Consider the following 115,343-nt stretch of genomic DNA (forward strand, 5'->3'; position numbering starts at 1 on the left):
AATGCTCTTCTGCCTGGCTTCCGGCGACTTTGACCTGTCGGTAGCGTCGGTGATTGCCTGCGCGGGGGTCACCACGGCGGTGGTGATTAACCTCACTGAAAGCCTATGGATTGGCGTATTTGCTGGTCTGCTGCTCGGGGCATTAAGCGGGTTGGTCAATGGTTTTGTGATTGCGAAACTGAAAATCAACGCCTTGATTACTACGCTTGCGACGATGCAGATTGTGCGAGGCCTGGCCTACATTATCTCCGACGGAAAGGCGGTGGGGATTGAAGACGAGCGCTTCTTTACCCTTGGCTATGCCAACTGGTTAGGGCTGCCGGCGCCAATCTGGCTGACCGTTGGCTGCCTGATTATTTTCGGTTTACTGCTGAACAAAACCACCTTTGGGCGCAATACCCTGGCGATTGGTGGTAACGAAGAAGCGGCGCGCCTGGCGGGGGTTCCCGTGGTGCGTACCAAGATAATCATTTTTGTCCTTTCCGGGCTGGTGTCCGCGGCGGCGGGCATTATTCTGGCCTCGCGTATGACCAGCGGCCAGCCGATGACGTCTATTGGCTATGAGCTAATCGTTATCTCGGCGTGCGTGCTGGGCGGGGTGTCGCTGAAAGGTGGGATCGGTAAGATCTCTTATGTGGTGGCCGGGATCCTGATTCTGGGAACGGTAGAAAACGCCATGAACCTGCTGAACATCTCTCCGTTCTCTCAGTATGTGGTGCGCGGGTTGATTCTGCTGGCAGCAGTAATTTTCGACCGCTACAAACAGAAGGCGAAGCGTACCGTTTGATGGGGTGATGTTTGTCCCGGCGTCGCTGCGCTCGGCCGGGCTACAAAAAATAGCTATCTGTAGCCCGGCCGAGCGCAGCGACGCCGGGTTTCACCATTTGTTACAGTGTCACTAATAGCACGTCTACGCCACAGCTCCCGGCAATTGCCTTGGCCGAACAGGTGGCACGTGAGAAGAAGCTTTGGTTATGGTTACCACAGATAACCAGGTCAACCTGGTGATTCCGGCAGAAGGCTTTGACGTGGTCACACAGTTCACCCGAGGCAATTTGGCTTTTCCAGATAGGGTAATGGGTGGAGTCAGCGAGGTTTTGCAGAAATTGATGCGTTTCTTCCTGCATCAGTTCACGCAGATTTTCCAGCATCGGTGCCGCCAATTGGTTGTACATCTCCGGGTCAGTTGACAGCGTTATCAAACTAATACGCGCACCCGCGGGCTCGGCGATTTCCACGGCTTTCCTTAGCAGCTCATGACTCTCTGGGGTAGGCGCGACGGCCACCAAAAGATGTGAGTAAGACATCAGACCTCCTTGCTTGAATTACACGCACTCAATCTTTCATCTCTTACTCTTTTTACCGCATCGCTGCAAGCGTTGGGGGGAGTATCGCTGCCTATAACTTAACCTAATACATTAGCAAGGTTTATGCGAATTACGGTATGAAAGGTGCGCAAATTGCATAAGCCCCACTGAATATATGATGTAATCAGTACGGCAGATAAACATTTAATTTTTGCTGAAATATTGTTAATAAAAAGTAAATAACATGCAAATTAATTAGTGGTAAATGATTAGATGTTTCAATTTGTTGAATTTAAAATGAATTTTATTTATTAGATGAAAGCATGATCTGTGATAATTTTTTCGCATCTGGCTCGCGTAAAGTCCCTCGTCCTGAATCTTTGTTAAATACTTTCGGTGAATGAATATCCGTTAGGCTGGAATAAAATAGCGATTTTTTTGCTTAAATAATACCCAAAGTACAATTGAGACTGATGGATAGAGGGGCTAAATTTGATTTGATTTTGTGACGGCGATCACATAAATTTCAAATTAACAGCGAGGTAACATTGTATGTGTCACATCTGGCGAGTAAAGTTGCGTCGAATTAGGAAAAATCTTAGTAAATTGTAAGAAATGTTTAGGTTAGTCGGGCGAGAGGTTAACGCGCCGACCGACAACCCTGCAGAAAGATTCACCTAATCGGCTATGCATTTCGACCGATTTTTTTTATCGGGCCTTGCCCGACGACATCACGGGGTATGCGGTTTGACCGCATAAAAGTACTAATTGGTTATTCGGGATGGGGAAAATGCATACATCCGAGTTGCTAAAGCACATTTATGACATCAATTTGTCTTACTTGCTTCTTGCACAGCGTTTGATTGGTCAGGATAAGGCTTCTGCTATGTTCCGTCTCGGCATCAACGAGGCCATGGCGAAAGTTCTGGGTGAACTGACTCTTCCGCAGATGGTGAAAATTGCGGAGACCAACCAGTTAGTTTGTCAGTTCCGTTTTGATGATGCTCAAACCATCACCCGTCTTACGCAAGAGTCACGAGTTGACGACTTACAGCAGATTCATACCGGTATTCTGCTTTCCACCAGACTGCTGAATGAAGCCAGCCAATCAGGCGAACCTGCACGTAAGAAAAGGGCCTGAAAATGAGCGAAAAAAGCATTGTTCAGGAAGCCCGCGATATTCAGCTTGCTATGGAGCTGATAACGCTAGGCGCGCGTTTGCAGATGCTGGAAAGTGAAACCCAGCTTAGCCGTGGTCGTCTGATTAAACTGTACAAAGAACTGCGTGGCAGCCCGCCTCCGAAAGGAATGCTGCCGTTTTCCACGGACTGGTTTATGACATGGGAACAGAATATTCACTCTTCCATGTTCTGTAATGCCTGGCAGTTTTTACTCAAAAGCGGACAGTGCTCTGGCGTGGACGCCGTGATTAAAGCCTACCGTTTGTACCTCGAACAATGTCCACAGCAGGATAACGGGCCGCTTCTGGCGCTGACTCGCGCATGGACGTTAGTCCGCTTTGTGGAAAGCGGAATGCTCGAACTCTCCAGCTGCCATTCCTGCGGCGGCAATTTCATTACTCATGCGCACCAGCCAGCGGGCAGCTTTGTTTGCAGCCTTTGCCAGCCTCCATCTCGCGCAGTAAAAAGACGTAAACTTTCCGACAATCTTGCCGATAGTAATCCACAACTGCTGGATGAACAGATAGAGCAAGCTGTTTAACCCACACGGTGTGGATAAAACACTCCAGCAGCGGTCTTGATGACCGCTGCTTTTTTTTACCCGTCGGTTAGCGATATTGCTCATCTGTCTCCACTCATGGTCAACGGTGGAAGGATGATAACGTGCTTATCTTAATAGGTTACCTGGTTGTTTTGGGGACAGTTTTCGGCGGCTACATGATGACCGGCGGACACCTTGGGGCACTGTATCAACCCGCTGAACTGATTATCATCGGTGGGGCGGGTGTCGGGGCATTTATCGTCGGGAACAACGGCAAGGCAATCAAGGGCACGCTTAAGGCGCTGCCGCTGTTGTTTCGTCGCTCGAAATACACCAAAACGATGTACATGGACCTGCTGGCCCTGCTTTATCGCTTGATGGCGAAGTCGCGTCAACAGGGGATGTTCTCGCTCGAACGCGATATTGAAAACCCAAAAGAGAGCGAAATTTTTGCCAGCTATCCGCGCATTCTTGCCGATAAAGTGATGCTGGAATTTATCGTCGACTATCTGCGTCTGATTATCAGCGGCAACATGAATACCTTCGAAATTGAAGCGCTGATGGACGAAGAAATTGAAACCCATGAAAGCGAATGTGAAGTGCCGGCGAACAGCCTGGCGCTGGTCGGCGACTCGCTGCCGGCCTTCGGTATCGTCGCGGCGGTAATGGGGGTGGTTCACGCGCTGGGTTCTGCCGACAGACCTGCGGCAGAGCTAGGGGCGTTGATTGCCCACGCGATGGTAGGCACATTCCTTGGCATCTTACTGGCCTACGGCTTTGTTTCGCCTTTAGCCAGCGTGCTGCGCCAGAAAAGCGCAGAAACGACTAAAATGATGCAGTGCGTCAAAATTACGCTGCTGTCGAATCTCAATGGCTATGCGCCGCCAATTGCCGTCGAGTTTGGCCGTAAAACCCTTTACACCAGCGAACGTCCTTCGTTTATCGAGCTGGAAGAACATGTGCGCGCGGTGCGCAACCCGGCTGGCCAGCAGCAGACCACGACCGAGGACGCATGAAAAACCAATCGCATCCTATTGTCGTCGTAAAGCGGCGCAAACATAAATCACACGGTAGCGCCCACGGGTCGTGGAAAATTGCCTATGCGGATTTCATGACCGCCATGATGGCCTTCTTTCTGGTGATGTGGCTTATCTCCATCTCCAGCCCGAAAGAGCTTATCCAGATTGCGGAGTATTTCCGTACCCCGTTGGCGACGGCTATCAGCGGTGGGCCCCGGATGGCGAACAGCGATAGCCCGATCCCCGGCGGCGGTGATGACGTTACCCAGCAGCAGGGGGAAGTGCAGAAACAGCCGAATATTGACGATCTGAAAAAACGGATGGAGACCAACCGTCTCAAACGAATTCGCGGTGAACTGGATCAGCTGATTGAAGCCGATCCGAAACTGCGCGCGCTGCGCCCGCATCTGAAGATTGACCTGGTTCAGGAGGGGCTGCGCATTCAGATTATCGACAGCCAGAACCGCCCGATGTTTAAAACCGGCAGTGCCGAAGTGGAACCTTATATGCGCGATATTTTGCGCGCGATCGCCCCGGTACTGAATGAAATACCGAACAAAGTCAGCCTGTCAGGGCACACGGATGATTACCCATACGCCACTGGCGAACGGGGCTACAGCAACTGGGAGCTGTCGGCCGATCGCGCCAACGCCTCGCGCCGTGAGCTGGTCGCCGGTGGGCTGGATGATGGCAAAGTATTGCGCGTAATCGGGATGTCTAACTCGATGCGTTTATCAGAGCACGGTGGGAACGATGCGATTAACCGTCGTATCAGCCTGCTGGTGCTGAATAACCAGGCTGAGCAGGCCATTCTCCATGAGAATGCCGAGAGCCAGAATGAACCTTTAAGCGTAATCCAGTCGCCGAATACCTCTTCAGCAGCGGCAGGGACTACGCCGCCACAACCCGACTCGAGGTGATAGCGTGAGCATGGATATCAGCGATTTTTATCAGACATTTTTTGATGAGGCCGATGAACTACTGGCCGATATGGAACAGCATCTGCTGAACCTGGTGGTGGACGACCCTGATGCTGAACAGCTGAATGCTATTTTCCGCGCTGCGCACTCGATTAAAGGCGGCGCGGGAACCTTCGGCTTTACCGTGTTGCAGGAAACCACGCACCTGATGGAAAACCTGCTGGACGAGGCTCGTCGCGGGGAAATGCAGCTCAGCACCGATATTATCAACCTGTTTTTGGAAACCAAAGATATTATGCAGGAACAGCTCGACGCCTATAAAAGCTCCACCGAACCGGACGCTGCCAGCTTCGAATATATCTGCAATGCACTGCGCCAATTGGCGCTGGAAGCGAAAGGTGAAAGTGTCCCTCCCGTGGCGGGTGGTGCGCGCTTAAGCGTGGTAGACAACGCAACGCAGCTGACTGAAGCATCGGCTAACGCTGATGCGTCGGCAGCCGCCGGGAAAAAGCAGATTACGCTCTCGCGCCTGAAGGCAGGCGAGCCGGATATGCTGGAAGAAGAGCTGAACAACCTGGCGACCTTAAGCCAGGTCAGCAAAACGGCCGATAGCTTAACCGCTGTGATCGAAGGTGGCGTGGACGAAGATGATATCGTCGCCGTGCTGTGCTTTGTCATTGAAGCCGATCAGATTGAATTCACGACCGCGCCTGCCGCCGAGGTAAAAGCGCAAGCCGAGCCTGAGGTGGTGGAAGAGGTGGTCGCTGAACCGGCTGCGGTCGCCGTCGCGGCGGCTGCCACACCAGCTCCGGCCGCACCGCGCGCAGAGCGCGAAAAACCGGCCGCCCGTAGCAGCGAATCAACCAGCATTCGCGTCGCGGTAGAGAAAGTTGACCAGTTGATTAACCTGGTTGGCGAACTGGTTATCACCCAATCCATGCTGGCGCAGCGCTCAAACGCGCTGGATCCGGTATCGCACGGCGACCTGATTACCAGCATGGGGCAGTTGCAGCGTAACGCGCGCGACCTCCAGGAATCGGTGATGTCGATTCGTATGATGCCGATGGAGTATGTCTTTAGCCGCTTCCCGCGCCTGGTTCGCGATCTCGCGGGCAAGCTTGGCAAACAGGTTGAACTGACGCTGATGGGCAGCTCAACCGAACTCGATAAAAGCCTGATTGAACGCATTATCGACCCGTTAACGCACCTGGTGCGTAACAGTCTCGACCACGGTATTGAACTGCCGGAAACGCGCCTGGCCGCCGGGAAATCGGCCGTCGGCAACCTGATTTTGTCCGCGGAACATCAGGGCGGCAATATCTGTATCGAAGTCACCGACGACGGCGCCGGGCTGAACCGCGAGCGTATTCTGGCGAAGGCGATGTCGCAGGGGATGGCGGTCAATGAAAGCATGACCGATGAAGAAGTCGGGATGCTGATTTTTGCGCCGGGCTTCTCAACGGCAGAGCAGGTGACTGACGTCTCCGGGCGCGGCGTGGGTATGGACGTGGTGAAACGTAACATCCAGGAGATGGGCGGCCATGTTGAGATCCAGTCGAAGCAAGGGTCTGGTACCACCATCCGCATCTTGCTGCCGCTGACGCTGGCGATACTTGATGGTATGTCGGTCAAAGTCAGCGAAGAGGTCTTTATCCTGCCGCTTAACGCGGTCATGGAGTCGCTGCAACCGCGCGAAGAAGATCTGCATCCGCTGGCGGGCGGCGAGCGCGTGCTGGAAGTCCGCGGTGAATATCTGCCGCTGGTAGAACTGTGGAAAGCGTTTGAGGTTCAAGGGGCGAAAACCGAAGCGACGCAGGGCATTGTGGTTATCCTGCAAAGCGCCGGGCGTCGCTATGCGCTGCTGGTGGATCAGCTGATTGGTCAGCATCAGGTGGTGGTGAAAAATCTCGAAAGCAACTATCGCAAAGTGCCGGGTATCTCCGCAGCCACCATTCTTGGCGACGGCAGCGTCGCGCTGATTGTCGATGTCTCTGCCTTGCAGGGGCTCAACCGTGAAAAACGTCTGGCGAGCACCGCCGCCTGATACGCAGAAATAAGGGAACAACATGACCGGTATGACGAATGTAACAAAGCTGGCGGGTGAACCGACTGGGCAAGAATTCCTGGTATTTACGCTGGGCAATGAAGAGTACGGCATCGATATTCTGAAGGTGCAGGAGATCCGTGGCTACGATCAGGTGACGCGCATTGCGAACACCCCGGCCTTTATTAAAGGTGTGACCAATCTTCGCGGCGTGATTGTGCCGATTGTCGACCTGCGCGTGAAGTTCAGCCAGGAAGACGTCGAGTACAACGACAATACGGTGGTTATCGTGCTGAATCTTGGCCAACGTGTTGTGGGTATCGTCGTAGACGGCGTGTCCGATGTCCTTTCTCTGGCCGCCGAGCAGATTCGCCCGGCGCCGGAGTTTGCCGTAACTCTGTCTACTGAATATCTGACCGGGCTTGGCGCACTGGGCGACCGTATGCTGATTCTGGTGAATATTGAGAAGCTGCTCAATAGCGAAGAGATGGCATTGCTGGATAGCGCGGCAAGCCACGCCGCATAATGGCGACAGGGTTCATCGTCATGAAACGGTGAACCCTATTTTATCGCTGAAGTTTGAATATTTAAATTTTGTGATTTTAATCCCTACCTGGTTCTCAATTCCTGATAACACCCGCTTTATTTTATTTATAATTTATGCATCCCAGTAAAATATAAATATTCTCAGAGTGAATGACGTGATCAAACCAATAAAGTTATTGTATTAATAACGTTAATTATTATCTCCTCGATATATCACGAATTTATTCAGCTTAAATAAAAACAACCTGAATTGACGATAGATTAGCGCGCTATGAAAAAATTATGTTAATGCAATGGTTGGTATTGGTGGCTGATGTTATTTTTTAATGTTTTGTAATTATGAATAAAAGGTTTCTCATTTATAGTTTGCAATATTTATATCGATGTTTGAATTATTTTATTAATAAATTGAATTTTAAATTCACCAAAGTGTAAAAATATAATCATTGTGTGATTACAGGAAAGAAAATAATTCTTAGTGATCGCCATCTTATTTTTTATTGTTTCGCGTAGAAAATAGATTCTCTCTGCAATTAATATTTCCCTCGTGGAGAGAACGCTTTCTTTCCCATTTATAAATTCAACGTTATCAAAAAACATAATCTTAAATATTGATTAAGGGATTTCTATGCGCGTAAAAACAGTAATGATTAAACCCTCTATTATCGCTCTGGCTATTACCGCAGCGGTAGGCGCTCCGGCTTATGCACTGGCTGCCAGCGGAGACTTCGCCTCACCAGCCTATACGGCGACGCAAACCAAAGGTGAGATGGTTTATCAGGGCGACGATACGGCGATTGCTATTATGGGTTCCGTTCGTCTGTATGCCAAAGACGATTCCGCGCATAGCGTAGAACATAATATTCAGAACAACGACTCGCGTCTGGGCGTCGCGCTGCGTCAGAAAATTAATGATAAAGGCTATTATGCCGCCGGTTATTACGAAACCGGTATGCATGGTCTGGATTCCGCCACTGACGATCAGGGTAACGATGTTTATACCCGCCAGGCCTATGCCGGTATAGGAAATGATGAATACGGCGTGATTACCTTCGGTAAACAATATGCGCCAACCGACTGGGGATTGGGTATTGATACCACTTACGCCTATGGCGGTAAGGCAAAACATGATACCGCCGGGATGTCGACCGATATTATTAACTCTGCGGCAATTTACTATTACAACACGAAAACATTTACCGTTGGCGTGATGGGCCAGGGAAATGATGACGTGGATAGTATTGGCTTCGGCAGCGGTTACGGCGATGGCCCGGATATGCACGATGCCTATCATGATGGCTCTGCTACCGTACACGGCGGCGCGGCGCTGGCGGCGCAGTATCGCTTCGATAACGGCTTCTCCGTTTCGGGTGCGGCGGCGTATAACAACTACACGGTGAATCAGGGAACGGAAACAATTGATGAAGGTTATGGCCCGAATGGGGGAACCGTACCGGTAACGTATGTGACGGGACCATCCTACGACGGTAATACCTACTCAATGGGGATGAACGCGAAATACACCGCCAACTTCGACGGTTTCACCTGGTATAACGGTGCGCAGGCTACGTATTACATCAACAAAGTTGATGATGTTAATGCGGCTAGAAGCGGTACGAGTAATGCTACCGACGACCAGGAAACGATTCTTGGTCTGGAATATGCGTCCCAGTTTAAAATTACGCCAGAGTGGAGCGTATACGCCAACTTTGACTGGACCGAAGGTGGTGACGCAATGGACGGCCAGCACTTCCAGTCCACGACGTTGGGGACCGACTACTGGTTAGGTAAAAAAGCCGTGACCTATATTGAATACGGCTATGAGAAAGCCAGCGGCAATACGGATGACACCTATAACGTTTCCGATCACCTTGCGGCGGTGGGTCTGCGCGTCTTTATCTAAACCCTGTTTTACCCCGTCTCTGGCCAGTGAGGCGGGCGTTTTTCATTGCGCTTGAGTATTGCTTTTGGTCGTCGGGGGAGGGGAGTTAACTTCAGGGCGGCGGTGAAAGATTTTTGTTGGATTTAGCCAGACCCTGGGGTCTGGCTTTTGTTTGGGTGCTATTCCCGGCGGCGCTTCGCTTGGCCGGGCTACCCAAGTATGTAGCCCGGCCAAGCGAAGCGCCGCCGGGAACGGCTCAAACCTTACATATTTTGCTGCACAACCTCTGGCTCAACTTCAGCGAGCTGACCTTCGTTCTGCGACAGCATCGCCGTCGCCACGCCGTTACCCAGCACGTTGATAGCCGAACGACCCATATCGAGGAAGTGGTCGATACCCATCAGCAGCAGGATACCCGCCACAGGAATGTTAAAGCTTGGGATGGTCGCCGCCAGCACGACTAGCGCAGAGCGCGGCACGCCCGCGATTCCTTTAGAGGCCAGCATCAGCGTCAGCATCAACACGGCAATCTCAGAGAAACTCAGGTGGATGTTATACGCCTGAGCGATAAACATTGAGGCGAAGGAGCAGTACACCATCGAGCCGACGAGGTTAAATGAATAACCAATCGGTAAAACGAACGACACGATATTGCGCGAGCAGCCGAATTTGGTCAGCTGTTCCAGCGTTTTCGGGTAGGCCGCTTCAGAGCTGCTGGTGGTGAACGCCACCAGAACCGGGTCTTTCAGCATGCTGAGCAGACGGAAAACGTCTTTCTTCAGCACCATATAGCCCAGCGCAACCAGCACGCAGCAGGTCAGCAGAATAGCCACATAGTAACCGCCGATGAACGAAGCGTAGTTCAGCAGGATACCCAAACCTTCCGTCGCAATCACGGAAGAGATGGCGGCGAAGATAGCCAGCGGCGCAACGTACATCACGTAGCCGGTGACCTTCAGCATGATATGGGAAACCACGTCCAGTGCGGCAACCAACGGGGCGTTGAACTTCTGGCCCAGCGACGCGCCGCCGATACCGAAGAACATAGAGAAGACCACAATCTGCAGGATCTCGTTATCCGCCATTGCGCCAACGATACTGGTTGGAATGGTGTGGGAGAGGAAGCCCTTCAGGCTCATACCGCCCACGGCCAGACCGGTTTCTACCGCGTCTTTTGGCACCGACAGATTCAGGCCGCTACCCGGATGCTGCAAGGTGACGATAAACAGGCCCACCAGAATAGACAGCACCGAAGAGCTGATAAACCAGACCATCGCTTTACCGCCAACGCGACCAATCGTGGAGGTCTCGCCGAGCTTCATAATCCCCACGGTCAGGGTACTGAAGACTAACGGTGCGATAACCATTTTGATTAAGCGTAAGAAGATATCGGTAAGCAGGGTGATGTTACTGGACCAGACTTGAATGGTGGTTGCGGATGCGTAGGAATGGATCATTGCGCCGGTCAGAATGCCTGCCAGCATGAAAATCACGATAAAAACCGTGAGTTTATTTGCGTTTGCCACGAAAAAATACCCCGTCAGATTACAAAAGTGTCGTGCGATGAAAAATGCTTTTTTAGTTATGTAATGTCATTAATCATTCACCACATAAATTGTATGAAAGTGAGGTGATTTACAACTTTTTTTTATGATTTATAAAAATCGTTGTTATTCAGTGACTCGCGTCAGCACCGCATTACCCCTCAGATTTTTACTCGCCCGGCACTTAAGTTTCTTTTTGGGATGCCGATAACAGCCGTAACAAGTCATAGAGAAGGTGCTGTATGTTAAACCGTATCCGCGTTGTCACGCTGCTGATGTTGGTGCTGGTCGTCTTCGCACTTTTGCAGCTGGTCTCCGGGGGCTTTCTGTTCTCCTCGTTGCACCAGAACCAACAAAGCTTTGCATTATCTAATACGCTTCGAACTCAACAGGCGGAACTCACCAAGTCGTGGGATCTGTTATTGCAAACCCGTATCAACCTGAGCCGTTCTTCGGCCAGGATGATGATGGATACCGCTAATCAGCAGAGCAGCGCAAAAACCGAACTGCTGAAAAATGCGCGTACCACCCTTGAGCAGGCGGCAGGTCATTTCGCGCGTTTCAGCGAAACGCCCGTGCTGCCATTGATGAGTGATACCAGCCAGCAGGTCGCGAAAACCTACCAGAACTACTATGCGGCCTTAAAGGAGCTGGAGGGGTTCCTGGAAAACGGCAATATGGATGCCTACTTCGCGCAGCCAACGCAGGGAATGCAAAACGCCCTGGGTGAAGCGATGACTCAGTATGCGACCCAAAGTGAAGGCCTCTATCAGCACGCGTTTACCACCAGCAGCCGCGATTACCAGATTGCCCGCTGGCAGTTACTGGCGCTGGCGGTGGTACTGGTTATCGTGATGGTGGCCGCGTGGTTTGGTATTCGCGCCATTCTGCTTAAACCGTTGGCATTGGTGATGGGCCATATCCGCCATATTGCGGCGGGCGATTTGACCCAGAGCCTGACGCTGCACGGACGCAACGAAATCACCGAACTGGCGGGAACCGTCAGCCATATGCAGGACTCGCTTATCAGCACCGTGACGCACGTACGGGAAGGGGCCGAGGCGATTTATCACGGCACCAGCGAAATCGCCGCCGGGAACAACGACCTGTCAGCACGAACCGAGCAGCAGTCTGCTTCCCTTGAAGAGACGGCGGCCAGCATGGAACAGCTGACGGCGACTGTGAAGCAGAACGCCGAAAACGCCCGTCAGGCTTCGCATCTGGCGCAAAGCGCCTCGGAAACCGCCCAGCGCGGCGGCAACGTGGTTAACGGCGTGGTGAACACCATGCACGAAATCGCCGCCAGTTCGCAGAAAATTTCCGATATTACCGGCGTTATCGACGGTATTGCCTTCCAGACCAATATTCTGGCGCTGAACGCCGCCGTTGAAGCGGCTCGTGCGGGTGAGCAGGGCCGCGGCTTTGCGGTTGTTGCCGGTGAAGTGCGTAATCTGGCAAGCCGCAGCGCGCAGGCAGCAAAAGAGATCAAAGCCTTAATTGAAGATTCTGTCTCCAGGGTCGATACCGGTTCTGTACTGGTAGAAAGCGCGGGCGAGACCATGACCGATATTGTGAATGCCGTCACCCGCGTGACCGACATTATGGGCGAAATCGCCTCTGCTTCCGATGAACAGAGTCGCGGTATCGACCAGGTGGCGATTGCCGTCGCAGAAATGGACAGCGTCACCCAACAAAACGCCGCGCTGGTGGAAGAGTCGGCAACGGCCGCCGCCGCGCTGGAAGACCAGGCGGAACGCCTGAACCAAGCCGTTGCGGCTTTCCGTCTGAACGTCGCTTCCGCACAGCAGGCGACAAAAGCAGCTCAGGTACCGACAGCGGCGAAACGCCTCGCGTCGAATACCGAACGCAGTACCGATACTAACTGGGAAACATTTTAATTTTATCTGCGGTCTTTGCCGCCTTTAGGAGTGTGGTGATGCTTTATCGTATTCGAATCTCTACCACGTTGTTTCTGATTTTGATTCTCTGCGGCATTTTGCAGATTGGCAGTAACGGACTCTCTTTTTGGGCTTTTCGCGATGGGCAGCAAAATATTTATCAGATAGACCAGAGCAGCCAGCAGCTGAATACCTTAACGGAATCACGCGCGGCAATGCTGCAGGCCAGCACCATGCTGAACAAAGCTGGCACGCTGACGGCGCTGAGCTATCCGCCGGATGAAGTGCGCGACATCGTTGCTGACGTGAAACAGAATCTGTCGCAGGCCGACGCGCTGTTCCAGGGCTTTATGGCGCTGCCGCTGATGAGCGAGCACGATAAAGAACTCCAGGCCCAGACGGCGAAGACCTTTACCGCCTGGCATGAAATGTTAGCGCACCAGACGGCGTGGCTTGAGAACAACCAGCTGTCTGAGTTTGTCGCGGCACCGGTGCAGAAAGCGCAGGACCAGTTTGATAACGACTACGAAAGCTGGCGCAAAAATATCGAGAACTATGTATCTGCCGCGGAGCGCGAGAGTCAGAGCGACTATCAACGTTCGACCATTATCTTTATTAGCATGGTGATTATCTCTGTGCTTATCACCGTCGGTGCGCTGTGGTGGGTGCGCCATATGGTGGTCAAGCCAATGACCATCATCAGCAGCCATTTTGACAATATTGCTCATGGCAATCTGGCGCGTCCGATTGCCGTCTACGGTAAGAACGAAATCAGCGCCATTTTTGCCGGTCTGAAAGCCATGCAGCAGTCGCTGCGCGATACCGTCGGCCAGGTACGCGAAGGCAGCTATGCGATGCATACCGGCATTTCGGAAATTGCTGCGGGTAATAACGATCTCTCCTCACGTACCGAACAGCAGGCGGCGTCGCTGGCACAAACGGCGGCCAGCATGGAGCAGCTCACGGCGACGGTCAGCCAGAACGCCGATAACGCCCGCCAGGCCTCTAACCTGGCACACGGTGCGGCGGATACGGCGAAGCGCGGTGGTGAACAAGCGTCCCACGTGGCTCGTACTATGCAGAACATCGCTACCAGTTCGCGCAAGATTAGCGACATTATCAGCGTAATTGACGGCATTGCCTTCCAGACCAATATTCTGGCGCTGAACGCGGCGGTGGAAGCGGCGCGTGCCGGTGAACAGGGGCGCGGCTTCGCCGTGGTGGCCGGTGAGGTAAGGAACCTGGCGAGCCGCAGCGCACAGGCAGCGAAAGAGATTAAAGGGCTGATTGAAGAATCGGTTGCCCGCGTGCAGGAAGGGTCCGCACTGGTGGAAACCTCCGCCAATACCATGACCGAGATTGTGCAGTCCGTGACCCGCGTCAATGACATCATGGGTGAAATCGCCTCTGCCTCTGACGAGCAGCGTCGCGGGATTGAACAGGTCGCGCAGGCGGTAACGCAGATGGACCAGGTCACCCAGCAGAACGCCTCGCTGGTGGAAGAAGGTGCGGCGGCTACCCAGCAGTTGGCCGATCAGGCCGACCGCCTGACCAGCGTCGTCTCGGTATTTTCACTGGAAGAAATCAAAGCAGCGGCACCGCGTGAAAGCGTAGAGCTGGCTGCGGTACCCGCAGTTTCCTGAATGATGTGATGTAAGAAGGCGCTATGACTGTATCTCTGCCAAATGGGCAATCGCAACTACTGAGCCAACTGACACAGCGCCTGACGCTCACCGACGGACAATTCCGTCGGATCTGTCAACTGATCTACCAGCGCGCCGGGATCGTGCTGGCCGATCATAAGCGTGACATGGTTTACAACCGTCTGGTGCGGCGTTTACGCACGCTGAACCTTGACGACTTTGGTCATTACCTCAGCCTGCTGGAGGCCAACGGCGACAGCCCTGAGTGGCAGGCATTTATTAACTCGCTCACCACCAACCTGACGGCCTTTTTCCGTGAGGCGCACCATTTTCCGACGCTTGCCGAGCATGCGGCGCGTCGGCAGGGTGAGTATCGGGTGTGGAGCGCAGCGGCGTCGACGGGGGAGGAACCTTACTCCATCGCTATTACCCTCGCCGATACGCTGGGAACCGCGCCGGGCCGCTGGAAAGTGTTTGCCAGCGATATCGATACCGAAGTGCTGGAGAAAGCGCAAAGCGGTATTTACCGCATGGACGAGCTGAAAACGCTCTCCCAGCAGCAACTACAGCGCTATTTCATGCGCGGAACCGGGCCGCATTCGGGCCTGGTACGTGTGCGTTCTGAGCTGGCGAACTACGTGGATTTTTCCACGCTGAATTTGCTGAACGCTCACTACAACATACCCGGGCCGTTTGATGCGATCTTCTGTCGCAACGTGATGATCTATTTCGATAAGACCACGCAGCAGGAGATCCTTAAACGCTTTGTCCCGTTGCTGAAACCGGACGGGCTGCTGTTTGCCGGACACTCGGAAAACTTTAGCCATCTTGCCCGTGAGTTCAGCCTGCGTGGACAAACGGTCTATGCGTTAAGTAAGGGAAGAACATGAAAAAAATAAGGGTCCTCTCTGTCGATGACTCCGCGCTGATGCGGCAAATCATGACGGAAATAATCAACGAGCATGACGACATGGAGATGGTCGCGACCGCGCCCGACCCGCTGGTGGCTCGTGACCTGATAAAAAAATTTAATCCTGATGTATTAACGCTGGACGTGGAAATGCCGCGCATGGATGGCCTCGATTTCCTCGAAAAACTGATGCGTCTGCGCCCAATGCCGGTGGTGATGGTCTCTTCGCTGACCGGGAAAGGCTCGGAAGTCACGCTACGCGCGCTGGAGCTGGGGGCCGTGGATTTTGTCACCAAGCCACAGTTGGGTATTCGCGAAGGGATGCTGGCTTACAGCGAAACCATTGCCGAGAAGGTGCGTGCCGCTTCGCGCGCGCGTATTAGCGCCCATAAGCCGCTGCCTGTACCGGCGACGCTCAAAGCCGGCCCGCTGCTGAGCTCTGAAAAATTGATTGCCATTGGCGCCTCAACCGGTGGTACCGAGGCGATTCGTCATGTGCTGCAGCCGCTGCCGCTTTCAAGCCCTGCGCTGCTGATAACCCAGCATATGCCACCGGGTTTTACCCGCTCGTTCGCCGAGCGTCTGAACAAGCTGTGTCAGATAACGGTAAAAGAAGCTGAAGACGGCGAGCGCGTCCTGCCTGGCCACGCCTACATTGCGCCGGGCGATAAACATATGGAACTCGCGCGTAGCGGGGCCAACTATCAAATCAAAATTCACGACGGGCCGCCGGTTAATCGCCATCGCCCGTCGGTCGATGTGCTGTTTCATTCGGTTGCGAAGCACGCGGGGCGCAACGCCGTAGGGGTCATCCTCACCGGCATGGGCAACGACGGTGCGGCCGGGATGCATGCCATGTTTCAGGCGGGCGCCTGGACCATTGCGCAGAATGAAGCCAGTTGTGTGGTGTTCGGCATGCCGCGTGAGGCCATCAATACCGGTGGCGTCAGCGAAGTGGTCGATCTTAGCCAGGTAAGCCAGCAGATGCTGGCAAAAATCAGTGCCGGACAGGCAATACGTATTTGATCAGGAGAATTATTTTATGGCGGATAAAGAGCTTAAGTTTTTGGTTGTGGATGACTTTTCCACCATGCGTCGCATCGTACGCAACCTGTTAAAAGAGCTGGGATTTAACAACGTTGAAGAAGCGGAAGACGGCGTGGACGCGCTGAATAAGCTGCAGGCGGGCGGGTTTGGCTTCGTGATTTCTGACTGGAACATGCCAAACATGGATGGTCTTGAACTGCTGAAAACCATTCGTGCCGACGGTGCAATGGCGGCCATGCCGGTACTGATGGTGACGGCAGAAGCGAAAAAAGAGAACATTATTGCTGCCGCGCAGGCAGGGGCCAGTGGCTACGTGGTGAAACCGTTTACCGCTGCGACGCTGGAAGAGAAGCTGAACAAAATCTTCGAGAAACTGGGCATGTAAGGTGACGAACATGATGCAATCTTCCATCAAGCCCGGCGATGAACACTCAGCCGCGGATATTATCAGCCGTATTGGCAATCTGACCCGTATGCTGCGTGACAGTCTGCGCGAGCTGGGTCTGGACCAGGCGATTGCGGAAGCGGCAGAGGCGATACCCGATGCCCGCGATCGTCTCGATTACGTGGTACAGATGACCGCGCAGGCGGCTGAACGCGCGCTCAACAGCGTTGAGGCGTCGCAGCCGCATCAGGATGAAATGGAGAAGGGCGCAAAAGCATTGACCAAGCGCTGGGATGAGTGGTTTGAAAACCCGATTGAGCTTGCCGATGCCCGTGAACTGGTGACCGATACGCGCAAATACCTTGGTGATGTGCCGGGTCATACCAGCTTTACCAACGCGCAGCTGCTCGACATCATGATGGCGCAGGATTTCCAGGACCTGACGGGCCAGGTTATCAAGCGCATGATGGATGTGATTCAGGAGATCGAGCGTCAGCTGCTGATGGTGCTGCTGGAAAACATCCCGGAACAGGGCGCTCGCCAGAAACGTGAAAATGACAGCCTGCTCAACGGACCGCAGGTCGACACCTCCAAAGCGGGCGTCGTTGCCAGCCAGGATCAGGTGGACGACCTGCTGGACAGCCTCGGCTTCTAAGCCTATATATCCTGGACGCCGGTTTTTGCCCGGCACCGCCCCGGAGTCGGCGTGACCGCCTCGTCCGGGCTACGCCTCGTATGTAGCCCGGCCGAGCGAATGCGACGCCGGGGACATTCTACGTCACCCCCCTGCATTTCCCGAAAATGAAACCAGCGTCACGCTGGCTTACGCCTGAGTGCCACCCCGATATATAGACTTGTCATAATTATTACGTTTAAATAGTTATCAATGAGACCTGAAACAATATTTATTTTTCAATCCTTGCTATTAGTTAAGGTCGGAATGTTATTGCCCAAATAAAATCGGGAGTGCTCATGCGGATATTACGAGATAGTGATTTCTTTCACTCTGATCAACATGCATTTTGTCTTTTCACCATGAATAATCAGCTAATGGAAGGTGTGCATGGGCATGAATTTGATGAGCTGGTGATTGTCCGCGATGGCAGCGGGTTTCATATTATTAATGATATTGTCCACTTTATTTGTAAGGGTGATTTCTTTCTCGTTACAAAAAATGATACGCATAGCTACGTTTCCACTAATCATCTTTCGGTGATTAATATATTAATTCGTAGGAATCACAATTTTCATTTTTTACAGCATATCGACATCCTGCTGCAATGCGTGAAAACGCAGTTGCAGTCTCGCAACGACCGCACCCTGACTTCGGGTGCGCTTGCCAATATCGAGGCCTGGAGCGAACAGATCGTTGCGCGTAACGAAAACGACTACGACGCGCTCTATTTTTCGCAATGTGAAGCGGCATTCCTCAACGTGATTACCACGCTCTGTCAGTGTGGATACCAGGCGGAGGCGCTTAACGCGGAAGAGAGAGGACGGGCGAGCCTTATCAGGACGCTCAAATCTCACAGTCTTCGACAACTCGATTGGGCCGCGCTGAGCGATGATAGCGGCGTCGCGCGACGCACCATGTTTCGCTTTATTAAACGCATTACCGGCTATACCCCGGTAAGATTTCAGATGCTGTTTCGGGTTCTTAAAGCTCAGGAGTTGCTACGCACCACCGATAAAACGGTGAGTGAAATAGCCGCACGCTGCGGTTTTATGAATGGCGTCCGATTAACCGAATCATACCGACGATATTTTAATTATTCACCGACTCATGAACGGGAACTGCATTCTCGCGTGTTAACGCAGATCTGATTTTCGGCTAATAACAACAATAAAACTGCTGCAATTTTATCTCAACAATCGTCGTGAGAGGGGATTCTGCACGCTTCTCCTTTCGCTCTCAGCATTAAGGGATTCGTCATGGCAAAAAATAATACGCCCGGCCCCTGGTATATTGGGGTGGTGTCAGGAATGGCATCGTATATCGATTCGGCGGCCATTGTTTCTAATGGTACCGCGCTGGTTATTTATCAAAAAACCATTGGCCTTACCGCACTGGAAATTGGCATTTTATCCGGCTTGTTAACCCTCTGTATTGCCGCCGGCGCGTTCTGCGGCGGCCGTCTTGGCGACCGTATTGGGCGACGGAATGTCTTTATTATCACGATGGCGATGATCGTCTTCGGTACGCTGGCGTTAGCCTTTGGACTGAGCTTTCATTTCCTGCTGCTTGGTACCCTGCTGGTGGGGTTAGCGACGGGGGCTGATTTACCGGTTTCGCTGGCGACGATCTCGGAAGCCGCCTCTGACGACAATCGCGGCAAGATTATCGGACTCTCGAATCTGCTCTGGCTGGTGGGTATCGGCGCGACGATGGGCATCTCGGCGGTGGTAGGCGACTGGGGGCAGATTGGCGCGCAAATTATGTATTTGCACGTCGGTCTGGTGGCAGCAGTGTTGCTGATTCTGCGCTGGTCCATTCCCGAATCACCGCTGTGGCTGGCCGCGCGCGATGAACAGCGGCGGGGCGTGGCGACCGTGCGCGCCCAGAAAAGCGGCTGGCGCGACCTGCTTGACGCGAAATATCTATGGCCGTTTCTCTCGCTGTGCGCCTTTTACACTTTTACCAATCTGGCGGCTAACACCGGCGGGCAGTTTGGCACCTTTGTGGCCGTCAACGTTGTCGGCATCTCGGTCAGTACCAACTCGCTGTGGGGGCTGCTTATTTTGCCCGTGAGTGTGGCATCGGGTCTGCTGTTTATGCGCATTGTGGATACCGACAAACGTATTCCCTTTTTCATCTTCGGCGCGGTGATGATGTCCGGCGGTTACTTCGTGCCTGTGCTGCTGAATTTTTCCCCGCTCTCCTGGTTCTGTTGCCTGCTGTTTACCAACATCGGCACCGGTTTTGCCTTTGAAGGGATTATGAAGGTGTGGGCTCAGGAGTCGTTTCCGACCATGCTGCGCGCCACCGCACAAGGGGTTATTGTCGGCGTGGCCCGTTTGACCTGCGGGCTGCTGGCCTTCGTGACACCGGTGCTGCTGAGTGCCGGACCGATAGTCCTTTATTGCCTGCTGACGGCAGTTGTGGTGGCCGGAATGGTTATCGGCTGGCTCTGCTTCCACGGCAGGCAGCGCAATGAATTTAATGCAGAAACGGAAATGGTCGCCGCGCCTGGGGCCACCGTTTCTTCACGCGACACTATGCGGGCAAAAGCCTGAAAAATGAAGTCATTGAGGAAATCACTATGTTGGCCGTAGAAAAAGTCACGCTCAATTATGAAACCACGCTAGCGGGTTGCGAAACGCTTCCGGTATTTGGCTGGATTATCAGTAGCGCGCTGCGCAACGTGGTTCAGCGCAGTTGGCGGTTACAGCTGTCGACGTCGACGCAGTTTAAGGAACTGCTGTATGACAGCGGCGAAATGCACGACGAACGTTCCAATAACATCGTCCTGGCGGATATTGAATGTGCCCCTTCAACCCGCTACTACGTGCGGGTGAAGATTACCGATAATCACGGACAGGCAAGCGACTGGAGCCCGGAAGCGTCCTTTATTTCCGGGCTGCCTGCCGCGGCGTGGCAGGGCGATTTTATCTCAGCGGAAACGCCGCAGGAGAAGGAATCCTCAAAAGGGACGTTGCTGCGCCATGATTTTAGCGTGCCGCAGGACAACGACATTGTCTCGGCGGTGGTTCACGCCAGCGCATTGGGGCTGTATCAATTGTGGATCAACGGCGAAAAGGTAGGGTGCGATGAACTCGCGCCGGGCTGGACCAGCTATCACCATCATCTTCTGTATCAGACCTGGGACGTTACTGAGCATCTGCGCCGTGGGGACAACACCCTTGGCGCGATGGTGGGTGTCGGCTGGTATAAAGGTGATATGAGCTTTAACCGCTACCGTAATTACTACGGCGAGCAGACCGGTTTTATTTGTCACCTGGTGGTGACGCTGCGTGACGGGAGTCAGCGGGTGATCGCCAGCGGCGCTGACTGGCAGGCGAGCGATTCGGCAGTCCTGTTCTCCGAAATTTACGACGGTGAAATTTACGATGCGCGCCGCGAGCAGCGCGGTTGGTGCGAACCTGGCTTTGACGCCCGGGGCTGGCGCGCGGTGAGCGTACTTGCCGCAGACCGTGCGGTGCTGAAACCCCAGACCGCTTGCCCGGTAAGGGAAATAGAGCGGATCGCGCCGTGGTCACTGTTTACTACGCCGAAGGGGGAAACGGTGCTCGATTTTGGCCAGAACCTCAGCGGCTGGGTTGAATTTAGCGTGCGAGGAGCCGCGGGTGATAACGTATCGCTACGCCATTTTGAAGTTCTCGACGCGGAAGGGAACGTTTATCTGGCGAACCTGAGAACGGCAAAACAGCGGGTTGACTATACCCTGCGCGGAGGGGAGGAGGAGCGATATCATCCGCACTTCACCTTCCAGGGTTTCCGCTATGTGATGATTGAACGCTGGCCGGGAACGCCGAAGCTCGACGATTTTGTGGCAGTGGTGCTGCATTCCGCGATGACCCCAACCGGTTCAATTGAAACCTCAAATGCTGAACTTAATCAGCTGCATCACAATATTCTCTGGGGGCTGAAGGGTAACTTTGTCGATATTCCGACAGACTGCCCGCAGCGAGACGAACGCCTTGGCTGGACCGGGGACGCGCAGATTTTCTGTCGTACCGCCAGCTATCTGATGCAGACCAGAACCTTCTTTGCCAAATGGCTGGAAGACCTGCAACACGATCAAACGCCGGAAGGCGGTGTGCCGCACGTCATCCCGGATATCCTGACGGGCAAATGCGATAACGACCGTTTTCTGTCGCACGGGCGTACCCATTCCTCGGCGGCCTGGGCGGATGCGGCCGTCATCAACCCCTGGACGCTCTATCTGATGTATGGAGATACCCAAACGCTGGCGCGCCAGTACGGCAGCATGAAGGCGTGGGTGGAGTTTATGCAGGCGAATGCGGTCGACAATATGTGGTCGTGGAAGCTGCAGTTTGGTGACTGGGTGGCGCTGGATGCCCGCGAGGGGAGTTATTTTGGCGCAACGCCGAATGAACTGACCTGCATGGCTTACTATGCGTTATCAACGCTGCTGCTGGCGAAGTCGGCGAAAGTCCTTGGTCATGTGGAAGACGCGGAACGCTACGCGGCGCTGCATGCGTCGATTGTTGACAGCTTCCACCGCGAGTTCTTTACCCCGAACGGCAGGCTGGCGGCGAGAACGCAGACCGCACACATTCTGGCGCTTTACTTCCAGCTGGTGCCGGAGGCCTACCGTGAACGCACGGTGCAAACCTTGCTGACATTATTGGAAGAGCAGGATGGGCACCTGGTGACCGGATTCGTCGGCACGCCTTATTTCTGCCATGCGCTCAGTGAGAACGGCCAGGCTGATGCGGCGTGGCGGCTCCTGATGAAGGACGATTTCCCCTCCTGGCTCTATCAGGTGAAAGCTGGGGCCACGACCATCTGGGAGCACTGGGACGGCGTGAAGCCGGACGGCACCATGTGGAGCCCGGACATGAACTCGTTCAACCACTATGCCTACGGCGCCATCGGCGAATGGCTGTATCGCGCGGCGGCGGGCTTCAATACCGCAGAGGATGCGCCAGGCTTTAGGCACTCGGTGCTGCACCCGATTCCCGGCGGTGATTTGGCCTGGCTGAAAGCGCGCTACGCCTCGGTATATGGCGATATCAGCGTGCACTGGACGCAGGAGACGGCGCAGGAAGGCCAGACGATAACCCTCGAGGTGGAGATCCCGGCGAATACCCGCTCGACGCTGGTGCTGGATCGAGCGCATACGCTGCTGGAGACGGATGGCCTCGACTTTACGCCATCATCGGCGGGCTATTGCGCTGAAGTGGGCTCAGGCCGCTACCGGGTTATCTTCCTGCGCTAATCATGTAGGCCGGATAAGGCGTTTACGCCGCCATCCGGCGCTCTGCACGGGTTCTGCCGGATGGCGCTTTGCTTATCCGGCCTACAAAACCCATAAACGCTCGAATTCCTTCACTTTCGTTCCGTTATTCGTCCTATTGGCAACGCGCTGCATCGAGATAATACTCGCGACCGTAATTGCGAGAGTGAAGCCGTGGCAGAAGAAAGCGACGACGACAAAACAGAAGACCCCACACCCCAACGACTTGAAAAAGCGCGTGAAGAGGGGCAAATCCCGCGTTCCCGCGAGCTGACATCCGTGCTGATGCTGCTGGTGGGCGTTTGTGTGCTCTGGCTGGGCGGGGAGTCCCTTGCGCGTCGGCTGGCGAATCTCTTGTCCGGCGGGCTGCGTTTTGATCACAGCATCGTGAACGACCCTAATCTGATTCTCGGGCAGATAATCATGCTGCTCAAAGAGGCGATGCTGGCGCTGCTGCCGCTGATTGTCGGCGTGGTGACGGTGGCACTGGTGGCCCCGATGATGCTCGGCGGCCTGGTGTTCAGCACTAAATCCCTCGCACTCAAGCTCGATAAACTTAACCCGCTGCCGGGCATTAAACGCATGTTCTCCGCACAAACGGCGGCGGAGCTGGCAAAAGCCATTATGAAAGCGGTGCTGATGGGCACCGTCGCGGGCTTCTTTATGTGGTTGCACTGGCCGCAGATGATGCGTCTGGTGAGTGAATCGCCGCTGTCTGCCATGGGCAACGCGCTGAATATGGTTGGCCTTTGCGCGCTGCTGGTGGCGCTTGGCATCATCCCCATGGTCGGTTTCGACGTCTTCTGGCAGATCCACAGCCACCTGAAAAAACTGCGCATGTCGCGTCAGGATATTCGTGACGAATTTAAACAGAGCGAAGGCGACCCGCACGTCAAAGGCCGTATTCGCCAGATGCAGCGCGCCGCCGCGCGCCGCCGCATGATGGCGGATGTCCCGAAAGCCGACGTTATCGTTAATAACCCGACCCACTATTCGGTGGCGTTGCAGTACGACGAAAACAAAATGAGCGCGCCGAAAGTGGTCGCCAAAGGCGCGGGGCTGGTGGCGCTGCGCATTCGTGAAATTGGCGAAGAGAATCGTATCCCGATGCTGGAAGCCCCGCCGCTGGCGCGTGCGCTGTACCGTCATGCGGATATTGGTCAGCAGATCCCCGGCCAGCTTTATGCGGCGGTGGCGGAAGTGCTGGCCTGGGTCTGGCAGCTTAAACGCTGGCGGCTCGCGGGCGGTCAGCCGCCGAAAAAACCGGATAACTTACCGGTGCCAGAGGCACTGGATTTTTTGAACGAGAAGGACTCTGATGGCTAATCTTGTCGCAATGCTGCGTCTTCCCAGCAACCTGAAATCCACCCAGTGGCAGGTGCTTGCCGGGCCGGTGCTGATTTTGCTTATCCTGTCGATGATGGTGCTGCCGCTGCCGGCCTTCGTCCTCGACCTGCTGTTTACCTTTAACATTGCGCTGTCGATTATGGTGCTGCTGGTGGCGATGTTCACCCAGCGTACCCTGGAGTTTGCCGCGTTTCCGACCATTCTGCTGTTTACCACTCTGTTGCGCCTGGCGCTGAACGTGGCCTCGACCCGTATCATTTTGATGGAAGGGCACACCGGCGCGGCGGCGGCGGGGAAGGTGGTGGAAGCCTTCGGTCACTTTCTGGTGGGCGGTAACTTTGCCATCGGTATCGTGGTGTTTATCATCCTCGTTATCATTAACTTTATGGTTATCACCAAAGGTGCCGGGCGTATCGCGGAAGTTGGCGCGCGTTTCGTGCTGGATGGAATGCCAGGTAAACAGATGGCGATTGATGCCGACTTGAATGCCGGGATCATCGGTGAAGATGAAGCGAAGAAACGCCGTTCTGAAGTGACTCAGGAAGCCGACTTCTACGGTTCGATGGACGGTGCGAGTAAGTTTGTTCGCGGTGACGCCATCGCCGGTATTCTGATCATGGTCATCAACGTCATCGGCGGTCTGCTGGTGGGCGTATTACAACATGGGCTGGATCTCGGTAAAGCGGCGGAGTCGTATACGTTGCTGACCATTGGTGATGGTCTGGTTGCGCAGATCCCGGCGCTGGTCATCTCCACCGCGGCGGGCGTTATCGTGACGCGCGTGAGTACCGAGCAGGACGTGGGCGAGCAGATGGTCGGCCAGCTGTTCAGCAACCCGCGCGTCATGCTGTTGAGCGCCGGGGTGCTGGGTCTGTTGGGCCTGGTGCCGGGTATGCCAAACCTGGTGTTCTTGCTGTTCACCGCTGCGCTGTTAGGGCTGGCCTGGTGGATCCGCGGACGCGAAATGAAAGCGCCGGAGCCGCAACAACAAGCGAAACCTCAGGAAGCCAGTACTCAGGCGGTGGAAGCCACCTGGAGCGACGTACAGCTTGAAGATACGCTCGGCATGGAGGTGGGCTACCGACTGATTCCGATGGTGGATTTTCAGCAGGACGGCGAGCTGTTGGGGCGTATCCGCAGTATTCGTAAGAAGTTTGCGCAGGAGATGGGCTTTTTGCCGCCGGTGGTGCATATCCGCGACAACATGGATCTCGCGCCCGCCCGCTACCGTATTTTGCTCAAAGGGGTGGAGATTGGCAGCGGTGAAGCCTATCCGGGACGCTGGCTGGCGATTAACCCCGGCACTGCCGCCGGTACGCTGCCGGGCGAAGTCACCACCGACCCAGCCTTTGGCCTGGCCGCTATCTGGATTGAAAGCGCGCTGAAAGAGCAGGCGCAAATCCAGGGCTTCACGGTGGTGGAAGCCAGTACCGTGGTGGCAACGCATCTTAACCATTTAATTAGCCAGCACTCTTCAGAGCTGTTCGGTCGCCAGGAAGCACAGCAGCTGCTGGATCGTGTATCACAGGATATGCCGAAGCTGACGGAAGATCTGGTGCCGGGCGTGGTGACGCTGACCACGCTGCACAAGGTGCTGCAAAATCTGCTTGATGAGAAAGTGCCGATTCGCGACATGCGTACCATCCTGGAAACGCTGGCGGAGCATGCACCGATTCAGACCGACCCGGGCGAGTTAACCTCCGTGGTGCGCGTGGCGCTGGGCCGGGCGATTACCCAGCGCTGGTTCCCGGGTAACGATGAAGTGCAGGTGATTGGCCTGGATACGCCGCTCGAGCGTCTGTTGCTGCAGGCACTGCAGGGTGGCGGTGGTCTGGAGCCGGGTCTGGCCGACCGTCTGCTGGCGCAAACCCAGGAAGCGCTGTCGCGTCAGGAGATGCTCGGCGCGCCTCCGGTGTTGCTGGTGAATCATGCGCTGCGTCCGCTGCTGTCGCGCTTCCTGCGTCGTAGCCTGCCGCAGCTGGTGGTGCTGTCAAATATGGAGCTTTCCGACAACCGCAATATCCGCATGACGGCGACCATTGGAGGCAAGTAATGCGTAAAGTGCTGCTATTACTTTGCCTGCCGCTGATGGCGCAGGCGGCGGGTGAGGGGGCCTGGCAGGCGAGCCGCATGGGCATAACCCTTAATCATCGTGGCGTGGCCGCCTCATCGGCACCCCTGACCGCGTCGCAGCCCGTTCAGGGGGCAACAACGCTGGTAGCCTGGCGCTATGAACTAAATGGCCCAACGCCTGCGGGATTACGCACCCGGCTGTGTTCGCTCACCCGCTGTACTGAACTTGATGCCCAGAGCGGTACTACCATGGCATTCAGCCAGGTATCGGCGGCGGAGCCTTTTCGCTTTATCTGGGAAGTTCCCGGCGGAGGGCGATTAATTCCAGCTTTGAAGGTGCAAAGCGTACAAATTATCGTTAACTACCGCTAACCGCCGCACATTTCACCAATCGCCACCGTAATCCGGTGGCGATGTCGCATTTCTGGTCCTTCCTTTTGATCGTAAAGAAACGTTGTTTTATAAATCAGTGACGCATATGCCACGACTCTTTGCATTTTTGCCAATCCCACGCCTGTGCTGGCAGAAATAGGAAGGTATCCCTCTACGCATACTTTTACTGTAGCCGTGTCAGTACTCCTTTTGGTGAAACCTACCGAAGGAGTTCCAATAATAAAAGGCACAGGATTGACGGCAATGAATAGAACGCGAAAAATAGGACTGGTGAATTACTTCGCCTACGGTTCGGGCGATTTTCTCGGCGCAGGCACCACTGCGCTGACCGCCGCATGGCTCCTCTACTTCTACACCACCTTCTGTGGGTTATCTCCCATCGAAGCCACCTTTATTTTTGCTACCGCTAGGGTTCTGGATGCAGTGGTCAGCCCGCTGATGGGCTTCTTAACCGATAACTTTGGCTCGACCTGGTTCGGTAAACGCTTTGGTCGCCGTAAGTTCTTTATTCTGCTCGGTATTCCTTGCGTATTCAGCTACTCCTTTATGTGGATAGGGGAGATGAGCTTCTGGTACTACCTGGTGACCTATCTCATCTTTGATGTGGTGTACACCATGATTCTGGTGCCATATGAAACGCTGGTGCCGGAAATGACCGACGATTTCAAACAGAAAACCAAATTCTCCGGCGCGCGTATCGGTATGGCGCAAATGTCGGCGATTCTGGCGTCCTTCCTGCCGGGCATCCTGCTGACTCACTTTGGTAAGGACAACGCGGTTTCCTTCTTCTATGCCAGCCTGGTGTTCTCCGTGCTGTGCGCGCTGATGCTGACCTTTGTCTGGTTCTTTACCTGGGAACGCCCACGTGAAGAGTGGACCGCGGCGGCGCTGCAGGCTGAAGCTGAGAAAAAGCATCTGACTTTCGGGCAGAGCATGAGCCGCCTGTTTGTCGAACTTTCCTCGACGTTGCGCATTAAGATCTTCCGCCAGCATCTCGGGATGTACCTCGGCGGCTATATCGCCCAGGACGTATTTAATGCCGTCTTTACCTACTACGTTGTGTTTGTGCTGATGCAGGAAGCCTCTGTGGCCTCTAACCTGTTAGGCACCATGGCTATCTTCCAGTTCATCGCCGTCATTGCCATGATCCCGCTGTGTATTCGTTTCGGACCCGCGCCGTCTTACCGCATGGTGGTGATACTGTTTGGCCTGGGCTCTCTCTCTTACGCCGCGCTTTACTATGCTGGGCTGAGCGATATCTATTCGCTGCTGCTGCTGATTTCCGCCATTGCGGGTCTGGGTCGCGGTGGCATCAACTACGTGCCGTGGAACACCTACACCTATATTGCCGATGTTGATGAAGTGGTCACCGGCCAGCGCCGTGAAGGTATCTTTGCGGGCATCATGACCCTGACGCGTAAAGCGTCTCAGGCGGGTGCCGTGATGCTGGTGGGGATCATCATGCAGCTTTCTGGTTTCGTGTCCGGGCAGAAAACACAGCCTGCCGAGGTGAGCCATACCATTCTGATGATCCTCAGCGTGGGTACCATCATCGTGCTGGCGCTGGGCTTCATGGTTTCTCTGCGCTTTAAGCTGAATCTGACCACTCACGGTGTGCTGCGTGAAGAAACGGCAAAAATGCGTGAAGCAGGCCATGTGGTACCAGAGGGCGTCACACCGCAGGCGCGTGCCACCGTCGAGATGCTCGCCGGTATGCCGTATGAGTGCCTGTGGGGCAACAACAATATTGGTTATCTGAATCGCAATAAACCTGCTGCGCCTTCGCTGAAGCAGGCTGCAACATTGAATTCGACTTACAACAGAGGTTAAAGATATGAAAGTTTGGCCCGTCAAACATAGCCCATTATTACGTCAACCGGAGCGTTTTATCTCCCGGGAAGAGCTGAAAGCCTTGATTCAGACGGTGACGAACAATCTGGTGAATATCAAGGATGAGACAGGTCAATTTCTGCTGCGCCTGGACGACGGTCGCGTCATTGATACCAAAGGCTGGGCAGGTTGGGAGTGGACGCACGGCGTGGGTCTGTACGGTATCTATCAGTACTATCAGCAGACTGGCGATGTGGCGATGCGCGACATCATCGATAGCTGGTTCGCCGACCGATTTGCCGAAGGCGCGACCACCAAAAACGTCAACACCATGGCGCCGTTCTTGACGCTCGCCTATCGCTACGAAGAGACGCGCAATCCGGCGTATCTGCCTTGGCTGGAAAGCTGGGCCGAGTGGGCGATGAACGAGATGCCGCGCACCGATCACGGCGGCATGCAGCACATCACGCTCGCCGAAGAGAATCATCAGCAGATGTGGGATGACACTCTGATGATGACCGTTCTGCCGCTGGCAAAAATTGGCAAGCTGCTGAACCGTCCGGACTATGTTGAAGAAGCGGTATACCAGTTCCTGCTGCACGTGCAGAACCTGATGGACCGGGAGACCGGGCTGTGGTTCCACGGCTGGAATTACGAAGGGCACCATAACTTTGCCAACGCCCGCTGGGCGCGCGGTAATAGCTGGCTGACCATCGTGATTCCGGACTTCCTTGAGCTGGTGGACCTGCCGGAAAACAACGCGGTGCGTCGTTATCTGGTGCAGGTGCTGAATGCGCAAATTGCGGCGCTGGCGAAATGTCAGGACGACAGCGGCTTGTGGCATACGCTGCTGGATGACCCGAACTCTTATCTGGAAGCCTCGGCGACCGCTGGTTTTGCCTACGGTATCCTGAAAGCGGTGCGTAAGCGCTATGTCGGCCAGGAATACGCAGAAGTTGCCGAGAAAGCGATTAAAGGGATTGTGAAGCACGTATCGCCGGAAGGGGAGCTGCTGCAAACCTCCTTTGGTACCGGAATGGGCTCCAACCTCGATTTCTATCGTGAAATCCCGCTCACCTCTATGCCGTATGGTCAGGCAATGGCGATTCTGTGCCTGACGGAATATCTGCGTAAGTTCTTCTAACTATTGCGTCTTTAAAAACCCGGCTATGCAGATAGCCGGGTTTTTTATTGCGTTATTTCTCAAAAAAAGTTTAAAAGTATACTTTTAGTTATAAAAAAATTTTAACCCGATCGCATTCTTTGCGTATGGGTAATAGCCGCAATGACAATGGTGATATAGCTCACATTTCAAACGACGTGATAAGAATATAAAAACAGTGTTTCAAAATTATAAAACACGAGGTTTATTTTTATGGCAAGAAATGCGGCTTCAGCCCCCCACGGGCTGCAGGGAAGACCTGTCAATCTGCGCCATCAACTGGCATACGGAGGCGGAAACCTCCTGGGGAGCGGCGCGCTGGCAATTAGCGGCGCGTGGCTTCTGTACTTCTATACCACATTTTGTGGTCTGACGCTGATTGAGGCAGCGTTCATTTTCTCCGTAGCCAGCGTCATTGACGCCATCAGTAACCCGCTAATGGGTTATCTCACCGATAATTTTGGTAAAACCGCGCTGGGTAAGCGCTTTGGCCGCCGCCGCTTCTTCTTGCTTATCGGCATTCCATTAATGATGTTCTACCCACTGCTGTGGGTGGAAGGTCTGAGCTTCTGGTACTACCTCGCCACCTACGTGATGTTCGAGATTATCTACACCTCGGTGATGGTACCCTATGAAACGCTGGCCACCGAAATGACCGACGATTTCGCGCTGCGCTCGAAGCTGACCGGCTATAAGGCCATTTTTGGCAAGCTGGCCAACTTCCTCGCGGCGTTCATTCCAGGGCAGTTTATCCTGATTTACGGAAAAGACTCCGCCACGCCGTTCTTCCTGACCGGCCTGACCTACGGCGCGATCCTCATCGCGGCGGTAGCCTGCCTGTGGTACAACAGCTGGGAGCGTCCGCGTGAAGAAGAGCCGGAAGCTCAGACCAAATCGACCCTTCTGCAAACGCTGGTGTCGCTGGCGAAAGACATGCGATCTACCTTCTACCTGCGCGTATTCCGTAAGCACCTCGGCATGTATCTGTGCGGTTTTGGCGCCGAGTGGCTGTTTGCTTCCATCTTTACCTACTTTGTTATTTTCGTACTGCAACACGACCCGGCGATGGTGGCAGGGTTGAATAGCCTGAACTCTATCCTGCAGCTTATCTCCACCGCGCTGTTTATCGGCCTGTGCGTGAAAAAAGGCTTCAGTAAGCCGTACATTATTGCGCTCTGCATCGTGATTTTCGCCGTGTTCCTCTATACCTCACTGTGGTTCTTCCATCTGCCGGTACATCTGGCGACCATTCTGATGTTTGGGATAACGATTATTTTTGGTTTGGGTACCGGTGGCGTGTACTACATTCCGTGGACGGTCTACACCTTCCTCGCCGACGTGGATGAAGTCTATACCGGTCGTCGTCGCGAGGGGATTTTCGCCGGGGCGATGACCTTCTCCGGTAAGATCCTGCGCTCGATTATCGTGTTCGTGATGGGGGCTATTCTGAGCTACTACGGCTTCCAGTCAAAAGCGCACGTGCAACCAGAAAGCGCGGTAAACGCGATTGCGGTGGTCTTCTGCGGCGGCGTGGCGCTGCTGGCGCTGATGGCGATAGTCTTCAGTAAACAGATGAAGCTGGACCGCGAAACCCATAAAGTGGTGCTTCAGGAAGTGGCGCGTATTAAAGCGGGCGGCAGACTGGAAGATATCACGCCGGAAGTGCGTGCAGTGGTCGAAGACCTGGTAGGGCATCGCTATGAAGAGTGCTGGGGTAACAGCCCACTGTTCAAAAAAGACGAATCTCCGGTTGTTGTCGAAGCGGTATCCGCCGGGCGCTAACAAACGCACCCGACGTGCACGTCAACTTACCCCTGGGACGGCGGCAGCTGCGGGCCGTCCTGGGGGACAAATAAATGGTCGAGGATCTGGCGCATGACCGGGGCCGCGACCACGCCATCACTCCCCCCGTTTTCCAGCACCAGCGCAACGGCCACCTTCGGATTTTTATACGGTGCAAAAGCGGTATAGAAGATATGGTCACGCAGGCGCGTTGGGATCATCTTCGCGTTATAGGTCTGGTTCTCCTTCAGGCTGAATACCTGTGAGGTGCCGCTTTTTGCGGCAATCCCGTAAGACGCCGTATGGAAGAACTTGTAGCCGGTACCGTTTGGCGCGTTGGCCATGCCGAACATCGCCTGACGGACCAGATTCCAGTACGGCGAGGCGGCGCTGGCAATCTGCGGCTCATTGGCTGGCTGCTGATAGGGAATAACCGTCCGGCCAGACTCTTCATCTTTCAGCAGGTGCGGCGGAATTACGCGGCCGTTGTTGATCAGGGCCACCATCGCTTTCACCATCTGAATTGGGGTGGCAATCCAGTAGCCCTGACCGATGCCGACGGAAATCGTATCGCCCTGGTACCAGGCTTTCTTATGCACTTTCTCTTTCCAGCTGCGGCTCGGCAGCAGCCCGTTGTACTCTTCGTCCAGATCGATCCCGGTCGGCTTGCCGTAGCCGAACTGGCTGAGCATATTATTGATGCGGTCAATTCCCATCATGTACGCCACCTGGTAGAAGAAGGTGTCGGCGGACTCTTCAATCGCTTTGGTGACGTCCAGCATCCCGTGGCCGGATTTTTTCCAGTCGCGGTAGTGGCGCTGGGTGCCCGGCAGCGTCCAGGTTGGCGCCCCGAAGAAGCTGGTTTGCGGGGTGATCACACCGTCGAGCAGCGCCGACATCGCCATATACGGTTTCACCGTGGAAGCGGGCGGGTAGAGCCCTTGGGTGACGCGGTTAATCAGCGGTAGGTCTTTATCCTGCAGCAGCGAGTTGTAATCTTTGTAGCTTATCCCTTTCACAAACGGGTTCGGGTCATAGCTGGGATTGGAGACCATCGCGAGCACGGAGCCATCGTGCGGGTCTTCAACCAGCACCGCCGCGCGCTGGCCGACCAGCAGGCTTTCAATGTACTCCTGTAGGTGCAAGTCCAGCGTCAGGTGAATGTCTTTACCGGCGACCGGCGGCACGTCTTTCAGCAGTCGAACGATACGCCCGTGGTTATCAACTTCCACTTCCTGGTAGCCGGTTTTGCCGTGCAGTTCGCTTTCGTAGTAGCGTTCGATGCCCTGTTTGCCGATGTTATGGTCGGCGGCGTAGTTCTCGGCAATACCTTCTTTATCGAGCGTTTTGAGATCGCTATCGTTGATTTTCGACACATATCCCAGCACGTGCGCCAGTTCAGCGCCGTACGGGTACTGGCGGTCTTCATAGCTGTCAATCGTCACGCCGCTGAAGCGGAACTGATTTACGGAGAAGCGGGCGATTTCAACATCAGAGAGCGCGTTTTTTAAAACCACCGGGCGGTAGCGACTGCTGGACTTGAGCGCTTTATGAAACTGGTCAATGTCGTCGGGGGTTAGGTCAACGATGGGGGACAGTTCGCGCAGCAGCGCGTTCATATCGTCGATTTTGTAGGGGGTAACGGAGATGTCGTACCAGGTGACATTCTTCACCAGCGGAATACCGTTGCGGTCATAGATAATGCCGCGCGTCGGCGCAACCGGCAGCATCTTGATATCGTTGGCATCAGAACGCGTGGTGTAGTAGCTATGTTCCTCAACCTGTAGGTGGTAGAGGTTGAAAATCAGTATGCCAAAGCAGACGACCACCAGGCCAAAGGCCACGAGCGCGCGGCGCAGGAAGAGCTTTCGCTCCGCTTCATAGTCTCTAAAAGTCATTACGGTACCCAGTGTTTAAGCCGCCTAATGATACGGAGCGGTCACCGGCATAACAGATAAAAAATGTACCATCCCTCTGGAAAAATGTGTCATTCCTTGTGATTTGTAACAAATTGCAGTGAACGTAGGCCGGATAAGGCGTTTACGCCGCCATCCGGCAAGGTGCGCTGGACCGCCTGATGGCGCTTCGCTTATCAGGCCTACGAGGGGGCATTCGGGAAAATAAAAAAAGCCCGCGACATGCGCGGGCTTTTTTATACCACTCGAGGAAATTACATACGTTCGACGGTTTCGATACCCAGGGTATCCAGACCCAGCTTCAGGGTTTTCGCCGTCAGCAGCGCCAGCTTCAGGCGGCTGTTACGCACGCTTTCGTTCTCAGCGGAGAGGATAGGGCAGTGCTCGTAGAAGCCAGAGAACAGACCCGCCAGGTCGTACAGATAAGCACACATCACGTGCGGCGTACCGTCGCGAGCGACAACGTTCAGCGTCTCTTCGAACTGCAGCAGACGCGCCGCCAGCTGCGCTTCGCGATCTTCAGTAATCGTTACCGCGGCGTTGATGATAGCGCTTTCTTCCAGCTCCGCTTTACGGAACACGGACAGCACGCGGGTATAGGCATACTGCATATACGGTGCGGTGTTGCCTTCGAAGGCCAGCATGTTGTCCCAGTCGAACACATAGTCGGTGGTACGGTTTTTGGAAAGATCGGCATATTTCACCGCGCCGATACCGACGACGTTGGCCAGCGTTTCCAGCTCGTCTGCTGGCATATCCGGGTTCTTCTCTGCGACCAGGCGACGCGCGCGCTCCAACGCTTCATCCAGCAGATCCGCCAGTTTAACGGTACCGCCAGCACGAGTTTTGAACGGCTTGCCGTCTTTACCCAGCATCATGCCGAACATGTGGTGCTCCAGCGGCACGGAGTCTGGCACATAACCCGCTTTACGCACGATGGTCCACGCCTGCATCAAGTGCTGGTGCTGACGGGAGTCGATGTAGTAAAGCACGCGGTCGGCATGCAGGGTTTCGTAACGATATTTCGCACAGGCGATATCGGTGGTGGTGTACAGGTAGCCGCCATCCTTTTTCTGGATGATGACGCCCATAGGCTCACCTTCTTTGTTTTTGAACTCGTCCAGGAACACCACGGTTGCGCCTTCGCTCTCCACCGCCAGACCTTTGGCTTTCAGGTCCGCAACGATACCCGGCAGCATTGGGTTGTACAGGCTCTCACCCATCACATCATCACGGGTCAGGGTGACGTTCAGACGATCGTAGGTCAGCTGGTTCTGGGTCATGGTGATGTCGACCAGCTGGCGCCACATTTTACGGAAGTATTCGTCGCCGCCCTGCAGCTTCACGACGTAACTACGCGCGCGCTCGGCGAAGGCTTCGTCTTCGTCGTAGTGTTTTTTCGCTTCGCGGTAGAAACCTTCGAGGTCGGCCAGCGCCATCTCACCGGCGTTTTCCTGCTGCTGCTTTTCCAGATAGGCAATCAGCATACCGAACTGGGTGCCCCAGTCGCCAACGTGGTTAGCGCGGATAACGTTGTGGCCCATCAGCTCCAGCGTACGGACGGCAGCGTCACCAATGATGGTGGAACGCAGGTGGCCGACGTGCATCTCTTTTGCCACGTTCGGCGCGGAGTAGTCCACCACGATAGTCTGCTTTTCTGGCTGCGCGATGCCCAGACGGTCGCTTTTCAGCGCCTGGCTAACGTGCTCGGCCAGGAAGGCTGGGTCGAGGAAGATATTGATAAAGCCTGGCCCGGCGATCTCGACTTTATTAGCAATGCCGTTCAGATCGAGATGAGACAGGACCTGCTCTGCCAGTTGTCGCGGTGCCATGCCCAGTTTTTTGGCCACTGCCATCATGCCGTTAGCCTGATAGTCGCCGAACTGTACTTTTGCTGACTGACGAACCTGTGGTTCGCAATCGGCAGGCGCGCCTGCCGCAATCATGGCCTGACTGACTTTTTCTGAGAGAAGAGCCTGAATATTCACCGGAATACCTTACGTTTTAGACGCTGCAACCTGCACGGTTCAGCGCCGGGTGTGGATAAATTAAGGCGGGAGTATACTGCATTTGCCTGATGCCGTCAGCACCGGGGCAACCTCTCGCGCCTTGAAAAAACGCTGCCTGAGCAGGGATTAATCGCTCATTCGCCTGAACGGTTGGTTCAGAGGGAACAACAGGGTAGATTAGCCTTTTCATGTAATAAGAGTAGGGCTGAAATGGCAAACTGGCAGACTATCGCGGAACTGCAGGATATTTCTGCAGATCTCCCTCGTTTTACTGACGCACTGGCGGCGCTTTCCCAACGTTTGGGGCTGAACTTTGCGCCGCTTCATGCCGATCATATTTCTCTGCGCTGCCATCAGAACGCCACCGCCGAACGCTGGCGTCGCGGCTTTGAGCAGTGTGGCACGCTGCTGTCGGAAAACATCATCAACGGCCGGCCGATTTGCCTGTTCAAGCTTGAGGATCCGGTGTGCGTGGCCCATTGGCAGTTTACGGTGATTGAACTGCCGTGGCCTGGTGAAAAGCGCTACCCGCACGAAGGCTGGGAACATATTGAAATCGTCCTGCCGGGCGAGCCGGAAGGACTGAACGCCCGGGCGCTGGCGCTGCTCTCCGATGACGGGTTGAGCCAGCCGGGTATTTCGGTGAAAACCAGTTCACCTAAAGGCGAGCGGGAACGTCTGCCGAACCCGACGATGGCGGTCACCGACGGCAAAGTGACGGTGAAGTTTCACCCCTGGACGATTGAAGAAATTGTTGCCAGCGAGCAGCCAATGTAACAATGTGAACTAACGCCGGGTCTGCGGGCGGGAACGGTGGCATGATCTTTCGCTGAATCAAACGGAGAGAACTATGGCATTGCTGGAAATCTGCTGTTACAGCACGGAATGCGCGGTTACCGCGCAGCAGAACGGGGCGGATCGTATTGAACTGTGTGCGGCACCGCTTGAGGGCGGCCTGACACCTTCTTACGGTGTGCTGAAAGCCACGCGTCACCGGGTGACGATACCCGTGCACCCGATAATCCGGCCCCGAGGCGGTGATTTCTGTTATACCGACGGCGAGTTCGCCACCATGCTGGAAGATGTGCGTCAGATTCGCTCGCTGGGTTATCCCGGTTTTGTGATTGGCGTGCTGAATCCTGAAGGGCAGGTGGACATCCCGAGAATGCGTCAGATTATGGTCGCGGCTGGCCCACTGGCGGTGACTTTCCATCGTGCCTTTGATATGTGTGCGGATCCACAGCAGGCCTTTGAACAGCTTGCGGAATTAGGTGTTGCGAGGGTGCTCACCTCCGGCCAGCAGCCGTCGGCGGAAAAAGGTATTTTATTAATTCGGGAACTTATTGGTAGGGGGGATACTCCAACCATTATGGCAGGTGCAGGTGTAAGAGCGAGCAACCTTGCTCTGTTCCTCGAAGCCGGTGTTAAAGAAGTACACAGTTCAGCCGGGCAATGGGTGCCCTCCGAAATGCGCTATCGCCACTCCGGACTTTCAATGTCAACGGATCCTGAAGCTGATGAGTATTCTCGCTATACCGTCGATGGCGCGGCGGTAGCAGCAATGAGGGAAATCATTGAGCGCCATGTGTAGCTAAAAGTTTTTTACCGCGTGTCATATTCGCCCAATATGATGCTTGCTTGTACCAGGCCCCTGCCCATTAAACAGGGGCCTTTTTTTCGCCGTCATATTTCCCCGGCGTTGGGTACGAACCTGTAGCCCGGCCAAGCGTAGCGCCGCCGGGAAGGGCTCAACCGCTACGGTTTACGCGCAATCAACACCGCGCGCAGCGGGGCCGGATAGCCTTCCACCGTTTTACTCGGATCGTTCGGGTCGAGGAAATCGGCCAGCGACTCGGTAATCATCCACTCGGTACGACGCTGTTCTTCGGTAGAGGTCACGCTCATATCGGCGATACGCACGTCAACGAAGCCGCACTTCTCCAGCCAGTTTTTCAATGCTAGCGCTGACGGAATAAAATAGACGTTACGCATCTGCGCGTAGCGGTCACCCGGTACCAGCACCGTGTTTTCATCGCCTTCAACCACCAACGTTTCCAGCACCAGTTCACCGTCGTTGACCAGCTGATCTTTCAACTGCCAAAGGTGTTCCAGCGGTGAACGGCGGTGATACAGCACGCCCATAGAGAAGACGGTATCAAACGCTTTCAGCGCCGGAAGCTGCTCAATGCCCAGCGGCAGTAGATGCGCGCGCTGATCGTTACCCAGCAGTTTACGCACCGCTTCAAACTGGCACAGGAACAGCTGGGTTGGGTCGATACCCACCGCCAGATGCGCCCCCGCGCCAATCATGCGCCACAGGTGATAACCGCTGCCGCAGCCCACGTCGAGAATCGTGCGCCCGCTGAGGTCGGACAGGTGCGGCAATACGCGCTCCCACTTCCAGTCGGAGCGCCACTCGGTATCGATGTTGACGCCATACAGCGAAAACGGCCCTTTACGCCACGGCATCAGGTGGCGCATCAGGGTATCGATGCGTTTCACCTGGCCTTCGCTGAGCGGCGTTTCGCTTTCGGCGGTCACGCTGTGCAGCAGGTCGAGCTTCCACGGTTTAATTTCTGGCAGGAATTCCACCGCGTTGGACCACTGCTTAAACAGACCGTGCTGATCGCGTTGCCAGGCGCCAATCTGTGCAGGCAGCGTTTCCAGCCAGTGAGAGAGAGGGCTTTTAGCGATTTGCTGATAAAAATTGCCGAACTCGATCATGCCGGGGTTCCTGCTTTCAGTGCGACCAGAGAGCCGAAGTTAAAGCACTGGAACCACAGTTCGCTGTGTTCGAAACCGGCCTGATGCAGTCGGGCTTTATGGACTTCAACGGAGTCGGTCAGCATCACGTTTTCCAGCATGCTGCGCTTCTGGCTGATTTCCAGCTCGCTGTAGCCGTTGGCGCGTTTAAAGTCGTGGTGCATGTTGAACAGCAGCTCGCCGACGGTGTCGTCTTCGAAGCTGAATTTTTCGGACAGTACCAGCGCGCCGCCGGGGTTCAGCCCCTGATAAATTTTGTTCAGTAATGCCTGACGCTCTGCGGGTTCAAGGAACTGCACCGTAAAGTTCAGCACCACCATCGAGGCGTTATGAATCTCGATATCGCGAATATCGCCCTCAATGACATCAACCGGCGTCGGCGCTTTATAGGCGTCGATATGGCGACGGCAGCGTTCAATCATCGCCGGGGAATTATCGATAGCGATAATCCGGCAGCTGTCGTGGGCAATGTTGCGGCGAATAGAAAGGGTTGCGGCCCCCAGCGAGCAGCCCAGGTCGTATACCTGAGTATTTGGCTGTACAAAACGCTCGGCCAGCATGCCAATCATTGAGATGATATTTGAGTAGCCAGGGACGGAACGCTGGATCATATCCGGGAAAACTTCAGCTACCCGTTCATCGAAGGTCCAGTCGCCGAGGCGGGCAATCGGTGCAGAAAAAAGCGTATCGCGGTCAGACATAAGGTTAAATCCGGAAAAATAAAAACGGCGTATTGTGCGCTAACGCAGCGAGAAAACCAACTCCCACGGCATATACCACAGATTCATCAGCACCATTAGCAACAGCGAGAGGTAGGTGGCTATCATGCCAGAGCGACGCCAGCGGAACAGGCGATGGTGAAAACCGTAGTAGTGCATGAGGCGTCCGGCGAGCAGCATCAGGCCACAGATATGCACCATCCAGGTTTGTGCGCCGTTCATCTCCATAAACAGCAGCAGGGCGACGCCAATCGGAATGTATTCCACCGCATTACCGTGAATGCGAATGGCGCTTTGCAACTCGCTAAAGCCACCGTCGCCGTAGGCCACGCGATACAATCGGCGCAGGCGTACGACGTCGAAGGAAAATTTTATCAGCAACAACGCCGCGAGCACGGCGTACAGCGCGCTAACCATACAAACTCCCTTTATGTTGGCAGAGGCTACTCATTATCATAGGTATGAATGTCAAAAAAGAGAAGATTGTTGTGGAATCGACGGTGCGGAACCCAGTTCGGGAAGGGCGGAATGCAGCGCATCCCAAAGTGAATGTACTAGTTCAGGGGCTTGGGCGATATCCGGCGTATGAAGAAAAAGATAGGGCGTGGAAGACTTATTCCATTCTGCCAGCTTATCTAACCAGGGGGCAAACATGGCATGATTCTGCGCCATGTCATCACTGCCGATAAATCTCACCATGGGTTGATCCGCGGTGACCACCGCATGCACCGGCACTTTTGGTTTTTTGCGCAGGGCTTCCCGAACCGCTTCGTTGTGAGGTTTAGCCGCATGTACCGGTCGGCTATCGAGGATCACGCGGTTCACCCCGCGCTCGTGCAGGCCGCGATTAAGCAATCGTTCACTGTCGCTCTTATCGAAAAACTGCGGGTGACGGACTTCAACGCCATAATGAAAAGCTTTCGGTAATCCGTCGAGAAAAGCCCACAGAGCGGGAAGATCACGCGGGCCAAAGGTAGCCGGAAGCTGGAGCCAGTATTGTCCAATTCGCCCGTCAAGCGGCGACATCCGTTGGAAAAATTCGAGGGTCAGTTCGTCGCAATGACGCAGGGCGGCCTGGTGCGAAATGGTAGACGGAAACTTAAAGCAGAAACGAAAATTATCGTCGGTCTGCGCCAGCCAGCGGTCGACAATTTCGGCCTTCGGCAGAGCGTACAGCGTAGTGTTGCCCTCCACGCAGTTAAAGTGGCGGGCATACTCTTCAAGGCTGGTAATACCCAGGCGCACCCATTTCGGGTGCGACCATTGGGGAAGCCCAAGATAAATCATAGCGCCGCGAGGATCTCATCGGTGCTGCGCACGCGAGCAATGCGCGGGAAGATATAAGAAAGGCTGCTTTGGTGCTGATCGTTATTGAACGCGCTGCAGGCATCTTCGGCAATAATCAGGTTAAAGCCCAATTCCCACGCATTACGGGCGGTGGACTCAACGCCGATGTTAGTAGAAATACCGCACAGAATAATGGTGTCGATACCGCGACGGCGCAGCTGCACTTCAAGGTCGGTACCGTAGAATGCGCCCCATTGACGTTTGGTCACTTCAATATCGCTGTCCTGTTTACCCAGCTCAGCCGGGTAGGTCCACCAGTTTTCCGGCAGCGCTTTGGCCGGTGCAGGCGCATCAACCGGCTGCTTCAGCGCTTCTGCAAAGTCTGCTGACCAACCTACGCGCACCAGGACTACAGGTGCGGACGCTGCGCGGCATTTGTCGGCGAGACGAGCGGCGCGGGCAACAACGTCGGCGGCGGTATGCGGCCCACCGGCAAACGGCAGAATGCCTTGCTGCAGGTCAATCACGACAAGGGCGGTTTTTTTGGCGTCTAAATTCAGCATGGTGGTTCCTCTGTAAACGGGCTGTCGGGGGCATACCTTACAATCGACGTCTGGTGATTGAACTGATAATTATTGTTAATTTTTGTGAGCGTATGCAATAAGCGTTCAGCAAACAGTCGTATAAGCTGCTCCGGGCTTATCGCGAGCGAGAATTTCCAGTATAATAGCCCCCTTTTTTCATCCAGTAGTGACATTCAGCCAAAGCTGCGACAGTAACGCCTGCACGGCAGGCGACAATCCGCCGACGGCTAAGTTAAGGGATATCTCATGCGTACAGAATATTGCGGACAGCTTCGACAGTCCCACGTTGGGCAGCAGGTGACTCTGTGTGGTTGGGTCAACCGCCGTCGTGATCTCGGTAGCCTCATTTTTATCGACATGCGCGACCGTGAAGGCATTGTACAGGTGTTCTTCGATCCGGACCGTGCGGATGCCTTGAAGTTAGCCTCTGAACTGCGTAACGAGTTCTGCATTCAGGTAACCGGCACCGTTCGTGCGCGTGACGAAAAGAACATCAACGCGGATATGGCGACCGGCGCTATTGAAGTTCTGGCCTCCGATCTGACCATCATCAACCGTTCAGAATCACTGCCGCTGGACTCCAACCACGTCAACACCGAAGAAGCACGTCTGAAGTACCGCTACCTCGACCTGCGTCGTCCGGAAATGGCTCAGCGCCTGAAAACCCGCGCTAAAATCACCAGCTTCGTACGTCGCTTTATGGACGATCACGGTTTCCTCGATATCGAAACCCCGATGCTGACCAAAGCGACCCCGGAAGGCGCGCGCGACTACCTGGTACCGTCTCGCGTACATAAAGGTAAATTCTACGCGCTGCCGCAGTCTCCTCAGCTGTTCAAACAGCTGCTGATGATGTCCGGCTTCGATCGCTACTATCAGATTGTTAAATGCTTCCGTGACGAAGACCTGCGCGCTGACCGTCAGCCAGAATTCACCCAGATCGACGTCGAAACCTCCTTCATGACCGCACCACAGGTGCGCGAAGTGATGGAAGCGCTGGTGCGTCAGCTGTGGCTGGAAGTGAAAGGCGTAGATCTGGGCGACTTCCCGATCATGACCTTCGCTGAAGCAGAACGCCGTTACGGCTCCGACAAACCGGACCTGCGTAACCCAATGGAGCTGGTTGACGTTGCTGACCTGCTGAAGTCCGTTGAATTCGCGGTGTTCTCCGGCCCGGCAAACGATCCGAAAGGCCGTGTGGCTGCGCTGCGCGTACCGGGCGGTGCTGCACTGACCCGTAAGCTGATTGATGAATACGGCAACTTCGTGAAGATTTATGGCGCGAAAGGCCTGGCTTACATCAAAGTCACCGAACGTGCGAAGGGCGTGGAAGGTATCACCAGCCCGGTGGCCAAGTTCCTGACCCCAGAAATCATTGAAGCGATCCTCGAGCGCACTGGCGCGCAGGACGGCGACATGATCTTCTTCGGCGCGGACAACAAGAAAGTGGTTGCCGATGCGATGGGCGCGCTGCGTCTGAAGCTGGGTAAAGATCTGAACCTGACCGACGAAAACATGTGGGCGCCGCTGTGGGTTATCGACTTCCCAATGTTTGAAGAAGATGGTGAAGGCGGTCTGACCGCAATGCACCACCCGTTCACCTCGCCGAAAGACATGACTGCCGAAGAGCTCAAAGCAGCGCCGGAAGATGCGGTAGCGAACGCCTACGACATGGTTATCAACGGTTACGAAGTGGGCGGCGGCTCCGTGCGTATTCACCGTGGTGACATGCAGCAGACCGTATTCGGCATCCTCGGCATCAACGAACAAGAGCAGCGCGAGAAGTTTGGCTTCCTGCTGGACGCGCTGAAGTACGGTACGCCTCCGCACGCAGGCCTGGCATTCGGTCTTGACCGTCTGACCATGCTGCTGACCGGCACCGATAACATCCGTGACGTTATCGCCTTCCCGAAAACCACCGCGGCAGCCTGTCTGATGACCGAAGCACCAAGCTTCGCTAATCCGGCATCTCTGGGCGAACTGGGTATTCAGGTTGTGGCGAAAGACAAAAAAGAGTCACTGGAGAACGAGTAACATGTCATTCAAGCGGCCCGTTTCTATTCTGGTGGTCATTTACGCCCAGGACAGTAAACGGGTGCTGATGCTACAGCGACGCGATGACCCTGATTTCTGGCAGTCGGTTACCGGCAGCCTGGAAGAGGGGGAAACCGCGTCGCAGGCCGCCCTGCGTGAAGTAAAGGAAGAGGTCACTATCGACGTTGTTTCTGAGCAACTGACCTTGATGGACTGTCAACGCACGGTGGAGTTTGAAATTTTTCAACATTTACGTCATCGCTATGCGCCGGGCGTTGAGCGCAATACAGAATCCTGGTTCTGCCTTGCGCTGCCCCATGAGCGGGAAGTTGTGTTCACCGAGCACCTGACCTACCAGTGGCTCGATGCGCCCGCCGCGGCTGCACTCACCAAGTCGTGGAGTAACCGGCAGGCGATTGAAGAATTTGTCATTAACGCTGCCTGAAAGGGCATAGTTTTTTGGAGATATTTTTATGGCAGGTCATAGTAAATGGGCCAACACCAGACATCGTAAAGCGGCGCAGGATGCTAAGCGCGGCAAAATCTTCACCAAGATCATTCGTGAACTGGTGACGGCGGCCAAACTGGGCGGCGGCGATCCGGATGCGAACCCACGTCTGCGTGCCGCGGTTGATAAAGCCCTGGCCAACAACATGACGCGTGACACCCTGAACCGTGCTATCGCGCGCGGCGTGGGCGGTGATGAAGATTCCAACATGGAAACCATCATCTATGAAGGCTACGGTCCTGGCGGCACTGCGGTGATGATCGAATGTCTGTCCGACAACCGTAACCGTACCGTTGCTGAAGTGCGTCACGCGTTCAGCAAAACCGGTGGCAACCTCGGTACCGACGGTTCCGTTGCTTACCTCTTCAGCAAAAAAGGGATTATTTCTTTTGAGCAGGGCGACGAAGACACCATCATGGAAGCCGCGCTGGAAGCTGGTGCTGAAGACGTTGTGACCTTCGACGATGGCGCGATCGACGTGTACACCGCGTGGGAAGAAATGGGTAAAGTGCGTGATGCGCTGGAAGCGGCTGGCCTGAAGGCTGACGCAGCAGAAGTCTCTATGATCCCGTCTACCAAAGCGGACATGGATGCCGAAACGGCGCCGAAGCTGATGCGTCTCATCGACATGCTGGAAGACTGTGACGACGTTCAGGAAGTTTACCATAACGGCGAAATCTCTGACGAGGTTGCAGCAACCTTAGAATGAGGTGGCTGTATCGCAACCTGACAGGAGGTGCGTGATGTCTATTATTCTCGGCATTGACCCGGGGTCGCGCATCACCGGTTATGGTGTCATTCGCCAGGTCGGCAGACAGCTGACTTATCTTGGCAGCGGATGCATCCGCACCAAGGTTGACGATCTTCCGTCGCGCCTGAAGCTGATTTATGCAGGTGTGACGGAAATTATCACCCAGTTCCAGCCGGACTATTTTGCTATTGAGCAGGTCTTTATGGCGAAAAACGCCGACTCGGCGCTTAAGCTGGGGCAGGCGCGTGGGGTGGCAATTGTCGCCGCCACCAATCAGGAACTCCCGGTTTTTGAGTATGCCGCCCGTCAGGTGAAACAGACCGTCGTGGGTATTGGTAGTGCGGAAAAAAGCCAGGTTCAGCATATGGTGCGCACGCTGTTAAAGCTTCCCGCCAACCCTCAGGCCGATGCTGCCGATGCGCTGGCTATCGCCATTACCCACTGCCACGTTAGCCAGAATGCCATGCAAATGAGCGACTCTCGGCTGAACTTAGCGCGTGGGCGATTACGATAACCACAAATCAGGCTGGATAAACATCCAGCCTTTTTTTATGATAGTACATTACTCTTTTAGCCCTTAACGCAGGAGCGTCACGTGATAGGCAGACTCAGAGGCATCATTCTCGAAAAACAACCCCCGCTGGTTCTTCTGGAAACGGGCGGTGTAGGCTATGAAGTGCATATGCCAATGACCTGTTTTTACGAGCTGCCGGAAGCCGGGCAGGAAGCGATTGTCTTCACCCACTTCGTCGTCCGTGAAGACGCACAGCTGCTTTACGGTTTTAATAACAAGCAGGAACGTACGCTGTTTAAAGAGCTGATTAAGACCAACGGCGTTGGGCCGAAGCTGGCGCTGGCGATTCTCTCCGGCATGTCGGCGCAGCAGTTCGTCAACGCGGTGGAGCGTGAAGAACTGGGGGCGCTGGTTAAGCTGCCGGGCATCGGCAAGAAAACGGCGGAACGTCTGATTGTCGAAATGAAAGACCGCTTTAAAGGTCTGCATGGCGATCTCTTTACGCCAGCCGCCGATCTGGTACTGACGTCTCCTGCAGGACCGAGCGGCGACGATGCCGAGCAGGAAGCGGTTGCTGCGCTGGTGGCACTGGGCTATAAACCTCAGGAAGCCAGCCGAATGGTAAGCAAAGTTGCTCGTTCGGATGCCAGCAGCGAAACATTGATCCGCGAAGCGCTCCGCGCGGCGCTATGAGGTAGAGGATGATTGAAGCAGACCGCCTGATTTCATCAGGCAGTAGCATGGCGGAAGAGGTGGCGGATCGCGCTATCCGCCCTAAGTTACTGGCCGAATATATCGGCCAGCCGCACGTTCGCTCGCAGATGGAGATCTTTATCCAGGCGGCGAAGCTGCGCGGTGACGCACTTGACCACCTGCTTATTTTCGGCCCGCCGGGGCTCGGGAAAACCACGCTCGCCAATATCGTTGCCAACGAAATGGGCGTAAACCTGCGCACCACGTCAGGTCCGGTGCTGGAAAAAGCGGGCGATCTGGCGGCGATGCTGACCAACCTCGAACCTCATGACGTGCTGTTTATTGATGAAATCCATCGCCTTTCACCTGTGGTGGAAGAGGTGCTCTATCCGGCAATGGAAGATTACCAGCTCGATATCATGATTGGGGAAGGCCCGGCCGCGCGTTCAATTAAAATCGACCTGCCGCCGTTTACCCTGATTGGCGCCACCACGCGCGCGGGCTCGCTGACGTCACCGCTGCGTGACCGTTTCGGCATCGTGCAGCGTCTTGAGTTTTATCAGGTACCTGATTTACAGCATATCGTGGGGCGCAGCGCGCGCTTTATGGGGCTGGAGATGAGCGATGATGGCGCCCTGGAAGTGGCCCGCCGCGCGCGGGGAACGCCGCGTATCGCCAACCGCCTGCTGCGCCGCGTACGTGACTTTGCGGAAGTGAAGCATGACGGAACCATTTCGGCAGATATCGCCGCCCAGGCGCTGGATATGCTCAACGTCGATGCGGAAGGCTTTGACTATATGGACCGCAAGCTGCTGCTGGCGGTAATCGATAAGTTCTTCGGTGGGCCGGTTGGGTTGGATAACCTGGCGGCAGCAATCGGGGAAGAACGTGAAACCATTGAAGACGTGCTGGAGCCGTATTTGATTCAGCAGGGGTTCTTACAACGTACTCCACGTGGGCGTATGGCGACGAGCCGTGCGTGGAACCACTTTGGGATTACGCCACCGGAAATGCCGTAACCTTTGAGTATTCCCGGCGTCGCTTTGCTCGGCCGGGCTACGGTGCATTGTCGCCCGGCCGAGCAAAGCGACGCCGGGGAAATCAGGCGGCTGCCTTCTTCGACATACTCAAAATAAACAACATTGCCGCACAAAGCACCACGGATGGCCCCGCTGGCGTGTCATAAAACGCCGAGAAGGTTAATCCGCCCGTCACCGCTATCATCCCAATACCGACCGCAATTGCGGCCATCTGTTCAGGCGTACGTGCAAAGCGACGCGCCGTGGCCGCCGGGATAATCAGCAGCGACGTGATAATCAGCGCGCCGACAAACTTCATCGCTACGCCAATGGTGAGCGCCGTGACCAGCATCAGCAACAGCTTCACCCGCTGTAACTTCACGCCGTCGACAAAGGCAAGATCCGGGCTGATGGTCATCGACAGCAAATTACGCCACTGCCAGAACAGAATCGCCAGCACCACCACCACGCCCAGCGCAATGGAGATAAGATCCTGCGGCGTGACGGCGAGCAGATCGCCGAACAGATAAGCCATCAGGTCAACGCGAATATTCGACATCAGGCTGACCACCACCAGACCCAACGACAGCGCGCTATGCGCCATAATACCCAGCAGGGTATCCACGGCGAGGTGAGGGCGTTTTTCAAGCCATACCAGACCGCCCGCCAACAGCAGCGTTACAAAGATAACCGCATAGAATGGATTAACGTTCAGCAACAGGCCAAATGCCACGCCTAGCAGAGAAGCGTGTGCCAGTGTATCGCCAAAATAGGACATCCGTCGCCAGACAACAAACGAGCCCAGCGGGCCAGCAGCGCACGCCAGCATCATTCCGGCAAGCCAGCCGGGAAGTAAAATTTCAATCATGACTGCCCATTTCCCCGACGTAAAACGATACGGCCCTGTAAATCATGGCGATGATTATGCTGATGGCGGTAAATACCCAGCTGTTCTGCCCCGCGAGGGCCGAACATCGAGATAAATTCCGGATGCATAGAAACCACGTCCGGCGTACCGGAGCAGCAGATATGGTGGTTAAGGCACAGCACGTCGTCGGTTTTCGCCATCACCAGATGCAGATCGTGAGAGACCATCAGCACCGCGCAGTCGAGTTCCTGGCGAAGCTGGTTGATAAGATCGTAAAGCGCGACCTGACCGTTCACATCCACGCCCTGAGTCGGTTCATCCAGCACCAGCAATTGCGGTTTATTCAGCAGCGCTCGTGCGAGCAGCACACGCTGGGTTTCCCCACCGGAGAGCTTCTGCATGGGGGCGTCCTGCAGATGTCCCGCCTGAACGCGCTTCAGCGCGGGCAGGATATCTTCTTTCCGCGTCGCCGGATGTAAACGTAAAAATCGCTTGACGGTCAGCGGCAATGTGGCGTCGAGGTGTAACTTTTGCGGCACATAACCAATGCGCAGATGTTTATCGCGGATGACAACACCTTCGCTAGGTGCTACGAGGCCGAGCACCACGCGTACCAGCGTCGATTTGCCCGCGCCGTTCGGACCAAGCAGCGTCAGAATGCGGCCTGGCTTGAGATTCAGCGAGATGTCAGCAAGCACCCGGCGCTGGCCGAAGGTGACGGAGACATTTTCCAGAGATACAAGATTCGTCATAGCAATTAGGGGTTGCACAAGATAGTGAATGTTATAATATCACACTTCACTTACTCATTTCGATTAATAGACGCATTATGTTACAGAAAAATACGCTTCTTTTCGCAGCTTTATCCGCTGCACTTTGGGGAACGACAGCACAGCATGCTGATGCAGCCGTTGTCGCATCGCTTAAGCCGTTAGGCTTTATTGCTTCAGCCATTGCAGATGGCGTTACCGAGACGCAAGTATTACTGCCAGACGGTGCGTCTGAACATGATTATTCACTGCGTCCATCTGATGCAAAACGCTTACAGAACGCGGACTTAGTCGTATGGATTGGTCCTGAGATGGAAGCATTTATGGACAAGTCATCGCAAAGCATTCCTGACAATAAAAAAGTCACTATCGCTCAGCTCGACGGCGTGAAACCGTTGCTCATGAAAGGGGCAGATGACGATGACCATGATGCCGCTGACGGAGATGATCATGACCACGCTCACGGCGAAAAAGGTGACGCGCATCACCATCATGGCGAGTACAACATGCACCTGTGGCTCTCCCCAGAGATAGCGCGGCTGTCGGCGGTTGCAATCCATGACAAATTAGTGGAACTTATGCCCCAGAGTCGAGCCCGACTCGATGCCAACCTGAAGGATTTTGAGGCCAATCTGGCCGCAACCGATAAGCAGGTGGCGAACGAGCTGGCACCGGTGAAAGGAAAGGGGTACTTCGTTTTTCATGATGCCTATGGCTATTACGAAAAACACTACGGTTTGACGCCGCTTGGGCACTTCACCGTTAACCCCGAAATTCAACCCGGTGCGCAGCGTTTACATCAAATAAGAACACAGTTGGTTGAGCAAAAAGCAACCTGCGTTTTTGCTGAGCCACAATTCAGGCCCGCCGTCGTTGAATCTGTTGCGCGGGGAACGAGCGTTCGCATGGGAACACTCGATCCTCTAGGCACGAACATTAAGCTGAGTAAAGAGAGCTATCCAGCGTTTCTTACTCAACTGGCGACCCAGTATGCGAGCTGCCTGAAAGGAGATAAGTAAGGAAGTGAATACGTGCAGCAGATAGCCCGCTCTGTCGCTCTGGCATTTAACAATTTGCCGCGGCCCCACCGCGTTATGCTGGGGTCACTCACCGTTCTCACGTTGGCCGTCGCTGTCTGGCGGCCTTACGTTTACCATCCAACCTCTTCATCCCCTGTCGTCCGCACGATTGAGCTGGAGAAAAAAGAAATTCGCTCGCTTCTGCCAGAGGCCAGCGAGCCGATTGATCAGTCCGCACAGGAAGAGGAAGCCATCCCTCAGGATGAGCTGGACGATAAAGTCGATAATGAAACGGGTGTGCATGAGTATGTGGTATCCACGGGCGATACCCTAAGCAGCATCCTGAATCAGTACGGCATCGATATGGGGAACATCAGCCAGCTCGCCTCGGTTGATAAAGACCTGAAAAATATGAAAGTGGGGCAACAGCTCTCCTGGACGCTGAATGACGATGGTGATTTACAGCGTTTAACCTGGGAGATGTCGCGCCGCGAAACCCGCACCTACGATCGCGTTGCTAACGGTTTTAAAATGAGCAGCGAGTTGCAGAAGGGCGATTGGGTTAATAGCCTGGTGAAAGGCACCGTCGGTGGAAGTTTTGTGACCAGCGCCGTCAACGCCGGTTTAACCAGCGCGGAAGTGAGCGCGGTGATTAAATCGATGCAGTGGCAGATGGACTTCCGTAAGCTGAAAAAAGGCGACGAGTTTTCGGTGCTGATGTCACGTGAAATGCTCAACGGCAAGCGTGAACAGAGCCAGCTTCTGGGCGTGCGTTTACGTTCCGATGGTAAAGATTATTACGCGATTCGCGCTGAAGACGGTAAGTTCTACGACCGTAACGGTACCGGGCTGGCGAAAGGCTTCCTGCGCTTCCCAACCGCGCGCCAGTTCCGCGTGTCGTCTAACTTTAACCCGCGTCGTCTGAACCCGGTAACCGGTCGTGTAGCGCCACACCGTGGCGTAGACTTCGCCATGCCGCAAGGTACCCCAGTGCTGGCCGTCGGTGACGGTGAAGTGGTGGTGGCGAAGCGCAGTGGCGCGGCGGGTTACTATGTTGCCGTTCGTCATGGTCGTACCTACACCACTCGCTATATGCACCTGCGTAAGCTGCTGGTGAAACCAGGTCAGAAGGTGAAACGTGGTGACCGTATTGCGCTCTCCGGTAACACCGGTCGTTCTACTGGCCCGCACCTGCACTATGAAGTGTGGATCAACCAGCAGGCGGTCAACCCGCTGACGGCGAAACTGCCGCGTACCGAAGGGCTGACCGGTTCGGATCGTACCGATTACCTGGCTCAGGTGAAAGAAGTGCTGCCACAGCTGCGTTTCGACTAATTTCGCCTAAGAAGTATCCGTTCAGAGCCGGTGCCTATACAGCACCGGCTTTTTCTTTTGTGCGAAGCACCCGGCCTCGCTACACTATCTGATTATCCACATGACCCGATGATTCGACCCTGGAATAGGCATGGAAACGAAAAAAAATAACAGTGAATACATTCCCGAGTTTGAGAAATCTTTCCGCCATCCTCAGTACTGGGGTGCCTGGTTAGGCGTGCTGGCGTTTGCGGGAATCGCTTACGTACCGGCCAAAATCCGCGACCCTATTCTGGGGAAGCTCGGTCGCCTGGCGGGTAAATTTGGCCGCAGCGCCCGCCGTCGCGCGCAGATCAATCTGCTGTACTGCTTCCCGGAAAAAAGCGAAGCCGAGCGAGAAGCCATTATTGATGAGATGTTTGCCACTGCACCGCAGGCAATGGTGATGATGGCCGAACTGGCGCTCAAAGGGCCAGAAAAAATTCTGCCACGCCTCGACTGGCAGGGGCAGGAGATTATCGAGGAGATGCGTGCCAACGGCGAAAACGTGATTTTCCTGGTACCGCACGGTTGGGGCGTTGATATCCCTGCGATGGTGATGGCGTCGCAGGGCCAGAAGATGGCAGCGATGTTCCATAACCAGGGTAACAAAGTCTTCGACTACGTCTGGAACACCGTTCGTCGTCGTTTTGGCGGTCGTCTGCATGCTCGTAACGATGGTATCAAGCCGTTTATCCAGTCTGTCCGTCAGGGTTACTGGGGCTATTATCTGCCCGATCAGGATCACGGCCCGGAGCACAGCGAGTTCGTGGATTTCTTTGCTACCTATAAAGCGACGTTACCAGCGATTGGCCGCCTGATGAAGGTGTGCCGTGCGCGCGTGGTGCCGCTGTTCCCGGTTTATGATGGCAAAACGCATCGCCTGACCATTCTGGTGCGCCCGCCGATGGATGACCTGCTGGAAGCAGACGACAACACCATTGCGCGTCGCATGAATGAAGAGGTGGAGATTTTCGTTGGGCCGCATACCGAGCAGTACACGTGGATCCTGAAGCTGCTGAAAACGCGTAAGCCGGGGGAAACTGAGCCGTATCAGCGCAAAGAGCTTTACCCGAAGAATAAAAAATAGCTCCGTAGCCCGGCCAAGCGTAGCGCCGCCGGGAAGGCTCGGAGCCACTCGGCGTCGTTTCACTCGGCCGGGCTACGCAGGCAAAAAAAAACCGGACAGCGTCCGGTTTTTTTATATCGACAATAACTTATTCGACGGTCAGGATACGCGTGGTGTTAGTTGAACCCACGGTGCTCATTACGTCGCCCTGGGTGACGATAACCAGGTCGCCTGACATCAGATAGCCTTTATCACGCAGCAGGTTCACCGCGTCGTGTGCCGCGGCAACGCCGTCGCATTCGCTGTCGAAGAAGACTGGGGTGACGCCACGGTACAGCGCCGTCAGGTTCAGCGTACGCTCGTGACGAGACATCGCGAAGATAGGCAGCCCGGAAGTGATACGGGAGGTCATCAACGCGGTACGGCCAGACTCGGTCATGGTGATGATGGCGGTCACGCCCTTCAGGTGGTTAGCCGCATACATTGCCGACATGGCAATGGCTTCTTCCACGTTGTCGAACTGCACGTCCAGACGGTGTTTAGAGACGTTGATGCTTGGGATCTTCTCTGCGCCCAGGCAAACGCGCGCCATGGCGGCCACGGTTTCAGAAGGGTACTGACCCGCAGCGGTTTCCGCAGACAGCATCACCGCATCGGTGCCGTCCAGTACGGCGTTCGCCACGTCCATGACTTCCGCACGAGTCGGCATTGGGTTGGTGATCATCGACTCCATCATCTGGGTCGCGGTGATCACGGAACGGTTCAACTGACGAGCGCGACGAATCAGCGCTTTCTGGATACCAACCAGCTCAGGGTCGCCGATTTCAACGCCGAGGTCGCCACGGGCAACCATCACGACGTCGGAGGCCAGAATGATGTCATCCATCGCGTCCTGGCTGCATACGGCTTCCGCACGTTCCACTTTGGCAACGATTTTGGCATCGCAACCGGCTTCACGCGCCAGACGGCGAGCGTAGTTCAGGTCTTCGCCGCAGCGTGGGAAGGAGACGGCCAGGTAATCAACGCCAATTTTGGCTGCGGTATGAATATCCGCTTTGTCTTTATCGGTCAGCGCTTCAGCCGAGAGGCCGCCGCCTAACTTGTTGATGCCTTTATTGTTGGACAGTGGGCCACCGACGGTCACTTCGGTGAACACTTTCATCCCCTGGATTTCTAGCACTTTCAGCTGTACACGACCATCATCCAGCAGCAGGATGTCGCCAGGCACGACGTCGGCAGGCAGACCTTTATAGTCGATACCCACTTTCTCTTTGTCGCCTTCGCCTTTACCAAGGTTGGCATCAAGCAGGAATTTGTCGCCGATATTGAGGAAAACTTTACCTTCTTTGAAGGTAGAAACGCGAATCTTTGGTCCTTGCAGATCGCCAAGAATAGCTACATGGCGGCCCAGTTTTGCAGCGATTTCGCGTACTTTGTCAGCGCGTAGCTGGTGATCTTCTGGTGTACCGTGAGAGAAGTTCATGCGTACGACGTTAGCACCGGCGGAAATTACCTTCTCGAGGTTGTTATCGCGGTCGGTTGCTGGGCCTAACGTGGTGACGATCTTGGTTCTGCGAAGCCTTCTGGACATGTAATACTCCGTTGACTAATACAACTCAGGTGTTGCGTGAACAGGGATCCGGTATCAATCATTACCGAATGTTTAAATCGATTACACCGTTATTATCGGTTTTAGTGATTATCGCTGTGTGCGGAAAGCTCTTTATCAAACCGCGATTCTTTTAATGCTTCCTTGACTCGCTTCAAGTTATCCCTGAATTTCGCCCCTCGACGTAAGGTAAAACCGGTTGCCAGGACATCGATCACGGTTAGCTGCGCAAGTCGGGAAACCATCGGCATATAGATGTCGGTATCTTCGGGAACGTCCAGCGTGATAGCGAGGGTCGCTTCTCTTGCCAGCGGCGTGCCGGCGGAGGTGATGGCGATAACCATAGCATCATTTTCCCTCGCCACTTGCGCGACCTCGACCAGGCTTTTGGTTCTGCCGGTATGGGAAATCAGCACCACGACGTCATCGTCGCTGCAATTCATACAGCTCATACGTTGCAATACGATGTCATCAGAATAGATGACCGGGACGTTAAAGCGAAAAAACTTGTTCATCGCGTCATGCGCCACGGCGGCGGAAGAACCTAAGCCGAAGAAGGCAATCTTCTTGGCCTGTGTGAGCAGGTCTACGGCACGATTTACCGCCGACATATCGAGCGACTGGCGAACGTGTGCCAGGCTCGCCATGGCTGATTCGAAAATTTTCGCCGTATAAGCTTCAACGCTGTCATCTTCATCAACATTACGATTAACATACGGTGTACCGTTGGCCAGACTTTGGGCAAGATGGAGTTTGAAGTCGGGGAATCCCCGAGTCTCCATACTGCGACAGAAGCGGTTAACGGTGGGTTCGCTGACCTCGGCTTCAAGAGCGAGTGCGGCAATGCTTGAATGGATTGCCTGTTCTGGCGCGGCCAGAATAACTTCCGCCACTTTTCGCTCGGATTTGCTAAGGTTTTCCAGTTGGGTCTGGATTCTTTCCAGCATGTTCATCGTGACAAGTTGCTCATAGATTGAAACGATTCCATTAATGGGTGAAATCTGCAGGCGTTTTAGCAAGAATATACGCCTGAAGCCGAGTGAAAAGCGAAGAGGAACGGCAAAAAATGTTGTTTTTTTTCATAACATGATCAGCGTCGTATTTTAACCGACGAGGCTCAGGCGAAAGAACGAACAAAACTGGCGGATTGCCTAATGCCGCAGCCGCAATGGTTCCGAATTGTGCGATCGGGAGCGGTGAAAGGCGTTAAAGGGTTTCGGCAATTTCGTAAACACAGTACAGTGCACCGTAAGAAAATTACAACGATATCCGTCGCTTTTCGGCAAAAGCTGAACGGTGACGGGTAGATAGCCTGGCATAGAACCGGGTATATAAACTGAGGAGAATGACATGGCGGTAACGCAAACGGCCCAGGCATGCGATCTGGTCATTTTCGGCGCGAAGGGCGACTTGGCCCGCCGGAAATTGCTGCCTTCCCTGTATCAGCTGGAAAAAGCGGGCCAGATTAATCCGGACACCCGGATTATCGGTGTCGGCCGTGCCGATTGGGATAAAGCGGCATACACCAAAGTTGTCCGCGAAGCGCTCGAAACCTTCATGAAAGAGAAGATTGATGAAGGTTTGTGGAATACCCTCAGCGCACGCCTTGACTTCTGCAACCTCGATGTCAACGATGCGCCAGCATTTTCGCGTCTTGGTGAGATGCTCGATCAAAAAAATCGCATCACCATCAACTACTTCGCTATGCCGCCAAGCACCTTTGGCGCCATCTGCCGCGGCTTGGGTGAAGCGAAGCTTAATGCTAAACCGGCACGCGTCGTCATGGAAAAACCGCTGGGTACCTCGCTGGAAACTTCCCGTGAGATTAACGACCAGGTGGGCGAATATTTCGAAGAGTGCCAGGTTTATCGTATCGACCACTATCTGGGTAAAGAAACGGTTCTGAACCTGCTGGCGCTGCGTTTTGCCAACTCCCTGTTTGTGAACAACTGGGATAACCGCACCATCGATCACGTGGAAATTACCGTTGCTGAAGAAGTCGGGATTGAAGGCCGCTGGGGTTACTTCGATCAGGCCGGCCAGATGCGCGATATGATCCAGAACCACCTGCTGCAAATTCTGTGCATGATTGCGATGGCGCCGCCGTCCGATCTGAGCGCCGACAGCATTCGTGATGAGAAAGTGAAGGTGCTGAAGTCGCTGCGTCGCATCGACCGCAGCAACGTGCGTGATAAAACCGTGCGCGGCCAGTATACCGCTGGGTTTGCTCAGGGGCAGAAAGTCCCAGGCTACCTTGAAGAAGAGGGCGCCAACAAATCCAGCAGCACCGAAACCTTCGTTTCTATTCGCGTGGATATTGATAACTGGCGTTGGGCTGGCGTGCCGTTCTACCTGCGTACCGGCAAACGTCTGCCGACCAAATGCTCTGAAGTTGTCGTTTATTTCAAAAACCCTGAACTGAACCTGTTCAAAGAAACCTGGCCTGAGCTGCCGCAGAACAAGCTGACGATTCGTTTGCAGCCGGATGAAGGCGTGGATATTCAGATCCTCAACAAGGTTCCTGGTCTGGAGCACAAGCATAACCTGCAGGTGACCAAGCTGGATCTGAGCTACTCAGAGACCTTTAATCAGACTCACCTGGCCGATGCCTATGAACGTCTGCTGCTGGAAACCATGCGTGGTATTCAGGCGCTGTTCGTTCGCCGCGACGAAGTGGAAGAGGCCTGGAAGTGGGTCGACTCCATCACTGAAGCATGGGCAAGCGATAAAGACGCGCCTAAACCATACCAGGCTGGCACCTGGGGACCAGTTGCTTCGGTCGCGATGATTACCCGTGATGGCCGTTCCTGGAACGAGTTCGAATAAGGGACCGCGATAATCCGGAAGGGTTATTTTACCGGTAACATGATCTAACACAGCATGTAGTGCTATTTTTGCGCATTTAAGCCCCAGGTGGATTCACCACCGGGGCTTTTTTTATTACACTACCGGTAGACCTTTGCCTCTGAGCTGCGCTATACGGTGATTTTCGATAAATCTGACCAATGATTTATCCGTGTAAGATAGCGGCCTGGACAGAAAAATTTTAAGGAGCCTTTATGAACTCTGCAATGTTACGGGTAACAAATCGAATTATTGAACGCTCGCGCGACACGCGTGAAGCCTATCTGGCGCGTATCAATCAGGCCAAAACTGAAACGGTTCACCGTTCTGAACTGGCCTGCGGTAATCTGGCACACGGTTTTGCTGCCTGCCAGCCCGACGATAAAGCATCGCTGAAGAGCATGCTGCGTAACAATATCGCGATCATTACCTCCTATAACGACATGCTTTCTGCCCATCAGCCGTATGAACACTACCCGGATGTGATCCGTAAAGCGCTGCACAGCGTGAACGCGGTGGGCCAGGTCGCGGGCGGTGTGCCAGCCATGTGCGACGGCGTCACCCAAGGACAGGACGGCATGGAACTTTCTCTGCTGAGCCGCGAAGTGATTGCCATGTCTGCCGCAGTAGGCCTGTCTCACAATATGTTTGATGGCGCGCTGTACCTTGGCGTGTGTGACAAAATCGTCCCGGGGCTTGCTATGGCGGCGCTCTCCTTTGGTCATCTGCCATCTGTCTTTATTCCGTCGGGCCCGATGGCGAGCGGTCTGCCGAACAAAGAAAAAGTGCGTATTCGTCAGCTTTATGCTGAAGGCAAAGTGGATCGTAACGCGCTGCTGGAGTCTGAAGCCGCGTCCTACCACGCACCGGGTACCTGCACCTTCTACGGTACTGCCAACACCAACCAGATGGTGATTGAATTTATGGGCATGCAGCTGCCGGGCTCCTCTTTTGTTCACCCGGATGCGCCGCTGCGTGCTGAACTGACCGCTGCCGCTGCGCGTCAGGTGACGCGTATGACCGGTAACGGTAACGAGTGGATGCCGCTCGGTAAGATGATCGACGAAAAAGTGGTGGTCAACGGTATCGTGGCGCTGCTGGCAACCGGCGGTTCGACCAACCACACTATGCACCTGGTGGCGATGGCGCGCGCGGCAGGCATCATCATCAACTGGGATGATTTCTCTGATCTGTCTGAAGTCGTGCCGCTGATGGCGCGTCTTTACCCGAATGGTCCGGCGGATATCAACCACTTCCAGGCGGCTGGCGGTGTACCTGTGCTGGTCCGCGAACTGCTGAAGGGCGGTCTTCTGCATGAAGACGTCAACACGGTAGCCGGTTTTGGTCTCTCGCATTACACCATGGAACCGTGGCTGAACGAAGGCAAGCTCGACTGGCGTGAAGGCGCAACGGCTTCGCTGGATGGCAACATCATCGCTACCTTCGACAAACCGTTCTCTAAACATGGCGGCACCAAAGTGCTGAGCGGCAACCTGGGCCGTGCGGTCATGAAAACCTCAGCCGTCCCGGTTGAAAACCAGATTATCGAAGCGCCAGCGGTGGTCTTTGAGAGTCAGCACGATGTGCTGCCATCCTTCGAAGCGGGCTTATTGGATAAAGATTGCGTGGTTGTTGTGCGCCATCAAGGGCCAAAAGCGAACGGCATGCCAGAATTACATAAACTTATGCCGCCACTTGGTGTATTATTGGACCGCTGTTTCAAAATTGCGTTAGTCACTGATGGACGACTGTCCGGAGCATCCGGTAAAGTGCCGTCAGCGATCCACGTAACCCCTGAAGCCTATGACGGTGGGCTGCTGGCGAAAGTGCGAGATGGCGACATGATTCGCGTCAATGGCCAGACCGGCGAGCTGACGCTGCTGGTTGATGAAGCTGAACTGGCCGCACGCCAACCGCATATTCCCGATCTGAGCGCTTCGCGCGTGGGGACAGGCCGTGAACTGTTTAGCGCATTACGGGAAAAACTGTCCGGTGCAGAGCAGGGCGCAACCTGTATTACCTTTTAAGATGACACGTTTTGTAGATCTGGCGAGAGAAAATTTCTGATGAAAAACTGGAAAACAACTGCAGAAGCAATCCTGACCACTGGCCCGGTAGTACCGGTAATCGTGGTTAACAAGCTTGAGCACGCCGTACCAATGGCGAAAGCGCTGGTTGCTGGTGGCGTACGCGTACTGGAAGTGACGCTGCGTACTGCCTGTGCGATGGACGCTATCCGCGCTATCGCAAAAGAAGTGCCGGACGCTATCGTGGGTGCGGGTACAGTGACCAACGCTCAGCAGCTGAAAGAAGTGACCGAAGCTGGCGCGCAGTTTGCTATCAGCCCAGGCCTGACTGACAACCTGCTGAAAGCAGCTACCGCGGGCACCATTCCACTGATCCCAGGTATCTGCTCCGTGTCTGAACTGATGCTGGGTATGGAACACGGCCTGAAAGAGTTCAAATTCTTCCCGGCTGAAGCGAACGGCGGCGTGAAAGCGCTGCAGGCGATCGCGGGTCCATTCTCCCAGATTCGTTTCTGCCCAACCGGCGGTATCTCTCCTGCGAACTACCGTGACTACCTGGCGCTGAAAAGCGTTCTGTGCATCGGCGGCTCCTGGCTGGTTCCGGCTGACGCGCTGGAAGCAGGCGATTACGATCGCATCACTAAACTGGCACGCGAAGCCGTTGAAGGCGCGAAGCTGTAAGGTGTTCGCTGCACTCGGCCTGATAGCCGGGTAAGCAAAAAAGGGCGGGTATGCGTAAGCAGCCCGCCTTTTTTCTTATCCCTGAACCACGACTGCCGCCGCGGCGATTTTGGCGCGTTCCACGGCTGCTTCAACGCTGTCTGCCGTTGCCAGCGCGACGCCCATGCGACGAGAACCCGCAATATCCGGTTTGCCGAACAAACGCAGCTGTACGCCAGCATCCAGCGCATTTTGTACCTTATCAAAGGTGACGTTGCGGCTGGTCAGCGTCGGCAGCAGTACCGCAGAAGCGGACGGGCCGTACTGGCGAATGGCACCAATCGGCAGGCCAAGGAAAGCGCGGACGTGCAGAGCAAATTCCGACACATCCTGCGAAATCAGCGTCACCATGCCGGTATCGTGTGGGCGAGGGGACACTTCGCTGAATACCACATCATCACCACACACAAACAGCTCGACACCGAACAGACCGTATCCGCCCAGCGCCAGCACCACCTCGCGGGCGATCTCCTGCGCGCGCGACAGCGCCAACTCGCTCATCTGCTGCGGCTGCCAGGATTCACGATAGTCACCATCCTCCTGACGGTGGCCGACAGGGGCGCAGAAGTGGACGCCATCGACGGCATTAACGGTCAGCAGTGTGATTTCGAAATCAAAATTAACCACGCCTTCCACAATTACCCGGCCAGCACCGGCGCGACCGCCTTCCTGCGCATACTGCCAGGCCTGCGCCAGCTGATCTTCACGGCGAATAAAGGTCTGGCCCTTGCCGGATGAACTCATCACGGGTTTCACAATGCACGGCAGACCAATATCGGTGACTGCCTCGCGGAACTGCGCTTCGCTATCAGCAAAGTGGTAGGCGGAGGTTGGAAGCTTGAGGGTTTCCGCCGCCAGACGGCGAATGCCTTCGCGGTTCATCGTCAGTTTGGTCGCCAGTGCGCACGGCACTACCTTCTGGCCCGCCTGCTCAAGCTCAATCAGCGTATCCGTGGCGATGGCTTCGATTTCCGGCACGATAAAGTGCGGTTTTTCCTGCGCAACCAGCGCTTTCAGTACGTTGCCATCAAGCATATTGATAACGTAAGCGCGGTGCGCGACGTGCATCGCTGGCGCATCGGCGTAACGATCGACGGCGATCACTTCGATGCCTAAGCGCTGGCATTCGATCGCCACTTCTTTCCCTAACTCACCTGAACCCAGAAGCATTACGCGCGTCGCAGCGGGACGCAAAGCTGTTCCTAATAACGTCATTACCCATTCCACCGTCTATCCAAAGTTTGGCGCATTATAAACGAAAACGTTTGCGTCTGTCTTGCGAGTGGCGAAAAAGGCGGATGAAACGTAGGATGAGGACAGCGGTTAAGTTGGCAATGAGCGCGACTTTTGCCAGGCTTAATAATGAATTAACACAACAAGAAGAATAACGAGATGCCACCTAAAGCGAAACGGATACCCCACACCATGACATTGCATGGTGATACGCGCGTCGATAACTACTATTGGCTTCGCGATGACACCCGCACCAAACCGGCGGTGCTTGACTATTTACAGCAGGAAAATACCTACGGGCGTGAAGTGATGTCCTCCCAGCGCAGTCTGCAGGATCGCGTGCTGAAAGAGATTGTCGACAGGATCCCCCCGCGTGAGGTCTCCGCGCCTTATATCAAAAATGGCTATCGCTACCGCCAGGTTTTTGAGCCGGGACGCGAATATGCGATGTATCAGCGTCAGGCGTTAGACAGTGATGAATGGACATTGCTGATTGATGAAAATAAGCGGGCGGCGCACAGCGAGTTTTATACCCTGGGCGGGTTGAACGTGGCGCCGGATAATAACCTGCTGGCGGTGACCGAAGATTTCCTTTCCCGCCGTCAGTACAGTCTGCGCATTCGTCATCTGAAAAATGAAACCTGGCTGCCGGAAGTGATTGACGAGGTCTCACCGGGCGTGGTGTGGTCAAATGACTCCCGCGTGCTTTACTACGTTCGTCAGCACCCCACGACGCTGCTGCCGTGGCAGGTCTGGCGGCATCAGGTTGGGGCATCTACGGAACAAGATGAACTTATCTATGAGGAGCAGGACGAGACCTTTTACGTCAGCCTGCACAAGACCTCTTCGCGCCAGTACGTGGTGATTGTGCTCTCAAGTACCACGACCAGCGAAATGCTGTTGCTCGATGCCGACCAGGCAAACGCCCAGCCGCGCGTCTTTGCGCCGCGTCGTAAAGACCATGAGTACAGCCTCGATCATTATCAAAATCAGTTTTACCTGCGTTCTAACCGCGATGGCAAAAACTTCGGTTTATATCGCAGTGAATCCTGGGAAGAGGCTGACTGGCAAACCCTCATTGCGCCACGCGATGCGGTGATGCTGGAAGACTTCACGCTGTTTCGTGACTGGCTGGTGGTAGAAGAGCGGCAGCGTGGTTTAACCAGCCTGCGCCAGATCCATCGTCATCGCCAGCAGGAAACGGCCATCGCCTTTGATGACCCAGCCTACGTGACGTGGATTGCCTACAACCCGGAACCGGAAACGGCCTGTCTGCGCTATGGCTACTCGTCGATGACCACCCCTGACACGCTGTTTGAGTTGGATATGGACAGCGGAGAACGCCGCGTGCTGAAGCAGCAGGAGGTGAAAGGTTTTGATGCCAGCCGTTATCGCAGTGAGCGTCTTTGGATTACCGCACGTGACGGCGTAGAGGTCCCGGTTTCACTGGTTTACCGCCATGAACATTTCCGTCGGGGTAAAAACCCGCTGTTGGTTTACGGCTACGGTTCTTACGGTGCCAGCATGGACGCCGACTTCAGCAGCAGTCGATTAAGTCTGCTTGACCGCGGCTTTGTCTTTGCCATCGCCCATATTCGCGGCGGCGGTGAACTGGGGCAGTTATGGTACGAAGAGGGGAAATTCCTTAAGAAGAAAAATACCTTCAACGATTATCTTGATGCCACTGAAGCGCTGTTGGCCAAAGGCTACGGCGACCCCTCGCTGTGCTATGGCATGGGCGGTAGCGCGGGTGGCATGTTGATGGGCACGGTGATAAATGAACGTCCCGACCTGTTCCACGGCGTCGTGGCTCAAGTGCCGTTCGTTGATGTCGTGACCACCATGCTGGACGAGTCGATTCCGCTAACCACCGGCGAATTTGAAGAGTGGGGCAATCCGCAGGAAGAAACCTACTATCACTATATGAAATCCTACAGTCCATACGACAACGTGAGGGCGCAGGTTTATCCGCATTTGCTGGTGACATCGGGGCTGCATGATTCCCAGGTGCAGTACTGGGAACCGGCAAAATGGGTCGCTAAGCTGCGTGAGCTGAAGGTAGATGACAATCTGTTGCTGCTGTGCACCGAGATGGACTCCGGTCACGGCGGGAAGTCCGGACGCTATAAAAGCTATGAAGGCGTGGCGCTGGAGTTTGCGTTCCTGATTGCCCTGGCGCAGGGAACGTTGCCGGGGCAATCCGAGCGTTAATTACTGCTCGAGATAGTGTTTAAGCGTTACGCGCAGTTCCGGGCTCATGCGGTCGAGGTTGTTAAACAGCCAGCGCAGGTAGCCCGGATCGTTTTTCGCCACTTCCGCCACTTCCTGCCCGCGGTACTTGCCGAAGGTAAAGGTACGCAGTAGCGCTGGTCGGCCGGTGACGTCTACCATTTGATCCGGCGTCCAGCCTGACACCTGCATAATATCAATCAGCAACGACGCGGTGATATAGCAGTCGTACAGCGCGCGGTGATGATGCAGGCCCGGCGGTGTCGCCACGCTCAGCTTGCGTGATTTATACAGCGCCATATTGCTGTACTTGATGCCCGGCCACAGGCGGCGGGCCATCTTCATGGTACAGATCCACTCGCCGTTCATTTCAGGCAAGACGCGGCGGTCGAAGCTCGCATTGTGGGCGACATACCACGGGCTTCCCTGGTAAAACGGCACCACGTCTTCAATCCACGGTTTGTCGGCCACCATCTCTTCGGTGATCCGGTGGATGGCCATCGCCTGCGGGCTGATAGGGCGGTCCGGGCGAACCAGATGACTCATCGGGTTGACGATTTTACCGTCAATGACATCGACGGAGGCTATCTCGACGACGCCTCCTTGTAGGTCACAGGTTTCTGTATCGATTACGCGCAGCATGGCAAACTCCGGCCTAAAACGTTTAGCGTAATGGAATGATCTCGCCTTGCCAACCCTGGGCGCTCTTTCTGCCGGTCAGCAACAGTTCGCCACCGTCGGCGCGGACGATAAGCTGCCCGTTTTCATCCCACAGCGCGCTGCCGCCCGAAAACGTACCGCTGGCATAGTTGGATTTCAAAACGGCAATGGCGTATTTATGGGCGAAACGCTGAAGCCGCTGGCTGGTGCGCTGCTGCTGCGGCTCCGCCATGGAGCTGACGGTTGCCAGCACCGAGGCTTGCGCCGAGAGTTCACAGCCCTCATGGTTCAGCTCAAAGACGCTGATTTGATCTGACTCGGGGGCGAGGCAGGTTCCCTGGCCTTGATGCTGTTTGATCGGGCTTGCGGTATGCGGGGCAAAAATGACAATGCCCTTGATGCGCTTACCATCGTTGTCCATCGGCAGGCCTGCAATAATGGTCATCTGATGGCGATGAGCGGCTTCGCTTAACGGCAACAGCTGCGTATCGTCCGGCGGTGCAGGTAACGTCTGTTCGTCGTCAGGTCCGGTAAGGGAGAGCTCCGGGAAGATTAATACTTTACAGGCCTGCTGGGCTGCGACATTGATAAACCGCAAATGGTGGGTAATGTTCTCCGCAACATCTCCCTTACGGGGAGCATATTGCGCTGCTGCAATAGTCCATGTCAGCATAGTTGCATCCTTCAACACGTTGTCACTGGGCTTTTATTCCAGTTTATAGTATCAGGATTGTCGTAAGGAACTGTCACTAAGCGTAAGCTTTACTTGGATTTAGGCTCGTACGGCAGTCGGGAAAGATTAACCGAGGCTAAACGGTGCGTAATCAGCCGCTCGCGGAACCAGTCTCGCAGATGCGCTGGCTGTTCACGTTCAACCACTTCGGCGACGACCGGCATGTTATAGCGCTCTTTAAACGCTACGCCAGCGGCAGCCAGATCAACGTTCACTTTGTCCATCTCGTCTTGAGGTAGGGTTGCCAGATTGGTATGCATGGTTTTCTCCTTGGAATAACGCGCAAAAGTTACTAAGAGTATCGCAAAATGGCAAGTACAGAGGGCGCTTATCTCGACGAGAACATTATACAGAGTTATTCTTTGTCATATATCGATAACAAAAGGGAATGATGGAAATGAAATTCACCGCGCCTCGCGCACTCGGTGCCATGTTGTTTGTACTGGGTTCACTCAGTGCGTCATCCGTCTGGGCTCATGCCCATCTTCAGCAGCAAATCCCGGCAGCAAATTCAGAGGTCAGCCCTGCGCCTCACGCATTGACGCTTAATTTTTCCGAGGGCATTGAGCCGGGCTTCAGCGGTGTGACGCTGACGGGACCAGACAAGCGTATTGTTCCCGTTGGTAAAGCGACGCGCAGCGAAAGCAATAAAGCGCAGTTGGTGATTCCGCTGAACGAAACGCTGGGTGGTGGACTGTACACCGTCGAATGGCACGTCGTTTCCGTCGACGGGCACAAGACCAAAGGTCAGTACCAATTTAGCGTGAAGTAATATGTTGGCGGCTCTCTACGTTGGCTTACGTTTTGCTCACTTTGCCGCGCTGATGGTGGCCTTTGGCTGCACGCTTTATGCGGGATGGTGGGCCCCTGTAGAACTCCGGCGTCTGCTGGCCCAGCGTTTTTCTCGGTTGCTGCGAAGTGCATTAACGGTAAGCGTGCTTTCCGCCATGTTGATGTTGGTGGCGCAGGGCGGGCTGATGGGCGACGGCTGGGCAGATACCTGGCGACCGGAAGTCTGGCAGGCAGTGATACAGACTCACTTTGGCAGCGTCTGGCTGTGGCAGATTGTACTCGCGTGGGTCACCTTAGGTGTCGCCTGGGTTCAACCGCGACAGATGATGCGGCGGCTTTTGCTTCTGGGCGTTGCACAGTTTATCCTGCTGGCGGGCGTAGGGCATGCCGCCATGTATGATGGCGCGTTCGGCGTGTTGCAACGTATCAATCATGCGCTACATCTGCTTTGTGTCGGCGCATGGGTTGGCGGGCTGGTGCCGTTTCTCTATTGCCTGCGTCTGGCAAAAGGGCGCTGGCGTAGCGCAGCGATTGACACCATGATGCGCTTTTCCCGTTACGGGCACCTGGCGGTGGCGGGGGCGATTGCAAGCGGCTTGGTTAATGCCTGGTTGATTCAGGGTGGGTTTAGCGTTGCGACACCCTATGGAGTCGCGCTGTGGGTGAAGTGCGGCTTCGTGGCGCTAATGGTGATGGTCGCGTTGGCAAACCGTTATCTGCTGGTGCCGAGAATGTCGGCAGCAACAGAACTGACGCAGCGTATTTTCCTGCGAACCACGCAGGCGGAAATTGTCCTGGGGGCTCTGGTACTGGCGTGTGTAAGCTTGTTTGCCACCTGGGAACCTTTTTAACTGAACTGGCGAATTATGAAAAAGATTATTCTCTCTTTGTTGTTACTTACCACCACCGGGTCAGCGCTGGCCGCGCAGATTATTACCGTAAGCCGTTTTGAGGTGGGTAAGGAGAACTGGGCGTTCAACCGCGAAGAGGTCATGCTAACCTGTCGCCCTGATAATGCGCTGTACGTCATCAACCCGAGCACGCTGGTGCAGTATCCGCTTAATGATGTGGCTGAACAGCAGGTGAAAGCGGGCAAGACTCAGGCGCAGCCGATCAGCATCATCCAGATTGACGATCCTAAACAGCCGGGTGTTAAAATGAGCCTGGCGCCGTTTATCGAGCGGGCGAAGAAACTCTGCTAATTCACAGAATATCTGTTTAAAAATCAATAAAAAAACCGCAATCATTCTCACGAAATGGCTGCGGTTTTTTTATCTTATGCCGTTTATTCAACGAAATTTTTCAGCTCACAGGGGTTGTGGACTGGAAAACCTGTCACGGTCATCTATTCTTATAAAGCAAGGCGACTTAGCCTGCATTAATGCCAACTTTTAGCGCACGGCTCTCTCCCAAGAGCCATTTCCCTGGACCGAAAACAGGAATCGTTTTCGGTCTCTTTTTATCTGTCGCTTCCATCCAACAGGGCAAGTACGGGACACAACTCGCGTGCTTGTTAAACCAATGTAAACAGATTTTCTGCCGCATCCAAGTACTTTTATGTCATTTCGCAAAAAAAAAATTTCTGTGAAAATGTGATGCAGGAAATGGAACGGCTGAAAAATGCAGAAGAATCATTTCACTCACTAAAATCACTACTGTGCTAATTATATTTATGCTCAGTATTAGAATAATTATTTCAATGCGTGAATAAAAATCGCTATTTTTTTTAAAAGAAAAAGCGCATGCTTGCCGCGAGTTAAGCCACAGCCTGCCACGCCGTATCACACCTCCGTTTTCTGCCGTTTTGTAAATAAACGTCCGGACAGTGAATTTGTCGAATGCAGTACTGTCAGATACTCATACGTATCGCGTTAAGACGGATGAATGGACCCGTTTTTTTCTTATGCGTTACCTTGTGCAGTGCTCCACGTTATCCGGAAATAATGATGTTCCAGAATTTTGATGTTCGTTTGCTTCACCCCCGTAATGGGTTGAAGTGGTTTGCGCTTGCTCTCTTATGGCTAGTGGTCCAACTCCCTTATCCGCTTTTACACCAGCTTGGCACCTCCGTTGGCAAAGCGTCGCGTCGTTTTCTGAAACGCCGTGAGCAAATTGCTACGCGCAACATTGAGCTGTGCTTCCCTGATATGACAGCAGAAGAGCGCGAAAAGCTGATTGAACAAAACTTTATGTCTCTGGGCATGGGGCTTATCGAAACCGGTATGGCCTGGTTCTGGAGCGATGCGCGCGTGCGCAAATGGTTTGATGTTGAAGGTTATGCCAACCTGATGCGCTCGCTGACAGAGCAGCGTGGGGTGATGGTGGTTGGCGTGCACTTTATGTCGCTGGAATTAGGCGGCCGCGCGATGGGGCTGTGTCGTCCGATGATGGCAACCTATCGCCCGCACAACGACCCGCTGATGGAATGGGTACAAACCACCGGGCGTCTGCGTTCAAACAAAGCGATGATCGATCGTCGCAACCTGCGTGGCCTGGTTCAGGCGCTGAAAGCGGGAGAAGCGGTGTGGTTTGCGCCGGATCAGGACTACGGCCCGAAAGGCAGCGTATTTGCTCCGTTCTTCTCGGTAAGCGAGGCCGCAACCACCAACGGTACTAACGTATTGTCACGTCTTTCCGGTGCGGCGATGCTGACTGTGACCATGGTGCGTAAGCCTAATATGAAAGGCTACACGCTGCACATTAGCGAAGCGATGAGCGATTATCCTTGCGGGGATGAAGTGTCGGCGGCGAGCTACATGAACAAGATTATCGAACGCGAGATTTTACGTGCGCCGGAGCAGTATCTGTGGGTGCACCGTCGGTTCAAAACCCGACCGCGTGGAGAAGCATCGCTCTACAAAGTGGCGCCACACACCAAATAAATAACCCGCCTATGGGCGGGTTCCTTTTGGGTTAGACAAGCCGCATAACCCAGGCATCAGACGGTTGATCGTAATGTTTGCGATAAAGAACTGAATGTTCGCCATCAAGAAGGGCCGGGATGCTGATATCGGCATCCCAGGCATCTAACTGCATGCACAAATCGGGATCGGACTTACAAGGGATGCTTAACGTTCGCTCGCCGTGTTGCTCGGCGTGCAGCACGGCATCATCAATCTCGAATGCGCCGATGCGTACGCTGGTTTTGCTCATAATGCTCTCCGTTAATCTGCTGGCTGGTGTGGTACGACCAGTGGCCGTACCTTTTCATCCTAGTCAACGCAGAGCATTTCGCCAATCAAAAAATGCGCTTTTTTTGTGCGCTACTCCGACCTGTTAACAAAAAGTTTCCCATCGCGCACCAGTTCGCGCGGATAGCTGTTCTTCAGGCGTGAACCAATACGTTTCGCCAGACCAAGCGGGAATCCCTGGAACGTGACAATGACATCATCCTGAGAGGGCGCGTTCTCGGGATAGATATCGCGTCCGCGATACCATTCCTGCGCGTTAGCGGATGTCAATTCGTGGCCGAGTTCAGCGGTGTTGGCCAGCGCAATCACCGCCTCATGCTGCCAGCGGAACCCTTTATTGTGGGTTTCAGCAAGCTTAATACCAATGCGTGAGAAACGTACTTTTCCCAGCAGCGGCTCGATCTCTTTCGGGAACAGCCAGACTTCTTTGTCACGCTGCCAGAGAGCCAGCGACGCATTCCATTCAATACCGACGCGACGCGCCGCATCAATGACGGTATTGGATTCACGAGTTTTCATCGGTGCGAATGGGAATTTACCCACTTTGTAGCCCGGCGCGGGCAGCGGGTCTATCGCCGCGGTTTTATGCAGGCGGGCCACGAAGAACCCCTCGCAGTCGTAAATCTGTGGGAAAACGTGCAGGTAACCTTCCGCAGTTAGCGCCTGGTCCGCGGTAGGGAAAAGGTCGCCTAACGGTAGAATCTGTACCGCCTCTGGATAGCGCTCGAGTAGCCAATTCACCACCGATTCATTCTCATCACGGTTGAGCGTGCAGGTGGAGTAGACCAGCGTACCACCGGGGCGTAGGGCGTGGAATGCGCTGTCGATAAGCTCACGTTGGGTGCTGGCAATCTCCTGATTGCTGGCAAGCGACCAGTTCTTCAGTGCGTCCGGGTCTTTGCGCACCACGCCTTCGCCAGAGCAGGGCGCATCCAGCAAGATAGCGTCGAAACACTCCGGCAGCGCCGCGCCGAATACGCGACCATCAAAGTGGGTCAACGCCGTATTGGCAATGCCGCAGCGGCTGATGTTGGCGTGCAGTACCTTGACCCGGCTGGCGGAAAATTCGTTAGCCAGCAGCATGCCGCGGTTATTCATTCGGGCGGCAATCTGAGTGGTTTTTGAGCCAGGTGCTGCGGCGACATCCATCACTCGCGCGGGCGCTTCACCATCGGCAAACAGGGCCGCCACCGGTAGCATGGAGCTCGCCTCCTGAATATAAAACAGGCCACTCAAATGTTCGGCGGTACTGCCCAGCGGAAACTCGTCATCGTTATCGCGCTCAATCCAGAAACCTTCGGCGCACCAGGGCACCGGCGTTAACTGCCAGCCGTAAGGCGCAACCAGCGCCAGAAAATCATCGACGGTAATTTTGAGCGTGTTGATGCGAATACTGCGGCGCAGCGGGCGCTGGCAGGCATCAATAAATGCGTCAAAGGGGAGATTCTTCGGCATGGCCTCGCGCATTTGCGCAAGGAATTCATCGGGGAAAAAGACTGCGTTTTGAGCCACTGGCGAATACCACAAGGAGATAAAGAGCGCGCAGTTTACCATAAAAATGCGCCGGTGACGGGCACCGGCGCAGAGGTCGTTAACGTGGCAGGGCGGTGCCCCATTCTCGCCATTCTTTTGGCTCCGACTCCAGCAGCAGGAAGTGTTTTCCTTCCTGGGCTTTCGGCGCCAGCGGAATACCCGGTGGAGTGGCAAAGGCAATGCCGCCGCGAATGAACTGATTAAAGGTGCCGGTTTTGACGACGCCGCCAATCAGCCCGAAGTCGAGGCTGTAACCAGAAGCCAGCCAGAACACCGAGTTGTTGCGTACCAGGTGCTGATAACGCTGGCCGATGCGCATTTCGATCATCACGCGGTCGGAGAGGCTACCCAGGCGCAGACCGGTGACGGTCCCGACTTCCAGACCACGGAATAATACCGGCGTGCCGATGCTCAGTGAACCCGCTTCCGGTGCTTCGACGACGATGTTCAAGCCGTTGAGGTAGCGCGAGTCGGAGATGGTCGCTTCCTGCAGCTCAAAATCACGACGCATCTCACCGTGGCCCGGCTCGACGTTAACGTACGGCTGCAGCAGGGTATCCAGATGTTCAACGCCTGCCGCCGAAATTTGCGGCGTGATCACCGAGAAGCGGGTGCCGCGGCGGGCGAACGTTGACACATACTCAGGGTAGAGCACGGCGCTGGCCTGGACTTCGTTGCGTGAGGCGTTCAGCTCAAGGCTTTGCACCTGGCCGATGTCGATACCGAGGTAGCGAATCGGCATGCCGGAGGAGAGCTTATCGGCATCAAAGGCGTGCAGCGTAATCTGCCCGCCGATAGCGCGTGCAGCGGTTTCTGATGCATAGAGCAGGCGTTTATCCCCCTTACGTGCGCCAGCGGCATTGAGATTATCGAAGCTGATAGCGCCTTTCAGCGCACGTGAAAGCGGTGAGGCTTGCACCGTTAGCCCGCTGCCGTTCAACTGCACTTTCGCACCGCCTTCCGCCCAGAACACGCTATTAGGGGTCAGCAGTGAGCGGTATTCCGGTTTAATGTGAACTGCGATATCGAACGCGTTAGCGCGCGGCTGCACCGAGGTGACTTCGCCGACTTCAAACTTACGATACAGCACGACAGAGCCGGTCTGAATGTCTGGCAGGGTATCGGCGGTTAGCATCAGGGTGGTGGTAGGGTAGTCGCTTAAATTGTTCTCCTGCGCTTTCTCGAGATTAGAGAACAGCGGGTAGCTCGCTTTCATTGGCCCTTTTTCGCCAGGAAGAATGCGAATGCCGCCGCTTAACCACTCGTTGGCGCTGGCACCTAAGAATTCAACGCCGTCGATGCCTACTTTGACATCCATTTTGCTGTTAACCACAAATTTGCTGTCGCCGTGGATCAGGTCGCGGTACTGCGGGTCGATGGCCACCGCAAAGCTAATACCTTTCGCGCTCAGCGTGCGTTCCATCACCTGACCGATTCTGACGCCGTGCAGCATGATAGGCTGCCCGGCATCAATACCGTAGCTTTCCGGTGCGGTTAGCGTTAGCGTCAGGACGCCTGGCTGTTGCAGCAGCGTTTTGTCTGAAGCCAGCACGGTAAAGCGGTCTTTCGGCCCGCCGTCACCGGGTACCAGCTCAAACGTACTGCCGGTTAGCAGGGTGCTCAGATTTGGATTATCCAGCGATAGCTTAGGCTGATTTAGTTCAATTCGGGTCTTTTCTCGCAGCAGCGAGACGACGCTCGGGTCAACGGTCATTTCACCGGTAACGGAGCTATCTGGATTTAACGTCAGTTTGGTCAATTGACCCACTTCCAGCCCTTGATAGAGCATTGGCGTTGAGCCCGCTTTCAAACCGTCGCCGTTCGGCAGTTGAAGCTGGATCAACACGCCGCGTTGGCTGTGGGCGAGGTCTTCATACAGTCCATACTCATCGTTCTGCGCAGCGGCCTGCGAGCCGGGAGGTGAATCAAAGGCGATAGCACCGTTGACCAGCGCAGCGAGGCTTTCGAGCTGCACTTTGGCACCGCTCAGGCCGACATCGGCTTTAATGCCCGACACGTTCCAGAAGCGGCTGCCTTTTTTAACCAGATTGGTGAAGCGACGCTCAATCAGGACATCAATGGTTACGCCCTGATTATTTGGATTAATGGCGTAATCGTAAACGCGTCCCACGGGGATTTTGCGGAAGTAGACCAGCGAGCCGCTGTTGAGCGAGCCTAAATCCGGCGCGTGCAGGTGGATCATCAGTTCGCCGTTGTTCAGGCGATATTTTGGCTGGGTGTCCAGTGCGGTGAAGTGATCGCGCGCTTCACCTTTGCCTGGCATCATGCCGATATAGTTACCGCCAACCAGCGCATCAAGCCCGGACACCCCAGCGAGGGAAGCCTTCGGTGTCACCAGCCAGAACTGGGTTTCGTCACGCAAGGCGTCTTCCATATCGCTTTTAATGCTCGCACGTACTTCAATCTTGCTGCGGTCCTCGGCGAGGCGTATATCCTGAACCGTACCGACCTCGACGCCCTGGAAGCGCACAGGGGTACGACCCGGCACAATACCGTCTGCCGACATGAAGTCGATAGTAATGGTGGTACCGCGATCCTCGTAGCTGCTCCAGATTAGCCAGCCAGCAATCATCAGTGCGATGACCGGCAGGAGCCAGAACGGAGAGATGCGGCGTTTGGTTTTAATTCGCGCCTCAGTCTGTGAAGCGGGCGTTTCCTGACTCATGTGCGTCCCAAAGTATGCGGCTGTCCAGCCATTCAACAGCAAGAATAGTTAATATTACCGCAGCGCCGAAATAAAACGCAGCGGGGCCCATCGTAAAGGCGAGAAGCTGATCACGATTGATGAGCGACATGGTTAACGAAATGACAAACAGATCGAGCATCGACCAGCGGCCAATCCAGGTGACAAAACGCAGCAGCAGTATACGCGTACGCAGCCCCTGTTCACATTTAAAGTGGATACTGATGAGTAGCGTCAGCATCACGATGATTTTGGTAAACGGCACCAGAATACTGGCGATAAAGACCACCGCCGCGACCGCAACGTTACTGTTCGCCAGCGACATGATCCCGGAAAGGATGGTGTCGGTCTGTCGTCCACCGTTGACGTAGATAACGGAGATGGGCAGCAGGTTAGCCGGGATCAGAAAAACAATGGAGCTGACGAGCGCTGCCCAACTTTTTTGCAGGCTCTGCCGACGCCGATAACGCAGCGGTGTATGGCAACGGCGGCAGCGACCACGGGCATCGGCATGCCCGGTGTAGCCGCACTCAATGCACACCCGAAGGTTGGCATCAGGTCGCGTTGAGGGGCGCTGCGGATAAAAACGCTCCCACAGCTGTTCAACGTTAAGGTGAATCAGGGTCAGGATGCTGAGCACCACCAGTGAGATAAAGGCGAGCAGACCAATGCCCGGCTGCAGGAAGGCATAGTCCTGGACTTTGATCGAGGCGACAGCGATGCCAACCAGATAAATATCCAGCATCACCCACTCTTTAAGTTTATCGAGCATCAGCAGGACAGGGCGAAGATTCATTCCCAGAATATTACCGAGCCACAGATAGGCGATGGAGACGACCAGCACGGCAGGCGCGCCGACGGTACAAAAGAAGACCATTGCCGCGGTAATCGGAGCGCCCTGGTCAGTCATCTGCCAGATACCCGACAACAGATTGGCGTCAATACGCACACCCAGCAGATGAAGGCGCAGTAGCGGTTCACTCCAGGCGAACGGCATCAGCAACAGCATGGTAATGGCCATCGCGCCAAGGCGAGTCAATGACCAATCGCGCCCGTCGCGCACTTTGGCGTGACAGCGCGGGCAGTAGGCACTTTGCGATGATTTTACGACCGGTAACCGAAAAAGCATATCGCACTGCGGGCAACGTTGGTAATGTGCCCACGGCAACGGTGCATCAATCTTGTGAATATGTATTTTTTTCGACGGCGTTATGCGTGATGTTTTAAGTGCCATTTATTACATTGAGAAATGAATGTATAACTCTATCTTAACCTAAGTATCGATTCATCTTGAGCCCGAACGCACTTAATGCGTATTTTATAAGGCTATAAGTTGAGTATCGCATCAGTAACACCGTAAACAATAGTGATTAGAAAATGAGCAAAACAGAATTTTACGCGGATCTAAACCGCGATTTTCAGGCATTGATGGCAGGTGAAACGAGTTTCTTAGCTGTAATCTCCAATACCAGCGCGCTACTGTATGAGCGTCTTTCTGAGGTGAACTGGGCGGGATTTTATCTGCTGGAAGGTAAAACGCTGGTTCTCGGGCCGTTCCAGGGCAAAATTGCCTGCGTGCGTATTCCGGTTGGCCGTGGTGTCTGCGGTACTGCCGTGGCAGAAAATCGCGTGCAGCGCATTGAAGATGTTCATGCCTTTGATGGTCATATTGCCTGTGATGCGGCCAGCAATGCCGAAATCGTACTGCCTCTTGAGGTGAACGGTCAGGTTATTGGGGTGCTGGACATCGACAGTACGGTCTTCTCCCGCTTTAGCGAAGAAGATGAAAAGGGCTTGCGTGAACTGGTCGGCCACCTTCAAAAAGTGCTTGAAGCGACCGATTATCAAAAATTCTTTGCCCCCGTCGAAGGATAATCAACGGATAACGTAGCATTTACGGATTGCGTCATTATAATGTCGCCTGTTCATGCCTGCGGCTTGTTGGCTACGTCCGTTGTAATCAGGAAATTTCATGGAAAATCAACCTAAGTTGAACAGCAGTAAAGAAGTTATCGCATTTTTGGCCGAACGTTTCCCGCAGTGCTTTAGTGCGGAAGGCGAGGCTCGCCCCCTGAAAGTCGGTATCTTTCAGGATCTCGTAGCGCGTGTTGAAGGGGAAATGAACCTCAGCAAAACTCAACTGCGCTCCGCATTACGTCTTTATACTTCAAGCTGGCGCTACCTCTACGGTATCAAAGCGGGTGCCGTACGCGTTGATCTCGACGGCAACCCATGCGGCGAACTCGACGAACAGCACGTGGCGCATGCGCGTCAGCAGCTTGAAGAAGCGAAAGCTCGCGTTCAGGCGCAGCGCGCTGAACAGCAGGCGAAAAAACGCGAAGCGGCTGCTGCTGCGGGCGAACAGGGTGACGCGCCACGTCGTGAGCGTAAACCACGTCCTCCAGTACGTCGTAAAGAAGGGGCCGAACGTAAACCACGCGCCGCCGCAGCTAAACCTGCTGCTAAGCCAGTTCGCGAAGTTCGCGAAGAGAAGTTTACCCCGGTATCCGATCTGTCCGCGCTGACAGTCGGCCAGTCCCTGAAAGTTAAAGCCGGCAATAACGCCATGGATGCCACCATCCTGGAAATCACCAAAGATGGCGTTCGCGTTCAGCTTACTTCTGGTATGTCAATGATTGTACGCGCAGAACACCTGGTGTTCTGAAACGGAGGCCTGGCCAGGCATGAACAAATTTTTTAGGCTCTCCGCGCTTGCTGGTCTGTTATTGATAACAGGCCAGGTCTTAGCGGTGGAAGATATTACCCGTGTTGATCAGCTTCCTATCCTTAAGGAAGAGACTCAACACGCAACGGTGAGCGAGCGCGTAACCTCGCGCTTTACCCGTTCTCATTACCGCCAGTTCGATCTCGACGAGGCTTTTTCAGCCAAAATCTTCACCCGCTATCTGAACCTGCTGGACTATAGCCATAATGTGCTGCTGGCCAGCGACGTTGAGCAGTTCTCAGCGAAGAAAGGGCAGATTGGCGATGAGCTGCGTTCTGGCAAACTCGATGTCTTTTACGATCTCTACAATCTGGCGCAAAAACGCCGTTTTGAGCGCTATCAGTACGCGCTGAAGGTGCTTGAGCGCCCGATGGATTTCACCGGCACCGATACCTTTAATCTTGACCGCAGCAAAGCGCCGTGGCCGAAAGATGAAGCAGAACTGAATAAGCTTTGGGATGGCAAGGTCAAATTTGACCAGTTGAGCCTGAAGCTTGCGGGCAAAGACGATAAAGAGATCCACGACACGCTGGCGCGTCGCTATAAGTTCGCGATCCGCCGCCTGGCGCAAACCAACAGCGAAGATGTGTTCTCGCTGGCGATGACCTCTTTTGCGCGCGAAATTGACCCGCACACCAACTACCTCTCTCCGCGTAATACCGAGCAGTTTAATACCGAAATGAGCCTGTCTCTGGAAGGTATCGGCGCGGTGCTGCAGATGGACGATGACTACACCGTGATTAACTCCATGGTGGCAGGCGGTCCAGCGGCGAAGAGCAAGGCGATAAGCGTTGGCGACCGTATCGTTGGTGTTGGCCAGGCCGGTAAAGGCATGGTCGATGTCATCGGTTGGCGTCTCGACGATGTGGTCGCGCTGATTAAAGGACCGAAGGGCAGCAAAGTGCGTCTGGAAGTCCTGCCAGCAGGCAAAGGTTCGAAAACCCGTATCGTGACCCTGACCCGCGAGCGTATTCGTCTTGAAGACCGCGCGGTGAAAATGTCGGTGAAAGGTACAGGTAAAGATAAAGTTGGCGTACTGGATATTCCAGGGTTCTACGTTGGCCTCACAGAAGATGTGAAGGTTCAGCTGCAGAAACTGGAAAAACAGAACGTCAGCAGCGTGATTATCGATCTCCGTAGCAACGGTGGCGGTGCGCTGACCGAGGCGGTTTCGCTCTCCGGTCTGTTCATTCCTTCCGGCCCGGTGGTACAGGTTCGTGATAACAACGGCAAAGTTCGTGAAGACAGCGATACTGACGGCGTCGTGTATTACAAAGGCCCGCTGGTGGTGCTGGTCGACCGTTTCAGCGCTTCGGCGTCGGAAATCTTTGCCGCGGCGATGCAGGACTATGGTCGTGCGCTGATTGTCGGTGAACCGACCTTCGGTAAAGGCACCGTTCAGCAGTACCGTTCGCTGAACCGTATCTACGATCAGATGCTGCGTCCTGAATGGCCGGCGCTGGGCTCCGTCCAGTACACCATTCAGAAGTTCTACCGTATCAACGGCGGCAGTACCCAACGTAAAGGGGTTACGCCAGATATCATGATGCCTACCGGCACGGAAGAGACCGAAACCGGTGAGAAGTTTGAAGACAACGCACTGCCGTGGGACAGCATTAATGCTGCCACCTATGTGAAGTCTGGCGACATGAAACCGTTTGAACCAGAACTGCTGAAGCTGCATAGCGATCGCATCGCGAAAGATCCAGAGTTCCAGTACATCGCCAAAGATATTGCCCACTTCAACGCGTTGAAGGATAAGCGCAGTATCGTGTCTCTGAACTACGCCCAGCGTGAGAAAGAGAACGAAGAGGACGATGCAACCCGTCTGGCGCGAATTAACGATCGCTACAAGCGAGAAGGTAAGCCAGCGCTGAAGAAACTGGAAGATCTGCCAAAAGACTACAAAGAGCCGGATCCATATCTTGACGAGACGGTGGATATTGCCATCGATCTGGCAAGACTTGAGAAGGCTGCCCCAGCAGAACAGCCGGCGGCGAGCAAGTAAGACACTAACAGGCACAAGCAATTGTGCCTGTTTTTTTATCTCTCTCTTCTTCTCGTAAACAACTATGCTACAAAATGTAAAGTTGTGTCTTTCTCGTGACTTAGCCTAACGTAATCGTTGAAAATTCCCGGATTGCCCCTACGATATGGGTAATCGCATAGTGCGTTTTGTTAAAAAGAGGTTAAAAGTAAATTATGATGCGAATCGCGCTCTTCCTGATGACCAACCTGGCGGTGATGGTTGTGTTTGGGCTGGTGCTAAGCCTGACAGGAATTCAGTCGAGCAGCATGACCGGCCTGCTGATTATGGCGCTGTTATTTGGTTTTGGCGGTTCCATTGTGTCATTGATGATGTCGAAATGGATGGCGCTGAAATCCGTCGGTGGTGAGGTGATTGAGCAGCCGCGTACTGAACAGGAACGCTGGCTGGTGGATACCGTTGCACGTCAGGCGCAGCAGGTGGGCATTGCGATGCCACAGGTTGCGCTGTATCACGCGCCGGACATGAACGCTTTTGCTACCGGCGCACGTCGTGATGCATCTCTGGTGGCCGTGAGCACCGGTCTGCTGCAAAACATGAGCCGTGACGAAGCCGAAGCAGTCATCGCCCATGAAATCAGCCACATTGCTAACGGTGATATGGTGACCATGACGCTGATTCAGGGCATCGTGAACACCTTCGTTATCTTTATCTCTCGCGTTATCGCACAGCTTGCAGCCGGTTTCCTTGGCGGCAACCGTGATGATGGTGAAGAGAGCAGCAATGGTAACCCGCTGATTTACTTCGCGGTGGCCACGGTACTGGAGCTGGTGTTCGGTATTCTGGCGAGCATTATCACCATGTGGTTCTCACGCTACCGTGAATTCCACGCCGATGCGGGTTCTGCAAAGCTCGTGGGTCGCGAGAAGATGATTGCTGCGCTGCAGCGTCTGAAAACCAGCTATGAGCCGCAGGAAGCCAGCAGCATGATGGCATTCTGCATCAACGGTAAATCTAAATCGTTGAGCGAAATGTTCATGACTCACCCACCGCTGGATAAGCGTATTGAAGCGCTGCGCAGCGGCGAGTACATGAAATAATCCCTCGGGGTTTCTAAGAATGCCAGTCGGTAACACGACTGGCATTGTTGTTTTTACGCCTCATCAACCTCCAGCCGATTAATCTTTAAATCAATAATGCGGCCAATTCCATCGTGATAGACCGTGAGCAGATTATTGCGACTCATCTCCGAAATGATTTGTGGCTCGACCTCAAAGCTTCTTGCCAGTTCGTCCCGCGGCAGCGCCAACAGCCGGGTATGACGGCGGGCGTGGGAGCGCCGTCGGTTGTACTGGTACCAGATAATCAGCAGCCAGCCGTTAAGCGCGGCAATCAGCAAATAGGCCAGCACTGCATTAAACGAACCGGTAATCGCATCCCAGCTGCCATATTTCTGCTCGGTAAACTGCATCAGCAGATTGGCGTAAAGAAAAAACAGAAAACCGCACCAGGCGAGCGCCGTGAGCACGGCATCAAAAAGCCGGGGAAACGGTCGGTGCTCGGTTAAAATTAACGTACTCTCGTTCATCAAATGCTCCTTTTTCCACGATCCGGACTTACCCAGCGCGCTCTTGCACGCTGGCGTTTCAGCATGACTTTGGGAAAGGCAACGACGGTGGTAAATAGCCCAATCATCCAGTAAACCATCGGGAACCAAATGACCCAGAACAGGGCCCCTGCGACCTGTTTTTCATAGCGCCGCTCAATGTACAAACTGACGACGAATTGCAGCAGACACATGACCCCTAGCAGCATGCCGGTAAAGCCCGGTGGGAAAAGACTCTCCACCGTCAGATTTTCCGGAAGCGGGGCGAGATAGCTGAGGATAAACAGCAGCACCGTTGTTGCGTAGGCAAAGGCCCAGAATGTTGAAAGGGCGTACTCGGCAAACAGCGGCCACATGCGGTGATGCTCCCAGCGGGTCAGAATGCGTAGATTCACCAGAAACACTTCTGCGCCGCCCTGTGCCCAGCGAAGCCGCTGTCGCCACAGGCCTTTTAAGGTTTCCGGCATTAGAATCCAGCACAGCGCCCGCGGTTCGAAGAAGATGTCCCAGTGATGAAGCTGGAGCTTCCAGCTGATATCGATATCTTCGGTTATCATGTCCGGGCTCCAGTAGCCCACCTCGGCCAGCGCCTGTCGGCGAAAGGCGGCAATGACGCCGGAAACGGTAAATACGCGGCCATATATCCGCTGCGTACGTTTGATAAGCCCGATAATGGATGAGAATTCCCCCACCTGAATGCGGCCGATAAGCGTAGAACGTGTGCGAATGCGTGGGTTGCCGGTGACCGCGCCGACGTGGGGATACTGAATCAACGGCGCCACCAGATAGGCAGCAGTATCGCGGTCAAGCAGGGCATCACCGTCAATACACACCAGCAGGTCACCCCTGGCCGCTGCGGCGCCCGCTTTCAGGGCTACCGCTTTCCCCTGGTTTTCCGCCAGATGAATAACCCTCAACTCCGGATGTTCTTGTGCTATTTGCGCCAATACGGCAGCGGTGTTATCGGAAGAACCGTCGTTAATGGCGATAACTTCAATATTGGGGTACCGCTGGGCCATGGCGGCCGCGATGGTTTCGCGAGCGTTCTGAGCTTCGTTAAAACAGGGGATCAGAATCGACACCATCGGGTTACCCGGCAGTGATGGCGCAGGCGTGTCGTGACTCCACTGCCAGTGTCGTTCCAATTGAAACCAGAAATAGAGCCCGCCGGTTATCCATAACACCGACATAAACAGCGGCCAGAAAAAGACGAAATCCAGAATCAGTTCACCGGTAAACACGGCGGCGACGCCAAACGGTAGCCCGAAAACCAGACATAAAATACAAAAAGCGAGTAGACGATCGGTCATTTGTTTGGGTACCAGTACGATGAAAATTCAGGCCTGATTTGTGAAATATCAGGTTGGTTATGGATAAAGTCGTCGGGGTAGTAGCCGTAATTTTTAACGCCCTGCAGCTGAAGCAGACGCATCCATGCCACCATCTGCTTATCCGCAATGGCGCTATGTTGGTTCCAGTCCCTGGCCTGTAGCTCGAAAATGGTTTTGTTAAGCGCCCCTGGCCGCTGTGCGACGGCGTTCACCACCCGCGTCAGCCACTGTTCGCTGTATTTCGCGGGTACGGACTCCATCAATGGCATTGCCATCGGTACGGTCCAGTCGTAGGCCTGGAGAAAATCATCCAGATTTTGCGCAAACCAGGCTTCGCTTTCAGGCGAAATAAGCGGCAGCGCGAAAATATTGCGTGCCGTTTTAATTTGTGGACCGCGAATCGCTTTAGTGGCCAGGCTCAGGCGATGGGTAAAATCGATAAGCTTCTGGCTTTTAAAACGAGTCCAGGCGTGCAGGGCAGACGAATTTTGCTGAAAGCGATGCATATCGAACGAGCGACCTGTGCTTTGCCACGCTTGCAGGGCATCTGGGCTGATATCCTCGTAATCCGTCAGCACGGCGTCATCATGGAACAGGATGCCGTTGAAGGGGGCGTACCGGGCGAGATCCTGATAGATATCGATGATCTGCTGCTGCGTTTGCGCATTCCACGGCGAGAGCCGCACGTAGGGTTCGGTTGATATCAGCGCGCGCTGGGTTTTCGGGTCCCAACGCTGTACGCGGGGAAGTGAAGCGGAGAGGTTGAAGGAAAGTACGGGCATCCAGGCGAAGACCTGGACCTTCGCGCGGGTTTGCAGTTGCCAGGCGACAAAGTTAAACAGGTCGGCGCGCATGGGGAGATGGCGATTGGGGAAATAGAGCGCGTTAATTTTGCCGTCGCCAGCCGGGTCAGAAAACGCCTGCAGAAATACGTGGGTGATTTTCATGTCGTAGACGCGCTGCACCAGTTTATCGAGGTTGCGGGTTTGCTGCGCGGTATCGCGGTCGTATACATAGTCGAGGTCAACGTGCATCACGCGGACGGGGTCCTGCTCCTGAACCTGTGTGACCGTACTGGCAAACGTCTTGATAGACGGATTTCCCGAGATAAGCAGGCGAGGAATATTATCAAGATGGCGCACGTCGCCAAGCCCATCGGCAAGCGTAAAGGCCAACTGATAGCCCTGGCGTTTTGCGATGGCAAGTGACGTACCGTTTGCCTCGCCGTAAGGCCACACCCAGGCGCGCGGTGCTTTGCCGGTTACCTGTTCGATTTTATCGGTCACCTGGCGTACGTCTTTGCTAATGCGCTGGTCGAACTGGGCGTCGGTTTCATAACGCCCGGTTGTTTTGTCGTAAAATCGATTGGCGATGGCGGGTTCGAGACTACCCTGAGGGTTCGCCGGGAGACCGTAATGGGAAGCCCAGGTATGAGCGCCAATTTCGACCCGCGAAGAGTGGCTCAATTCGCGGACCATATCCCAGGTCGCAAAGCGTTCACGCGGGGTCATCAGCCCGCCGAAGTTAACCGCCTGTCCCGCTGGCGTATCAACCCAACTTCCTACCGGCGCCCACAGCGCGGGGACGTCCCAGGCCTGAAGCAACGGCCAGACGCGGCTATAAAAACTGCTGTAGCCATCATCAAAGCTCAACAGAAACGCTTTGGGTGGCAGCGTCTTACGCCCGTTATGTGCGTCCAGAATGTCCTGAACGCTGATGGCCCGATAACCGTTATGCAGCAGCCAGCTAATCTGATCGTTGAGGGCACTGGTTCGTACCGTCAAATAGCGCTGATCGGCGGCATCATCTTCGACATCGTGGTAAGCCAGTACCAGAAAACGATTGGTCGGCCACGGTTTTTCCGCCTCCAGCGGGGTTCTATCGTGTGGCGGAATAAAGGTCAGCGTTTTGGCACAGACTGCCGCGCTCAGGCACAGCCAACTGGCGAAAACCAGGCGGCAACCAAGACTTCTGTTCAACATAATCATCCTTAAAAACGTATCGTTGCATCAACGGCGATGGCGAGGTTACTTTCGCGCTTGCCGTCATAAGGGCGCTTGTCCCAGCTCAGCACCACGCCGGTATCTACGACGTTATTCCACTGGATCCGCTGACCGTAGCCGACGAGGGTTATCGCGCCGGGAGCCTGTGCTTTTTGCCAGTAGCCGCCCCCTCCGGCGAGCAGCTGTTGGCTCCAGAGCGTGTCGTAATGGCGGTACATGAGATTTTCGAGGGAAAACGTCGCGGCAGCGGAGAAATCGCGGGCTGGGTTGTAATAATCGGTATCGGTCCGGCTGTTGGTGCTGGCCGAGAATTCAGGCATCAGAGAAAGCGTCAGTACCGGTGTCTGCCACAGGCGTTCTGAACCGCTGAGGGTATATTCCTGTCGACGGTTGTTGTCAGAGAAGTCGCTTAACGCCGCGCTGAGACGATACTCGCGTCGTTCGTTCTGATACCAGCGGAGCCTGGCCTCGCCTCGGTTAGCGCTAATACCGCTACGCAACGCACGCAGCGGGGTGGTGGTGGAAATCCGTTCGAGGTTGCCGCCAACCTGCCAGCTATCGTCGAGGCTATAGCGGGTGGAAAGCCGGGCGCCCGTTTTGCGGGTGCCGTGAAACTGAATAGAGGACACTTCCGCCTCGGCCCAGAAATCACGCGGTCGCCACTCGATACCGCCAAACTGTTGACGACTTACGCCTTTGCCTTCATCAAACTGCCCCTGAGTAAAACGGCTGCCCGCAAAAGGACGCCAGCTATCGGCAATCGGTGGACCGTAAAGGGTAGCATCCCAGGAGAGGTCGTGCGAACCGCTAATGGGGTTATCGGAATGAAGACCTTTGCCCATATTCAGTTTCAGCTCTGAAAAATGGTGCAGGTTACGCACTCTTTCCAGGTCGCGAGAATCGGTGTCTCTTGGCGTTCTGGCAACGACATCGTTGGTGAGCTGTTCCATTTGTTGCCATTCATGAAGGTCCATGGCCACGTACGCCTGCTGACGCTCCAGCTCGATGTTGGTGGGCTCCAGCGCCTCTGCCATCTTTAGCGTACGCTCTGCGGCGCGGGGCAGCCCACGAGCCTGAAGCAAGGTGGCGTAATCAATTTTCAGCCCTTGATTGCCCGGCGCTGTCGATGTCAGATGCCGGGCGAGTGTCTCCGCTTCAGGCAACGAGTGGGTTTGCAGCAGATACTGAAAATAGAGGGATTGACCGGTAAGCCATCTATCGTTTGGCTGCGGCGATGGGTCTCCGTAGTCATAGCGGGCCCAGGGAGTCTGTTTCACGATGCTATCAACGTACTCATGCGCGGCCTTATAATGGCCAGTATTCAGCAGGGCAAAGAAGAGATCCTGCCGATCGTCGTCGGGATCGGGCTTATAGTGCGGATGCGGTGCCAGTAGTGCAAACGCGGCGTCAGCATTTTTTTGTTCGAGATAAGCCGAAATGACCCAGCCGATAGCCCAATCAGGAACAGGCTGGCCTTGCGCAATAAGCGATTGATATGCGCTGATGACGCCTGGGTAATCGGCGTTAGCGTACAGGGCGCCAAGTCTATCGATTTGTGCGCGATATCTGTCCGCCTGTGCATCGGGTTGGGCCTCCCAGCGCGTTAGCAGAGTGTGATAGCGGCTCAGAGTACGCTGGGGGAGTAAAAAACGCTCCTGCTCCGTGCGTGTTGGCAGCGCAGTCACGCGGACCATGCTGGCGGCATCATTCAACGCCAGGCGGCGTTGTTGTGCTGGCGACGGCGTAATTTCTCGCGAAAAGGAAAGGGCGGGGCTATCTATCCGGTTTTGTGTCAGCGCGTCGACCCATTCCTGCCGTATTTCAGGGGTGTCCTCGCCGCGGTTCAGTATTCGCGTATTAACCAAAAGCTGGTCGGCATTTTTCCCCTGACGCTGATACACATACGCGAGCGCCTGCAGATGCGCGAGACTCGGCTTTGACGCGAGCAGGCGCTGCGCCTCCTGCAGAGCGAGCGCATCCCTGCGAGCGTCGGCCAACGTTTTCACGTAGCTGATGCGATAATCATCGTTATCCGGGGCCAGAGCGATGGCTTGCTCCCAGAGCGGGAGCGCATTTTCCCACTGATGAAGATTGCGCCAGGACTGTGCCGCTGCCGCGATAGCGCGTGCGGGCATTGGCATATAAACCTGATAACGCTGCCAGAGATGAATAACGTCCCGATCTCGCCCCGCCCAGGAGGCTACCTGCAACCAATCCGCAACCTGCTGTGAGGTTAGCGAATGATGTTGCTCATAGCGCTGAACATAAAGGAGGTACGGCGCATAATTCCCGTCGCGTGCCTGTTGAATTTGTTGGTCATATATCGATTCACTGCCCAGTACTAGCCCAGGGAAAAGTAATAACAGGCTAATTGAAATCGACAATGTTGCACGATGATAAAGGTGTGATTTATTGAAATGAATTGTACTTTCCATATCTATTAGCCATTGGTGTATCAAAAGTCACTGCAAAACCTATCCGCCTTCCAGCACAGGCTGAAAGGTAAGGTAATGAACGCATTTGTCCTGATTGCACTTTGCGATGGTCGGATTATTTTATGGAAATAAGTAGTTTCCTTATTAAGGGCTGGGAGTGCCAGGTAATATACACCTGATAGGATTGTTGTTAAATATGTGCGTGGAAGGCTAATGTTTTAGGATTTATCTGTGATGATTCGGATTTTTTGTAATTTCTCATTCGAGATTTGATTTGTATGGCATTGATATTTCGTGATTTTATTGTTTTTTGATTTTTTTAAAACTCTTTTTGCAACTCCATTTTAGAATTCTTTTTCAGGCTTTTATGGGCACATTTGGGACAGTTTGTGACAGAAATTCCTAATGTCCAGAATGCTCTCTTTTACTCTGTTGCAATTTAATTATAATTAACCTCACTAGTCGTAATGATACATCTTTTTAGAGAGGGGGGTCTCATTAAATACACCTTTATTAAAGGTGGTAGAGCCCTATTGTCATAATAAAGATATTGTGAGGCGGCATTCTATCTACTTCTTCCATGGACGTTCTTGTTTGAAAATATAAAGGGATGATTGTGGCAACATCAATACTGTTAGTGACGCAGGATTGTTATCTCGTCAAAGGTATAAAAATATTTTTCCCTGACATCATCCAACTCAGTTCGATTAACCACCAGGTTTTTGAAAGTCAGGCCGACGAGTATTCTGTACTGATCGACAGCCGCTCGCCGCTGCGTTGTTATGACTACCTGATTCTGAATGCCGTTAAGGCCAGGAAACCTGTCTATTGCGTGATGCTGGATATGCGTCAGCGGGAGTCACAGCTGTTTAGTCTGAAGATGTTTTTAAACACATCACCATCATCAGCAGATATGGCAGGCCTGTTCACGCTATTTCTTAATATGAAGAGTAAACGCCTGACCCCAGTCTGGCTTGAGAATCTCGGGCTCAGTGCGCATGAACAAAATATGCTGCGCATGCTTAACGCAGGGATGACGATGGAGGAAATTGCGGGTGTATTGAAGGTGTCGGTTAAGGGACTTTACCGGGAAAGAACGGCGCTCTATGAACGTCTTGGTGCCACAAATTTTAACGAAGCCTGCCTGTTTATCTTCCGCAACCGCCTGCTGGAAGATTTGGATGAGGGTCTATAGGCAATGCGCCATACCCCTTGAGGTATGGCGCTCTAGAGGGGGTTAGCTTTGTGCGCGCGGTTGCGTGACGCGTAGCCCGCTGAACAGCGTGGCGACGACGGCCAGCGTACCGGCCAACAGCAGTGATACGTGAGTACCACCGTTGCCAAAGGTATTAAACATCAGGGCGACAAGCGCTGCACCGGTGCTTTGTCCCAGCAATCGTGCGGTACCGAGCATGCCGCTGGCGCCGCCGCTGCGGTTACGCGGTGCGGAAGCAATAATGGTGTGGTTGTTCGGTGACTGGAAGAGGCCAAAGCCTGCGCCGCACAACAGCATACGCCAGATAATATCGATATCGCTCGGTGACGATGGCAACAGCGCCAGCCCAAACAAACCGCAGGCCATAATGGCCATGCCGAGCGCCCCCAACAGACCTGCATGAACGCGCTCGATAAGATATCCCGCCAGCGGGGCCATCACCATGGTTGCCAGCGGCCACGGCGTCAGCAGCAATCCTGTCTCGACCTCGGTACGTCCGACAACCGACTGTAGGAAGAACGGCAGCGACACCATTGCCAGCATTTGCGCGCAGAAAGAGCAGATAGAGGTGCAAATGGAGAGTGAGAATAGCGGAATACGCAGCAGGTCGACCGGCAATAACGGTACCGGAAGATGTAGCTGGCGACGGACGAAGAAGAAGCCAATCACCAGCAGCGCAACGATTTCCAGCCCCACTACTTTGATGGACTGTCCTTGGGCAAACCCACTTAGTGCCGTGATAAGCAAACCAAAAGTGAGCGCATTCATCACCGCGCTCGGTAGGTCGAAGCGTTGCGACTGGCTGCGGGTACCGTTCGATGGCAGGAAGCGGACGGCCAGTAACCAGGCAATAATCCCCAGCGGAACGTTAATAAAGAAAAGCCACTGCCAGCTGGCGAGTGAAAGGATCGCCGCGGCGATAGTCGGGCCTGCGGCCGAAGAGACCGCGACTACGAAGGAGTTTATTCCCATCCCACGACCTAACTGCCGCTGCGGATAAATCAGGCGAATGAGTGCCGTGTTGACGCTCATGAGCGCGGCACCGCCGAAGCCTTGCAGAATACGCGCTAACGTCAGCATTTCCAGGGAGTTGGAGAACGCGCAAAACAGCGAAGCCAGCGTGAAGACCACCAGACCTGCTTTATAAATGCGGTGGTAACCAATCATGTCGCCGAGGAAGGAGAGGGAGAGCAGGGAGATAACAATTGCTATCTGGTAGGCGTTGACTATCCAGATGGATGCTGCAGGTGAGGCATTTAGATCTGTCGCTATAGTGGGTAGCGCGACGTTAGCAATAGCCCCGTCCAATACTGCCATTGTGATACCGATAACAATGGTAAGAATGGCCCCGTAACGTTGAGGGGTTGGAAGGCCATCAATCAGGTTTCGAGTCATGTTAGAAACTTGTTTTCGTGTAAATTATTATCCAGAGAATGATTCTAGCATCGATTATTCATTTGAATGTCGTAGATTTGTAACCAGGTCACAGAAGTTTCATTGCTACGGAGGCATTGCGAAATTATAATAAAAACCGGTTCTAATTTTTATAAAACAGTTGCGATGAGGTGATAAATGTCAGCAACGGATTTGGACAAACAACCAGATTCTGTCTCTTCGGTACTCAAGGTATTTGGTATCCTGCAGGCACTTGGCGAAGAACGCGAAATTGGTATTACTGAGCTGTCGCAACGTGTCATGATGTCGAAAAGCACCGTCTATCGCTTTTTGCAAACCATGAAATCATTGGGATACGTTGCCCAGGAAGGGGAATCCGAAAAGTATTCACTCACGCTGAAGCTGTTTGAGCTAGGTGCGCGTGCCCTGCAAAACGTCGATTTGATTCGCAGTGCGGATATCCAGATGCGTGAGCTCTCTCGTCTGACGAAAGAGACCATTCACCTGGGCGCCCTGGATGAAGACAGCATTGTCTACATTCATAAAATCGACTCCATGTACAACCTGCGTATGTATTCTCGCGTGGGTCGCCGTAACCCACTGTACAGCACCGCGATTGGTAAAGTACTGCTGGCATGGCGTGATACGGCTGAGGTTCGTCAGATCCTCGAAGGCGTTGAGTATAAATGCAGCACCGAACGCACCATCGCTAATACCGATGAACTGATTACCGTTCTGGAGCAGGTACGTAAACAGGGCTGGGGTGAAGATAACGAAGAACAGGAAGAAGGGCTGCGCTGTATCGGCGTACCGGTATTCGACCGTTTCGGTGTGGTGATCGCCGGGTTGAGTATTTCTTTCCCAACGCTGCGTTTCTCTGAAGAACGCCTGCATGAGTATGTGGCGATGCTGCATACCGCAGCGCGTAAAATTTCAGAGCAGATGGGATACAACGACTACCCGTTCTGAGTCAGCGATAAGAAAGCCCGGCGTTGAACCGGGCTTTTTTTTATTTATTTTTAGCCGTTATCGACCACGCTTGTACTTTTTCTCAGCAGCGGGCAGCTCGAACGACCGACCACACCATTGTCACCGTGCAGATAAAATGCGGTGCTATAACCTTGGGCTGTCAGATACTTACACTGTAGGCCCAGGCCGCCAGCCGTTTTCTGGCTTCCCACCAGTACGCCGTAACCGCTCAGGAGCACCCCGATCGATACGATAACCAGAAAAACGATAGTTCTGATAAACAGGCGCATAAGAATTCCTCTTCTATTATTTCTTTCATGAATACTACGTTACTGCGATAACGGATTGACACAAGTCTATGATTCCTAAAAGCGCGAGATGCCGTTACAGTTAGCCGCGGTTTAAGGTTAGCATGCTAACTTGGTTGCATCTGAATAAGAATTCATGCGGAGAGTGGAGTGAAAAAGTTTCGGTGGGTATTACTAATACTCGTGATTGCCGCCTGCCTGCTGCTCTGGACACAGATGATCAACGTAATGTGCGATCAGGATGTTCAGTTTTTCAGCGGCATTTGCAGCATTAACCGGTTTATACCCTGGTAAAACATTTTTACCGTCTATGATTTCCTTCCGCAATGTGAGTGGTAGAATAGATCGTTCCTTTTGAGGTGGTAAAATGAGTGATCTTGTAAGTTCTGGGGCATTAAATCTGGTATCTCTGGCATTTTCCTTCCTGCTGCTGTTAGTCGGTTTGGTGTTGTGGTTCTTTGTGAATCGCACCAGTTCCCGCGCTAACGAGCAAATTGAACTCCTTGAATCGCTGCTCGATCAGCAAAAGCGCCAGAATGCGCTGCTGCGTCGTCTATGCGAAGCCAATGAGCCGGAAGTAAAGGAAGAAGAGGCACCAAAGGCAGAAGAAGTTGAAGACGAAAACAAAGATGATTTTATCCGCCTGGTGGCGGAGCGATAGCATTTTTGTCAGTCAGCGCCGGGCAGCCTGATTCAGGCTGCCGGACACCGTTCGATGCACCCTCCTGGTGCGCGCTATTTCCGCTCTCCTTGCTCTCAGCCGTTACGTCACATGTCACGCTTATAGCGCAATCGACAAAGGATATATTCTCTCCCGTCAGACGGCCTAATCTATAACGTTATGTTATTGTTGCCTATAAATCATTCAATGATTCTATTCATCACGCATTGCTATTATTGTTCGTATTAACCCTGTACGAAGTGGTTAATTAATCACCCGACGGGTTAAGCATAATCTGCGGCATAATAGCGAAACGTTTTTATTGCTTTGTAATGAAGCAATGTCACGAAACTTTCATTATTTTGGTGCAATATAAGATGTGATTGTGAGTTGTATGCTCATCGTTTGGTCGACGGGTTCGAACAGGGCACTTATAACTGACGGGCTAATCGGCATGCGAAAATGTTATAGCGAAAATAATCTAACGATATAAAAAATTTTTGAGGCGATAAGGTTAATCTGGACGCTGAAAAAAAGTTGGTCTATGTTAAAAATGTCTTACGTTACCGTAAGCTAGGTCACATTTCAGATCGGCTAACATTCATTGAACATTGCGTTTCGTTGTAGGGAAATGCGCCTCGAGACAACGGAATTGTTGGGATTTGTGCGGCTGATCGAGACACCTTTAAAAATGGCTTGCCATTATTAACGTTGTATGTGATAACACGTTTTGGGTTAAACGAGGTACAGTTCTGTTTATGTATGGCATTATCAGTAAAGAAGTTCTGAGTAAACACGTTGACGTTGAATACCGCTTCTCTGCCGAACCTTATATTAGTGCCGCATGCAGTCATGTCTCAGTTTTATCTATGAAAACGCCTGCGGGCGCAGAAAACACTCTAAGGAATTTTGCAAATGGCAAAGATTAAAGGTCAAGTTAAGTGGTTCAACGAGTCTAAAGGTTTTGGTTTCATTACTCCTGCTGACGGCAGCAAAGATGTATTCGTACATTTCTCTGCAATCCAGGGTAACGGCTTCAAAACTCTGGCTGAAGGTCAGAACGTTGAGTTCGAAATTCAGGACGGCCAGAAAGGCCCAGCGGCTGTTAACGTAACCGCTATCTGATTCGACAGTCACTGATCTTGCGGCGCGTTAGCGCAACATCATCAGACATAAAGCCTCGCTAATGCGGGGCTTTATCATTTTATGTCCCTCGCTTCACCTTTCTCCTACGCCTGAATAGCGGTACACTTTCGCCCTTTGAAATAGAGCCGGAGTTGCTATGTCCTACAGTTGTCCGCTTTGCCATGCGCCGTTAGCCCGCAGCGGCAATAGTTATCTTTGCCCGCAGCGTCATCAGTTCGATCGGGCGAAAGAGGGATACGTTAACCTCCTGCCAGTACAGCATAAACGCTCCCGCGATCCTGGCGATAGCGCCGAGATGATGCAGGCGCGCCGCGCCTTCCTCGATGCCGGGCACTATCAGCCGCTTCGCGATGCCATCAGCGCTAAATTGCACGCGATTAAACCTGAACACCTGCTGGATATTGGCTGTGGGGAAGGGTACTACACCCACGCGTTTGCTGATGTTGCGCAGGTAACCTGGGGACTGGACGTGTCGAAAACCGCGATTCGTTACGGGGCGAAGCGCTATCCACAGGTAGATTTCTGCGTGGCATCGAGTCAACGTCTCCCTTTTGCTGACAACAGCATGGATGCGGTGGTGCGTATTTATGCGCCTTGTAATCCGCAAGAGCTGAAGCGGGTGGTTAAAGCGGGCGGTTGGGTTATCACCGTGACGCCGGGACCTCGGCATCTGGTTGAGCTGAAAGGGCTGATTTATAGTGAAGTACAGCTTCACGCGCCGCATTCAGAAGTGCTGGATGGTTTTACCTTGCAAAGCCACGATGCGCTGGCTTATCCAATGCAACTGACCGGTCAGGAAGCGGTGACGCTTTTACAGATGACGCCGTTTGCATGGCGGGCGAAGCCGGAAGTGTGGGAGAGGTTAGCGGAGCAGACACAGTTTGCTTGCCAGACGGATTTCGCGATTCACGCCTGGCAAAGAGAGGCGGATTAACCCATATAGTGGGCGTAGAGAATCTGCGCACCGATAGCAATCAATACAATCCCGCCCAAAATTTCGGCCCGCTTGCCAAGCAGTGGGCCGATAAAGCGACCCACCATCATGCCTAAGGTGGACATCAAGAAGGTCGCGCAGCCGATGGCAAACGCAGTAGCGAGAATATTGACCTGCAGGAATGCCAGACCTACGCCGACGGCCATCGCATCCAGGCTGGTGGCGATGGCGGTGGTGACCAACAACCAGAAGCCATGACGACGTGGCGTTTCTGCTTCATCGGCATCATCTCCACCGCGGAAACCTTCCAGTACCATACGGCCACCGAGGAATACCAGTAAAATGAAAGCGACCCAATGGCTCCACTCCATGACGAACTGACTGGCGAGCATGCCAAGACCCCAGCCGATAAGCGGTGTCAGCATTTCAATGACGCCAAAAATAAGGCCAGTACGCAGGGCTTCGGAGAATTTTGGTTTGTGCAGCGTGGCGCCTTTACCAATTGATGCAGCGAACGCATCCATTGACATACCAAGGGCGAGAAGGATCGTGGCGGTTAAGTTCATGCGAAGGTCCAGACCGGGAAGTTTCCATACGACACATTCCTGCCCCCAGTAATCAGCAGTAAATGCGTCTATGGTCTCGCTTGACTACGATGTAATCCGTACGCACCACGTTTTTCAACGAGTATGTTGACACGTACATTTCCATTTAATGGAAATTAGCTACTCCCCAACGACGGGCGCAACCTTAACATATTTTTAGAATATAAAACAACACTGGGCTTGCTTATTTCATTGTTTAATGATAACGATTTTCATTTAGATTTGTTGCGTAATCAGGAGGTTAACAAATATAGGGATATTTCGCGGAATAAACATAGCCAACGCTATAATTGATCTGCTTGAAAATAGCACAGATATAGCGATGGCTATATTATAACTTATTGAGAATTAACAAGAAGTTTGTAAATCTTTTCCAGGTCATCAATATTCTTTACGCGAACAAGAAGACGGCGCTGTTCTAATTGCATCACCAGTACACCATCTTCCGATAAATTCATTTTTTGGATTCGACTGTATTTAATCCAGGCATTTGCAAAGAAGAAACCTTCGGTTTTAAAGATAATTTTCGGGCTACGGATCCAGAACAGATAAAATCCAGTCAGCGCCAGTGCACATAATAACCATGTGGTGATTAATTCACCGTGGTTGTTCACATTGTTGTAAACCAGGATAACGATCAGTACGACGAAGATAACGCTGTCGACACGGCCAGCGCGCAGCAGTGGAACGGATAACAGAGTGGCGCCATGACGGCGGGGCATGATGAACTGGTCGTAGATGGCAAATGCCAGCATCGCAATAATAAAGAGAACCAGTACCAGATCCGTGATTGTCATTAAGCCTCCAGATAAAAAAAACCGGGGGCAGGGCCCCCGGCATACTACAGATATTACAGACCCAGCAGGCCGACAGCGTAACCTGCGATACCAATGACGAAGAAGCCAATGATGATCCACAGGGCGTTAACTTTCTTACGCAGCAGCCACATACATGCGAAGGTCAGCAGCAGCGGTACCAGGCCCGGCATCAGCTGGTCCAGGATGGTCTGCACGGTGGTAACACGAGTCTGACCATCCTGACCGGTGATGGTCGAAACCACCAACGGGATGTTCACGTGCGTCCACTTGTTAACCAATGCCCCCATGACAAACAGGCCGAGGATAGATGCCCCCTCAGTCAGTTTCTGCAGGAAGCCGCCGCCCATATCCTTAACGATATCGATCCCTTTCTGGTAGCCGTAAGCCACGCCGTAGTAACGGGTCAGCAGACGTACTGCGTTGAACAGGATGAAGAACAGCAGTGGCCCAAGCAGGCTGCCGCTCATCGCGATACCGGCACCCAGTGCTGCAAATACTGGACGTACGGTACCCCAGAAGATTGGGTCACCCACGCCTGCCAGCGGCCCCATCAGACCAACTTTGATACCGTTGATAGCACCATCGTCGATCTCTGCGCCGTTCGCGCGCTGCTCTTCCATCGCCAGCGTTACGCCGAGTACCGGCGCTGCTACGTATGGATGGGTGTTAAAGAATTCCAGGTGACGCTTGATGGCCTGTTTGCGCGCATCGTTGTTCTCTGGGTACAGACGACGAATCGCGGGAACCATAGAGAAGCAGAAGCCCAGCGCCTGCATACGTTCGAAGTTCCATGAACCCTGGAACAGGTTAGAACGAATGAACACGCCACGAATATCACTCGGTGTGAGTTTTTTCTCGGTGGTGGTAGTTTTAGTCATATCAACCATTTCGCTCACCTGTTAGTCCAGTTCGTTATCAAGATCGTTATTACCAGCAGCCTGAACTGGCGCACCGGCTACGCGGTTATATTTCGGGCTCAACTGAATGTAGAGGATGGCCATCACTGCACCAATCACACCCAGAGCAACCAGGTTGAAGTTAGTAAACGCCGCGGTAACGAAGCCGAGATAGAAGAACGGCATCAGGTAGCCTGCGCGCATCATGTTGATGACCATCGCATAACCAACTACCACAATCATACCACCGGCGATATTCAGACCGCTGGTGACCACTTCTGGCAGGGCGTTCAACAGACCCTGAACTTCGCTGGTACCTACGGATACGGCAACGATAACCGCTGGGATAGCGATACGCATTGCTTGCAGGAACAGGGAAGAGACGTGCAGCCACGAGATGGCCGTCAGGTTACCGTTTTCCGCCGCTTTATCCGCCGCGTGCTGGAAGGCAACGGTGATAGTACGAACGATGATGGTCAGAACCTGGCCTGCTGCTGCCAGTGGAATCGCCAGAGCGATACCTGCACCAATGCTTTGGTGACCGGCAATAACCAGAACGGTAGAAATAATTGAGGCCAATGCGGCATCTGGCGCTACTGCAGCACCGATGTTCATCCAGCCCAGCGCGATCATTTCAAGGGTACCACCGATGATAATACCGGTTTTCATGTCCCCGAGAACGGCACCGATCAGCGTACAGGCCACCAGCGGACGGTGGAACTGAAATTCATCAAGTACCGACTCCATACCCGCGATACATGCGACGATGAACACCAGCACAATCTGAAGAGTGGTAATCTCCATTGTACTTCTCCTATTGCGTATACAGACTTAAGTGTGAAAGCTAAAAAACGTTGCCCAAGCGGTTATTTATCCGCTTTAGCAATCAGATCCATCATTTTCAGTTTCTGATCGGTGGAGACCTTACGGGCTTCCAACTCAATACCGCGTGCGTTCAGTTTCTTGAAGGCTTCGATATCTTTTTCATCAACGGAAATGGCGTTGTTGACCTGGGTTTTGCCCTGACGGAATGCCATGCCACCAATGTTTACGCTGGTCAGTTTCACGCCACCTTCGACGATACGTTCAACGTCGGTCGGGTTGGTGAACAGCAGCATCACACGATCGCCCGCATATTTCGGGTTGTTGTAAACGCGGATCATTTTGGCGACATCGACAACGTGTGCCGTTACGCCTGGAGGAGCAACCTGAGTCAGCAGAGTTTTACGCACGGTATCGGCGGCAACTTCATCGCTGACGACAATGATGCGGGTGACGTTAGTCTCTTTGGTCCAACGGGTCGCAACCTGGCCGTGAATCAGACGGTCATCGATACGCGCCAGACCGATAATCATGTAGTCATTCGGGCCCATTGGTTTCGCCGGAGCGACGGCTTTCGGTGCTGCAGGAGCCGCAACCGGAGCAGCTTTCTCGACAGGTTTGGCTTTCAGCGCTTTTACGCCTTCGCTACCGGTTTCCACCGCCAGCGCCACCAGTTCGTCAAAGCTTGGGTTGTCGTCACGCGCCATGAAGGTTTCGACCAGCATCGGTACGTTGACGCCCGCGATCACTTCATAGTTTTCTTTATCAACCACAATGCGGCTTGCCGCGTTGAATGGGCTACCGCCCCAGGTGTCGACAAGGAACAACACGCCTTTGCTGGTATCAAGCTTAGCCAGCTGCGCATTGTATTTTTCGATTAACGTGTCTGCATTCTCGCCAGGCACGAAATCGATCCAGCCAACATTGTCCTGCTCGCCCAACAGCATTTCTGCCGTTTTCAGCAGTTGCTCTGCTGCCCAACCATGTGTGCCTATTACAATAGCAATCGTCACTTGCTACCTCCTTTATTATCGTGTGTATCAGTAGGGCTGATACATTCATGAGCCGATGCGTTACCGAATCGATTCAGACAAGGGTTAGAGACAAAAAAATAAATAACTACCGAGAATTATTTTAGACAGTGAAAGAATAATTAATGTGATGAAGATCCGTAATTTAGTTAAAGGGCCGCAATTATTTTGTGGTGTAAAAAATTACCTTACATTTTGCAAAGACTCGTAAATCTCTGCCAAAATGTCATTTGATTTTGGTATGTTAATGCTTCGTTTAATTACACAGGAGTATAGGGCATCAGCCCGATGTATGGATCGTCACCGACGCCTTTTCGCACTCGTTCGCTTTTGCGACGCACCTCCCGGCCTTTTGCGCCACGCTTTTCTATCGTCTGGTATCGTCTCGCTTAAACATGACATAGCGATGACTCGTCTCGTCTCTCGTTGGAGTGGTTTATGGAATTGCTAATGGACCCGTCAATCTGGGCTGGATTATTGACGCTTGTCGTTCTGGAAATCGTTCTTGGTATTGATAACCTGGTGTTTATCGCCATCCTTGCCGATAAACTACCGCCAAAACAACGAGATAAAGCGCGTCTGATTGGCCTGTCGCTCGCGTTAGTGATGCGTCTGGGATTGCTTTCCGTCATTTCATGGATGGTAACGCTGACCGCGCCGCTGTTCAGCGTCTGGGGGCAGACGTTCTCCGGGCGTGACCTGATTATGCTGGTTGGTGGCCTATTCCTGCTGTTTAAAGCGACGACCGAGCTGCACGAACGGCTGGAAAACCGCCAGCACGATTCCGGGCACGGTAAAGGCTATTCCAGCTTCTGGGTGGTGGTAGCGCAGATTGTCGTACTTGATGCCGTCTTCTCGCTTGATGCGGTGATTACCGCTGTCGGGATGGTGAACCATCTGCCGGTGATGATGGCGGCGGTCGTGATTGCGATGGGCGTGATGCTGCTGGCCTCGAAGCCGCTGACGAATTTCGTCAACCAGCACCCAACGGTGGTGGTGCTGTGTCTGAGCTTCCTGTTGATGATCGGCCTGAGTCTGGTTGCCGAAGGCTTTGGTTTCCACATTCCGAAAGGCTATCTGTACGCGGCGATTGGCTTCTCGATAATTATCGAACTGTTCAACCAGATTGCCCGTCGTAACTTCATTCGTCACCAGTCGACGCTGCCGTTACGTGCACGTACCGCGGATGCCATTCTGCGTCTGATGGGCAACCGTAAGCAGGTGAATGCGGCAAATGACGAAGGTCAACAGCCGACGATGCCGGTGCCGGAAGGCGCGTTCGTGGAAGAAGAGCGCTATATGATTAACGGCGTTCTGACGCTGGCCTCTCGTTCGCTGCGCAGCATTATGACCCCGCGTGGGGAAATTAGCTGGGTGGATGCTGACCTCAGTACCGAAGAAATCCGCCAGCAGCTGCTGTCATCGCCGCACAGCCTGTTCCCGGTGTGTCGGGGCGAGCTGGATGAAATTGTCGGCATCGTGCGTGCTAAAGAGCTGCTGGTGGCGCTTGAAGCCGGTGAAGACGTCCTGGCAATCGCCTCGGCAACACCGGCGATTATCGTCCCGGACACGTTGGACCCTATCAACCTGCTGGGCGTACTACGTCGGGCGCGCGGTAGCTTCGTTATCGTGACCAACGAGTTTGGTGTGGTACAGGGGCTGGTCACGCCGCTGGACGTGCTGGAAGCGATTGCTGGTGAATTCCCGGACGCCGATGAAACGCCGGAAATTGTGGCGGATGGTGACGGCTGGCTGGTGAAGGGTACTACCGACCTGCACGCGTTTCAGCATGCATTGGGGCTGGATAACCTGGTGGATGATGATATCGCGACGGTGGCGGGGCTGGTGATTGCTGTCAACGGACAGATCCCGCATGTTGGCGATGTGATTGAGCTGCCATCGCTGCACATCACGATTACGGCGGCCAATAACTATCGTGTCGATCAGATTCGGGTGGTGAAGCTGGTTTCACCGCACGATGAAGACGAATAAGCTCACTGAGTAATCCCGGCGGCGCTTCGCCTGGCCGGGCTACGAAGAGAAGTGACGCTGGGGAATTCCTGGGGTCACTTCGTTCGCCCGGGCTACGGTGTCTGCGAATTCGACGTCTTATGCTTCTCCAGCCACTCGGGAAACGCCTCCAACGGCATCGGCTGTGCGTAGAGATACCCTTGCAACAAATGCACACCGTGCTGCTGCAAATAGAGCGCCTGCTCTTCAGTTTCGACCCCTTCAGCAACCAGCTCAATATTCAACCGCTGACCCAATGCGATAATGATATCCGTCACCGCCGAGTTCACCGCATCGGTGCCAATTGCGCTGGTAAAGGATTTATCAATTTTCAGGATGTCTGGATGGAGCATTTCAAGCCAGGAGAGCGAACTGTTGCCGGTGCCAAAATCATCGATAGCCAGCTTGATCTGCTGGTTCCCCAGCTCGCTGCGTAACGGATAGCTCACGTCATTCAGCGCGTCACGTTCGGTGAGCTCTACCGTCAGTTGCTGTATGGGGTTTACGTTGAACCAATTCTGCTTTAAATCTTTCAACAATTTGCCGTTCTTAAAGTGCGGCGCCGCAACGTTGATGCCTATCTGAAAATCGCTATCCTGAGGGAACAAATGCAGACGCTGTGCCGTTTCGCTGATGACGTAGCGGGTCAACGGAATAATCAGGTTTTGCGTTTCGGCAATGGGAATAAACACGTCCGGCGCGACCCAGCCAACGCGCGGATTGTTCCAGCGGAGCAGGATCTCCGCGCCGATACAGCGCTGTGCGCGGGCGTCCATTTGCGGCTGGCAATAAAGGCCGAACTCTTTACCGGCAATGCCCATGTTAATTTCCCGGGAAAAACTCAGTCGACCTGCGGTCGCAAGCCAGGCAATCCACGTAAATAGAACGGCCATGATAAGCGCCAGCGGCAGGTCGGTGACCAGGTTAGCGAGCGCAAGCCTGTCCGGGCCTGGGCTTAGCGCTGCGACGCTAAACGGGAAGGCCGAAGACGTGCGGATATATACCTGATTGCCCGCGCTGTCTAACTGTCCGGTTATCCCAATATCGTGTTGATAATGCTGGTCAGCAACGTTCAGGCTGACGTGCGTTATTAGCGGTGGGGCGGACTCAAGAATGATATTGCTGATTAAATCGATGTTGATGGAGACCATCACGCCATCCTGACCGTCCGCTGATGCAGGAAACCACTGGACAAGAATAGGGCTGCCTACCATTAAAGAATGGTCTGTGGTGAGCAGGAGTAATGGTTTTTTATTTGGCAACTGTGGCTGAAGTGTATGGACGGCGATATGGCGTGAACCCAGCGCGCTGGAGCAATAAAGCTGGCCCGCTTTAACCAGCGCAATGGAGCGTACCGTTTGCAGCATGACGGCCTGTTTACGCAGCGGCAGATGAATGGCTTCACACGATTGGCCGACTAACTCGAGCATCGCTTCACGTTGCGTTTTTAGCGGTTGTAGAATTCGGTTGAGTCGGTCGACGGAGTGGGCGGTGAGGTCATCAATCTGATGTTGATTTATGCTGCGCTGCGAAATAAATCGTATTCCTAGCGTTAACGCAAAAGCACAGAGTGCGACAATCACACAGACGGCGATTCGCTTATGGAGATAGTGCCTGATAATTCCTTGTGCTGATTGCATATCCGATGCTCGTCGCGCTTTGAGTGGTTATGAAAATAGCAGTGACAACAGAGCAAGTGTAGTGGGTAGAGAAAATAGTGAGAAAAAATAGGGAAATAAATCGCCTACCCGTATTAGGGGTAGGCGAAATGACGTATTAGTCGCACTGCACTTTGATAGCCAGACCGCCACGCGACGTTTCGCGATATTTGGCGTTCATGTCTTTACCGGTTTCGTACATGGTTTCAATAACCTTGTCGAGGGACACGCGCGGCTCGCTGGTACGGCGCATCGCCATACGTGCGGCGTTAATCGCTTTGACCGAGGCAATGGCGTTACGCTCAATGCACGGCACTTGAACCTGGCCCGCAACTGGGTCACAGGTCAGACCGAGGTTATGCTCCATGCCGATTTCCGCCGCGACGCACACCTGCTCCGGGCTTGCACCCAGCAGTTCTGCCAGACCGGCTGCCGCCATCGAACAGGCTACGCCCACTTCACCCTGGCAACCCACTTCCGCGCCGGAGATAGAGGCGTTCATCTTGTACAGCGCGCCAATAGCACCAGAGGCCAGGAAGTAGCGAATATAGATATCAGGGCTGACGGACTCGATAAAGTGATCGTAATAGGCCAGTACCGCCGGAACGATACCGCAGGCGCCGTTGGTCGGTGCCGTGACCACACGTCCACCGGCGGCGTTCTCTTCGTTTACCGCCAGCGCGAACATGTTTACCCAGTCGATGACGTTCATCGGATCGCTGGAGAGCTTATCGCTCGACACCAGCATACGGCGCAGCGCGGAAGCACGACGCGGTACGCGCAACGGTCCAGGCAGAACGCCTTCGGTATTCATGCCTCGGTCAATACAGGCGCGCATGGTCTGCCAGACATTCTCGAAGTAGTCTTCAATCTCTTTCTTGCTGTGCAGCGCCAGCTCGTTCTGCATGACCATGCCAGAGAGCGACAGGCCGGTCTCTTTGCAGTAGTTGAGCATTTCGGTGGCTGAAGCAAACGGGTAAGGCACCTGCACTTCACCGCTGTCCGCTTTACCAAAATGCTCTGCGTCGACGATAAAACCACCGCCGATAGAATAATAGGTTTTGCTGTAGACTTCGGCGTCACCCGCCCAGGCGGTTATCTGCATGCCGTTTTCGTGCAGCGGCAGATTGCCGTTGTGGAAGCGCATACCGTTATCGGCCGGGAAATCGACCTCAACGCGGCCTTGCGCCAGCAGCAGACGGCCGCGAGCTTCAACGTCACGAATAAATGCCGGGATGGCATCAATATCGACGGTATCCGGCTGGTTGCCCGCCAGACCCATAATAATCGCGATATCGGTATGGTGGCCCTTACCGGTGAGGGACAGTGAACCATAGACGTCGACGGCAACGCGCGTCACGTCATCAATCAGTCCCTTTTCGACCAGGTCATCGACGAACTGTTTGCCAGCCTTCATCGGCCCTACAGTATGGGAAGATGAGGGACCAATCCCCACCTTAAACATGTCGAATATACTAATCACTTTAACACTCCTGACAGGGTTGCCGCGTTGTTGCGGCAACGATGTAATAACTGCGCATAGTGTATGAGGGAACCTGAAACTCAGCTTAACTATTCACATGAATTTAATTAATGTGTAGCGTTGATTTTACTAATGCTGAAAAGCCGGTTATCAGGGTAAGTATAGTCAGGGTTTAAGGCCCACTTGTAGCGCCAGCTCACGAATAATGCCGGCGGTCATGCCCCAGACAAAATAGTGCTGATACCACGAAAGCCAGACGCGATGCGCATTGCCGCGGCGGTGAATATCAAGCGGGTGATAACGCCCCAGACGCAGCGCCTCGGCAAGCGGCATCTCAAACACCGATGCCACTTCATCTTCGCTGGCGTGGTAGTGCAGATCGGGCGGGATCACCCCGAGCACCGGCGTCACCTGAAAGCCGGTCACACTATCGACCGGCGGCAGTACGCCGATGATATCCACGCACTCCGGAGGAATGGCGACCTCTTCCTGCGCTTCACGTAGCGCGGCGGCAATCAGCGAGGCATCGGTGCTGTCTACGGCACCGCCGGGGAAGGCCACCTGACCGGGGTGTTTGCGCAAACGCGCCGAACGCTGGGTCAGAAGCAGCCCCGGTTCGGGGCGGCGAACAATCGGCACCAGTACCGCCGCCTGTCGGGCGTTTAAAGCTGCCCGCGAGGTTTGCGGGCGAAGCAGCTGAAAGCGGGAGAGGAAGTCATCCAGGTTCAGCGCGGGCTCTTGCATGGTCAGGACTCCAGTTGTTGAAGGATTCTATTCACTTTATCAAATGTTTCCTGATATTCCGCATCCTCGTCGCTGTCGGCGACCAGGCCGCCGCCCGCCGAGCAGTAAAGCGCGCCGTCCGAGGCCGTCACGGTGCGAATGGTGATGCTGGTATCCATATTGCCGCAGGCACTGATATAGCCAATGCTGCCGCACCAGGCGTTACGGCGATGGGGCTCCAGTTCGTCGATAATCTCCATCGCGCGAACTTTCGGCGCACCGGTAATTGAGCCGCCGGGAAACGCGGCGCGCAGCAGATCGGTCGCGTGCAGCGTCGGCGGTAGCTGTGCGGTGATGGTGCTCACCAGATGATGTACCGCCGGGAACGGCTCAACGACGAACAGCTCTGGCACGCGTACGCTGCCCGGGACGGCGACGCGCCCGATGTCGTTGCGCATCAGGTCGACAATCATCAGGTTTTCTGCACGATCCTTCGGCGAATTGGCCAGCCGCTGAGCTTGTTCGGCGTCGGCCTCTGGCGAGTCGAGACGCGGCAGGGTGCCTTTAATCGGCCGGGTCTGAATGCAGCTCTGATCGAGCTGAATAAAACGCTCGGGAGAAAGGCTAAGAATGGCGCTCCCATCAAGGCGTATAAACGCACTAAATGGCGCGCGATTCGCGCGGTTGAGTTCCACAAAGGTCGCCCATTCATCGCCGCGATAGCGCGCCTGAAAACGTTGGGCGAGGTTCACCTGATAGCAGTCGCCGCTTTGCAGATAGGCCTGCACCCGGCGAAACTTCTCGCCGTATTGCTCTCGGGTCATATTTGACTGCCAGCCAGAGGTGAGGGAAAACGGCTCGACCACTGGGGCAACCTGCTGTTCTAGCCAACGCAAGCGGGCCTGAATATCACCGTGGCAGAGTAGCGTCACCACCTGGCGTTGATGATCAACGATCAGTGCCCAGTCATAAAGCCCAACGGCCATATCCGGCACGCCCACATCCTGCTGCGCTCGGTCGGGCAGCTTTTCAAAGCGACGGCCCAAATCATAACCAAAAAGCCCAACGGCACCGCCGATAAACGGAATGTCAGCGAGTGGCTCGACCGTGATGTTAAGCCTTTCGATGGCCTGCTGCAGCAGCGCGAGCGGGCAGTCACCGGAGACCTGCGTTTGACCCGCACGGGTGATGAGGGTGCTATCGCCGCGGGTCACCAGCGTCTGGCTGGGGTCAGCGACCACGATATCGTAACGGCTGTGCGGATGGTCCGCATAGCCGGAGTGCAGCATCATCGCCCAGGGCGACGCGTTTAACGGGGCAAAGTAGTGTTCGGCGGCATCCTGTCGCCAGGGAAGCGTCATCGTTGAAGGGGGTAGCATTGTTTCTCTGTCCAGCCTTGTTGCACTGCCACTGGCGAATGTTCGGGCAGCATGAAATAATACGCGCCCACAATGTAGCAGGAGTCAATGATGTTTGCAGGATTACCTTCACTGAGCCATGAACAGCAGCAGAAAGCCGTTGAGCGTATTCAGGAACTGATGTCGCAGGGCATGGCAAGCGGTCAGGCGATTGCGCTGGTGGCCGAGGAGCTGCGTGCTACCCATACTGGCGAACGTATTGTTGCGCGTTTTGAGGATGAAGACGAAGACGAGTAACGTCATGTCTATCCGTATAATACCGCTGCTGCTGGCGCTGATAGCCGTCCCTTCCATGGCAGCAGCGGGAAGTTCATGTCGCCTTACGGACCCCAACCTCACGCTACAAAGCTATACCGCCGATCCCCAGCGCGAACGCATTGCCATGTACTGGCTCAAAGCCAACGGTAAAGACTACGGCTCGCTGCGCGCGCTGCTGTCCGATATTAACGGCGACGGGCGCGTACGTATGGCGATGAACGGCGGCATCTACGATAAAACCTATGCCCCTCTTGGGCTGTATATTGAAAACGGGCAGCAGAAGGTGGCGGTGAACCGCGCGTCCGGTGGCGGAAACTTCTTTATTAAACCCGGCGGTGTATTCTACGTTAAGGGCGATCGCGCGGGGATAGTCAGCCTCGACAAGCTGAAATCGATCACAGGCATGAGCTACGCGGTGCAGTCCGGCCCAATGCTGATTGAAAATGGCGTGATTAACTGGCGGCTGAAGCCGTCGGCGAGCTCGCGTAAGTTGCGCAACGGCGTCGGGATCACCGCGCAGGGCAAGGTCGTATTTATGTTGAGCGAGCGGGAAACTAATTTCTATGATTTCGCCTGCTATGCGAAATCTCGTCTCAACGTGCGGCAGATGCTGTATCTCGACGGCACCATCTCAAAGATGTACCAGCAGGGGAGCGGTGTCCCCTGGCAGTACCATCCATTCGTCACTATGATAACCGTGGAAAAACGCGGGTAGCCCGGACGAGGCGCATCGCGCCGACTCCGGGTCTTGGCCTGGCATATTACTGAACGCCGGGATACGCGCCTAAGCCAACAAATAGCTCAACCCCATAAATGCCGCCATTCCCGCAATCACCGTTGCGAACAGGCTGCGGCTCAGCGCGCCAACCAGCGTAGCCACCGCGGCTGCCAGCAGTGAAATGCTGATGCCGCTGCCGGTTAACGCCGGTTTTCCCACCAGTTCGGCTGCGATAATCGCCGACATAATCGCCGCAGGAATAAAGCTCAGCCACTGCTGTAGCGTAGGCGGCATACGAAAACGCGACAACAGCAGCACCGGCACAACGCGCATTAGTGCGGTCACCGCCGCTGAGAAAATAATCGCCAACAGAATATTACGCTCCATCCTGATGCTCCTTGTGCTGAGTAAAACGCATGCCTAGCGTTGCTAGCGTCGCGGCAACTGAGGCAGCGATAATCACCACCAGGCTGGTATCGGTATGCCCGGACATGAGCAGCGTAATCATCACGGCCACCGCGATGCTGAAGGACTCCAGCAGCTTACGACGGCTGGCAAACCACAGCATCAGCACCAGGCCGATAAACATTGAGACCAGGCTGAAGCTCAACCCTTCCATTAATGCCTCTGGCAACGCCGACGCCAGCCCCGCGCCAATCACGCAGGCCAGGATCCAGTTCAGCCAGGCCGCCACGTTCAGGCCAAACATCCACGCAAATGAAACTTTATTCTGAGCGCCCGCACGCTGTATCGCGACGCCAAACGTTTCATCGGTCAGCAGCAGGCCGCTGACAATTTTCTGTAGCGTGGTCTGCTCGCGGAAATAGACGCTCATTGCCGAACTCATCAGCAGATAGCGCAGGTTAACTAACAGTACGCTGAACACCACGGAGGCGACTTCCGCGCCTGCCGCCCAGAGCGAATAGAAGAGAAACTGCGCGGAACCGGCATAGAGCAGGCTCGCCAACAGCGCGGTTTGCAGGGTGGTAAAGCCGGAAAGGGTCCCGATAGCGCCGGCGGCGAAACCAATGCTCCAGTAGCCTGGAATGGTAGGGAAGCAGGCGATTACCCCGGCGCGAAACTGTGCCCTGGCCTCATTGCGTGGTGAGGCGGCGGTATGAGTTAACATCCATCTGTCCTGTGGTTGGTGTGTCGGTCTGGCGATGGGCGCGAGTGCGCCATCTTTTATAAGAAAATCGTATGTATCAGAACGAACAGCATATTACAGGTTTGACGCCGGAGGATAAAAAAATCCACGCGGGGCGTGGATTTTAGGGACGATGCCAGAATGTCGGATTAGTTTTCGCGTTTCGCCATCATCACCGCCAGGTCGACGAGACGGTTGGAGAATCCCCATTCGTTGTCATACCAGGCGAGGATTTTAACCATATTGCCGCCAATCACCAGCGTTGACAGACCGTCAATAATGGAAGAACGCGGGTCGCCCTGGTAGTCGCTTGAGACTAGCGGTTCATCACTATAACCGAGGATCCCTTTCAGAGGCCCTGCCGCGGCGGCCTCACGAAACGCATTGTTCACCGCTTCAACCGTCACATCTTGCTCAAGGGTGACGGTCAGGTCGACGATGGAAACCACCGGGACCGGCACGCGCAGCGAATAACCGGTTAAACGGCCGTCCAGTTCGGGAATGACTTTACCCAACGCCTTCGCCGCGCCGCTGGAGTAAGGCACGATTGACAACGCGGCAGCGCGAGCGCCTCGCAGGTCTTTCTCCGGCTGATCGTGCAGCGCCTGGCTGTTGGTATAGGCGTGGGTGGTATTCATCAAGCCATGCTTAATACCGAAGTGCTGATGCAGAACCTGCGCGGCAGGCGCCAGCCCGTTGGTGGTACAACTGCCGTTGCTGACGATCACGTGTTTGTCCGGGGAATAGAGCCCGTCATTCACGCCCATCACGATGGTTAAGTCCTCGTTTTTGCCGGGAGCAGAGATAATCACGCGCTTTGCGCCACCGCTGTGGATGTGCACCGCCGCCTTGTCGCGTTCGGTAAAGAAGCCGGTGGCTTCAATGACGATGTCGACCTGCGCCTGACGCCACGGAATGTTGGCCGGGTCGCGCTCGCTGAACACCGTGATGGGCTTGCCATCGACCACAAGTCGTCCTTCACCGGCGGAGACTTCCGCGGCGAGGGTGCCGAGCAGTGAGTCGTGTTTCAGCAGGTGCGCCAGCGTTTTGCTATCCGTCAGATCGTTGATAGCCACAATCTGAATATCCGGGTTGCCCAGCGCCGCGCGCAGTACGTTACGTCCGATTCGACCAAAACCGTTAATACCGACCTTTACCATGATCCACTCCTTATCTGTTGTCTCTGGCGTTACTGTAGGCCGGTGGCGATTTGGCGTAAATGACAAAAAAGGATCACTTTACGCCAATTTGCGGCAGTGGAATCGCTGGCGATATTCTCCCGGCGTCAGGTGGAGCTGTTTTTCAAACATTCGACGCAGATTAATGCTGCTGCCAAAGCCGGTTTGCTGGGCAATGCTCTCCAGCGTGTCGTTCGTCTGCTCTAGCTTTTGCCGGGCGGCGGCGAGGCGGGCTTCAGCCACGTAGCGTGCCGGGGAGGCGCCGGTTTCCCGGGTAAAGACGCGGCTGAAGTTGCGCGGGCTCATGGCCACTTTTTCCGCCAGTTTCTCCACGCCAAGGTCGTCGGTAAGATTATCAAGAAGCCAGGCCAGCAGACTGTTTATCGGGCCAAGCGTGCTGGTTTGCTGAAGATTGTAGCGGCTAAACTGCAGTTGGCTGCCGGGGCGATGCAGGTACATCACGAAATCCTGGGCAATATCGCGCGCCAGGCTGAAGCCGTAGTCCTCTTCAACCAGCGCCAGCGTCAGGTCAAAACCGGAGCTGACGCCGCCGGATGTCCAGATATGCTCGTCCTGGATATAGAGTGGCCCGCTTTCAACGCGCACCTGCGGATATTCTGCTTGCAGGGTTTCCAGCAGCTTCCAGTGGGTGGTGGCGCGTCTGCCGTTCAGCAGCCCGCTTTGCGCCAGTAGCATGGCGCCGCCGCAGATAGAAGCGATACGGCGAGTATGAGGGGCGGCAAGACGCAGCCAGTCAACGACGGCAATGCCTTCCTGCGGATTCTGACCCCTGCCGGTAATGATGATGGTATCGAGGGGTTCTCGCGGGTCTATCTCGTGGAGGCGATGATCCGCCAGCAGATTTAACCCCGACTGGCCGTGGATCACCTGATGCGGTTGGGTGGTTGCCAACTGGACCTGGTAGCAGGTGGCGGTGGCATTTTCTGGATGCAGGCGATTTGCCTGCATCAGGATGTCGGCAATACCGGCGGATTCGAACAGCATGCCGCCATCGGGGACGATAATCAGGATTTTCTTCATGTCCTGAAAAGTAGTCTTTTTACAAAATAAGTCAACAGGAAGCTAAGGGATCAGAAACAGCCATTCCAGTTGCAGCCAGCGATGCTGTACGTCATCCCCGGTCCTGGGCTACAGACGAAGCGTGCGGTTTCGCCTGTGCGGTATTATCAAGCCGTCGGATAGCGGGCACCAGGCTCGCACAGACCGTTGCTACAACCACCGCGACTGCTGACACCATCAAAACATGGCTGCTGCCAAAACGCATGGCCAGCGGGCCAGCGACCAGTTCGCCGAAGGGGATAGCCACAAAGGAACCCACCGCATCGTAGGCGTATACCCGCGCCAGCTTTTCTGGCGGGATATGCGTTTGCAAGGAGTGCGCCCAGGAGACGCCGAAGAGCCCGAAAGCCACGCCGGTAACAAAAAAGGCCGCAATCAACCATGATGCACCGACCGTCTGGCTCAGCATAAAAATCGGTACCGCGCAGAGGATAACCAGCATCACGCCAATAAAAAGATCGCGGCGCGGACGCCAGCGCAGCGCGAGGAAGGTACCGGCGATAAGCCCAATGCTTTGCGCCGCGACGATCATGCCCCAGCGTGCGCGACCAAAAGAGGCGTCGGCAATGGCGGGGCCGAGCACCATCACCACGCCGCTGAACGCGGCATTGACGATGGTGAACTGCACAACGATAGACCATACCCAGGAACGGCTGGCGAACTCTGCCCAGCCTTCTTTAAGATCCTGCAGGATATTGCTTTGCGACTCGCTCGCTTTGATAGCATTGGCTCGTATCAAGGAGTAGAGCGGGGCGGCGGCGGCGAAGCCCAGCGCATCAATCGCCAGTCCCCAGCCCGGACCCACTGAACTTGCCAGCACGCCGCCCAGCGACGCGCCGATGACCGTGCCGCTGTAGACACCGAGCTGAATTAAGGCGTTCGCTTCACGCAGGTTTTGCGCCGGTACCGTTTGAGGAACCAGCGCCGAAGACGCCGGTAGCGCAATGCCCGCTGCCGCGCCGTTCAGCGCACCGAGGAGCGCCAGGCTGATGACGGTAGCGGAGCCATCCAGCACCGACCACGCGACAATCCCCTGGGAAATCGCGGCAATAACCGAGGAGTAGACCAGCACACGGCTGCGCGAATAACGGTCGGCCAGTACGCCGCCAAGCAGCAGAAACGCGACGTTAAAAATGGAACGTGATGCCACGACGATGCCTAAATCAGAGACTGAACCGCCGATATCCAGTACCGCAAAAGCCAGCGCAATCGGAGCAATGCCGTTGCCAAGCACGGTCAACAAGCGCGCCGTGAAAAGATGGCGAAAAACGGGGAAATGCCAGGCACGGATTTTTTTATTATGCGTCGTCATTGTTGCGGCAACTTCTGGTTTGAAAAATGGGTCATCTCAAGAGGTCGCAACAGAGTATCGGCAGGTTCAATGACGGTAAAGCGGCAGCATGAAAAAAATCCACGCGCGGCGTGGATTTAGCAGGTTAAGTATTCGGCATTAATTGAGTCTGACCGGCATTCCCGAACGTATTGCCAGCGCCTGTTTGAGCACGGGCTGCTGGATATCCGCCGCCGCTAACGTGGCGGTGAGAGAAGCCGGTATGACCGCTGCCTTTGCGGTGCTGGCACTGGATTCGGATAACGGACTGTGCACTTCGATATAACGTGCGCCATCGGGCTCCACGCTGGCTTTGACGGGCTGATTAACAAATTCAACCCGGGTACCGACCGGGACTTCGCTAAAGAGCTTTTTCAGATCGTCGGCACGTAAGCGCACGCATCCGTGGCTGACGCGCAGCCCAATACCAAAATTCGCATTGGTGCCGTGAATGGCAAATTCATTGCCAATGTACATCGCGTATAGCCCCATTGGGTTATCAACCCCGGCGGGGACGACCGCTGGCAGGATATTGCCTTCGGCGGCAAATTCAGCACGCTCGTTCGGGGTGGGTGTCCAGGTCGGTCCGACCTTTTTCTGTTTCACTGAGGTGACCCAATGTTCTGGCGTATCGTGGCCAATCTGGCCGATACCGACCGGGTAGATTTCGACGGTATGACTGCCCGCGGGATAGTAATAAAGGCGCATTTCAGCGGTGTTAATCACGATTCCCTGATGGACGGTGTCGGGCAATAGCGTCTGCGACGGGAAGGTCAGTACGGTACCTTGCGCGGGTAAATACACATCCACGCCGGGGTTAGCGTCAAGGAGATTGCTCATACCGATATGATGCTTCGCCGCGTAGGTCTCCAGCGGTGATTTTTGACCCTGCGGGATCTGTTCGTATTGGTTGCTACCGACCAGGCTGCCGCCCCCGTTGGGCAGTGAGTAGGTGAGCGCAAAAGCAGGCGAGACGGTGAAGGAAATGACCAGTGATGCCAGTAACGTTTTAACTTTCATTGAGTTGAATTGTACGACAAATATGAGTGGGGTTGATTGTACTCGCCTGTTGTCGGCAACTCCATGGTTTTCGGTGGCTAGTAGCATTCACAACCGCGACCAAATCGCCTTTGACCATTGCAGGGCGCCTGGGTACTTTAATTTAAGTCTGGTCTCTGAACTCCCAATAAAACCCTTGATGAGTAGTAAATGAATCATGCCGAGAACAAAAGCAAAATTAGATTGGGTAAAACCGGGGCGCCACGATGGGAAGATTGCACGCATTGAAGCCTATTTCAGCGGACATGGTTACGAACCCCACCGGCATGACGCCTACGCGATAGGAAGAACATTATCAGGCGTGCAGAGCTTTCATTATCGTGGCAGCAAGCGACACAGTTTGCAGGGAATGACGATGGTTTTGCATCCAGATGAAATCCATGATGGCGAAGCGGGAACGACGGAAGGATTTCAATATCGGATGTTTTACCTCGATCCGGCATTGATCCAGGGGGTTCTTGGCGGAAAACCGCTCCCTTTTATCAGTGGAGGGATCTCTTCTGATTCGCGGCTCTACCATGCAACAGAGCCACTATTAAAAGCGATGGACGCATCGATTGAGCCATTAGAAGAAGATGACGCGCTTTACGATCTCGCGCAGGCCCTCTCCCTTGTCGCGGGGCAGTGTACCCGCCGTCGGGTCATAGACTATCCATCAGCGGAGCGGGCCCGAGAGTATATCTGTTCCGAGTTTGCTCAAAACGTCACCCTGGATGCGTTGTCTGCGGTTAGTGGTAAAGACCGCTGGAGCTTATCCCGGGATTTCCGCGCGCTTTATGGCACTAGCCCTTATCGCTATGTGACGATGCGGCGCCTTGAACGCTGTCGGCAGCTCATGATGACCGGCATCTCTCTTGCTGATGCGGCGATTGAATCGGGATTTGCCGATCAGAGTCATATGACACGTCAGTTTATGAAGACGTGGGGCGTCTCACCTGGCCGATGGCAACATATCGTCAAGAAAGGGTGAGCCTGAGTTGCTCGATCGTTCAAGACGCGTCGTGTCGCGGTATTTTATCGTGTGCTCTCCTTAACCGTGCAGGAGAGTAGCGATGTATTGTCCGATTAATCTCGAAAATAAATTTTCGCAGTTTGCCGAACTTTGGCAGCCAAAATTAATTGCAGAGATGAACGATTACCAATTCAAAATAGTGAAAATAGAGGGCGATTTTATCTGGCATTCACATGCCGATACTGATGAAGCCTTTATGGTTATAGACGGTATTTTGCGTATTGATTTTCGCGATGGGCATCTGTTGCTTCATCCCGGTGAGCTCTATGTCGTGCCGAAAGGTATTGAGCATAAAACGTCTGCCGAAACGGTCACCAGGCTGATGATGATTGAGCCCAGAGGCGTTCTGAATACCGGACACGAAGGAGGGGAACGGACGGCGGAGAATGACGTCTGGATCTAGCTTATTTTCTCTTAAACCAGCCGCCAGGGCTGGTTTAACGGTATCGGCTATTTGCGCGAACAGCAGGCAATATAGTTTAGCTGGTGGCGGTTGCGGCGAAAGAAGCGAAACATCCCCAAAAATCGCGTGCGATTCTCGCGGGTGCGCAATCCGTTAAACAGGATTTTGGCGGTGCGCGCCAGCCCCTCGTCGTGAATCATTCCGGCGGGAGACATCAGGGACATCGCGCCGTGGTGGGTGTCGACCGAGCGGAAACCGCTCTCGAGAAAGAGCGTTTTCCATGCCGCCTCAGTCATCGGGCTGACGTTGGATTTCACTATCTCTTCCAGTTGCGCCTGTCCCTGTGTTTCCAGGCGCTCCTGGGTAAACATAATGTCATGCGTCAGCAGGCGTCCGCCCGGCTTAAGCACGCGATAGTACTCGTCGATGAGCCGGGTTTTAGCCTTGTCCACATACATGGTTAGCATGGCTTCGTTGATCACCACATCGAAAGTCTCATCAGCGAAAGGCAACTTCGTTGCGTTGGCTTCCATGACCGTAATGTTCTCTGCAAGGCCCGCGGCGGAGATGTTTTCACGTGCTTTAGCAAGCGCATTTTTATCCATATCGACGGCGTATATCGTGCAGCCAAAGCGCTGGGCCAGCTCGATAGAGGTGGTGCCCATATTGCAGGCGACTTCCAGTACGGTACTGTCCGATGACAGCGCGGACCGATTAAAGAGCCATTGTGTTGCATCGACGCCGCCGGGACGCAGCCGGGTTTTTCCCAGGCTTGCTAGAAAGGTGTGACCCGCTTTTTCACTTGCGCTCATGGTTTGCTCCTGTCGATAAGGTTCATTTAATATGCAACTTATCATATTTGCAGGTTAATGAGAACCATTTGCATTGATGGGCATCCATGCCGCTCTTAGCTTTGTGCTGTTCACGTTGTTGGCGGCGAGGTGGTTAAACCGTGGCTACCACTTCATTTCGCCGGTATTCACCTTAGTGCTGAGCTTAAGTGAGCTTTCATCCGCCAGGTTCGGGTAGGCCGTTTTCATCGTCTTGATGACGTCGGCAGAGCCTTTGTGATTTGCCAGCGCCTGCTCGAACGTTTGCAGATAGCGGTGGGTAAAGGTGATGGCCGCGTCTTTTGCCGGGCGCTCACCCACATAGTGACCCGGAATGACCTGCTGTGGTTTCAGCGACTGCATTTCGCTTAATACCGTCATCCAGCCCTGACGAATGGCAGGAGTCTGAGTATCGGCGGTCCAGACATGAATGCCGGAGGCAATACCCGTTCCGCCCAGAATGGCCTTGTTTGCAGGAATCCACACATACGCGGCATAGTCACCAGAATGCTTCAGTTCAAGCGTCTCACCGTCCACGGTAAAGCGCGTCGCGTTTGTCGCCTGCGGAACGATGATTTTGGTTGGCGCGCCGTCCTTCATCTGCGGGCCCCAGAAGGCCAGTTTGGCGTCCTTGGTGGCTTTGATATGCTCCACGACCGATGGCGAGGCGACGACGCTGACATCCGGGAAGGCTTTTACCAGCGGTTCAAGCCCGAAATAGAAATCGGGGTCGCCAGAGGTAATCACGATAGTCTTTAACGTTTTGCCACCGGCTTTGATCATCTCTACCAGTTTCTCGCCGTCTTTGACGCTGAACTGGGCGTCAAACAGCATCGCTTCTTTCGGGCCAGAGACCAGCGTGGAAGATACCGGGAAAATACCTTTTTCCTGTGGGTTGTAGACGTCCAGGTGCAGCGGGGCGGCGAATACGGGAGTCGCGGCCAGTGACAGGACCAGCGTGAGCGATTTCATGTTCATAGATTCCTTAGCGATGTATCCAGGTAAGTTGAGGTTTGACTAACGTGGGGTAAATCCATTCTACGGATTTTGGCTTCTGCTAGAATTCCTGAAACAATACATGCTGAGTTTCATAAAACGATCTAATGGAGTGGCGATGGATAGGATCATGGCGGCAATTACCTATAACCGCATTTGCGAACTTGGGAGCCTCAGCGCCGCAGCGCGTTCTCTCGGCATCTCTCGTCCCATGGTCAGCCGCTATCTTGATGAGATGGAGAAGTGGGCCGGCTCCCGGTTGATCCACCGTTCCACCCGGCGGTTAACCATCACCCCCGCGGGAGAAAAAACGCTGGAGAAGACGCGGCAGTTGGTGTTGTTATCGCAGGGGATTGAAGGGGAGGCGACTGGTATTACCCCGTCTGGCACGCTGCGTATCGCCTGTGCCCATTTTACGGCAATACATTTGCTGAACCCCGTTATCCCAGCCTTTCTGAGCCGCTACCCGGCGCTGCGTATTGAAGTGGATATCAACAACCATCCGGTAAGCCTGGTGGGCGAACGCATCGATCTGGCCATTCGCATTACCAATACCCCGGAGCCGGGCGCGATTGCGCGCCATCTGGGAACCTGTCGTTCCGTTCTGTGCGCCTCACCGGGCTACCTTGCTCGCGCGGGGGAGCCGACAACACTTGATGAACTCGCCCAGTATAACTGCCTGCACTACAGCCGCTTTTCTGGCCAGTCCTGGACCTTTCGCGATGGCGATAAAGGCGAGCACGCTGTGGCGGTGAACGGAAACTTCAGCGCCGGAATATCATCGTTGTTGTGCGAGATGGCGGCCGCGGACGTCGGTCTGGCGATGGTGCCTGAAATCGAGGCGAGGGCTGGGTTGGACAGCGGGCGGTTGGTGCAGGTATTACCGCAATTAGAGCCTGCACCATTGGGAATATACGGGCTTTACCAGTCCCGTGACCATCAGCATGCGGCGCTGGGGCTGTTTCTGGATGCGGTCAAAGAGTATCTGGCGGCGGGGTAAATACGGTTAAGGTAGCACGGGACCCTTCCGGTCCCGTTACCGTTAAGCCAGCGTTACTGCTCGGCAGCCAGTTCCTGCTGGCTGCTCTGCGGATGATGCTTTTTACTGAGCGTGAAGTAACCAAATATCAGCGTTACCACCACAATGCTCGCCATAATCAGGAAGATTTCATGATAGCCCACCTTATCAAACAGCTTACCGATAGGCAGCGACAGGACGATGATGCCGATGGAGCTGGCGATATTAAACCCAATCAGGTACATCGTGGATGAGAGGCGCTTATCAAAGTTCGCGACGCTGAATTTAAACACCGAGATGACGAACAGCGGCACTTCCAGCGCATGCAGCATTTTGATCAACGAAATAATATAGATATCGGTGAACAACGCAGAGCCCAGAATGCGACAGGTCATGATGGTACCACCCAGCAGCAATGCGGATTTAGGCCCGATGCGGTTAATCAGGAATGGAATCATCGCCATGCCGACGGCTTCCATAAACACCTGTACCGAGTTGAGATAGCCGTATACGCGCGGAGCCAATTCAGGATCGTCAAATAAGCTGGCATAAAACACCGGGAACATCTGCTGATCGTAGATGCTATAGAACGACCAGGTGCCGACGACAAAGATAACGAAAAACCAGAACTGTGGATCTTTAAAGATGGTGAGAAAATCCTTTCGGGTCAGCGCGTCTGGCTCGGGCGAAGTGACTGCCGCAGACGCTAGGGCCGGTGCGTCGGTTTTGAACAACACGTTAATCACCAGGAATATCACCCCCATTACCGACACGCACCAGAAGTTAATGTGTGGGTTGATGCTGAAGAAAATGCCGCCCACAAATGTCCCTGCGGCGTAGCCAAGCGACCCCCAGAAGCGGGCGGTACCGAATTCAAAGTCGAATTTGCGGCTCACTTTCTCAACGAAGCTTTCCACCAGACCGCAACCGGCGAGATAGCCAAGGCCGAAGAAAATGGCGCCCAGTATCATGCCAAGCTTGAAGCTGGAGACCAGCAGCGGTTCATAAACATAAATCAGGAACGGGCCGCTGAGCGTGATGACTATCCCCATCATCCAGATAAGAGGTTTGCGGGTACCGAGCTTATCCTGCAGAAAACCATAGCCCAACATAAACAGCATGCTGAAAAACTGGTTTACGGCATACAGCATTCCCAGCTCCGTACCTGACAGGCCTAATTTGCTTTTTAGCCATATGGCATAAAAAGACCACCACAGCGACCAGGCGGCAAAGAAAAAGAGCAGATAACCGGAGGAATACCGGTATTTATCATTACTGAACGGCATCGTTATTTTCATGTTTTTTCCAATCCAGATTAGGTCATTGTCAGGTCTTGCGGCTGCGACGTAACGCGTGCGCGGTATTACGGGGTCATCGTTCTCCGTAGTGAAGAGTGTGACTGAATAAAGCGGCTCAGTTGTGGTCCGTCGGGGAACGCGCTAAGCGCGCCACGCTGGGTGGTTGCCAGGGCGCCACAGGCGCTGGCCTGTTCGAGAAGCGAGAACAACGTCGCCGCTGACGTCGGCCAGCCATCTTCGGCGAGCGCCGCCAGCAGCCCGGCCATAAAGGCGTCACCGGCTCCGGTGGTATCGATACTGTCGACACGATAGCCGCTTAACGTCAGCCTGCTGTTCTGCCAGAAGGCGATAGCGCCATCGGCGCCGCGGGTGATGATTTTCAGGCGGGCGGGAAAATCAGCCAGGTGTTCGCAGGCGCTGCCCAAGTCATCGGCCTGTGTTAGCCAAAGCAGTTCTTCCTCGGACATTTTCAGAATGTCGCTCTGGCGGGCAAACTCGCTGACAAGGTCAAACATCTGTGTCTTATTGCTCCACATCTGTGGACGCAGGTTGACGTCGAAGCTCAGCGTGCCACCGGCCTGGCGTGCGGCCGCCATCGCCTGGGCGAGAGTGGCGCGGCAGTCAGGAGCGGCCAGCGCCAGCGAGCAGAAGTGCAGAATATCGGTGCCGAAGTTAGGCAGGCTCGCCGGGCTGAGAAACTGATCGGCAGACGGATTGACCAGAAACTCAAACTGTCGTTCACCATCAGCATCCAGCGATACCAGCACGGTACTGGTGTGTCGCTGGTTGTCTAACTCCAGGCTTCCTGTGTCCACCTGCGCCGTTACCAGCGTTTGGTGCAGAAAGCGGCCGAAGGCGTCATCGCCTACGCGACCGATAAAGCCGCTGGCATGACCGAGGCGAGCGACGCCGATGGCCACATTGAAGGGCGCGCCTCCCGCGCAGGCTTCAAACTGCATATTGTCGCGCGGTAGTAAATCCACCACGGCATCTCCGAGCGTCCAGATTGTCATTATTTTTCCCCTAAGCAGTGAGATGGGTGGTTATTTAGCGGCAAGCGGCCAGGCATGCCCGTTAGTAAAAATGGCGTGTCCGTTCTGGCTGAATAAGATCAGCTGGCGATCGTTCGGTTCAGGATAAATACGGCTGCTGAGGGTGTACTCCCCGTGATTGACAAAGACTTCTACCGAGGAGCTGTCGATAAACAGGCGCAGATCCAGCACGTCAGTGGCCGGGAGCGGTACGCTGCGATAGCCAGATAAGCCATGCTGCGGGTAGCGGCGTTCCAG

Annotated in this window: 105 protein-coding genes, 1 pseudogene and 1 riboswitch (2 of these 107 running past the window's edge); of the genes and pseudogenes, 59 read left to right on the forward strand and 47 right to left on the reverse strand. The window is 54.4% G+C overall.

Annotation, left to right across the window (positions count from 1 at the left end; genetic code table 11):
* Nucleotides 1–787, forward strand: the 3' portion of a protein-coding gene (araH, locus tag ACH1XZ_RS03195; protein ID WP_035897211.1) for an arabinose ABC transporter permease AraH. The gene continues 194 nt to the left of window position 1, outside the view; only the last 787 of its 981 coding nucleotides appear in the window; its start codon lies beyond the left edge, outside the window; its stop codon occupies nt 785–787.
* A gap of 100 nt (nt 788–887) precedes the next feature.
* Here araH and uspC read toward each other — a convergent pair whose 3' ends face one another.
* Nucleotides 888–1,307, reverse strand: a complete 420-nt coding sequence (gene uspC, locus ACH1XZ_RS03200; protein WP_395594298.1) for a universal stress protein UspC — start codon at nt 1,305–1,307, stop codon at nt 888–890.
* Between the two features lie 790 nt (nt 1,308–2,097).
* Here uspC and flhD point away from each other — a divergent pair.
* The 7 genes from flhD (at nt 2,098) to ACH1XZ_RS03235 (ending at nt 9,461) form a co-directional block, all read left to right on the forward strand.
* Complete coding sequence (gene flhD, locus ACH1XZ_RS03205) at nt 2,098–2,448, forward strand: flagellar transcriptional regulator FlhD (protein WP_220439276.1); 351 nt, start codon at nt 2,098–2,100, stop codon at nt 2,446–2,448.
* Nucleotides 2,445–3,029, forward strand: coding sequence for a flagellar transcriptional regulator FlhC (gene flhC / locus ACH1XZ_RS03210; RefSeq protein ID WP_181814576.1), 585 nt, complete (start codon nt 2,445–2,447; stop codon nt 3,027–3,029). Before flhD ends, flhC begins: the two co-directional genes overlap by 4 nt.
* Nucleotides 3,030–3,151: 122 nt before the next feature.
* Nucleotides 3,152–4,045 carry a flagellar motor stator protein MotA gene (gene motA / locus ACH1XZ_RS03215; protein WP_185667544.1) on the forward strand — a complete coding sequence of 298 codons (894 nt, stop codon included), beginning with the start codon at nt 3,152–3,154 and terminating at the stop codon, nt 4,043–4,045.
* Nucleotides 4,042–4,968: a flagellar motor protein MotB gene (gene motB, locus ACH1XZ_RS03220; RefSeq protein WP_395594299.1), complete on the forward strand. Its 927-nt coding sequence runs from the start codon at nt 4,042–4,044 to the stop codon at nt 4,966–4,968. Before motA ends, motB begins: the two co-directional genes overlap by 4 nt.
* A gap of 10 nt (nt 4,969–4,978) precedes the next feature.
* Nucleotides 4,979–7,012, forward strand: coding sequence for a chemotaxis protein CheA (cheA, locus tag ACH1XZ_RS03225; protein WP_395594693.1), 2,034 nt, complete (start codon nt 4,979–4,981; stop codon nt 7,010–7,012).
* Between the two features lie 22 nt (nt 7,013–7,034).
* A complete protein-coding gene (cheW, locus tag ACH1XZ_RS03230; RefSeq protein WP_035895231.1) occupies nt 7,035–7,538 on the forward strand; it encodes a chemotaxis protein CheW in 504 nt (167 codons plus the stop codon).
* A 648-nt stretch (nt 7,539–8,186) separates the two neighbouring features.
* The gene (locus ACH1XZ_RS03235; protein WP_395594300.1) at nt 8,187–9,461 is read left to right on the forward strand and encodes a porin; all 1,275 of its coding nucleotides are present in this window, start codon (nt 8,187–8,189) and stop codon (nt 9,459–9,461) included.
* Between the two features lie 242 nt (nt 9,462–9,703).
* On the opposite strand, the gene ACH1XZ_RS03240 is transcribed toward ACH1XZ_RS03235, so the two are convergent.
* The gene (locus tag ACH1XZ_RS03240; protein ID WP_395594301.1) at nt 9,704–10,966 is read right to left on the reverse strand and encodes a dicarboxylate/amino acid:cation symporter; all 1,263 of its coding nucleotides are present in this window, start codon (nt 10,964–10,966) and stop codon (nt 9,704–9,706) included.
* A 260-nt stretch (nt 10,967–11,226) separates the two neighbouring features.
* On the opposite strand from ACH1XZ_RS03240, the gene tar reads away from it, so the two are divergent.
* The 15 genes from tar (at nt 11,227) to ACH1XZ_RS03315 (ending at nt 31,396) form a co-directional block, all read left to right on the forward strand.
* The gene (tar, locus tag ACH1XZ_RS03245; protein ID WP_395594302.1) at nt 11,227–12,882 is read left to right on the forward strand and encodes a methyl-accepting chemotaxis protein II; all 1,656 of its coding nucleotides are present in this window, start codon (nt 11,227–11,229) and stop codon (nt 12,880–12,882) included.
* 38 nt (nt 12,883–12,920) lie between these two features.
* Entirely contained in the window at nt 12,921–14,525 is a 1,605-nt protein-coding gene (locus ACH1XZ_RS03250; protein WP_395594303.1) for a methyl-accepting chemotaxis protein, read from the forward strand.
* 23 nt (nt 14,526–14,548) lie between these two features.
* Nucleotides 14,549–15,415, forward strand: coding sequence for a protein-glutamate O-methyltransferase CheR (gene cheR / locus ACH1XZ_RS03255; protein ID WP_035895238.1), 867 nt, complete (start codon nt 14,549–14,551; stop codon nt 15,413–15,415).
* Complete coding sequence (locus ACH1XZ_RS03260) at nt 15,412–16,461, forward strand: protein-glutamate methylesterase/protein-glutamine glutaminase (RefSeq protein ID WP_395594304.1); 1,050 nt, start codon at nt 15,412–15,414, stop codon at nt 16,459–16,461. The genes cheR and ACH1XZ_RS03260 overlap by 4 nt, the downstream gene beginning before the upstream one ends.
* A gap of 16 nt (nt 16,462–16,477) precedes the next feature.
* Entirely contained in the window at nt 16,478–16,867 is a 390-nt protein-coding gene (gene cheY / locus ACH1XZ_RS03265; protein ID WP_024552273.1) for a chemotaxis response regulator CheY, read from the forward strand.
* Between the two features lie 10 nt (nt 16,868–16,877).
* The gene (gene cheZ, locus ACH1XZ_RS03270; RefSeq protein WP_035895243.1) at nt 16,878–17,522 is read left to right on the forward strand and encodes a protein phosphatase CheZ; all 645 of its coding nucleotides are present in this window, start codon (nt 16,878–16,880) and stop codon (nt 17,520–17,522) included.
* A 317-nt stretch (nt 17,523–17,839) separates the two neighbouring features.
* Complete coding sequence (locus tag ACH1XZ_RS03275; protein ID WP_395594305.1) at nt 17,840–18,691, forward strand: helix-turn-helix domain-containing protein; 852 nt, start codon at nt 17,840–17,842, stop codon at nt 18,689–18,691.
* Nucleotides 18,692–18,799: 108 nt separating this feature from the next.
* Nucleotides 18,800–20,101 (forward strand): MFS transporter, encoded by a 1,302-nt coding sequence (locus ACH1XZ_RS03280; RefSeq protein ID WP_395594306.1) that lies wholly within the window; start codon nt 18,800–18,802, stop codon nt 20,099–20,101.
* 26 nt (nt 20,102–20,127) lie between these two features.
* Nucleotides 20,128–22,791, forward strand: coding sequence for a family 78 glycoside hydrolase catalytic domain (locus tag ACH1XZ_RS03285; protein WP_395594307.1), 2,664 nt, complete (start codon nt 20,128–20,130; stop codon nt 22,789–22,791).
* 192 nt (nt 22,792–22,983) lie between these two features.
* Complete coding sequence (gene flhB, locus ACH1XZ_RS03290; protein WP_395594308.1) at nt 22,984–24,135, forward strand: flagellar biosynthesis protein FlhB; 1,152 nt, start codon at nt 22,984–22,986, stop codon at nt 24,133–24,135.
* Nucleotides 24,128–26,209, forward strand: coding sequence for a flagellar biosynthesis protein FlhA (gene flhA / locus ACH1XZ_RS03295; RefSeq protein ID WP_395594309.1), 2,082 nt, complete (start codon nt 24,128–24,130; stop codon nt 26,207–26,209). Before flhB ends, flhA begins: the two co-directional genes overlap by 8 nt.
* Nucleotides 26,209–26,601 (forward strand): flagellar protein FlhE, encoded by a 393-nt coding sequence (gene flhE, locus ACH1XZ_RS03300; RefSeq protein ID WP_395594310.1) that lies wholly within the window; start codon nt 26,209–26,211, stop codon nt 26,599–26,601. The genes flhA and flhE overlap by 1 nt, the downstream gene beginning before the upstream one ends.
* Nucleotides 26,602–26,865: 264 nt before the next feature.
* Nucleotides 26,866–28,452, forward strand: a complete 1,587-nt coding sequence (locus tag ACH1XZ_RS03305) for an MFS transporter (protein ID WP_395594311.1) — start codon at nt 26,866–26,868, stop codon at nt 28,450–28,452.
* Nucleotides 28,453–28,456: 4 nt separating this feature from the next.
* On the forward strand, nt 28,457–29,596 hold the full coding sequence (bglB, locus tag ACH1XZ_RS03310) for a beta-galactosidase BglB (protein WP_395594312.1): 1,140 nt from the start codon (nt 28,457–28,459) through the stop codon (nt 29,594–29,596).
* Nucleotides 29,597–29,827: 231 nt separating this feature from the next.
* Nucleotides 29,828–31,396 (forward strand): MFS transporter, encoded by a 1,569-nt coding sequence (locus ACH1XZ_RS03315; protein WP_395594313.1) that lies wholly within the window; start codon nt 29,828–29,830, stop codon nt 31,394–31,396.
* A 26-nt stretch (nt 31,397–31,422) separates the two neighbouring features.
* On the opposite strand, the gene mrdA is transcribed toward ACH1XZ_RS03315, so the two are convergent.
* On the reverse strand, nt 31,423–33,294 hold the full coding sequence (gene mrdA, locus ACH1XZ_RS03320) for a penicillin-binding protein 2 (protein WP_395594314.1): 1,872 nt from the start codon (nt 33,292–33,294) through the stop codon (nt 31,423–31,425).
* 272 nt (nt 33,295–33,566) lie between these two features.
* Nucleotides 33,567–35,300, reverse strand: coding sequence for an arginine--tRNA ligase (gene argS / locus ACH1XZ_RS03325; RefSeq protein WP_395594315.1), 1,734 nt, complete (start codon nt 35,298–35,300; stop codon nt 33,567–33,569).
* 231 nt (nt 35,301–35,531) lie between these two features.
* On the opposite strand from argS, the gene ACH1XZ_RS03330 reads away from it, so the two are divergent.
* Entirely contained in the window at nt 35,532–36,098 is a 567-nt protein-coding gene (locus tag ACH1XZ_RS03330) for a VOC family protein (protein WP_395594316.1), read from the forward strand.
* A 73-nt stretch (nt 36,099–36,171) separates the two neighbouring features.
* Nucleotides 36,172–36,912 (forward strand): copper homeostasis protein CutC, encoded by a 741-nt coding sequence (gene cutC, locus ACH1XZ_RS03335; RefSeq protein ID WP_395594317.1) that lies wholly within the window; start codon nt 36,172–36,174, stop codon nt 36,910–36,912.
* A 164-nt stretch (nt 36,913–37,076) separates the two neighbouring features.
* On the opposite strand, the gene cmoB is transcribed toward cutC, so the two are convergent.
* From cmoB to ACH1XZ_RS03360, 5 genes are read right to left on the reverse strand one after another with little or no spacing between them, the layout of a single operon-like run.
* Complete coding sequence (gene cmoB / locus ACH1XZ_RS03340) at nt 37,077–38,045, reverse strand: tRNA 5-methoxyuridine(34)/uridine 5-oxyacetic acid(34) synthase CmoB (protein ID WP_395594318.1); 969 nt, start codon at nt 38,043–38,045, stop codon at nt 37,077–37,079.
* The gene (gene cmoA, locus ACH1XZ_RS03345; protein ID WP_395594319.1) at nt 38,042–38,785 is read right to left on the reverse strand and encodes a carboxy-S-adenosyl-L-methionine synthase CmoA; all 744 of its coding nucleotides are present in this window, start codon (nt 38,783–38,785) and stop codon (nt 38,042–38,044) included. Before cmoA ends, cmoB begins: the two co-directional genes overlap by 4 nt.
* A 39-nt stretch (nt 38,786–38,824) precedes the next feature.
* Nucleotides 38,825–39,220 carry an MAPEG family protein gene (locus ACH1XZ_RS03350; protein ID WP_395594320.1) on the reverse strand — a complete coding sequence of 132 codons (396 nt, stop codon included), beginning with the start codon at nt 39,218–39,220 and terminating at the stop codon, nt 38,825–38,827.
* A 51-nt stretch (nt 39,221–39,271) separates the two neighbouring features.
* Nucleotides 39,272–40,090 carry a DUF72 domain-containing protein gene (locus tag ACH1XZ_RS03355; protein ID WP_395594321.1) on the reverse strand — a complete coding sequence of 273 codons (819 nt, stop codon included), beginning with the start codon at nt 40,088–40,090 and terminating at the stop codon, nt 39,272–39,274.
* Nucleotides 40,087–40,653 carry a hydrolase gene (locus ACH1XZ_RS03360; protein WP_395594322.1) on the reverse strand — a complete coding sequence of 189 codons (567 nt, stop codon included), beginning with the start codon at nt 40,651–40,653 and terminating at the stop codon, nt 40,087–40,089. Before ACH1XZ_RS03360 ends, ACH1XZ_RS03355 begins: the two co-directional genes overlap by 4 nt.
* A 267-nt stretch (nt 40,654–40,920) precedes the next feature.
* Here ACH1XZ_RS03360 and aspS point away from each other — a divergent pair, with 267 nt between their 5' ends.
* The 6 genes from aspS to ruvB all read left to right on the forward strand — a co-directional run bounded on the left by aspS (nt 40,921) and on the right by ruvB (nt 46,193).
* Nucleotides 40,921–42,708 (forward strand): aspartate--tRNA ligase, encoded by a 1,788-nt coding sequence (gene aspS, locus ACH1XZ_RS03365; protein WP_395594323.1) that lies wholly within the window; start codon nt 40,921–40,923, stop codon nt 42,706–42,708.
* Nucleotide 42,709: 1 nt separating this feature from the next.
* Complete coding sequence (gene nudB, locus ACH1XZ_RS03370; protein WP_395594324.1) at nt 42,710–43,153, forward strand: dihydroneopterin triphosphate diphosphatase; 444 nt, start codon at nt 42,710–42,712, stop codon at nt 43,151–43,153.
* 28 nt (nt 43,154–43,181) lie between these two features.
* Nucleotides 43,182–43,925, forward strand: coding sequence for a YebC/PmpR family DNA-binding transcriptional regulator (locus tag ACH1XZ_RS03375; protein WP_035891711.1), 744 nt, complete (start codon nt 43,182–43,184; stop codon nt 43,923–43,925).
* 34 nt (nt 43,926–43,959) lie between these two features.
* Nucleotides 43,960–44,481, forward strand: a complete 522-nt coding sequence (ruvC, locus tag ACH1XZ_RS03380) for a crossover junction endodeoxyribonuclease RuvC (protein ID WP_185667575.1) — start codon at nt 43,960–43,962, stop codon at nt 44,479–44,481.
* A gap of 81 nt (nt 44,482–44,562) precedes the next feature.
* Nucleotides 44,563–45,174, forward strand: a complete 612-nt coding sequence (gene ruvA / locus ACH1XZ_RS03385; protein ID WP_395594325.1) for a Holliday junction branch migration protein RuvA — start codon at nt 44,563–44,565, stop codon at nt 45,172–45,174.
* Between the two features lie 8 nt (nt 45,175–45,182).
* Nucleotides 45,183–46,193 (forward strand): Holliday junction branch migration DNA helicase RuvB, encoded by a 1,011-nt coding sequence (gene ruvB, locus ACH1XZ_RS03390; protein ID WP_185667577.1) that lies wholly within the window; start codon nt 45,183–45,185, stop codon nt 46,191–46,193.
* Between the two features lie 82 nt (nt 46,194–46,275).
* Here ruvB and znuB read toward each other — a convergent pair whose 3' ends face one another.
* Together znuB and znuC are read right to left on the reverse strand one after the other, a co-directional pair.
* Nucleotides 46,276–47,061, reverse strand: a complete 786-nt coding sequence (znuB, locus tag ACH1XZ_RS03395) for a zinc ABC transporter permease subunit ZnuB (RefSeq protein WP_395594326.1) — start codon at nt 47,059–47,061, stop codon at nt 46,276–46,278.
* On the reverse strand, nt 47,058–47,813 hold the full coding sequence (gene znuC, locus ACH1XZ_RS03400) for a zinc ABC transporter ATP-binding protein ZnuC (RefSeq protein WP_395594327.1): 756 nt from the start codon (nt 47,811–47,813) through the stop codon (nt 47,058–47,060). The genes znuB and znuC overlap by 4 nt, the downstream gene beginning before the upstream one ends.
* 77 nt (nt 47,814–47,890) lie before the next feature.
* Between znuC and znuA the strand changes: the two genes are divergently transcribed.
* The 3 genes from znuA to lpxM all read left to right on the forward strand — a co-directional run bounded on the left by znuA (nt 47,891) and on the right by lpxM (nt 51,293).
* Nucleotides 47,891–48,850 carry a zinc ABC transporter substrate-binding protein ZnuA gene (znuA, locus tag ACH1XZ_RS03405; RefSeq protein ID WP_395594328.1) on the forward strand — a complete coding sequence of 320 codons (960 nt, stop codon included), beginning with the start codon at nt 47,891–47,893 and terminating at the stop codon, nt 48,848–48,850.
* Between the two features lie 12 nt (nt 48,851–48,862).
* Nucleotides 48,863–50,185: a murein DD-endopeptidase MepM gene (mepM, locus tag ACH1XZ_RS03410; RefSeq protein WP_395594329.1), complete on the forward strand. Its 1,323-nt coding sequence runs from the start codon at nt 48,863–48,865 to the stop codon at nt 50,183–50,185.
* Nucleotides 50,186–50,315: 130 nt separating this feature from the next.
* Nucleotides 50,316–51,293: a lauroyl-Kdo(2)-lipid IV(A) myristoyltransferase gene (gene lpxM / locus ACH1XZ_RS03415; protein WP_395594330.1), complete on the forward strand. Its 978-nt coding sequence runs from the start codon at nt 50,316–50,318 to the stop codon at nt 51,291–51,293.
* Between the two features lie 127 nt (nt 51,294–51,420).
* Here lpxM and pyk read toward each other — a convergent pair whose 3' ends face one another.
* Nucleotides 51,421–52,863 (reverse strand): pyruvate kinase, encoded by a 1,443-nt coding sequence (gene pyk / locus ACH1XZ_RS03420; RefSeq protein ID WP_035891694.1) that lies wholly within the window; start codon nt 52,861–52,863, stop codon nt 51,421–51,423.
* Nucleotides 52,864–52,964: 101 nt separating this feature from the next.
* Nucleotides 52,965–53,834: a MurR/RpiR family transcriptional regulator gene (locus ACH1XZ_RS03425; RefSeq protein ID WP_035891692.1), complete on the reverse strand. Its 870-nt coding sequence runs from the start codon at nt 53,832–53,834 to the stop codon at nt 52,965–52,967.
* 397 nt (nt 53,835–54,231) lie between these two features.
* On the opposite strand from ACH1XZ_RS03425, the gene zwf reads away from it, so the two are divergent.
* The 3 genes from zwf (at nt 54,232) to ACH1XZ_RS03440 (ending at nt 58,433) form a co-directional block, all read left to right on the forward strand.
* The gene (zwf, locus tag ACH1XZ_RS03430) at nt 54,232–55,707 is read left to right on the forward strand and encodes a glucose-6-phosphate dehydrogenase (protein ID WP_395594331.1); all 1,476 of its coding nucleotides are present in this window, start codon (nt 54,232–54,234) and stop codon (nt 55,705–55,707) included.
* Between the two features lie 233 nt (nt 55,708–55,940).
* On the forward strand, nt 55,941–57,752 hold the full coding sequence (edd, locus tag ACH1XZ_RS03435; RefSeq protein WP_395594332.1) for a phosphogluconate dehydratase: 1,812 nt from the start codon (nt 55,941–55,943) through the stop codon (nt 57,750–57,752).
* Between the two features lie 39 nt (nt 57,753–57,791).
* Complete coding sequence (locus tag ACH1XZ_RS03440; protein WP_061284674.1) at nt 57,792–58,433, forward strand: bifunctional 4-hydroxy-2-oxoglutarate aldolase/2-dehydro-3-deoxy-phosphogluconate aldolase; 642 nt, start codon at nt 57,792–57,794, stop codon at nt 58,431–58,433.
* Nucleotides 58,434–58,508: 75 nt separating this feature from the next.
* Here the strand turns inward: ACH1XZ_RS03440 and purT are convergent, their stop codons facing one another.
* Nucleotides 58,509–59,687, reverse strand: coding sequence for a formate-dependent phosphoribosylglycinamide formyltransferase (purT, locus tag ACH1XZ_RS03445; RefSeq protein ID WP_395594333.1), 1,179 nt, complete (start codon nt 59,685–59,687; stop codon nt 58,509–58,511).
* 177 nt (nt 59,688–59,864) lie between these two features.
* Here purT and ptrB point away from each other — a divergent pair, with 177 nt between their 5' ends.
* A complete protein-coding gene (ptrB, locus tag ACH1XZ_RS03450; RefSeq protein WP_395594334.1) occupies nt 59,865–61,916 on the forward strand; it encodes an oligopeptidase B in 2,052 nt (683 codons plus the stop codon).
* Here the strand turns inward: ptrB and exoX are convergent, their stop codons facing one another.
* The 3 genes from exoX to ACH1XZ_RS03465 all read right to left on the reverse strand — a co-directional run bounded on the left by exoX (nt 61,917) and on the right by ACH1XZ_RS03465 (nt 63,587).
* On the reverse strand, nt 61,917–62,576 hold the full coding sequence (exoX, locus tag ACH1XZ_RS03455) for an exodeoxyribonuclease X (protein WP_395594335.1): 660 nt from the start codon (nt 62,574–62,576) through the stop codon (nt 61,917–61,919).
* Nucleotides 62,577–62,598: 22 nt separating this feature from the next.
* Entirely contained in the window at nt 62,599–63,267 is a 669-nt protein-coding gene (locus ACH1XZ_RS03460; protein WP_395594336.1) for a carbon-nitrogen hydrolase family protein, read from the reverse strand.
* A gap of 89 nt (nt 63,268–63,356) precedes the next feature.
* On the reverse strand, nt 63,357–63,587 hold the full coding sequence (locus tag ACH1XZ_RS03465) for a DNA polymerase III subunit theta (RefSeq protein ID WP_035891678.1): 231 nt from the start codon (nt 63,585–63,587) through the stop codon (nt 63,357–63,359).
* Nucleotides 63,588–63,724: 137 nt separating this feature from the next.
* On the opposite strand from ACH1XZ_RS03465, the gene yobA reads away from it, so the two are divergent.
* From yobA to lpxP, 4 genes are all read left to right on the forward strand, one after another.
* Nucleotides 63,725–64,099, forward strand: a complete 375-nt coding sequence (gene yobA / locus ACH1XZ_RS03470; protein WP_395594337.1) for a CopC domain-containing protein YobA — start codon at nt 63,725–63,727, stop codon at nt 64,097–64,099.
* A gap of 1 nt (nt 64,100) precedes the next feature.
* Nucleotides 64,101–64,970, forward strand: coding sequence for a copper homeostasis membrane protein CopD (copD, locus tag ACH1XZ_RS03475; RefSeq protein WP_395594338.1), 870 nt, complete (start codon nt 64,101–64,103; stop codon nt 64,968–64,970).
* A 12-nt stretch (nt 64,971–64,982) separates the two neighbouring features.
* On the forward strand, nt 64,983–65,321 hold the full coding sequence (locus ACH1XZ_RS03480; RefSeq protein WP_395594694.1) for a YebY family protein: 339 nt from the start codon (nt 64,983–64,985) through the stop codon (nt 65,319–65,321).
* Between the two features lie 744 nt (nt 65,322–66,065).
* The gene (gene lpxP / locus ACH1XZ_RS03485; protein WP_395594695.1) at nt 66,066–67,001 is read left to right on the forward strand and encodes a kdo(2)-lipid IV(A) palmitoleoyltransferase; all 936 of its coding nucleotides are present in this window, start codon (nt 66,066–66,068) and stop codon (nt 66,999–67,001) included.
* A gap of 31 nt (nt 67,002–67,032) precedes the next feature.
* On the opposite strand, the gene ACH1XZ_RS03490 is transcribed toward lpxP, so the two are convergent.
* From ACH1XZ_RS03490 to yebS, 4 genes are all read right to left on the reverse strand, one after another.
* Entirely contained in the window at nt 67,033–67,272 is a 240-nt protein-coding gene (locus ACH1XZ_RS03490) for a YebV family protein (RefSeq protein WP_035891671.1), read from the reverse strand.
* A 110-nt stretch (nt 67,273–67,382) separates the two neighbouring features.
* Nucleotides 67,383–68,822 (reverse strand): 16S rRNA (cytosine(1407)-C(5))-methyltransferase RsmF, encoded by a 1,440-nt coding sequence (gene rsmF / locus ACH1XZ_RS03495; protein ID WP_395594339.1) that lies wholly within the window; start codon nt 68,820–68,822, stop codon nt 67,383–67,385.
* Between the two features lie 79 nt (nt 68,823–68,901).
* Nucleotides 68,902–71,529 (reverse strand): PqiB family protein, encoded by a 2,628-nt coding sequence (locus tag ACH1XZ_RS03500; protein WP_395594340.1) that lies wholly within the window; start codon nt 71,527–71,529, stop codon nt 68,902–68,904.
* Nucleotides 71,498–72,781, reverse strand: coding sequence for a membrane integrity lipid transport subunit YebS (gene yebS, locus ACH1XZ_RS03505; protein ID WP_395594341.1), 1,284 nt, complete (start codon nt 72,779–72,781; stop codon nt 71,498–71,500). Before yebS ends, ACH1XZ_RS03500 begins: the two co-directional genes overlap by 32 nt.
* A 143-nt stretch (nt 72,782–72,924) precedes the next feature.
* On the opposite strand from yebS, the gene ACH1XZ_RS03510 reads away from it, so the two are divergent.
* The 4 genes from ACH1XZ_RS03510 (at nt 72,925) to htpX (ending at nt 77,359) form a co-directional block, all read left to right on the forward strand.
* Nucleotides 72,925–73,422 (forward strand): GAF domain-containing protein, encoded by a 498-nt coding sequence (locus ACH1XZ_RS03510; RefSeq protein ID WP_035891663.1) that lies wholly within the window; start codon nt 72,925–72,927, stop codon nt 73,420–73,422.
* A gap of 97 nt (nt 73,423–73,519) precedes the next feature.
* Nucleotides 73,520–74,212: an RNA chaperone ProQ gene (proQ, locus tag ACH1XZ_RS03515; protein ID WP_035891662.1), complete on the forward strand. Its 693-nt coding sequence runs from the start codon at nt 73,520–73,522 to the stop codon at nt 74,210–74,212.
* Nucleotides 74,213–74,231: 19 nt separating this feature from the next.
* Nucleotides 74,232–76,280, forward strand: coding sequence for a carboxy terminal-processing peptidase (gene prc / locus ACH1XZ_RS03520; RefSeq protein ID WP_395594342.1), 2,049 nt, complete (start codon nt 74,232–74,234; stop codon nt 76,278–76,280).
* A gap of 194 nt (nt 76,281–76,474) precedes the next feature.
* Nucleotides 76,475–77,359, forward strand: coding sequence for a protease HtpX (htpX, locus tag ACH1XZ_RS03525; RefSeq protein ID WP_395594343.1), 885 nt, complete (start codon nt 76,475–76,477; stop codon nt 77,357–77,359).
* A gap of 53 nt (nt 77,360–77,412) precedes the next feature.
* Here the strand turns inward: htpX and pgaD are convergent, their stop codons facing one another.
* From pgaD to pgaA, 4 genes are read right to left on the reverse strand one after another with little or no spacing between them, the layout of a single operon-like run.
* A complete protein-coding gene (pgaD, locus tag ACH1XZ_RS03530; protein ID WP_395594344.1) occupies nt 77,413–77,847 on the reverse strand; it encodes a poly-beta-1,6-N-acetyl-D-glucosamine biosynthesis protein PgaD in 435 nt (144 codons plus the stop codon).
* A complete protein-coding gene (pgaC, locus tag ACH1XZ_RS03535) occupies nt 77,847–79,175 on the reverse strand; it encodes a poly-beta-1,6-N-acetyl-D-glucosamine synthase (RefSeq protein ID WP_395594345.1) in 1,329 nt (442 codons plus the stop codon). The genes pgaD and pgaC overlap by 1 nt, the downstream gene beginning before the upstream one ends.
* Nucleotides 79,172–81,178, reverse strand: a complete 2,007-nt coding sequence (gene pgaB / locus ACH1XZ_RS03540; protein ID WP_395594346.1) for a poly-beta-1,6-N-acetyl-D-glucosamine N-deacetylase PgaB — start codon at nt 81,176–81,178, stop codon at nt 79,172–79,174. Before pgaB ends, pgaC begins: the two co-directional genes overlap by 4 nt.
* A gap of 8 nt (nt 81,179–81,186) precedes the next feature.
* Nucleotides 81,187–83,634, reverse strand: a complete 2,448-nt coding sequence (pgaA, locus tag ACH1XZ_RS03545; RefSeq protein ID WP_395594347.1) for a poly-beta-1,6 N-acetyl-D-glucosamine export porin PgaA — start codon at nt 83,632–83,634, stop codon at nt 81,187–81,189.
* A 628-nt stretch (nt 83,635–84,262) separates the two neighbouring features.
* Between pgaA and ACH1XZ_RS03550 the strand changes: the two genes are divergently transcribed.
* A complete protein-coding gene (locus ACH1XZ_RS03550) occupies nt 84,263–84,829 on the forward strand; it encodes a helix-turn-helix transcriptional regulator (protein ID WP_395594696.1) in 567 nt (188 codons plus the stop codon).
* A gap of 42 nt (nt 84,830–84,871) precedes the next feature.
* Here ACH1XZ_RS03550 and ACH1XZ_RS03555 read toward each other — a convergent pair whose 3' ends face one another.
* The gene (locus tag ACH1XZ_RS03555) at nt 84,872–86,245 is read right to left on the reverse strand and encodes an MFS transporter (RefSeq protein WP_395594348.1); all 1,374 of its coding nucleotides are present in this window, start codon (nt 86,243–86,245) and stop codon (nt 84,872–84,874) included.
* A 177-nt stretch (nt 86,246–86,422) separates the two neighbouring features.
* Between ACH1XZ_RS03555 and kdgR the strand changes: the two genes are divergently transcribed.
* Entirely contained in the window at nt 86,423–87,214 is a 792-nt protein-coding gene (gene kdgR, locus ACH1XZ_RS03560) for a DNA-binding transcriptional regulator KdgR (protein ID WP_035891649.1), read from the forward strand.
* A gap of 50 nt (nt 87,215–87,264) precedes the next feature.
* Here kdgR and ACH1XZ_RS03565 read toward each other — a convergent pair whose 3' ends face one another.
* A complete protein-coding gene (locus tag ACH1XZ_RS03565) occupies nt 87,265–87,504 on the reverse strand; it encodes a YobH family protein (RefSeq protein ID WP_035891647.1) in 240 nt (79 codons plus the stop codon).
* A gap of 168 nt (nt 87,505–87,672) precedes the next feature.
* Between ACH1XZ_RS03565 and mgrB the strand changes: the two genes are divergently transcribed.
* From mgrB to rlmA, 5 genes and pseudogenes are all read left to right on the forward strand, one after another.
* The gene (gene mgrB, locus ACH1XZ_RS03570) at nt 87,673–87,816 is read left to right on the forward strand and encodes a PhoP/PhoQ regulatory lipoprotein MgrB (protein WP_035891646.1); all 144 of its coding nucleotides are present in this window, start codon (nt 87,673–87,675) and stop codon (nt 87,814–87,816) included.
* 73 nt (nt 87,817–87,889) lie between these two features.
* Complete coding sequence (locus ACH1XZ_RS03575) at nt 87,890–88,183, forward strand: YebO family protein (protein WP_395594349.1); 294 nt, start codon at nt 87,890–87,892, stop codon at nt 88,181–88,183.
* A 758-nt stretch (nt 88,184–88,941) separates the two neighbouring features.
* Nucleotides 88,942–89,086: pseudogene (locus tag ACH1XZ_RS03580) on the forward strand (DUF2627 domain-containing protein).
* A gap of 12 nt (nt 89,087–89,098) precedes the next feature.
* Nucleotides 89,099–89,308 carry a transcription antiterminator/RNA stability regulator CspE gene (gene cspE / locus ACH1XZ_RS03585; protein ID WP_001062678.1) on the forward strand — a complete coding sequence of 70 codons (210 nt, stop codon included), beginning with the start codon at nt 89,099–89,101 and terminating at the stop codon, nt 89,306–89,308.
* 157 nt (nt 89,309–89,465) lie between these two features.
* Nucleotides 89,466–90,263, forward strand: a complete 798-nt coding sequence (gene rlmA, locus ACH1XZ_RS03590) for a 23S rRNA (guanine(745)-N(1))-methyltransferase (RefSeq protein WP_395594350.1) — start codon at nt 89,466–89,468, stop codon at nt 90,261–90,263.
* Here rlmA and mntP read toward each other — a convergent pair.
* From mntP to manX, 5 genes are all read right to left on the reverse strand, one after another.
* Nucleotides 90,260–90,829 (reverse strand): manganese efflux pump MntP, encoded by a 570-nt coding sequence (mntP, locus tag ACH1XZ_RS03595; RefSeq protein ID WP_395594351.1) that lies wholly within the window; start codon nt 90,827–90,829, stop codon nt 90,260–90,262. The genes rlmA and mntP overlap by 4 nt on opposite strands.
* Nucleotides 90,830–90,846: 17 nt before the next feature.
* Nucleotides 90,847–91,009: riboswitch (yybP-ykoY riboswitch) on the reverse strand.
* A 197-nt stretch (nt 91,010–91,206) separates the two neighbouring features.
* Nucleotides 91,207–91,665 carry a DUF986 family protein gene (locus ACH1XZ_RS03600; RefSeq protein ID WP_123652023.1) on the reverse strand — a complete coding sequence of 153 codons (459 nt, stop codon included), beginning with the start codon at nt 91,663–91,665 and terminating at the stop codon, nt 91,207–91,209.
* 53 nt (nt 91,666–91,718) lie between these two features.
* Nucleotides 91,719–92,573, reverse strand: a complete 855-nt coding sequence (locus ACH1XZ_RS03605) for a PTS mannose transporter subunit IID (protein ID WP_035891638.1) — start codon at nt 92,571–92,573, stop codon at nt 91,719–91,721.
* A gap of 12 nt (nt 92,574–92,585) precedes the next feature.
* Nucleotides 92,586–93,386, reverse strand: a complete 801-nt coding sequence (locus ACH1XZ_RS03610) for a PTS mannose/fructose/sorbose transporter subunit IIC (RefSeq protein ID WP_035891636.1) — start codon at nt 93,384–93,386, stop codon at nt 92,586–92,588.
* Between the two features lie 62 nt (nt 93,387–93,448).
* Nucleotides 93,449–94,417: a PTS mannose transporter subunit IIAB gene (manX, locus tag ACH1XZ_RS03615; protein WP_395594352.1), complete on the reverse strand. Its 969-nt coding sequence runs from the start codon at nt 94,415–94,417 to the stop codon at nt 93,449–93,451.
* 456 nt (nt 94,418–94,873) lie between these two features.
* Between manX and yoaE the strand changes: the two genes are divergently transcribed.
* A complete protein-coding gene (yoaE, locus tag ACH1XZ_RS03620) occupies nt 94,874–96,427 on the forward strand; it encodes a CNNM family cation transport protein YoaE (protein ID WP_395594353.1) in 1,554 nt (517 codons plus the stop codon).
* Nucleotides 96,428–96,519: 92 nt separating this feature from the next.
* Here the strand turns inward: yoaE and ACH1XZ_RS03625 are convergent, their stop codons facing one another.
* From ACH1XZ_RS03625 to pabB, 4 genes are all read right to left on the reverse strand, one after another.
* Nucleotides 96,520–98,085, reverse strand: a complete 1,566-nt coding sequence (locus ACH1XZ_RS03625) for an EAL domain-containing protein (protein WP_395594354.1) — start codon at nt 98,083–98,085, stop codon at nt 96,520–96,522.
* 136 nt (nt 98,086–98,221) lie between these two features.
* On the reverse strand, nt 98,222–99,586 hold the full coding sequence (gene sdaA, locus ACH1XZ_RS03630; RefSeq protein ID WP_395594355.1) for an L-serine ammonia-lyase: 1,365 nt from the start codon (nt 99,584–99,586) through the stop codon (nt 98,222–98,224).
* Between the two features lie 165 nt (nt 99,587–99,751).
* The gene (locus tag ACH1XZ_RS03635; protein WP_395594356.1) at nt 99,752–100,330 is read right to left on the reverse strand and encodes a CoA pyrophosphatase; all 579 of its coding nucleotides are present in this window, start codon (nt 100,328–100,330) and stop codon (nt 99,752–99,754) included.
* Between the two features lie 2 nt (nt 100,331–100,332).
* Nucleotides 100,333–101,688 carry an aminodeoxychorismate synthase component 1 gene (gene pabB / locus ACH1XZ_RS03640; protein ID WP_395594357.1) on the reverse strand — a complete coding sequence of 452 codons (1,356 nt, stop codon included), beginning with the start codon at nt 101,686–101,688 and terminating at the stop codon, nt 100,333–100,335.
* Between the two features lie 90 nt (nt 101,689–101,778).
* On the opposite strand from pabB, the gene ACH1XZ_RS03645 reads away from it, so the two are divergent.
* On the forward strand, nt 101,779–101,964 hold the full coding sequence (locus tag ACH1XZ_RS03645; protein ID WP_035891624.1) for a YoaH family protein: 186 nt from the start codon (nt 101,779–101,781) through the stop codon (nt 101,962–101,964).
* A gap of 4 nt (nt 101,965–101,968) precedes the next feature.
* The gene (locus ACH1XZ_RS03650) at nt 101,969–102,700 is read left to right on the forward strand and encodes a phosphodiester glycosidase family protein (protein ID WP_395594358.1); all 732 of its coding nucleotides are present in this window, start codon (nt 101,969–101,971) and stop codon (nt 102,698–102,700) included.
* A gap of 69 nt (nt 102,701–102,769) precedes the next feature.
* On the opposite strand, the gene ACH1XZ_RS03655 is transcribed toward ACH1XZ_RS03650, so the two are convergent.
* From ACH1XZ_RS03655 to ACH1XZ_RS03680, 6 genes are all read right to left on the reverse strand, one after another.
* Entirely contained in the window at nt 102,770–103,090 is a 321-nt protein-coding gene (locus tag ACH1XZ_RS03655; protein WP_395594359.1) for an AzlD domain-containing protein, read from the reverse strand.
* Complete coding sequence (locus ACH1XZ_RS03660; RefSeq protein WP_395594360.1) at nt 103,080–103,832, reverse strand: AzlC family ABC transporter permease; 753 nt, start codon at nt 103,830–103,832, stop codon at nt 103,080–103,082. The genes ACH1XZ_RS03655 and ACH1XZ_RS03660 overlap by 11 nt, the downstream gene beginning before the upstream one ends.
* A gap of 167 nt (nt 103,833–103,999) precedes the next feature.
* Entirely contained in the window at nt 104,000–105,010 is a 1,011-nt protein-coding gene (gene gap / locus ACH1XZ_RS03665) for a type I glyceraldehyde-3-phosphate dehydrogenase (RefSeq protein ID WP_395594361.1), read from the reverse strand.
* 78 nt (nt 105,011–105,088) lie between these two features.
* The gene (locus ACH1XZ_RS03670) at nt 105,089–106,069 is read right to left on the reverse strand and encodes a GlxA family transcriptional regulator (protein ID WP_395594362.1); all 981 of its coding nucleotides are present in this window, start codon (nt 106,067–106,069) and stop codon (nt 105,089–105,091) included.
* Nucleotides 106,070–106,160: 91 nt separating this feature from the next.
* Entirely contained in the window at nt 106,161–107,420 is a 1,260-nt protein-coding gene (locus ACH1XZ_RS03675) for an MFS transporter (protein ID WP_395594363.1), read from the reverse strand.
* 138 nt (nt 107,421–107,558) lie between these two features.
* Nucleotides 107,559–108,458, reverse strand: coding sequence for a L,D-transpeptidase family protein (locus ACH1XZ_RS03680; RefSeq protein WP_395594364.1), 900 nt, complete (start codon nt 108,456–108,458; stop codon nt 107,559–107,561).
* Nucleotides 108,459–108,654: 196 nt separating this feature from the next.
* On the opposite strand from ACH1XZ_RS03680, the gene ACH1XZ_RS03685 reads away from it, so the two are divergent.
* On the forward strand, nt 108,655–109,467 hold the full coding sequence (locus ACH1XZ_RS03685; protein WP_395594365.1) for an AraC family transcriptional regulator: 813 nt from the start codon (nt 108,655–108,657) through the stop codon (nt 109,465–109,467).
* Between the two features lie 82 nt (nt 109,468–109,549).
* Nucleotides 109,550–109,912, forward strand: a complete 363-nt coding sequence (locus ACH1XZ_RS03690; RefSeq protein WP_395594366.1) for a cupin domain-containing protein — start codon at nt 109,550–109,552, stop codon at nt 109,910–109,912.
* A gap of 47 nt (nt 109,913–109,959) precedes the next feature.
* On the opposite strand, the gene ACH1XZ_RS03695 is transcribed toward ACH1XZ_RS03690, so the two are convergent.
* Nucleotides 109,960–110,724 (reverse strand): class I SAM-dependent methyltransferase, encoded by a 765-nt coding sequence (locus ACH1XZ_RS03695; RefSeq protein ID WP_395594367.1) that lies wholly within the window; start codon nt 110,722–110,724, stop codon nt 109,960–109,962.
* Nucleotides 110,725–110,868: 144 nt separating this feature from the next.
* Nucleotides 110,869–111,720, reverse strand: coding sequence for a Vmh family MBL fold metallo-hydrolase (locus tag ACH1XZ_RS03700; protein ID WP_395594368.1), 852 nt, complete (start codon nt 111,718–111,720; stop codon nt 110,869–110,871).
* A 136-nt stretch (nt 111,721–111,856) separates the two neighbouring features.
* Here ACH1XZ_RS03700 and ACH1XZ_RS03705 point away from each other — a divergent pair, with 136 nt between their 5' ends.
* The gene (locus ACH1XZ_RS03705) at nt 111,857–112,738 is read left to right on the forward strand and encodes a LysR family transcriptional regulator (protein ID WP_395594369.1); all 882 of its coding nucleotides are present in this window, start codon (nt 111,857–111,859) and stop codon (nt 112,736–112,738) included.
* A 53-nt stretch (nt 112,739–112,791) separates the two neighbouring features.
* Here ACH1XZ_RS03705 and ACH1XZ_RS03710 read toward each other — a convergent pair whose 3' ends face one another.
* The 3 genes from ACH1XZ_RS03710 to ACH1XZ_RS03720 all read right to left on the reverse strand — a co-directional run.
* Entirely contained in the window at nt 112,792–114,054 is a 1,263-nt protein-coding gene (locus tag ACH1XZ_RS03710) for an oligosaccharide MFS transporter (protein WP_395594370.1), read from the reverse strand.
* A gap of 65 nt (nt 114,055–114,119) precedes the next feature.
* Nucleotides 114,120–115,067, reverse strand: coding sequence for an aminoimidazole riboside kinase (locus ACH1XZ_RS03715; RefSeq protein ID WP_395594371.1), 948 nt, complete (start codon nt 115,065–115,067; stop codon nt 114,120–114,122).
* A 30-nt stretch (nt 115,068–115,097) separates the two neighbouring features.
* A protein-coding gene (locus ACH1XZ_RS03720) for a glycoside hydrolase family 32 protein (protein ID WP_395594372.1) crosses the window boundary here: on the reverse strand, nt 115,098–115,343 show its end. It continues 1,191 nt past the right edge of the window; only the last 246 of its 1,437 coding nucleotides appear in the window; its start codon lies off the right edge, out of view; its stop codon occupies nt 115,098–115,100.

It is taken from the genome of Kluyvera chengduensis, from assembly GCF_044197065.1.
GTDB classification, from domain to species: domain Bacteria; phylum Pseudomonadota; class Gammaproteobacteria; order Enterobacterales; family Enterobacteriaceae; genus Kluyvera; species Kluyvera ascorbata_C.

What these genes read in the sequence shown, in the direction of transcription:
- ACH1XZ_RS03330 (WP_395594316.1), top strand. Translation starts at nt 35,532, where the DNA reads ATGGCAAACTGGCAGACTATCGCGGAACTGCAGGATATTTCTGCAGAT.
- flhE (WP_395594310.1), top strand. Translation starts at nt 26,209, where the DNA reads ATGCGTAAAGTGCTGCTATTACTTTGCCTGCCGCTGATGGCGCAGGCG.
- ACH1XZ_RS03440 (WP_061284674.1), top strand. Translation starts at nt 57,792, where the DNA reads ATGAAAAACTGGAAAACAACTGCAGAAGCAATCCTGACCACTGGCCCG.
- pabB (WP_395594357.1), bottom strand. Translation starts at nt 101,688, where the DNA reads ATGCTACCCCCTTCAACGATGACGCTTCCCTGGCGACAGGATGCCGCC.
- ACH1XZ_RS03605 (WP_035891638.1), bottom strand. Translation starts at nt 92,573, where the DNA reads ATGGTTGATATGACTAAAACTACCACCACCGAGAAAAAACTCACACCG.
- cheA (WP_395594693.1), top strand. Translation starts at nt 4,979, where the DNA reads ATGGATATCAGCGATTTTTATCAGACATTTTTTGATGAGGCCGATGAA.
- yobA (WP_395594337.1), top strand. Translation starts at nt 63,725, where the DNA reads ATGAAATTCACCGCGCCTCGCGCACTCGGTGCCATGTTGTTTGTACTG.
- ACH1XZ_RS03680 (WP_395594364.1), bottom strand. Translation starts at nt 108,458, where the DNA reads ATGAAAGTTAAAACGTTACTGGCATCACTGGTCATTTCCTTCACCGTC.
- gap (WP_395594361.1), bottom strand. Translation starts at nt 105,010, where the DNA reads ATGGTAAAGGTCGGTATTAACGGTTTTGGTCGAATCGGACGTAACGTA.
- rlmA (WP_395594350.1), top strand. Translation starts at nt 89,466, where the DNA reads ATGTCCTACAGTTGTCCGCTTTGCCATGCGCCGTTAGCCCGCAGCGGC.
- yoaE (WP_395594353.1), top strand. Translation starts at nt 94,874, where the DNA reads ATGGAATTGCTAATGGACCCGTCAATCTGGGCTGGATTATTGACGCTT.
- flhA (WP_395594309.1), top strand. Translation starts at nt 24,128, where the DNA reads ATGGCTAATCTTGTCGCAATGCTGCGTCTTCCCAGCAACCTGAAATCC.
- ACH1XZ_RS03715 (WP_395594371.1), bottom strand. Translation starts at nt 115,067, where the DNA reads ATGACAATCTGGACGCTCGGAGATGCCGTGGTGGATTTACTACCGCGC.
- pgaD (WP_395594344.1), bottom strand. Translation starts at nt 77,847, where the DNA reads ATGAACGAGAGTACGTTAATTTTAACCGAGCACCGACCGTTTCCCCGG.
- ruvC (WP_185667575.1), top strand. Translation starts at nt 43,960, where the DNA reads ATGTCTATTATTCTCGGCATTGACCCGGGGTCGCGCATCACCGGTTAT.
- ACH1XZ_RS03425 (WP_035891692.1), bottom strand. Translation starts at nt 53,834, where the DNA reads ATGAACATGCTGGAAAGAATCCAGACCCAACTGGAAAACCTTAGCAAA.
- ptrB (WP_395594334.1), top strand. Translation starts at nt 59,865, where the DNA reads ATGCCACCTAAAGCGAAACGGATACCCCACACCATGACATTGCATGGT.
- cmoA (WP_395594319.1), bottom strand. Translation starts at nt 38,785, where the DNA reads ATGTCTGACCGCGATACGCTTTTTTCTGCACCGATTGCCCGCCTCGGC.
- aspS (WP_395594323.1), top strand. Translation starts at nt 40,921, where the DNA reads ATGCGTACAGAATATTGCGGACAGCTTCGACAGTCCCACGTTGGGCAG.
- ACH1XZ_RS03280 (WP_395594306.1), top strand. Translation starts at nt 18,800, where the DNA reads ATGGCAAAAAATAATACGCCCGGCCCCTGGTATATTGGGGTGGTGTCA.
- ACH1XZ_RS03375 (WP_035891711.1), top strand. Translation starts at nt 43,182, where the DNA reads ATGGCAGGTCATAGTAAATGGGCCAACACCAGACATCGTAAAGCGGCG.
- ACH1XZ_RS03510 (WP_035891663.1), top strand. Translation starts at nt 72,925, where the DNA reads ATGAGCAAAACAGAATTTTACGCGGATCTAAACCGCGATTTTCAGGCA.
- prc (WP_395594342.1), top strand. Translation starts at nt 74,232, where the DNA reads ATGAACAAATTTTTTAGGCTCTCCGCGCTTGCTGGTCTGTTATTGATA.
- ACH1XZ_RS03690 (WP_395594366.1), top strand. Translation starts at nt 109,550, where the DNA reads ATGTATTGTCCGATTAATCTCGAAAATAAATTTTCGCAGTTTGCCGAA.
- ACH1XZ_RS03565 (WP_035891647.1), bottom strand. Translation starts at nt 87,504, where the DNA reads ATGCGCCTGTTTATCAGAACTATCGTTTTTCTGGTTATCGTATCGATC.
- ACH1XZ_RS03635 (WP_395594356.1), bottom strand. Translation starts at nt 100,330, where the DNA reads ATGCAAGAGCCCGCGCTGAACCTGGATGACTTCCTCTCCCGCTTTCAG.
- kdgR (WP_035891649.1), top strand. Translation starts at nt 86,423, where the DNA reads ATGTCAGCAACGGATTTGGACAAACAACCAGATTCTGTCTCTTCGGTA.
- zwf (WP_395594331.1), top strand. Translation starts at nt 54,232, where the DNA reads ATGGCGGTAACGCAAACGGCCCAGGCATGCGATCTGGTCATTTTCGGC.
- znuB (WP_395594326.1), bottom strand. Translation starts at nt 47,061, where the DNA reads ATGATTGAAATTTTACTTCCCGGCTGGCTTGCCGGAATGATGCTGGCG.
- ACH1XZ_RS03650 (WP_395594358.1), top strand. Translation starts at nt 101,969, where the DNA reads ATGTCTATCCGTATAATACCGCTGCTGCTGGCGCTGATAGCCGTCCCT.
- ACH1XZ_RS03305 (WP_395594311.1), top strand. Translation starts at nt 26,866, where the DNA reads ATGAATAGAACGCGAAAAATAGGACTGGTGAATTACTTCGCCTACGGT.
- ACH1XZ_RS03460 (WP_395594336.1), bottom strand. Translation starts at nt 63,267, where the DNA reads ATGCTGACATGGACTATTGCAGCAGCGCAATATGCTCCCCGTAAGGGA.
- copD (WP_395594338.1), top strand. Translation starts at nt 64,101, where the DNA reads ATGTTGGCGGCTCTCTACGTTGGCTTACGTTTTGCTCACTTTGCCGCG.
- mntP (WP_395594351.1), bottom strand. Translation starts at nt 90,829, where the DNA reads ATGAACTTAACCGCCACGATCCTTCTCGCCCTTGGTATGTCAATGGAT.
- ACH1XZ_RS03710 (WP_395594370.1), bottom strand. Translation starts at nt 114,054, where the DNA reads ATGAAAATAACGATGCCGTTCAGTAATGATAAATACCGGTATTCCTCC.
- ACH1XZ_RS03285 (WP_395594307.1), top strand. Translation starts at nt 20,128, where the DNA reads ATGTTGGCCGTAGAAAAAGTCACGCTCAATTATGAAACCACGCTAGCG.
- ACH1XZ_RS03360 (WP_395594322.1), bottom strand. Translation starts at nt 40,653, where the DNA reads ATGCTGAATTTAGACGCCAAAAAAACCGCCCTTGTCGTGATTGACCTG.
- ACH1XZ_RS03610 (WP_035891636.1), bottom strand. Translation starts at nt 93,386, where the DNA reads ATGGAGATTACCACTCTTCAGATTGTGCTGGTGTTCATCGTCGCATGT.
- ruvB (WP_185667577.1), top strand. Translation starts at nt 45,183, where the DNA reads ATGATTGAAGCAGACCGCCTGATTTCATCAGGCAGTAGCATGGCGGAA.
- edd (WP_395594332.1), top strand. Translation starts at nt 55,941, where the DNA reads ATGAACTCTGCAATGTTACGGGTAACAAATCGAATTATTGAACGCTCG.
- mrdA (WP_395594314.1), bottom strand. Translation starts at nt 33,294, where the DNA reads ATGACTTTTAGAGACTATGAAGCGGAGCGAAAGCTCTTCCTGCGCCGC.
- ACH1XZ_RS03695 (WP_395594367.1), bottom strand. Translation starts at nt 110,724, where the DNA reads ATGAGCGCAAGTGAAAAAGCGGGTCACACCTTTCTAGCAAGCCTGGGA.
- lpxP (WP_395594695.1), top strand. Translation starts at nt 66,066, where the DNA reads ATGTTCCAGAATTTTGATGTTCGTTTGCTTCACCCCCGTAATGGGTTG.
- ACH1XZ_RS03490 (WP_035891671.1), bottom strand. Translation starts at nt 67,272, where the DNA reads ATGAGCAAAACCAGCGTACGCATCGGCGCATTCGAGATTGATGATGCC.
- cheZ (WP_035895243.1), top strand. Translation starts at nt 16,878, where the DNA reads ATGATGCAATCTTCCATCAAGCCCGGCGATGAACACTCAGCCGCGGAT.
- ACH1XZ_RS03355 (WP_395594321.1), bottom strand. Translation starts at nt 40,090, where the DNA reads ATGATTTATCTTGGGCTTCCCCAATGGTCGCACCCGAAATGGGTGCGC.
- ACH1XZ_RS03670 (WP_395594362.1), bottom strand. Translation starts at nt 106,069, where the DNA reads ATGAAGAAAATCCTGATTATCGTCCCCGATGGCGGCATGCTGTTCGAA.
- ACH1XZ_RS03465 (WP_035891678.1), bottom strand. Translation starts at nt 63,587, where the DNA reads ATGCATACCAATCTGGCAACCCTACCTCAAGACGAGATGGACAAAGTG.
- cutC (WP_395594317.1), top strand. Translation starts at nt 36,172, where the DNA reads ATGGCATTGCTGGAAATCTGCTGTTACAGCACGGAATGCGCGGTTACC.
- ACH1XZ_RS03315 (WP_395594313.1), top strand. Translation starts at nt 29,828, where the DNA reads ATGGCAAGAAATGCGGCTTCAGCCCCCCACGGGCTGCAGGGAAGACCT.
- ACH1XZ_RS03625 (WP_395594354.1), bottom strand. Translation starts at nt 98,085, where the DNA reads ATGCAATCAGCACAAGGAATTATCAGGCACTATCTCCATAAGCGAATC.
- ACH1XZ_RS03685 (WP_395594365.1), top strand. Translation starts at nt 108,655, where the DNA reads ATGCCGAGAACAAAAGCAAAATTAGATTGGGTAAAACCGGGGCGCCAC.
- ACH1XZ_RS03705 (WP_395594369.1), top strand. Translation starts at nt 111,857, where the DNA reads ATGGATAGGATCATGGCGGCAATTACCTATAACCGCATTTGCGAACTT.
- ACH1XZ_RS03500 (WP_395594340.1), bottom strand. Translation starts at nt 71,529, where the DNA reads ATGAGTCAGGAAACGCCCGCTTCACAGACTGAGGCGCGAATTAAAACC.
- znuC (WP_395594327.1), bottom strand. Translation starts at nt 47,813, where the DNA reads ATGACGAATCTTGTATCTCTGGAAAATGTCTCCGTCACCTTCGGCCAG.
- cheY (WP_024552273.1), top strand. Translation starts at nt 16,478, where the DNA reads ATGGCGGATAAAGAGCTTAAGTTTTTGGTTGTGGATGACTTTTCCACC.
- ACH1XZ_RS03660 (WP_395594360.1), bottom strand. Translation starts at nt 103,832, where the DNA reads ATGTTAACTCATACCGCCGCCTCACCACGCAATGAGGCCAGGGCACAG.
- pyk (WP_035891694.1), bottom strand. Translation starts at nt 52,863, where the DNA reads ATGTCCAGAAGGCTTCGCAGAACCAAGATCGTCACCACGTTAGGCCCA.
- ACH1XZ_RS03675 (WP_395594363.1), bottom strand. Translation starts at nt 107,420, where the DNA reads ATGACGACGCATAATAAAAAAATCCGTGCCTGGCATTTCCCCGTTTTT.
- ACH1XZ_RS03275 (WP_395594305.1), top strand. Translation starts at nt 17,840, where the DNA reads ATGCGGATATTACGAGATAGTGATTTCTTTCACTCTGATCAACATGCA.
- ACH1XZ_RS03700 (WP_395594368.1), bottom strand. Translation starts at nt 111,720, where the DNA reads ATGAACATGAAATCGCTCACGCTGGTCCTGTCACTGGCCGCGACTCCC.
- ACH1XZ_RS03600 (WP_123652023.1), bottom strand. Translation starts at nt 91,665, where the DNA reads ATGACAATCACGGATCTGGTACTGGTTCTCTTTATTATTGCGATGCTG.
- ACH1XZ_RS03655 (WP_395594359.1), bottom strand. Translation starts at nt 103,090, where the DNA reads ATGGAGCGTAATATTCTGTTGGCGATTATTTTCTCAGCGGCGGTGACC.
- tar (WP_395594302.1), top strand. Translation starts at nt 11,227, where the DNA reads ATGTTAAACCGTATCCGCGTTGTCACGCTGCTGATGTTGGTGCTGGTC.
- cheW (WP_035895231.1), top strand. Translation starts at nt 7,035, where the DNA reads ATGACCGGTATGACGAATGTAACAAAGCTGGCGGGTGAACCGACTGGG.
- cheR (WP_035895238.1), top strand. Translation starts at nt 14,549, where the DNA reads ATGACTGTATCTCTGCCAAATGGGCAATCGCAACTACTGAGCCAACTG.
- proQ (WP_035891662.1), top strand. Translation starts at nt 73,520, where the DNA reads ATGGAAAATCAACCTAAGTTGAACAGCAGTAAAGAAGTTATCGCATTT.
- yebS (WP_395594341.1), bottom strand. Translation starts at nt 72,781, where the DNA reads ATGGCACTTAAAACATCACGCATAACGCCGTCGAAAAAAATACATATT.
- ACH1XZ_RS03260 (WP_395594304.1), top strand. Translation starts at nt 15,412, where the DNA reads ATGAAAAAAATAAGGGTCCTCTCTGTCGATGACTCCGCGCTGATGCGG.
- ACH1XZ_RS03555 (WP_395594348.1), bottom strand. Translation starts at nt 86,245, where the DNA reads ATGACTCGAAACCTGATTGATGGCCTTCCAACCCCTCAACGTTACGGG.
- bglB (WP_395594312.1), top strand. Translation starts at nt 28,457, where the DNA reads ATGAAAGTTTGGCCCGTCAAACATAGCCCATTATTACGTCAACCGGAG.
- motB (WP_395594299.1), top strand. Translation starts at nt 4,042, where the DNA reads ATGAAAAACCAATCGCATCCTATTGTCGTCGTAAAGCGGCGCAAACAT.
- uspC (WP_395594298.1), bottom strand. Translation starts at nt 1,307, where the DNA reads ATGTCTTACTCACATCTTTTGGTGGCCGTCGCGCCTACCCCAGAGAGT.
- ACH1XZ_RS03250 (WP_395594303.1), top strand. Translation starts at nt 12,921, where the DNA reads ATGCTTTATCGTATTCGAATCTCTACCACGTTGTTTCTGATTTTGATT.
- nudB (WP_395594324.1), top strand. Translation starts at nt 42,710, where the DNA reads ATGTCATTCAAGCGGCCCGTTTCTATTCTGGTGGTCATTTACGCCCAG.
- ACH1XZ_RS03645 (WP_035891624.1), top strand. Translation starts at nt 101,779, where the DNA reads ATGTTTGCAGGATTACCTTCACTGAGCCATGAACAGCAGCAGAAAGCC.
- cspE (WP_001062678.1), top strand. Translation starts at nt 89,099, where the DNA reads ATGGCAAAGATTAAAGGTCAAGTTAAGTGGTTCAACGAGTCTAAAGGT.
- pgaA (WP_395594347.1), bottom strand. Translation starts at nt 83,634, where the DNA reads ATGGAAAGTACAATTCATTTCAATAAATCACACCTTTATCATCGTGCA.
- pgaC (WP_395594345.1), bottom strand. Translation starts at nt 79,175, where the DNA reads ATGACCGATCGTCTACTCGCTTTTTGTATTTTATGTCTGGTTTTCGGG.
- cmoB (WP_395594318.1), bottom strand. Translation starts at nt 38,045, where the DNA reads ATGATCGAGTTCGGCAATTTTTATCAGCAAATCGCTAAAAGCCCTCTC.
- ACH1XZ_RS03575 (WP_395594349.1), top strand. Translation starts at nt 87,890, where the DNA reads ATGAGTGATCTTGTAAGTTCTGGGGCATTAAATCTGGTATCTCTGGCA.
- pgaB (WP_395594346.1), bottom strand. Translation starts at nt 81,178, where the DNA reads ATGTTGAACAGAAGTCTTGGTTGCCGCCTGGTTTTCGCCAGTTGGCTG.
- htpX (WP_395594343.1), top strand. Translation starts at nt 76,475, where the DNA reads ATGATGCGAATCGCGCTCTTCCTGATGACCAACCTGGCGGTGATGGTT.
- ACH1XZ_RS03235 (WP_395594300.1), top strand. Translation starts at nt 8,187, where the DNA reads ATGCGCGTAAAAACAGTAATGATTAAACCCTCTATTATCGCTCTGGCT.
- purT (WP_395594333.1), bottom strand. Translation starts at nt 59,687, where the DNA reads ATGACGTTATTAGGAACAGCTTTGCGTCCCGCTGCGACGCGCGTAATG.
- lpxM (WP_395594330.1), top strand. Translation starts at nt 50,316, where the DNA reads ATGGAAACGAAAAAAAATAACAGTGAATACATTCCCGAGTTTGAGAAA.
- znuA (WP_395594328.1), top strand. Translation starts at nt 47,891, where the DNA reads ATGTTACAGAAAAATACGCTTCTTTTCGCAGCTTTATCCGCTGCACTT.
- ACH1XZ_RS03350 (WP_395594320.1), bottom strand. Translation starts at nt 39,220, where the DNA reads ATGGTTAGCGCGCTGTACGCCGTGCTCGCGGCGTTGTTGCTGATAAAA.
- exoX (WP_395594335.1), bottom strand. Translation starts at nt 62,576, where the DNA reads ATGCTGCGCGTAATCGATACAGAAACCTGTGACCTACAAGGAGGCGTC.
- flhD (WP_220439276.1), top strand. Translation starts at nt 2,098, where the DNA reads ATGCATACATCCGAGTTGCTAAAGCACATTTATGACATCAATTTGTCT.